This window comes from Pseudidiomarina sp. PP-1MA, from assembly GCF_041200125.1.
Taxonomy (GTDB): Bacteria; Pseudomonadota; Gammaproteobacteria; order Enterobacterales; family Alteromonadaceae; genus Pseudidiomarina; species Pseudidiomarina fusca.
Genome location: NZ_CP165718.1, coordinates 2,414,091 through 2,529,433, shown reverse-complemented (window position 1 = coordinate 2,529,433; position 115,343 = coordinate 2,414,091). Strand labels below are relative to the sequence as shown.

Annotated in this window: 108 protein-coding genes and 3 pseudogenes (2 of these 111 cut by a window edge); 61 read left to right on the top strand and 50 right to left on the bottom strand. The window is 48.5% G+C overall.

Annotated elements, in window-relative coordinates; genetic code table 11:
* Positions 1–729, top strand: the 3' portion of a protein-coding gene (locus AB8S08_RS11920) for an NnrS family protein (protein ID WP_153826290.1). 477 nt of this gene lie to the left of the window's left edge; only the last 729 of its 1,206 coding nucleotides appear in the window; its start codon lies off the left edge, out of view; its stop codon occupies positions 727–729.
* On the opposite strand, the gene AB8S08_RS11915 is transcribed toward AB8S08_RS11920, so the two are convergent.
* Entirely contained in the window at positions 726–1,121 is a 396-nt protein-coding gene (locus AB8S08_RS11915) for a YbaN family protein (protein WP_110076452.1), read from the bottom strand. The two genes, AB8S08_RS11920 and AB8S08_RS11915, sit on opposite strands and share 4 nt — an antisense overlap.
* 34 nt (positions 1,122–1,155) lie before the next feature.
* The gene (gene norR / locus AB8S08_RS11910) at positions 1,156–2,706 is read right to left on the bottom strand and encodes a nitric oxide reductase transcriptional regulator NorR (RefSeq protein ID WP_153826289.1); all 1,551 of its coding nucleotides are present in this window, start codon (positions 2,704–2,706) and stop codon (positions 1,156–1,158) included.
* Between the two features lie 173 nt (positions 2,707–2,879).
* On the opposite strand from norR, the gene AB8S08_RS11905 reads away from it, so the two are divergent.
* Complete coding sequence (locus AB8S08_RS11905; protein WP_110076450.1) at positions 2,880–3,422, top strand: hemerythrin domain-containing protein; 543 nt, start codon at positions 2,880–2,882, stop codon at positions 3,420–3,422.
* Between the two features lie 12 nt (positions 3,423–3,434).
* Here AB8S08_RS11905 and fnr read toward each other — a convergent pair whose 3' ends face one another.
* A complete protein-coding gene (fnr, locus tag AB8S08_RS11900; RefSeq protein WP_153826288.1) occupies positions 3,435–4,139 on the bottom strand; it encodes a fumarate/nitrate reduction transcriptional regulator Fnr in 705 nt (234 codons plus the stop codon).
* A gap of 181 nt (positions 4,140–4,320) precedes the next feature.
* On the opposite strand from fnr, the gene AB8S08_RS11895 reads away from it, so the two are divergent.
* The 5 genes from AB8S08_RS11895 (at position 4,321) to AB8S08_RS11875 (ending at position 8,823) form a co-directional block, all read left to right on the top strand.
* Complete coding sequence (locus AB8S08_RS11895; protein WP_369742878.1) at positions 4,321–4,890, top strand: TMEM165/GDT1 family protein; 570 nt, start codon at positions 4,321–4,323, stop codon at positions 4,888–4,890.
* A gap of 91 nt (positions 4,891–4,981) precedes the next feature.
* Positions 4,982–5,365: a hypothetical protein gene (locus AB8S08_RS11890; RefSeq protein ID WP_369742877.1), complete on the top strand. Its 384-nt coding sequence runs from the start codon at positions 4,982–4,984 to the stop codon at positions 5,363–5,365.
* A gap of 108 nt (positions 5,366–5,473) precedes the next feature.
* A complete protein-coding gene (locus AB8S08_RS11885; RefSeq protein ID WP_369742876.1) occupies positions 5,474–7,549 on the top strand; it encodes a protein-disulfide reductase DsbD family protein in 2,076 nt (691 codons plus the stop codon).
* On the top strand, positions 7,549–8,073 hold the full coding sequence (locus AB8S08_RS11880; RefSeq protein WP_153826285.1) for a protein disulfide oxidoreductase: 525 nt from the start codon (positions 7,549–7,551) through the stop codon (positions 8,071–8,073). Before AB8S08_RS11885 ends, AB8S08_RS11880 begins: the two co-directional genes overlap by 1 nt.
* 12 nt (positions 8,074–8,085) lie before the next feature.
* Positions 8,086–8,823: a thioredoxin domain-containing protein gene (locus AB8S08_RS11875; protein ID WP_110076444.1), complete on the top strand. Its 738-nt coding sequence runs from the start codon at positions 8,086–8,088 to the stop codon at positions 8,821–8,823.
* A gap of 13 nt (positions 8,824–8,836) precedes the next feature.
* On the opposite strand, the gene AB8S08_RS11870 is transcribed toward AB8S08_RS11875, so the two are convergent.
* The 12 genes from AB8S08_RS11870 to pilM form a co-directional block, all read right to left on the bottom strand.
* Entirely contained in the window at positions 8,837–10,045 is a 1,209-nt protein-coding gene (locus AB8S08_RS11870; RefSeq protein ID WP_369742875.1) for an NAD(P)/FAD-dependent oxidoreductase, read from the bottom strand.
* A 9-nt stretch (positions 10,046–10,054) separates the two neighbouring features.
* Positions 10,055–10,540 carry a peroxiredoxin gene (locus AB8S08_RS11865; protein ID WP_153826280.1) on the bottom strand — a complete coding sequence of 162 codons (486 nt, stop codon included), beginning with the start codon at positions 10,538–10,540 and terminating at the stop codon, positions 10,055–10,057.
* A complete protein-coding gene (locus tag AB8S08_RS11860; RefSeq protein ID WP_369742874.1) occupies positions 10,524–11,297 on the bottom strand; it encodes a class I SAM-dependent methyltransferase in 774 nt (257 codons plus the stop codon). The genes AB8S08_RS11865 and AB8S08_RS11860 overlap by 17 nt, the downstream gene beginning before the upstream one ends.
* The gene (locus AB8S08_RS11855; RefSeq protein WP_369742873.1) at positions 11,294–11,746 is read right to left on the bottom strand and encodes a GNAT family N-acetyltransferase; all 453 of its coding nucleotides are present in this window, start codon (positions 11,744–11,746) and stop codon (positions 11,294–11,296) included. Before AB8S08_RS11855 ends, AB8S08_RS11860 begins: the two co-directional genes overlap by 4 nt.
* A gap of 2 nt (positions 11,747–11,748) precedes the next feature.
* A complete protein-coding gene (locus AB8S08_RS11850) occupies positions 11,749–12,612 on the bottom strand; it encodes a Dam family site-specific DNA-(adenine-N6)-methyltransferase (protein ID WP_153826277.1) in 864 nt (287 codons plus the stop codon).
* Positions 12,605–13,714 (bottom strand): 3-dehydroquinate synthase, encoded by a 1,110-nt coding sequence (gene aroB / locus AB8S08_RS11845; protein ID WP_369744205.1) that lies wholly within the window; start codon positions 13,712–13,714, stop codon positions 12,605–12,607. Before aroB ends, AB8S08_RS11850 begins: the two co-directional genes overlap by 8 nt.
* Before the next feature lie 26 nt (positions 13,715–13,740).
* On the bottom strand, positions 13,741–14,259 hold the full coding sequence (aroK, locus tag AB8S08_RS11840; protein ID WP_110076438.1) for a shikimate kinase AroK: 519 nt from the start codon (positions 14,257–14,259) through the stop codon (positions 13,741–13,743).
* Positions 14,260–14,382: 123 nt separating this feature from the next.
* The gene (locus tag AB8S08_RS11835; RefSeq protein ID WP_369742872.1) at positions 14,383–16,476 is read right to left on the bottom strand and encodes a type IV pilus secretin PilQ; all 2,094 of its coding nucleotides are present in this window, start codon (positions 16,474–16,476) and stop codon (positions 14,383–14,385) included.
* A gap of 6 nt (positions 16,477–16,482) precedes the next feature.
* Entirely contained in the window at positions 16,483–17,034 is a 552-nt protein-coding gene (locus AB8S08_RS11830) for a pilus assembly protein PilP (protein WP_369742871.1), read from the bottom strand.
* Positions 17,031–17,627, bottom strand: a complete 597-nt coding sequence (locus AB8S08_RS11825; RefSeq protein ID WP_110076436.1) for a type 4a pilus biogenesis protein PilO — start codon at positions 17,625–17,627, stop codon at positions 17,031–17,033. Before AB8S08_RS11825 ends, AB8S08_RS11830 begins: the two co-directional genes overlap by 4 nt.
* A complete protein-coding gene (locus tag AB8S08_RS11820) occupies positions 17,624–18,223 on the bottom strand; it encodes a PilN domain-containing protein (protein ID WP_110076435.1) in 600 nt (199 codons plus the stop codon). The genes AB8S08_RS11825 and AB8S08_RS11820 overlap by 4 nt, the downstream gene beginning before the upstream one ends.
* Positions 18,211–19,278 carry a type IV pilus biogenesis protein PilM gene (gene pilM, locus AB8S08_RS11815; protein WP_110076434.1) on the bottom strand — a complete coding sequence of 356 codons (1,068 nt, stop codon included), beginning with the start codon at positions 19,276–19,278 and terminating at the stop codon, positions 18,211–18,213. The genes AB8S08_RS11820 and pilM overlap by 13 nt, the downstream gene beginning before the upstream one ends.
* A gap of 214 nt (positions 19,279–19,492) precedes the next feature.
* On the opposite strand from pilM, the gene AB8S08_RS11810 reads away from it, so the two are divergent.
* Positions 19,493–21,952 carry a penicillin-binding protein 1A gene (locus AB8S08_RS11810; protein ID WP_369742870.1) on the top strand — a complete coding sequence of 820 codons (2,460 nt, stop codon included), beginning with the start codon at positions 19,493–19,495 and terminating at the stop codon, positions 21,950–21,952.
* A gap of 80 nt (positions 21,953–22,032) precedes the next feature.
* Here AB8S08_RS11810 and metL read toward each other — a convergent pair whose 3' ends face one another.
* Positions 22,033–24,477: a bifunctional aspartate kinase/homoserine dehydrogenase II gene (gene metL, locus AB8S08_RS11805; RefSeq protein ID WP_369742869.1), complete on the bottom strand. Its 2,445-nt coding sequence runs from the start codon at positions 24,475–24,477 to the stop codon at positions 22,033–22,035.
* 325 nt (positions 24,478–24,802) lie between these two features.
* Between metL and metJ the strand changes: the two genes are divergently transcribed.
* Complete coding sequence (metJ, locus tag AB8S08_RS11800; RefSeq protein WP_369742868.1) at positions 24,803–25,135, top strand: met regulon transcriptional regulator MetJ; 333 nt, start codon at positions 24,803–24,805, stop codon at positions 25,133–25,135.
* A 93-nt stretch (positions 25,136–25,228) separates the two neighbouring features.
* Here metJ and argH read toward each other — a convergent pair whose 3' ends face one another.
* The 7 genes from argH to rpmE form a co-directional block, all read right to left on the bottom strand.
* Entirely contained in the window at positions 25,229–27,073 is a 1,845-nt protein-coding gene (argH, locus tag AB8S08_RS11795) for an argininosuccinate lyase (RefSeq protein WP_369742867.1), read from the bottom strand.
* Positions 27,070–28,308, bottom strand: a complete 1,239-nt coding sequence (locus AB8S08_RS11790) for an argininosuccinate synthase (protein ID WP_153826269.1) — start codon at positions 28,306–28,308, stop codon at positions 27,070–27,072. The genes argH and AB8S08_RS11790 overlap by 4 nt, the downstream gene beginning before the upstream one ends.
* A gap of 2 nt (positions 28,309–28,310) precedes the next feature.
* Complete coding sequence (gene argF, locus AB8S08_RS11785; protein ID WP_369742866.1) at positions 28,311–29,219, bottom strand: ornithine carbamoyltransferase; 909 nt, start codon at positions 29,217–29,219, stop codon at positions 28,311–28,313.
* Positions 29,220–29,257: 38 nt separating this feature from the next.
* Positions 29,258–30,025 (bottom strand): acetylglutamate kinase, encoded by a 768-nt coding sequence (argB, locus tag AB8S08_RS11780; protein WP_369742865.1) that lies wholly within the window; start codon positions 30,023–30,025, stop codon positions 29,258–29,260.
* Positions 30,022–31,041, bottom strand: coding sequence for an N-acetyl-gamma-glutamyl-phosphate reductase (gene argC, locus AB8S08_RS11775; RefSeq protein WP_313932935.1), 1,020 nt, complete (start codon positions 31,039–31,041; stop codon positions 30,022–30,024). The genes argB and argC overlap by 4 nt, the downstream gene beginning before the upstream one ends.
* A gap of 87 nt (positions 31,042–31,128) precedes the next feature.
* Positions 31,129–32,373, bottom strand: a complete 1,245-nt coding sequence (locus tag AB8S08_RS11770; protein ID WP_110076426.1) for a malic enzyme-like NAD(P)-binding protein — start codon at positions 32,371–32,373, stop codon at positions 31,129–31,131.
* Between the two features lie 368 nt (positions 32,374–32,741).
* Positions 32,742–32,957 carry a 50S ribosomal protein L31 gene (gene rpmE, locus AB8S08_RS11765; protein WP_110076968.1) on the bottom strand — a complete coding sequence of 72 codons (216 nt, stop codon included), beginning with the start codon at positions 32,955–32,957 and terminating at the stop codon, positions 32,742–32,744.
* A 193-nt stretch (positions 32,958–33,150) separates the two neighbouring features.
* On the opposite strand from rpmE, the gene priA reads away from it, so the two are divergent.
* The 7 genes from priA (at position 33,151) to AB8S08_RS11730 (ending at position 41,342) form a co-directional block, all read left to right on the top strand.
* The gene (gene priA, locus AB8S08_RS11760; RefSeq protein WP_369742864.1) at positions 33,151–35,322 is read left to right on the top strand and encodes a primosomal protein N'; all 2,172 of its coding nucleotides are present in this window, start codon (positions 33,151–33,153) and stop codon (positions 35,320–35,322) included.
* Positions 35,323–35,403: 81 nt separating this feature from the next.
* Complete coding sequence (argS, locus tag AB8S08_RS11755) at positions 35,404–37,146, top strand: arginine--tRNA ligase (RefSeq protein WP_369742863.1); 1,743 nt, start codon at positions 35,404–35,406, stop codon at positions 37,144–37,146.
* A 2-nt stretch (positions 37,147–37,148) separates the two neighbouring features.
* Positions 37,149–37,712, top strand: coding sequence for an SPOR domain-containing protein (locus tag AB8S08_RS11750; RefSeq protein ID WP_369742862.1), 564 nt, complete (start codon positions 37,149–37,151; stop codon positions 37,710–37,712).
* A 64-nt stretch (positions 37,713–37,776) separates the two neighbouring features.
* The gene (gene hslV, locus AB8S08_RS11745) at positions 37,777–38,313 is read left to right on the top strand and encodes an ATP-dependent protease subunit HslV (RefSeq protein WP_110076971.1); all 537 of its coding nucleotides are present in this window, start codon (positions 37,777–37,779) and stop codon (positions 38,311–38,313) included.
* Complete coding sequence (gene hslU / locus AB8S08_RS11740; RefSeq protein ID WP_110076972.1) at positions 38,306–39,643, top strand: HslU--HslV peptidase ATPase subunit; 1,338 nt, start codon at positions 38,306–38,308, stop codon at positions 39,641–39,643. Before hslV ends, hslU begins: the two co-directional genes overlap by 8 nt.
* A gap of 133 nt (positions 39,644–39,776) precedes the next feature.
* The gene (gene rraA / locus AB8S08_RS11735) at positions 39,777–40,262 is read left to right on the top strand and encodes a ribonuclease E activity regulator RraA (protein ID WP_313932939.1); all 486 of its coding nucleotides are present in this window, start codon (positions 39,777–39,779) and stop codon (positions 40,260–40,262) included.
* 3 nt (positions 40,263–40,265) lie between these two features.
* The gene (locus AB8S08_RS11730) at positions 40,266–41,342 is read left to right on the top strand and encodes a formimidoylglutamase (RefSeq protein ID WP_369742861.1); all 1,077 of its coding nucleotides are present in this window, start codon (positions 40,266–40,268) and stop codon (positions 41,340–41,342) included.
* Here the strand turns inward: AB8S08_RS11730 and hutI are convergent.
* The gene (hutI, locus tag AB8S08_RS11725) at positions 41,281–42,486 is read right to left on the bottom strand and encodes an imidazolonepropionase (protein WP_369744204.1); all 1,206 of its coding nucleotides are present in this window, start codon (positions 42,484–42,486) and stop codon (positions 41,281–41,283) included. The two genes, AB8S08_RS11730 and hutI, sit on opposite strands and share 62 nt — an antisense overlap.
* 97 nt (positions 42,487–42,583) lie before the next feature.
* Between hutI and hutC the strand changes: the two genes are divergently transcribed.
* The 3 genes from hutC to hutH are packed head-to-tail and all read left to right on the top strand — an operon-like array spanning position 42,584 to position 46,535.
* The gene (gene hutC, locus AB8S08_RS11720) at positions 42,584–43,285 is read left to right on the top strand and encodes a histidine utilization repressor (protein ID WP_153826262.1); all 702 of its coding nucleotides are present in this window, start codon (positions 42,584–42,586) and stop codon (positions 43,283–43,285) included.
* A 17-nt stretch (positions 43,286–43,302) separates the two neighbouring features.
* The gene (gene hutU / locus AB8S08_RS11715; protein ID WP_369742860.1) at positions 43,303–44,982 is read left to right on the top strand and encodes a urocanate hydratase; all 1,680 of its coding nucleotides are present in this window, start codon (positions 43,303–43,305) and stop codon (positions 44,980–44,982) included.
* Between the two features lie 14 nt (positions 44,983–44,996).
* Positions 44,997–46,535, top strand: coding sequence for a histidine ammonia-lyase (gene hutH, locus AB8S08_RS11710; RefSeq protein WP_369744203.1), 1,539 nt, complete (start codon positions 44,997–44,999; stop codon positions 46,533–46,535).
* On the opposite strand, the gene AB8S08_RS11705 is transcribed toward hutH, so the two are convergent.
* Genes AB8S08_RS11705 through AB8S08_RS11690 form a run of 4 tightly spaced genes read right to left on the bottom strand, consistent with a single transcriptional unit; the run spans position 46,532 to position 49,078 of the window.
* Positions 46,532–46,780 carry a TraR/DksA family transcriptional regulator gene (locus tag AB8S08_RS11705; RefSeq protein ID WP_369742859.1) on the bottom strand — a complete coding sequence of 83 codons (249 nt, stop codon included), beginning with the start codon at positions 46,778–46,780 and terminating at the stop codon, positions 46,532–46,534. The genes hutH and AB8S08_RS11705 overlap by 4 nt on opposite strands.
* Positions 46,781–46,793: 13 nt before the next feature.
* Complete coding sequence (locus AB8S08_RS11700) at positions 46,794–47,696, bottom strand: bifunctional GNAT family N-acetyltransferase/hotdog fold thioesterase (RefSeq protein ID WP_110076978.1); 903 nt, start codon at positions 47,694–47,696, stop codon at positions 46,794–46,796.
* Between the two features lie 18 nt (positions 47,697–47,714).
* Positions 47,715–48,167, bottom strand: coding sequence for a D-aminoacyl-tRNA deacylase (gene dtd, locus AB8S08_RS11695; RefSeq protein ID WP_369742858.1), 453 nt, complete (start codon positions 48,165–48,167; stop codon positions 47,715–47,717).
* On the bottom strand, positions 48,164–49,078 hold the full coding sequence (locus AB8S08_RS11690) for a virulence factor BrkB family protein (protein WP_369742857.1): 915 nt from the start codon (positions 49,076–49,078) through the stop codon (positions 48,164–48,166). The genes dtd and AB8S08_RS11690 overlap by 4 nt, the downstream gene beginning before the upstream one ends.
* 95 nt (positions 49,079–49,173) lie before the next feature.
* Between AB8S08_RS11690 and AB8S08_RS11685 the strand changes: the two genes are divergently transcribed.
* The 3 genes from AB8S08_RS11685 (at position 49,174) to AB8S08_RS11675 (ending at position 51,138) form a co-directional block, all read left to right on the top strand.
* Positions 49,174–49,890: an SDR family NAD(P)-dependent oxidoreductase gene (locus AB8S08_RS11685; RefSeq protein WP_369742856.1), complete on the top strand. Its 717-nt coding sequence runs from the start codon at positions 49,174–49,176 to the stop codon at positions 49,888–49,890.
* 82 nt (positions 49,891–49,972) lie between these two features.
* On the top strand, positions 49,973–50,629 hold the full coding sequence (locus AB8S08_RS11680) for a DUF2959 domain-containing protein (RefSeq protein ID WP_110076982.1): 657 nt from the start codon (positions 49,973–49,975) through the stop codon (positions 50,627–50,629).
* Entirely contained in the window at positions 50,626–51,138 is a 513-nt protein-coding gene (locus AB8S08_RS11675; protein ID WP_110076983.1) for an NADPH-dependent FMN reductase, read from the top strand. The genes AB8S08_RS11680 and AB8S08_RS11675 overlap by 4 nt, the downstream gene beginning before the upstream one ends.
* Before the next feature lie 12 nt (positions 51,139–51,150).
* Here the strand turns inward: AB8S08_RS11675 and AB8S08_RS11670 are convergent, their stop codons facing one another.
* Complete coding sequence (locus tag AB8S08_RS11670) at positions 51,151–51,765, bottom strand: TetR family transcriptional regulator (RefSeq protein WP_369742855.1); 615 nt, start codon at positions 51,763–51,765, stop codon at positions 51,151–51,153.
* A 216-nt stretch (positions 51,766–51,981) separates the two neighbouring features.
* Between AB8S08_RS11670 and AB8S08_RS11665 the strand changes: the two genes are divergently transcribed.
* From AB8S08_RS11665 to AB8S08_RS11655, 3 genes are all read left to right on the top strand, one after another.
* Entirely contained in the window at positions 51,982–52,263 is a 282-nt protein-coding gene (locus tag AB8S08_RS11665) for a DUF3081 domain-containing protein (RefSeq protein ID WP_110076985.1), read from the top strand.
* A 19-nt stretch (positions 52,264–52,282) separates the two neighbouring features.
* Positions 52,283–52,945 (top strand): hemolysin III family protein, encoded by a 663-nt coding sequence (locus AB8S08_RS11660; protein WP_110076986.1) that lies wholly within the window; start codon positions 52,283–52,285, stop codon positions 52,943–52,945.
* A 231-nt stretch (positions 52,946–53,176) separates the two neighbouring features.
* The gene (locus AB8S08_RS11655; RefSeq protein WP_153826256.1) at positions 53,177–53,581 is read left to right on the top strand and encodes a GreA/GreB family elongation factor; all 405 of its coding nucleotides are present in this window, start codon (positions 53,177–53,179) and stop codon (positions 53,579–53,581) included.
* A gap of 156 nt (positions 53,582–53,737) precedes the next feature.
* On the opposite strand, the gene typA is transcribed toward AB8S08_RS11655, so the two are convergent.
* From typA to AB8S08_RS11640, 3 genes are all read right to left on the bottom strand, one after another.
* Positions 53,738–55,567 carry a translational GTPase TypA gene (typA, locus tag AB8S08_RS11650; protein ID WP_110077092.1) on the bottom strand — a complete coding sequence of 610 codons (1,830 nt, stop codon included), beginning with the start codon at positions 55,565–55,567 and terminating at the stop codon, positions 53,738–53,740.
* A gap of 143 nt (positions 55,568–55,710) precedes the next feature.
* Entirely contained in the window at positions 55,711–56,736 is a 1,026-nt protein-coding gene (locus AB8S08_RS11645) for a CNNM domain-containing protein (RefSeq protein ID WP_369742854.1), read from the bottom strand.
* Between the two features lie 100 nt (positions 56,737–56,836).
* On the bottom strand, positions 56,837–59,194 hold the full coding sequence (locus AB8S08_RS11640; RefSeq protein WP_369742853.1) for a TonB-dependent receptor domain-containing protein: 2,358 nt from the start codon (positions 59,192–59,194) through the stop codon (positions 56,837–56,839).
* Positions 59,195–59,349: 155 nt separating this feature from the next.
* Between AB8S08_RS11640 and AB8S08_RS11635 the strand changes: the two genes are divergently transcribed.
* The 11 genes from AB8S08_RS11635 to AB8S08_RS11585 all read left to right on the top strand — a co-directional run bounded on the left by AB8S08_RS11635 (position 59,350) and on the right by AB8S08_RS11585 (position 73,621).
* A complete protein-coding gene (locus AB8S08_RS11635) occupies positions 59,350–60,528 on the top strand; it encodes a PepSY-associated TM helix domain-containing protein (RefSeq protein ID WP_153826254.1) in 1,179 nt (392 codons plus the stop codon).
* A gap of 63 nt (positions 60,529–60,591) precedes the next feature.
* On the top strand, positions 60,592–61,398 hold the full coding sequence (locus AB8S08_RS11630) for a DUF4198 domain-containing protein (RefSeq protein WP_153826253.1): 807 nt from the start codon (positions 60,592–60,594) through the stop codon (positions 61,396–61,398).
* Positions 61,399–61,479: 81 nt separating this feature from the next.
* The gene (locus AB8S08_RS11625) at positions 61,480–62,445 is read left to right on the top strand and encodes an efflux RND transporter periplasmic adaptor subunit (RefSeq protein ID WP_369742852.1); all 966 of its coding nucleotides are present in this window, start codon (positions 61,480–61,482) and stop codon (positions 62,443–62,445) included.
* Complete coding sequence (locus AB8S08_RS11620; protein ID WP_369742851.1) at positions 62,438–65,560, top strand: efflux RND transporter permease subunit; 3,123 nt, start codon at positions 62,438–62,440, stop codon at positions 65,558–65,560. The genes AB8S08_RS11625 and AB8S08_RS11620 overlap by 8 nt, the downstream gene beginning before the upstream one ends.
* A gap of 320 nt (positions 65,561–65,880) precedes the next feature.
* A complete protein-coding gene (gene glnA, locus AB8S08_RS11615; protein WP_194928191.1) occupies positions 65,881–67,293 on the top strand; it encodes a glutamate--ammonia ligase in 1,413 nt (470 codons plus the stop codon).
* A gap of 30 nt (positions 67,294–67,323) precedes the next feature.
* The gene (locus AB8S08_RS11610; RefSeq protein ID WP_369742850.1) at positions 67,324–67,908 is read left to right on the top strand and encodes a DUF4124 domain-containing protein; all 585 of its coding nucleotides are present in this window, start codon (positions 67,324–67,326) and stop codon (positions 67,906–67,908) included.
* Positions 67,895–68,980 carry a nitrogen regulation protein NR(II) gene (gene glnL / locus AB8S08_RS11605; RefSeq protein WP_369742849.1) on the top strand — a complete coding sequence of 362 codons (1,086 nt, stop codon included), beginning with the start codon at positions 67,895–67,897 and terminating at the stop codon, positions 68,978–68,980. Before AB8S08_RS11610 ends, glnL begins: the two co-directional genes overlap by 14 nt.
* Positions 68,977–70,431: a nitrogen regulation protein NR(I) gene (gene ntrC / locus AB8S08_RS11600; RefSeq protein WP_369742848.1), complete on the top strand. Its 1,455-nt coding sequence runs from the start codon at positions 68,977–68,979 to the stop codon at positions 70,429–70,431. Before glnL ends, ntrC begins: the two co-directional genes overlap by 4 nt.
* A gap of 85 nt (positions 70,432–70,516) precedes the next feature.
* Positions 70,517–71,194, top strand: coding sequence for a response regulator transcription factor (locus AB8S08_RS11595; RefSeq protein WP_110075621.1), 678 nt, complete (start codon positions 70,517–70,519; stop codon positions 71,192–71,194).
* A 12-nt stretch (positions 71,195–71,206) separates the two neighbouring features.
* The gene (locus AB8S08_RS11590; RefSeq protein WP_369742847.1) at positions 71,207–72,589 is read left to right on the top strand and encodes a sensor histidine kinase; all 1,383 of its coding nucleotides are present in this window, start codon (positions 71,207–71,209) and stop codon (positions 72,587–72,589) included.
* A 36-nt stretch (positions 72,590–72,625) separates the two neighbouring features.
* A complete protein-coding gene (locus tag AB8S08_RS11585) occupies positions 72,626–73,621 on the top strand; it encodes an alpha/beta fold hydrolase (protein WP_369742846.1) in 996 nt (331 codons plus the stop codon).
* Here AB8S08_RS11585 and AB8S08_RS11580 read toward each other — a convergent pair.
* The 3 genes from AB8S08_RS11580 to AB8S08_RS11570 are packed head-to-tail and all read right to left on the bottom strand — an operon-like array spanning position 73,618 to position 76,519.
* Complete coding sequence (locus tag AB8S08_RS11580; protein WP_369742845.1) at positions 73,618–74,511, bottom strand: cation diffusion facilitator family transporter; 894 nt, start codon at positions 74,509–74,511, stop codon at positions 73,618–73,620. The genes AB8S08_RS11585 and AB8S08_RS11580 overlap by 4 nt on opposite strands.
* An 8-nt stretch (positions 74,512–74,519) precedes the next feature.
* Positions 74,520–74,984, bottom strand: coding sequence for a tRNA (cytidine(34)-2'-O)-methyltransferase (locus AB8S08_RS11575; protein WP_369742844.1), 465 nt, complete (start codon positions 74,982–74,984; stop codon positions 74,520–74,522).
* Positions 74,985–75,022: 38 nt separating this feature from the next.
* Positions 75,023–76,519: a hypothetical protein gene (locus AB8S08_RS11570; protein WP_369742843.1), complete on the bottom strand. Its 1,497-nt coding sequence runs from the start codon at positions 76,517–76,519 to the stop codon at positions 75,023–75,025.
* Between the two features lie 137 nt (positions 76,520–76,656).
* Between AB8S08_RS11570 and AB8S08_RS11565 the strand changes: the two genes are divergently transcribed.
* Positions 76,657–78,348: a cyanophycinase gene (locus AB8S08_RS11565; RefSeq protein ID WP_369742842.1), complete on the top strand. Its 1,692-nt coding sequence runs from the start codon at positions 76,657–76,659 to the stop codon at positions 78,346–78,348.
* A 97-nt stretch (positions 78,349–78,445) separates the two neighbouring features.
* Here AB8S08_RS11565 and pyrE read toward each other — a convergent pair whose 3' ends face one another.
* On the bottom strand, positions 78,446–79,090 hold the full coding sequence (gene pyrE, locus AB8S08_RS11560) for an orotate phosphoribosyltransferase (protein WP_110075614.1): 645 nt from the start codon (positions 79,088–79,090) through the stop codon (positions 78,446–78,448).
* 76 nt (positions 79,091–79,166) lie between these two features.
* Positions 79,167–79,880 (bottom strand): ribonuclease PH, encoded by a 714-nt coding sequence (gene rph, locus AB8S08_RS11555; protein ID WP_313932956.1) that lies wholly within the window; start codon positions 79,878–79,880, stop codon positions 79,167–79,169.
* A 117-nt stretch (positions 79,881–79,997) separates the two neighbouring features.
* On the opposite strand from rph, the gene AB8S08_RS11550 reads away from it, so the two are divergent.
* Positions 79,998–80,861, top strand: coding sequence for a YicC/YloC family endoribonuclease (locus AB8S08_RS11550; RefSeq protein ID WP_369742841.1), 864 nt, complete (start codon positions 79,998–80,000; stop codon positions 80,859–80,861).
* 173 nt (positions 80,862–81,034) lie between these two features.
* On the top strand, positions 81,035–82,225 hold the full coding sequence (locus tag AB8S08_RS11545) for a tyrosine-type recombinase/integrase (protein WP_369742840.1): 1,191 nt from the start codon (positions 81,035–81,037) through the stop codon (positions 82,223–82,225).
* 43 nt (positions 82,226–82,268) lie between these two features.
* Here the strand turns inward: AB8S08_RS11545 and AB8S08_RS11540 are convergent, their stop codons facing one another.
* A complete protein-coding gene (locus tag AB8S08_RS11540) occupies positions 82,269–83,663 on the bottom strand; it encodes an HNH endonuclease family protein (protein ID WP_369742839.1) in 1,395 nt (464 codons plus the stop codon).
* 185 nt (positions 83,664–83,848) lie between these two features.
* Here AB8S08_RS11540 and AB8S08_RS11535 point away from each other — a divergent pair, with 185 nt between their 5' ends.
* The 15 genes from AB8S08_RS11535 (at position 83,849) to AB8S08_RS11465 (ending at position 97,629) form a co-directional block, all read left to right on the top strand.
* Positions 83,849–84,442 (top strand): hypothetical protein, encoded by a 594-nt coding sequence (locus AB8S08_RS11535; protein ID WP_369742838.1) that lies wholly within the window; start codon positions 83,849–83,851, stop codon positions 84,440–84,442.
* A 91-nt stretch (positions 84,443–84,533) separates the two neighbouring features.
* Positions 84,534–84,791, top strand: a complete 258-nt coding sequence (locus AB8S08_RS11530; RefSeq protein WP_369742837.1) for an AlpA family phage regulatory protein — start codon at positions 84,534–84,536, stop codon at positions 84,789–84,791.
* Positions 84,784–84,978 (top strand): hypothetical protein, encoded by a 195-nt coding sequence (locus AB8S08_RS11525; RefSeq protein WP_369742836.1) that lies wholly within the window; start codon positions 84,784–84,786, stop codon positions 84,976–84,978. Before AB8S08_RS11530 ends, AB8S08_RS11525 begins: the two co-directional genes overlap by 8 nt.
* 311 nt (positions 84,979–85,289) lie before the next feature.
* On the top strand, positions 85,290–86,597 hold the full coding sequence (locus AB8S08_RS11520; RefSeq protein WP_369742835.1) for a primase-helicase family protein: 1,308 nt from the start codon (positions 85,290–85,292) through the stop codon (positions 86,595–86,597).
* Positions 86,598–86,756: 159 nt separating this feature from the next.
* Positions 86,757–86,993, top strand: coding sequence for a hypothetical protein (locus tag AB8S08_RS11515; protein WP_126767187.1), 237 nt, complete (start codon positions 86,757–86,759; stop codon positions 86,991–86,993).
* A 25-nt stretch (positions 86,994–87,018) separates the two neighbouring features.
* Positions 87,019–87,531 (top strand): hypothetical protein, encoded by a 513-nt coding sequence (locus AB8S08_RS11510; protein ID WP_369742834.1) that lies wholly within the window; start codon positions 87,019–87,021, stop codon positions 87,529–87,531.
* Positions 87,532–88,043: 512 nt separating this feature from the next.
* The gene (locus AB8S08_RS11505) at positions 88,044–90,164 is read left to right on the top strand and encodes a site-specific DNA-methyltransferase (RefSeq protein ID WP_369742833.1); all 2,121 of its coding nucleotides are present in this window, start codon (positions 88,044–88,046) and stop codon (positions 90,162–90,164) included.
* A 2-nt stretch (positions 90,165–90,166) separates the two neighbouring features.
* Positions 90,167–92,749: a DEAD/DEAH box helicase gene (locus AB8S08_RS11500; RefSeq protein WP_369742832.1), complete on the top strand. Its 2,583-nt coding sequence runs from the start codon at positions 90,167–90,169 to the stop codon at positions 92,747–92,749.
* An 87-nt stretch (positions 92,750–92,836) separates the two neighbouring features.
* Positions 92,837–93,532, top strand: coding sequence for a hypothetical protein (locus AB8S08_RS11495; RefSeq protein WP_369742831.1), 696 nt, complete (start codon positions 92,837–92,839; stop codon positions 93,530–93,532).
* A 252-nt stretch (positions 93,533–93,784) separates the two neighbouring features.
* Positions 93,785–94,159 carry a hypothetical protein gene (locus AB8S08_RS11490; RefSeq protein ID WP_369742830.1) on the top strand — a complete coding sequence of 125 codons (375 nt, stop codon included), beginning with the start codon at positions 93,785–93,787 and terminating at the stop codon, positions 94,157–94,159.
* Complete coding sequence (locus tag AB8S08_RS11485; RefSeq protein ID WP_369742829.1) at positions 94,152–94,568, top strand: helix-turn-helix domain-containing protein; 417 nt, start codon at positions 94,152–94,154, stop codon at positions 94,566–94,568. The genes AB8S08_RS11490 and AB8S08_RS11485 overlap by 8 nt, the downstream gene beginning before the upstream one ends.
* Before the next feature lie 10 nt (positions 94,569–94,578).
* The gene (locus tag AB8S08_RS11480; protein WP_369742828.1) at positions 94,579–95,049 is read left to right on the top strand and encodes a hypothetical protein; all 471 of its coding nucleotides are present in this window, start codon (positions 94,579–94,581) and stop codon (positions 95,047–95,049) included.
* A gap of 222 nt (positions 95,050–95,271) precedes the next feature.
* The gene (locus AB8S08_RS11475; RefSeq protein ID WP_369742827.1) at positions 95,272–96,516 is read left to right on the top strand and encodes a hypothetical protein; all 1,245 of its coding nucleotides are present in this window, start codon (positions 95,272–95,274) and stop codon (positions 96,514–96,516) included.
* 45 nt (positions 96,517–96,561) lie between these two features.
* A complete protein-coding gene (locus AB8S08_RS11470; protein WP_369742826.1) occupies positions 96,562–97,053 on the top strand; it encodes a hypothetical protein in 492 nt (163 codons plus the stop codon).
* 255 nt (positions 97,054–97,308) lie between these two features.
* Entirely contained in the window at positions 97,309–97,629 is a 321-nt protein-coding gene (locus AB8S08_RS11465; protein WP_369742825.1) for a hypothetical protein, read from the top strand.
* Here the strand turns inward: AB8S08_RS11465 and AB8S08_RS11460 are convergent.
* The 3 pseudogenes from AB8S08_RS11460 to AB8S08_RS11450 form a co-directional block, all read right to left on the bottom strand.
* A pseudogene (locus AB8S08_RS11460) lies at positions 97,619–98,284 on the bottom strand (type II toxin-antitoxin system HipA family toxin); the annotation flags it as partial. The gene AB8S08_RS11465 and the pseudogene AB8S08_RS11460 overlap by 11 nt on opposite strands.
* A gap of 62 nt (positions 98,285–98,346) precedes the next feature.
* Positions 98,347–98,523, bottom strand: a pseudogene (locus AB8S08_RS11455) (type II toxin-antitoxin system HipA family toxin); the annotation flags it as partial.
* Positions 98,513–98,692: pseudogene (locus AB8S08_RS11450) on the bottom strand (XRE family transcriptional regulator); the annotation flags it as partial. The pseudogenes AB8S08_RS11450 and AB8S08_RS11455, both read right to left, overlap by 11 nt.
* A gap of 93 nt (positions 98,693–98,785) precedes the next feature.
* Here AB8S08_RS11450 and AB8S08_RS11445 point away from each other — a divergent pair.
* Together AB8S08_RS11445 and AB8S08_RS11440 are read left to right on the top strand one after the other, a co-directional pair.
* Positions 98,786–99,937: an efflux RND transporter periplasmic adaptor subunit gene (locus AB8S08_RS11445; protein WP_369742824.1), complete on the top strand. Its 1,152-nt coding sequence runs from the start codon at positions 98,786–98,788 to the stop codon at positions 99,935–99,937.
* Positions 99,937–103,062, top strand: a complete 3,126-nt coding sequence (locus AB8S08_RS11440; protein WP_369742823.1) for an efflux RND transporter permease subunit — start codon at positions 99,937–99,939, stop codon at positions 103,060–103,062. The genes AB8S08_RS11445 and AB8S08_RS11440 overlap by 1 nt, the downstream gene beginning before the upstream one ends.
* A gap of 1 nt (position 103,063) precedes the next feature.
* Here AB8S08_RS11440 and AB8S08_RS11435 read toward each other — a convergent pair whose 3' ends face one another.
* Entirely contained in the window at positions 103,064–103,963 is a 900-nt protein-coding gene (locus AB8S08_RS11435; protein WP_369742822.1) for a putative RNA methyltransferase, read from the bottom strand.
* 157 nt (positions 103,964–104,120) lie between these two features.
* On the opposite strand from AB8S08_RS11435, the gene AB8S08_RS11430 reads away from it, so the two are divergent.
* Positions 104,121–104,861, top strand: a complete 741-nt coding sequence (locus AB8S08_RS11430; RefSeq protein ID WP_369742821.1) for a GPP34 family phosphoprotein — start codon at positions 104,121–104,123, stop codon at positions 104,859–104,861.
* 139 nt (positions 104,862–105,000) lie between these two features.
* Here AB8S08_RS11430 and AB8S08_RS11425 read toward each other — a convergent pair whose 3' ends face one another.
* Both AB8S08_RS11425 and AB8S08_RS11420 read right to left on the bottom strand, forming a co-directional pair.
* Positions 105,001–106,254 carry a type II toxin-antitoxin system HipA family toxin gene (locus tag AB8S08_RS11425; protein WP_369742820.1) on the bottom strand — a complete coding sequence of 418 codons (1,254 nt, stop codon included), beginning with the start codon at positions 106,252–106,254 and terminating at the stop codon, positions 105,001–105,003.
* On the bottom strand, positions 106,251–106,556 hold the full coding sequence (locus AB8S08_RS11420; protein ID WP_110075600.1) for a transcriptional regulator: 306 nt from the start codon (positions 106,554–106,556) through the stop codon (positions 106,251–106,253). Before AB8S08_RS11420 ends, AB8S08_RS11425 begins: the two co-directional genes overlap by 4 nt.
* A gap of 155 nt (positions 106,557–106,711) precedes the next feature.
* Here AB8S08_RS11420 and AB8S08_RS11415 point away from each other — a divergent pair, with 155 nt between their 5' ends.
* Entirely contained in the window at positions 106,712–107,293 is a 582-nt protein-coding gene (locus AB8S08_RS11415; protein WP_313933331.1) for an SOS response-associated peptidase, read from the top strand.
* On the opposite strand, the gene AB8S08_RS11410 is transcribed toward AB8S08_RS11415, so the two are convergent.
* Complete coding sequence (locus tag AB8S08_RS11410; RefSeq protein WP_110075591.1) at positions 107,290–107,565, bottom strand: helix-turn-helix domain-containing protein; 276 nt, start codon at positions 107,563–107,565, stop codon at positions 107,290–107,292. The two genes, AB8S08_RS11415 and AB8S08_RS11410, sit on opposite strands and share 4 nt — an antisense overlap.
* A complete protein-coding gene (locus AB8S08_RS11405) occupies positions 107,562–107,741 on the bottom strand; it encodes a type II toxin-antitoxin system RelE/ParE family toxin (protein ID WP_369742819.1) in 180 nt (59 codons plus the stop codon). The genes AB8S08_RS11410 and AB8S08_RS11405 overlap by 4 nt, the downstream gene beginning before the upstream one ends.
* Positions 107,742–108,002: 261 nt before the next feature.
* Between AB8S08_RS11405 and AB8S08_RS11400 the strand changes: the two genes are divergently transcribed.
* A complete protein-coding gene (locus AB8S08_RS11400) occupies positions 108,003–109,145 on the top strand; it encodes an RNA-guided endonuclease TnpB family protein (protein WP_110077114.1) in 1,143 nt (380 codons plus the stop codon).
* Positions 109,146–109,209: 64 nt separating this feature from the next.
* Here AB8S08_RS11400 and AB8S08_RS11395 read toward each other — a convergent pair whose 3' ends face one another.
* Positions 109,210–109,986, bottom strand: a complete 777-nt coding sequence (locus AB8S08_RS11395; RefSeq protein ID WP_369742818.1) for an SDR family oxidoreductase — start codon at positions 109,984–109,986, stop codon at positions 109,210–109,212.
* Between the two features lie 113 nt (positions 109,987–110,099).
* Here AB8S08_RS11395 and abiEi point away from each other — a divergent pair, with 113 nt between their 5' ends.
* Both abiEi and AB8S08_RS11385 read left to right on the top strand, forming a co-directional pair.
* Positions 110,100–110,648: a type IV toxin-antitoxin system AbiEi family antitoxin gene (gene abiEi, locus AB8S08_RS11390; RefSeq protein WP_369742817.1), complete on the top strand. Its 549-nt coding sequence runs from the start codon at positions 110,100–110,102 to the stop codon at positions 110,646–110,648.
* 41 nt (positions 110,649–110,689) lie between these two features.
* Entirely contained in the window at positions 110,690–112,468 is a 1,779-nt protein-coding gene (locus AB8S08_RS11385; RefSeq protein ID WP_369742816.1) for a HEAT repeat domain-containing protein, read from the top strand.
* A 56-nt stretch (positions 112,469–112,524) separates the two neighbouring features.
* Here AB8S08_RS11385 and AB8S08_RS11380 read toward each other — a convergent pair whose 3' ends face one another.
* The 3 genes in view from AB8S08_RS11380 to AB8S08_RS11370 are tightly spaced (each overlapping or abutting the next) and all read right to left on the bottom strand, a layout consistent with a single transcriptional unit that may run on beyond the window.
* Positions 112,525–114,126 (bottom strand): NERD domain-containing protein, encoded by a 1,602-nt coding sequence (locus tag AB8S08_RS11380; protein WP_369742815.1) that lies wholly within the window; start codon positions 114,124–114,126, stop codon positions 112,525–112,527.
* The gene (locus AB8S08_RS11375; RefSeq protein ID WP_369742814.1) at positions 114,123–115,310 is read right to left on the bottom strand and encodes a hypothetical protein; all 1,188 of its coding nucleotides are present in this window, start codon (positions 115,308–115,310) and stop codon (positions 114,123–114,125) included. The genes AB8S08_RS11380 and AB8S08_RS11375 overlap by 4 nt, the downstream gene beginning before the upstream one ends.
* Positions 115,303–115,343 carry the end of an AAA family ATPase gene (locus tag AB8S08_RS11370; RefSeq protein ID WP_369742813.1) on the bottom strand. It continues 1,138 nt past the right edge of the window, so only the last 41 of its 1,179 coding nucleotides appear in the window; its start codon lies beyond the right edge, outside the window; the stop codon is at positions 115,303–115,305. Before AB8S08_RS11370 ends, AB8S08_RS11375 begins: the two co-directional genes overlap by 8 nt.

Sequence of the window (115,343 nt, the reverse complement as noted above, 5' to 3'; positions counted from 1 at the left end):
AATGCGCTGATGCACTTCGGGCTGCAGACCGGACAATACGAAATTCAACAATTAGGTAGCCAAAATGCGGTGTGGTTGGTCACTTTACTGATGGCCATCGTAGGTGGTCGGGTACTCCCTATGTTTACCGCCAACGGAACTATGACACCAAAAGCCGAACCCATCGTCTGGTTAGACCGCATCGGGTTAGGTAGTTTGTGGTTGATTTTTGTGCTGAATATTACCAATTTCAGCGCCATGGTACCGGCCTTGGTGATGGCTCTACTCTTCGCGACAAGTGCTTTAGCTTTAGCTATTCGCTGCGCCCGTTGGCGTATCTGGATCACCTGGAAAGTACCGTTACTGTGGTCGCTACATGTAGCTTACTGGTTTATTCCAATTGGCTTAGCGCTATATGCGCTGCGCTATGCGGGCTTTCCTATCACCAACAGCTTGGCGTTACATGCATTAACTGCTGGCGCTATGGGTAATATGATTTTAGCGATGATTGCACGGGTCTCTCTGGGCCATAGCGGTCGTGCCCTACAACCCAAACCCATCATTAGCGCAGCCTTTATGTTAGTGATAGTAGCTGCGGTGGTTCGCGTATTTGTGCAAGGCTTATGGCCAGAGTTATCCGTGTATTGGTATGCCCTAAGTGCGTTTGCTTGGGTGTTAGCCTATGGCATTTATGTACTGGTGTACTTTCCTATTCTTACCACGCCACGTCCAGATGGACGTCCAGGTTAAGAATCGGAGCCTGAATCAGGTGGCTGTTGCTCTGGGCGCAGCCACATCCATACTGCAACGGTGGCCATAATGCCAATAACTAAGCCTTTTAACCATAAGGGTGCTGGGCTAAATGCCAACATGATTGCGCTCCCGGACATCATCACCGATGCAATCACTTTGGGCCTACGCTTAATGACACCGTAGCGGCGCCAGGCAATGATTTGCGGGCCATAGGTTGGATGCGCCAATAGCTTGGCTTCTAATACCGGCCAGCCCTTGCCGCCGGCCCATGCGGCCACCAGCAGAAAAGGTACCGTTGGCATGATGGGCAACAATAAACCAATGATGCCCAGCGCTAGCGTAATAATAGCTAGCGTCCGCCACAATAAAATCCGCAGCACAACCGTCATAGAGCTCCTTGCATGGCTTGGTAGTGGGCAGCTGCTATTTTAAGCCCAGCCGCTGCGCCAATTTGTGTAAGTTGCTTGCATCTATCTCTAGTATACGGGCCGCTTGGGTCCATTTGTAGTCCGCTTGCTCTAAAGCCTGCTCAATAAGCTGGCGCTGCACCGCATTGAGGGTATCTTTCAAGTTCATGGTGGGAAACGCCTTGCGCTGGTTGCTCTGCAATATATCCGTGACTTGCACGCTGGCGGTGGCTGCACCAGGTAAATCCAGCAAACCAATATCGATACTAACAATATCTTCTCGTGCCGCACCTATGCTAAGCGCCTTAATCGCCGCCCGGCTGATGGTATGCTCAAGTTCGCGCACGTTGCCAGGCCAATCATAAGCCAATAAGGCATGCTCTGCCGCTTGGGTGAGGCGTAACGCTCGTACCCCAAGGCGAGCTCGGTTAAGCTCTAAGAAGTGACCGGCTAACACAGGAATATCATCGCTACGTTCTCGCAGCGGTGGAATAGGTAACGGGTACACGGATAAGCGATGGTAGAGATCAGCACGAAAATCACCTGATTTTATTTGCTGCTTCAAGTCGCGATTGGTTGCCGCCACAACTCGGACATTGACGGTATGGCTACGATCGCTTCCTAAGCGTTGAATCTCGCCATTCTGCAATACTCGTAGTAACTTTGCCTGAATTGCTGGTGGCAGCTCACCTACTTCATCTAAGAAGATGGTGCCGCCATCAGCGCTATCAAACCGACCGGCCCGCTCGCTGGTTGCCCCAGAGAAGGCCCCTTTGGTATGGCCGAAGAGTTCACTCTCGGCCAGAGCCTCCGGTAACGCTGCACAATTCACATACACTAAGGGCTGCTGCGCTCGTTGTGACTGGCGATGTAACTGTCGTGCAAATAACTCTTTACCCACGCCGGTTTCACCCAGCAGTAATACCGGAAGATCTGAGCCGGCCACAACACTCAATTCTTGCATCACATTGAGCAATGGAGCACTACGCCCGATGATTTCGTAACTAGCGGAAGCCTCGCCACTAAGCGAGTATTCTTGATCGCGCCGTTGATTACGTAGGGCTCTGACGCTTTGCTCAATTTGCCCCATGCGAATCGCCGCTTCAACCAGCAAGCTTGCTCGTTGCAGTGCATGCATGGCAGCCGTATCAAAGGTTCCTGGGGTGAGGGCATCTAGGGTCAGAACCCCCCAGCATTTGCCTTCAACATGTAATGAGATCCCCATACAATCGTGTACTGCCAAATGGCCATCGGGGCTATCTTCTATAAGCCCGTCATAGGGGTCTGCGAGGTGGCTATCTGGCTCAAATCGAACCGCTTCGCGACTCGCCATAATGGTGGCTAGGCGCGGATGCTGATGCACAATAAAACGGCGCCCTAAGGCCTCCCGTGCTAAACCGATACTAGCAATGGGCTTAAGCATTTGCTGCTCTAATTTAAGCAGCACCACGGCACCACAATGAAAGTGTTGGCGTAGTGTTTTGACGACTTTCTCTAGCCTTACTACGGCAGGCTGTTCGGTCACTAAATCGGCGATCAGAGTTTCAAGTAAGGTGACATCTTGCATGGTAGATTTAACCCTTAAAGTCCTTTTTGACCCAAATAAATATGGGTTTAATTTACCATTGCAGGGAAAAAATCGATATAAATCAAAGTAGGTAGTTTTGGCATCTATTTTGCAATATCAACAGGTATTGCTGGTCCATTTTGGCCGCTTTTATCTCAAAATTAGGAGTTATTATGTCAACACCATCTACCATTCATGCAGAAGCTTTAGCCGTGTTTCAAGCCATGCCTAGCAAGCATTTAATTGATTATATTGTTGAGAATTTTCACGATAAGCATCGCGCACAGCTGCCGGAGTTAATTAACTTAGCGCGCAAAATAGAAGACGTACATAATGATCATGAAGCCTGTCCAGCAGGCTTGGCAGAATTGCTGCAAAGCATGTACCAAGAGCTAGAAAGCCACATGATGAAAGAAGAGCAAATTTTGTTTCCGATGTTAGCTGGTGGGATCTATCCAAGCGGACCTATCGCGGTGATGGAAGAAGAGCACGACCAGCACGAGCAAATGTTAGCCGAATTATTAGAGTTGACCCATCAAAACCAAGCTCCACGCGGCGCTTGTGGAAGCTGGATCATGCTTTATGAGGGGCTAAATGAGTTAGTGAAAGACTTGCAGCTGCACATCGATATTGAAAATAGCATTCTTTTTAAGCAAGCAGATAAACCAGCCAGCAGTGGCCATGGTAATGGTCACTGCTGTGGTGGTTGCCAATAAGTGCTGCGTCAGTTAGTGAGCTAGCTCGCGCAAGCGGGCTGGCTCGATGATGTTAACTAGCTTGTTCTGCACATCAATCACACCTTCGCCTTGCAGTGCCGATAAAATACGGCTAATGGTTTCTACCGAAAGGCCTAAGTAGTTACCGATATCAGCGCGAGTCATGGTTAAGCGAAACGAAGTGCTAGATAACCCGCGCGCTTTAAAGCGATCGGACAAGGTGACTAAGAAGTGCGCTAAACGTTGATGGGCTGAGCGGTTGTTCAACGTGCCGAGTAGTTGTTTGCTGGAGAATATCTCGCTACTCATTAAACGCATCATTTGTTTGCGCAGCGATGGCATCTCAATTACTAGCTCATCCAGTGACACAATAGGCACTTCGCACAACATGGTGGTTTCTAGAGCTTGTGAGTAACTGCGGTGTTGACCTTCAGCTAAAGCATCAAAACCGACGAGGTCGCCAGGCAAATGGAAATCAATGATTTGCTCTACGCCATTATCGTCAATGGTGTAAGACTTTAGTGAACCGCTACGTACGGCATATAAATATTTTAGCGGCGCACCGGCATTAACTAACACGTCACGTTTATGCAGAGGCTTATGACGCTGAATAATAGTGTCTAGCCGATTCATACCCTCTTGATCTAATTGGTACGGTAAACATAGCGCTGCCATGCTGCAATTTTGACAATGTATGTGAGAAGTCAGATTAGCCATAATGATTTCCTGATTTAGATCAACATCCCTAACGAATAACTGCAGTATACGCCCAACGCCTGAAAAGTAACCTTGTGCCGATGGAGTACCTCCAATATGCCTAAGAGGGGGTAGTTGGTAGGGTTTGTGGGGATTGTCCTAGACTGTTAAAATGCGCGACCAAACCAGCAGGAGCCCTTAAGTGGATGCATTCATAACCTCAACAGTGACCGTCGCTTTAGCCGAAATAGGCGATAAAACGCAATTGCTAAGTCTGTTCTTGGCCGCGCGTTACCGCCACAAAACAGCAATTATCCTGGGAATATTAGTGGCGACTCTGCTCAATCATTTAGCGTCCGCTTGGCTGGGTTCGTGGTTAGTAGATATCATCCCGGCAACACTCGCTACCTATGTGGTCGCTGGTTCTTTTATAGCCGTTGGCCTGTGGGTACTGATACCCGATAAAGCAGATGATGACGAACACGAAAACGTGCGTAAATACGGCGCTTTTATCGCCACCACAGTGCTGTTTTTTATTGCTGAAATAGGTGATAAGACCCAGGTGGCTACGGTTATTCTAGGAGCTCAATACACCAGCGTATTGTGGGTTACATTAGGAACAACCTTAGGGATGATGCTTGCCAATGTTCCGATCGTGCTACTCGGACAACGGTTGATGCAAAAACTACCACTGAATGCAGCTCGTTATATTGCGGCGACCTTGTTCGTGGTGCTAGGTATTGCTACCGCGCTAAGTCAACTCTTGGCTTAAACGTTCTAAGCCACTTTGGCGCTGGCTAAAACTTGGCCGCGCGTTGAAAACTTGCTAGTATCGGCAACAGCTAAATTAAAGAGATAACCTGATGCTTAACTGGACTGAACAACAACGCGCACGTGGCTGCCTATGGGCCGTCATGCTGGTGTTGTGTCTGTGTTTGGCGAAACAAAGTAGTTGGATTCAGGGCTGTCCATTACAACAGCAGGCGCTACCGCAGGCTAGCCTGGTGGCAACTAGCGCCACCAGCGACGTCGCTAGTGCCCTAGCTAGCGAGAGTGAATGTAGTGCCAGTGAGCAACTATTGCAGCAGGCATTACAGCAATTATTTGACCAACTGAGTGTCGGCCTATTATTAGTCGTTGCTCTGCTTTTATCCAGCCGGCTAGGCACCACCGCGGTAACTTTGACAGTGCCACCGCCGCGGTGGCGATATCGGCCACATCTGCACTTTTGTGTGTTTCGAGAATAACCTCACTGAGTTGTCTGTAGCTGCTTGATGCAGCAAGCGAGGGGTACGACTGTTCTGTTCGAATCGGTTCAAGTAGGTACTCAGTCATAGGTTAGTTGAGATGTATAGATGAAACACATAATCCCCTTTATTTTATTGTTCATGTTGATGAGTTCTGCATGGGCACAGGATTCTACTGACTGGATAACCAGCTCAGAGCATCCGCACGTTCAAATCAAGTTAGATTTAGTGACTGCGCAAGCCGATCAGCAACAGTTGCAAGCATTGTTAAAGGTTCGCTTAGAGAGCCCTTGGAAGACCTATTGGCGGGCGCCCGGAGAGGGCGGCATTCCCCCTACCACAGAGTGGCAAACCAAAAGTAATATCAGTAGGGTGCAGTGGCAGTGGCCTGCGCCACAGCGTTACCAGGTGCAAGGGATTGAAACGGTAGGCTATCAAGGCACGGTGGCCTTTCCGCTGACGTTGGCGATAGAAAACTGGCAGCAGCCAGCGCGGCTACAAGGTGTGGTGACCATGTCTAGCTGCACTAACATCTGCGTGTTAACGGATTTCCCCGTTGATATCAGCTTCAATCCGGCCCAATTGGTCGCATCTGAGCAGCGGATGTTTGAATTGCAGAAGGCCTTAAGCCAAGTGCCTCGGCTAGACCATCCCGCGGTGGTCTTGGAGCGGGCAGAATGGTCAGCCAGTCAACAGCAGTTGCAACTTGAGCTTACCCACCCACAGGGCTGGCAACAGCCGGATGTCTTGGTTGATAGCTTGGCCACGGAATTGGCAGATATGACGGTGGCGCCACCACGCCTGGATATCGATGGTCAGCGGTTACTGGCTACCTTCAACATTAGCCATTGGTTAGGTGCTGCGGAGGTGGCTAGTTATCCCATTCAAATTACTGTGCTAGATGAGGCGCTAGCGGCTGAATTATCCACAACGGCGCAGGCCGTGACGCAAGTCACTCATGCACCAGCGGTATCTAGTAGTCTTGGTTTGATGTTTGCTTTTGCGCTACTCGGCGGGCTTATTTTAAATATCATGCCATGTGTCCTACCTGTGCTGGGGATGAAGTTGCAAAGCGTGTTGTTGATACCGCGAGAGAGAGGTCTTATTCGGCGTCAGTTCTTAGCATCGGCATTAGGTATTGTGCTGTCTTTTTGGTTGTTGGCACTGTTTATCTGGGGCCTAAAAACGAGTGGTAGCGCACTAGGCTGGGGTATTCAATTTCAAAGCCCATGGTTTATTGGCTTTATGGTGCTAGTCACTGGTTTGTTTACGTTCAACTTGGCTGGCCTATTTGAATTTCGACTACCTAGTAGCTGGCAAACTTGGGCTGCCCAACGTGGTGATAATTCGTACCTAGGGCATGTGGTCCAAGGCATGTTCGCGACCTTATTAGCAACGCCTTGTTCGGCCCCCTTTTTAGGAACCGCGGTAAGTTTTGCTATGGCCGCCTCTAATCTACAACTCTGGTTTATTTTCACTGGTTTAGGACTTGGCATGGCATCGCCTTGGTTATTGGTGGCGGCGCTACCATCTTTGGCTAAGTTGCTACCTAAACCGGGCCGGTGGATGCAGATCACAAAAGTGATTTTTAGTCTGATGTTGGCGGCCACCACCTTGTGGCTATTAACCTTACTCAATAATCATTTAAGTGCTGCAATGGTCTGGCTAATAGCGTTAAGTTGGTTAGTACTAGCCGCGCTACTGGTAGTTAGAACTTACGGCAAACAAGGACTGTTGATTGCTATGGCCAGTAGCTTGTTAGTGGTAGCAGCGGTAGCCGTCACCGCTAGTCTTACCAGCGCTAAATGGGCTAGTGGCCCGCGCCCCGATCACGTTTGGGTAGGCCTAAATGAAGCGGAGATCAGTCGGGCCGTGGCCCAAGGTCAAGTGGTGTTTGTCGATATTACCGCGGATTGGTGTATTACCTGTAAGGCCAACAAAATAGGGGTGCTATTGCAGCAGCCCGTGTATCAATTGCTGCAAGACCCACAGGTGGTGACCATGCAAGGTGACTGGAGCCAAGCCAATGACCAAGTCACTCAGTATTTACGCAAATATCAGCGTTATGGGGTGCCTTTTAATCGGGTTTATGGTCCAAATGCCCCTGCGGGCATCGATTTACCTGTGATTCTAACGGCCGAGGCTGTCAGTGCCGCAATCGACCAAGCCACGGGGAGAGAATAATGTCGCAGCCAAAGCAATCCAGCAAATGGCTCAAGCTGCTCAAAAATATTGCCGCCATGGTGGTAATGTTTATGCTGATTAGTACGGCTGTAGATGCGTGGCGAGGCCGTAATCTCGATCCGCAAGCGGTGCCGCTGATGACCTATACCGATCTACAAGGAACGACAGAAGATTGGTTGGAACGCAGTTACAGTGAACCTGTCATTGTGTATTTTTGGGCCACTTGGTGTCCGGTGTGTACGTACGTAACGCCAACGGTGAATTGGATGGCAGCCGATTATCCGGTGGTCACGGTAGCGTTACGTTCGGGGTCTGATGCCAAGGTTGCGCATTATTTGGAGCAACAAAATTACCAACTCATTACGGTGAACGATCCACTGGGACAAGTGGGGCAGCAGTGGCAAATAACGGCTACCCCTACTGTCGCCATCGTTCATGAAGGCGAAATTGTTTCTTATACCACTGGTATCACCACGCCAACTGGCTTATGGTGGCGGCGCTGGTGGGCAAGTTTTTCTGGTTAATTGGAGAGTAGTATGACGTTCAAATCTTTGTTTTTCGGCACCCTGATGGCCCTCGGCTTAGCTACCTTGGGCGCTACTGCACAAGCACAGCAGGCCAATCAACAAGCACAACAACTTGAACAGTTGGTCGGTTTGTTAAAGCAGCATCCCGAAGTGATTGGTGACGTGCTAAATAGTGTTGAGCGTTACATTGAGGGCAAAGAAGCCAGCCGTAATGCTCAAGCTAAATACGAAAGCTGGTTATACGATAACGACAAGGTGCAACCTTGGTATGGCGCAGCCGATCCCAAACTGACCGTGCTGGTTTATACCGATTACGATTGCCCTTATTGCAAACGCATCGAGCCTCATTTACAGCGTTTAGTGGAAGAGTTTGATGGGGTTAAGGTGATTAATATTGTGGTGCCGTTACGCCAGCAACAAACAGAGGGTAGTAACGTTAACCCCTCTGAGTTCGCCATGAATGTGTGGCAGCATCAACCTGAGCAATACCCTGAAGTAGCCAAGCTGCTTTACGCTAAAAACGGCTTACACACAGCTCAATCGATAGAGCATGTGGCCCGCTTAACAGGAACACGCGGACAACTCAATAATCCCCAAGTTGCCCGTCGTAATTTGATGGAAAACTACAAAGCCTTTAGTGATTTTGGCTATCGCGGCACCCCAACCATTGTGGTGGGCAGCGCAGTGATTCCTGGCTTTGTGGAATACGACCAATTACAAGCCTTAGTGCAAGAGATGCTGGATTAAAGCGCTAGTGATTTTAGAGGTGCTGAGAGCAGGCGTAGGCACTGCTCCATGCCCACTGAAAATTATAGCCGCCAAGCCAGCCAGTAACATCCATCACTTCACCAATAAAATACAACTGAGGCTGGATGGTGCTTTGCATCGTCTTAGAGCTGATTTCTTTAGTATCAACACCGCCGAGGGTCACTTCGGCGGTGCGATAGCCTTCGGTGCCGTTGGGCTTAAGACGCCAAGCTTGAATGTCCTCGGCGACTTTTTGTAGCAGCTGATTATTGCAATCAGCGAGGTTCTTGTCAGGCCACCCTTGGCTCTGAGCTAGCACTTGTACCAAGCGTTTGGGCAGCCATTCTTGCAAAGCGCTGCGTAGTCCTAACTTTGGACGTTGTTGACGCAGTTGCTGTAACTGCTGCAACAACTCAAATCTAGGCAGTAGATTAATATCGATAACTTCACCAGCTTGCCAGTAGCTGGATAGCTGCAGCATTGCCGGACCAGATAAACCACGATGGGTAAACAGCATTGCTTCAGTGAAGCTGGCGCTCATTTTAGCATCGGCTGCCGTACTAGCAATCACATCAACCGCTAACCCAGAAAGCTCCGCATACTGTTGTTTATCGGTGTCATGCAGAGTAAAAGGCACTAAGCCAGCGCGTACGGGCAATATGGTATGCCCGAATTGCTCGGCTAGTTGGTAACCGAAAGGCGTTGCACCAAGTTTTGGCATAGATAAGCCGCCGCAGGCAACAACCAGAGCAGTACTAGTTAACTGGCCTTGTGAGGTGGTTAACTCATACTTCTGCTGGTGGTATTCAACTGCAGTTATGTCGGTGCGTAATTGTACTTTGGCGCCATACTGCTTACATTCTTTGAGCAGCATAGAGACAATGTCTTTGGCGCTTACATCACAGAACAACTGGCCTAAGGTTTTTTCATGATAAGCGATACCATGGCGCTCAACTAGAGCAATAAAGTCCCATGGGGTGTATTGCTTTAATGCAGATTTACAAAAATGAGGGTTAGCCGAGAGGTAGTTTTCAGCACTCGCAAACATGTTGGTGAAGTTGCAACGTCCACCACCAGAAATCAGAATTTTTTTACCAGCTTGTTTAGCATGGTCCAGCACTATCACGCTTTTGCCTCGGGCTGCTGCATGTGCAGCACAGTGTAAACCGGCGGCACCCGCCCCAATGATAATCACGTCATAATGCTGAACTGCTTCACTCATGGACTAGGGTTACTCGCCTGTTAAAGCTGCTAGCACGTGCTCAGCACTGCTTACACCAAAGGTTTTTTCATCTTCCACAAAGAGGTGGGTGACAACACCATCTTCAATCACCATAGCGTAGCGTTCTGCGCGCAAGCCGCCAAACGAGCCCGTTGCTTTAGTCAGCCCCAGTTGTTGATGGTAAGAACCATCACCATCAGCTAACAATTGCACTTTGTCATTTACATTGAGGGCTTTACCCCAAGCGCGCATCACAAAGGCATCGTTTACGGCCACACAGGTAATAGTCTGCACACCTGCTTGTTGCAGCGCAGCAGCATGCTCAACAAAACCTGGCAGGTGTTTCTCTGAACAAGTAGGAGTAAAGGCGCCAGGTACTGCAAAGAGGATATGACGGCCTTGGGCAAACATTTCTGCTGGATTAAACTGCTGAAGGCCAACATCACCTAAAGCGGTTAAGGTACCAGCGGGAATACGGTCATTGACTTGAATCATGAGATTGCTCCGTTAAGTAAATATCGAATCGATGTTTTTTGCTTATTACTTGGCTCTGAGGTGGTTGTTGATCCAGAAAATCAGCGTGCTGTGGACGCTTAACGACCACCCGATACTGCGCCTTGGCGCGCGCATCTGCTAGCAGCTGGTCGGCATCATGGTCGGCCCCAACTAACTGCTGAAACATTTGCATGTCCTTTTTTACGGCTGCGCGCTGTTTTCGATCGCTTTTCGGGTACATGGGGTCTAAATAAACCACCTCGATAGACCCTTGATAACTGTCGTCATACCATTGTAACCGTGCGGCCAAGTTAGCATCGCTGTGCTGCAGCCGCTGTAATCCGTCCAACAGTAAGGCTGCTACCACTGGGTTGCGTTCGCGCAGTAAGACAGTAGCCCCTAGCTGAGCAAGCACCAAGGCATCGCGACCTAAGCCAGCAGTACCATCTAGGATAGTTGCTGATTTATATTTAGCCAGGCCACAGGCGCGGCCGATCGCTTCATCTTTAAGGCTCGCCTTGGCCGCCCGAAAGGCTGCTTTACCCTGACTAAAATCAACCACCAGCGGCAACATCTTAGGCGCAGCAAGCCAGCGAAGTTGTAGCTGGGTAGGAGTCAGTTCAAGCACAAATTCATGCTGGTCTAGATTAGCGTTCGTAGCGCTAAGCACTTGCAGTTGGCAGCGTTGGGCTAACCTTTGTGCATAGTCATGATCTGCCCCAGTCAGCACCAGAATTGGTACCTCGGCAGCATTCATACGGCGCGCTCCATATCCACATGAGGGATGTCATCCTCAAGATATTCGGCACTGGTCTCAATAAAGCCTAAGCTTTGATAAAAGTCGCGTAGATATACTTGCGCACCGATTTGAATAGGCTGAGTCTTAGCATGTTGTTGGCAAATCGTGATTGCACGCTGCATCAACTCACGACCCAACCCACGGCCACGAGCATGGTTAGCTGTTAATACTCGTCCAATGCGTGATGACGTGTGCGCATCACCAATAAAAATACGAGCGTAGGCGCACAGCTCAGCTTGCGCCGAGGACGCATCCCATGCCACCAAATGCAGAGCCTGCGGGTCTTTCCCATCAGCGTCTAAGTAGGGACAGGTTTGTTCAACCACAAACACCTCTTGGCGCACTTTCAAGATGGTATACAGCTCACTGGTGCTGAGCTGAGGAAAGGATTTTAGCTGCCAGTTCATCGTTATCTGCTTCTCACTCGCCGAGTTAAAGGAATGACATTGGCGCGCTCAGGTTGAGTGTAGAGCGCCAGAATCTCTGCAACCTTGCCACGACTATCGCCTTTGGGGCTAATAAAGCGTGCTACTTGTAAGCTTTGAATATCCGCATCTTGGTACAGTAATCGTGTTAGTTCCGTATCGTGATTACTGATCAGCACCGGGATGCCGCGTTTATGTGCGGTATGAGCAGCCCGACGAGCTAACTCATGCTGGTGCTCGAGGTTAAAGCCACCGCTAGCATAACTGGTGAAGTTAGCGGTAGTGCTGAGCGGTGCATAAGGAGGATCGCAATACACCACATCGCCTTTACGGGCACGACGAAACACCTGCTCAAAACTCATACAGGTAAAGACGGCTTGCTGGGCTTTTTCGGCAAAAAATTCTAATTCAGCTTGTGGGAAATAAGGCCGGCTGTAACGTCCAAACGGCACATTGAAGTGCCCTGATAAGTTGTAACGGCACAAACCATTGTAGCCATGGCGATTCAGATACAAGAATAACAGCGCACGCTGATATAAGTCGCTACATTGATTGAATTGCTCTCGTAGTGAGTAATAGGCATCAGCGGTATTATTTCTCAGAGTAAACAAGCGCGCAGCATCATCAATAAAACGTCGCGGCCGTCGTTTGACGATCTTAAACAGGTTGATTAAATCTGGGTTAACATCGTTAAGAATATATCTGTCATAATTAGTGTTCAGGAACACCGAACCGGCGCCGACGAAAGGCTCAATTAACTTGTTGCCCTCAGGCAAGAGCGCTGTAATAGGTTCAATAAGACCATATTTGCCCCCAGCCCATTTCAAAAACGCACGTTTCTTAAGCATCAGCCGATCCTAACATCAGTTTGCTGAAGGGCTGTGAACTGCTACAAGCGTTGATTGCTGTCGCAATCACTTGCCAATCACTTAAGCCAATCATTTGAGCTTGGCCAATGGCGGTAGGGAGAATAAATCGAATCACTCCTGCTTTTACTTTTTTATCGCGTTGCATGTAATCTTGCCATTGCTGCAACGTTAGTTGAGGAGCTTCAACAGGTAACCCCAGTTGCTGCAAGAGTTGCCGAATTCGATGCAGATCCGTGCTGGCTAGTTGGCCGGTTTGTTCCATCAAGGTGGCCGCAATCACCATTCCTGCGGCGACTGCCTCACCGTGGCGCCAATGTTGATAATCGGCTGCTTCGATGGCGTGCCCAAACGTATGCCCTAAATTGAGTAAGGCGCGCTGATGCTGTTCAGTTTCATCCGCTGCGACAATGGCGGCTTTAATACTGCAACTTACCTTGATTGCTTGAGTTATTGCGCTGGTATCCCGTGCGCATAGAGCGCCGGCTTGCTGCTCCAGCCACGTGAAAAAATCAGCATCGGCGATAATGCCGTACTTAACTACTTCAGCAAGGCCACAAGTGTAATCACGAGCACTGAGTGTTTGCAGGCAGTCGGTATCGATTAACACCCCATGGGGCTGGTGAAAGGCGCCAATGAGGTTTTTACCAAGCTGATGATTAATAGCCGTTTTACCTCCTACCGACGAATCCACTTGCGCCAGCAGGGTGGTTGGAATTTGATAGAAGGTCACGCCCCGCTGATAGGTTGCTGCGACAAAGCCGGCTAAATCGCCAACCACACCGCCACCTAAGGCAATAATGGCACAGTCACGCGCAAAACTATGGCTAATTAGGGTATCCATGATGGCTTGATAGTTAGGTAAGCTTTTTTCGGCTTCGCCATCACCAATTTCATGCACCACCACCTGATGTGCCGCCAGCGACTGTTTTACTTGGGCTAAATAGAGCGGTGCTACCAGGGTGTTGGTAATGATTAAAATCTGCTGAGGAAGATTTGGAAATAGCGGACTGCGTTGCAACAGGCCGGGTCCAATCTCGATCGGATAACTACGCTCACCCAGACCAACGGTGATTTGTTGTATGGGTGTCTGCATGAGCGTCTCCGAATTTATACGTTGATGTGTTCGATAATTTGGTCAATCACTGTCTTTGCATTTTGTTCGTCTGTACGAACAATAACATCAGCAATCTCTTCGTATAAAGGATTACGGATTTCAGCCAAGTTTTCTAGTACTTCGCGAGGATTTTCTGCATCCGCGATCAGAGGGCGTCGTTTATCACGTTGGGTTCTTGCTAACTGCTTATCGATGGTGGTTTGTAAATAGACCACCACGCCTCGCGCAGAAAGGCGATTACGGCTCTCTTTGCTTAAAATCGATCCGCCACCAGTAGCTAACACAATGCCAGTGTTTTCGGTGAGCTCTTCAATGACTTTTTCTTCACGCGCACGAAATCCGTCTTCGCCTTCTAATTCAAACACCCACGCAATATCAGCACCGGTACGGCGCTCAATTTCAGTATCAGAATCGAAAAATTCAAGATGGAGTTGGCGTGCTAATTGTCGCCCGATGGTACTTTTACCAGCCCCCATAGGGCCCACTAAGAAAATATTACGTTTTTCAGCCATTAGATGCTTTACTTCACTTGTTTAACTAGCTGTGACTCACGGAATCCGGAGTGTCTCAAGACCTTCCTTTACCCAACCAAAAAGATGCGCGATTATCGCAAGTCACAGCCATTTAAGCAAGGTTTACGGATTATTGGTCACAATTCGTGGCGTGACAAAAATTAATAATTCACGCTTTTCGTTCACTTGGTTTTCCGTTCTAAACAATACCCCAACGTAAGGGATGTCACCAAGCAAGGGTACTTTGGAAATATCATTAAGAATTTGCTGTTGGTAAATACCACCAAGCACAATGGTTTCGCCATTCTCTACTAAAACTTGAGTGCCAATTTCTTGGGTATCGATTGAAACCGCCGGCCCTGTAGGGGTGGTTACGGTTTCGCCACGGGTATTTTGGGTGATCACCAAATCAAGAATCACGCGATTATCAGGGGTGATTTGTGGGGTTACTCGCAGCCCCAGCACGGCCTTCTTAAATTGCACCGACGTTGCCCCAGAGGAGGCACTTTCTACGTATGGAATTTCAGTACCTTGCTCAATGTAAGCGGCTTTTTGGTTTGCTGTGGTAATGCGAGGACTCGCAATGATCTCACCTTTGTTCTCTCGTTCTAACGCAGACAGCTCCAAATCAAGTAACCGGCCGTCGGCTAATTTAGCGACTTGAAAACCTATGGTTGCAGCGGGGCTACTTACCGGCAGGTTGACATTAAAATCACCAGTAATAGAGGTGCCTGAGCCCCAGGGTAGTGGCAAACTAGTATCCACACTAGGCTCAGTAATACCCCAGCGGATCCCCAGTTCATCGCTAATGTTGTCGCGTACAGTCACCATGCGGCTTTCGATAATCACTTGTTTTACTGGAATGTCTAAGACCTCAACCATGGCTTTAACGCTGTCGATCTGCTGCTGGGTATCGCGTACCAAGAGCGTATTGGTACGCTCATCGACCGTCACAGCTCCTCGCGAGGACAGTAAATCAGAACTATCGGTGCGTAAAATAGCTGCGACCTCTGCAGCTTTAGCGTAATTAACCTGAATATAGGAGCTGGTTAATGGCGCTAGTTCGGCCATCCGTTGATTCGCCTCTAACTGCTGCTCTTCTCGCTGCGCTAACTCGACGGCTGGCGCCACAATCAGAATATTGCCATCAATGCGTTTATCTAAGCCTTTAACGCGCAGAATCGTTTCTAACGCTCGCTCCCAAGGAACATTGTCTAAACGTAGCGTGATATTACCGGTTACCGACTCGCTCGCCACCAAGTTGAGCTGGTTTTCTTCTGCCAAAATTTGCAAGAGCTGGCGAACTGGCACGTCTTGAAAGTTTAACGAAATGGGTTTTTGATTTTTATCTAGGGCCGCTTGCTTGGGCTCGGTACGCTCGGCAAAGGTGAGGCGCAAATAGCCATCCAACTGCTCAAGTTGATGTCTAAAATCGCTCTTGCCGGCAATTTTTAAGCGCGCATGACGGCCTTCTTGAAAGGTTTCAACGTAGCCTATGGGGGTATCAAACTTACTAACATCAAGCACGTACAATAGGTCGTCAGGTAACTTAGTATTAAACAGGGTAAGCTCAAGCTGCTGCTTGCTGGCATCTAGTTCGTGTTCAATTTCAGCGCCCTTAAAAGCGATGCTGAGCTGGCCAGTAGCACCACTTAAACCAAAGTAATTGATGGAGGTGACTGTGCTATTGCTAGCGTTTTGCGTAGCGATATAGGCGGCACTGGCGGTACGTAACTCAGGGTCGCGAGCTGACGGCTGTGGTGACGGAGCTGGCTCTGCTGGGGCTGAGCGTGGGGCCGGCTGAGCAGGAGTCGTTGCAGCGACAGCATCAGGAACTTTCTTACTCGCGACAAATACCAAGACCATCACTTCGCCCATGCGACTCATCAGGTGTTCCAGCGGCTTGGTGGTGCTAACCCGTAACAACACATCGTCGCGTTGCTGCTCTACTTCAACTTGTTGTAATAGTGGGTGCTCACCTACGTTCAACAGCCCAGCAAGAGCGGCTGCTGAAGTGCCGCGCAATAAAAATTCATGTACTAACGGATTGCTATGACGTCGCACCACAGGGGCATCTACGCGTTCGCTAAAATGCGCCTCTAAGTTGAACCGCTCCGGGCCTAAGCCAATTTTTTCGACGCGGATAAGGTCGTTAGCATAAAGTGTGGCAGGTAGTAATAGCGCCAAATAACAGACCGTGCGAATTAAGTGCTTCATGTTTTTTTAATTCCTTTGCGAATTCAGCAAGGTTAACGAAACATCGCGTCGCTGCCAACAGCCGTCGCCGGTAGCTATCCACTCGCGAATTGCAATTGCTTGAGGTGAAATGGTTAATACCTCACCCATATTTAACCCAAGGTACTGCCCTTGGGTAACTCGGTACAACCGGCCTTCGTTTGAAACCACCAGCGCCGTAAGCCCACTAGCGCCGGTACGTAAGGTGCCGGTAAAGGTTAATTGGTCTAGCGCAACCGCCTCCAGCGCACCCTTTGCCCGATTTAGATTAGGTTGTGGGCAACTGCCGGCGCCGCTTTGAATTGCCTGTGCTTGCACCGGCGTCGGTTGAAAAGGATTGCGGGCGGATTGGCCCAAATAGCCCATGCGCGCTAACTCTGGTAGCTCTGGGGCAGGACTAATGCCGGGCTGGGCACGCTGTTGCACGCCCTGCTTGAATTGCTCTAAATCACTCAAACTCACTGGGGCGCACCCAACCAGCAGTGCGCAAGTGACACTGATGAAACTGAGGCCCAGACGACGAGGTAGCAGACTTATCATGGTTCTGCCCTCAGGGTTTGCTGCTGATAGGTCTCAGCGGTCACAATTAAGCGAATGGAACTGCTGCCGTCTTGCAGTTGCATGGTGAAATTCTTAACACTAATGATGCGGTCTAGGCTGGCAATTTGCCCAACAAACTCACCAATCTGATGATACTCACCTTTGAGCTCAAACCGCATCGGCAGGGCAGTATAAAACTCGCGTGGCTGGGGCGGTAGCCACTCAATACGATCAAATTTAAGCCCACTGCGAGTGCCAATCAAGGTGATATCGTCCAATAACTTAGGCGTTTCATCGTTGTTGGGCAGCATTTGCAGCAGTACTTCTAAGTTTTCATTCAACGTATCTAATTGCTTACGATACAGCGGCAAATTAATGGCTTCGTTGAATTTGCTCTCGAAGTCTTGGCGCAATTGTGCCTCTTTGGTTTGCTCGCGCTGATAGGCTTTTAACTCGTCAGCTAATACAAAGTGATAGCTAAGACCTAGCACGATAACCGCTAGTAGCACCAGAACCGCCACTCGAAAGGGTCGCGGCCAAAATGGTAATTCATTGATATCAAGTTCACGAAGGCTATCTAAGTTAACACTCATGGCTTGCCTCCGGTATCACCGGTAGCCAAGGCTGTGGGCACAATATTAATGGTTAAGCTAAAAGCATCGTAGCCCAAGCCATCAGCATCAGGAATGCTGCGGTCGTTAGCGCTGGCGGCCACCACGTTACGTAGCTCGGGTTGAGCAAACGTAGGAGAATCTTTCAGCGCTCGTAAAAACTCAGCAACCCGGTTATTCGAGCTACTACGGCCGTTAATGGTTAGGGTTAACTCGCGTTTTTCTACCGAGTGCAAATACACCCCATCAGGAGTGCGCTGAGTTAATTCATTAAATAAGGTAATCGCTGTGTTACGGTCTTGGTGTAAGGCTTGAATTAGTTTCATTCTATTCAAGACTTCATCTTTTTTCTTATTAATATTACGGATTTCAGCTATTTGACTATCCAGCACCAAAATTTCTGATTGCAGAAATTGATTCCGACGCTGTTGATAGTTCTTGTAATCATTAATTAAAAAGTAGGCCACCGCAAAAATGAGAGCAGCGCTACCCAAGGCTAAAGCAGCGTGTATCCCAAATCGAGTTTTGGCTCGTTGCTTGACCGTTTCGCGCCACGGTAACAGGTTTATATGTGCCATGGTGCGTAGCTCCGTAAGGCTAGCCCCAAGGCTTCAACAAAGCGTGGGCCGTGTGCATGCAAATGGCTCAACTTATCGGGCAAGGGGAAATGCTCAAAAGGATTAAGTACATGCACAGGAAAGGAAACCTGCGCCGCAACCATATCTTGTAGAACTGGAATCATAGCCCCGGTATTAATCAAAAATAGCGCCGCAAAGCCGCGTTCAACCGCGTTACTTTGGTACATTTGGATGCCCCGAGATACCTGGCTGCCTAAATCATTGAGCATGTCATCCAAGATATAATCGGGGTATTGCTCATGTTCACCGCTGCGTAATTTGGCCAAAACTTCGCCATGCTTGTTGTAATCGCCTTCGGTAAGGGCATTGAGTAAGGGCTGTAAACCACCGGCTTGAAAGCGGTTGCTAACTACTTCGCCATCAACCACTACGACCAATTGCATTGCCGAGACGGCAATGTCGACCACCACGTATGGTAAATTACTGGCAGCCACGTCTGGATAAAGATGGGGTAACACATGATTACAGGTGCGCGCTACTGCATGGTTATCCACATCCATGACCGCTACTTTATAGCCGCCAGCTTCTATGGCTTGGCTACGAGTACTCACACTTGAGGCTCGAGCCGCCATCAGCATGACGCGTTGCTGCCCAGGTAGCGAAGGATGTTCACCTAGACTTTCGTAATCGTAAACATGGTCTATGGCCGTATCAACAGATAACAGATCGGGGTCTGATTCGATTTTTTCGCCAATAGCTTCGTCATCCAGCTCAATATCCATCGCTATAATACGCTGCATGGCTTGATTACCGGATATCGCAGCCACCGCAACACGCGCATGGCCCATGCGTTTGCGTAGCTGGGCAATCATTTTACCAAGCTTGTCTATATCGACAATCTCATCACCATCCATGATCTGTTTGGCCAGCGTCACCTCGGCCACATGCTCAATGCTGTAGCTGTTATCGGTAGGCATGATTTCAACACCGCGAACGGCCTCTGCTGAGATATCAATACCTAGCCCCGGTTTCTTACCAAAGCCAAATAAACCCATGGAACTCCCCTAACTGGAATAGGAATAGTATAGCGCACGTGTTATTAAAATTGTTCTATGCGAATGATCATATTAAGCGCAAATGTAATGATCATGCAAAGCACTTTGCAAATTCTAAATAATCGTTCTGTTTATTCTGGTATCTTTCTATAATATGTAGAACTTATACGCAACCCGCGAATCAACAGATGACACGGATACAAGGGGCGACTTTTTGAAGATTTTGAAGTGGTTTTTATGGATAACGATCACTACGGTGGTGCTAGGTGCGCTCACCGTAGCCGGCTTATATTTATTTTTAAAGGATGATTTACCAAGCGTTGCCGAGCTTAAGCAGGTGCAATTACAAACTCCCATGCAGGTCTATTCTGCCGATGGTGAGCTGATTGCGCAGTTTGGCGAGATACGCCGTATTCCTTTGCAATTAGACGAAATTCCGAAACCATTAATACAAGCTTTTCTGGCAACTGAAGACCAGCGCTTTTATGAGCATTTTGGCATCGACCCCATAGGTGTGGCTCGGGCCTTCTTTTTATTGGTCAGCACAGGTGAAATTCAGGGCGGTGGCTCGACCATTACCCAGCAATTAGCGCGTAACTTTTATCTCAGCTTTGAACAAACCTGGTCGCGTAAAGTAAAAGAAGCTTTTATTTCGTTGCGGATGGAAAAAGAGCTCAGTAAAGACGAAATTCTTGAGCTTTATTTGAATAAAATCACCTTTGGCCATCGTGCTCACGGCGTGGGTGCGGCAGCCCAAGTGTATTATGGTAAAGATGTCAAAGACCTGACTTTGGCGCAGATGGCCATGATAGCTGGCCTCCCGAAAGCACCCTCGACCATGAACCCTATCAGTAACCCTGAGCGCGCTGAACAGCGACGGGCGGTGGTATTAGGCCGGATGCTGGCAGAAGGCTTCATTACCGATAGTCAGTATCGGCAAGCCTTAGCTGAGCCCATTGCGACTAAGCTACATGGCGCTGAAGTAACCATGGATGCGCCTTATTTAGCAGAAATGGTGCGTGCTGAAATGGTCAATCGCTACGGCGAAGAGATGGCTTATACCAGCGGCTTTAAGGTGTATATTACCGCCAATGCCAAGCAGCAACGTGCGGCTCAGCAGGCGGTTCGGCTGAACTTACACGGCTATGATGAGCGCCATGGTTATCGTGGGCCAGAGCAAGTACTGTGGCCAGCCGACGCCGAGCCCTGGACCGCAGAAGCCATTAATCAGCATCTACAAACCCAAGAAAATATTGGCTTAACAGAACCCGCAGTAGTGATCGAAGTGGCTGAGCAACAAGCCACGGTGCAATTACGAGATGGTCGCCTTGGTCGTCTAGCATGGTCCGCCCTAGCATGGGCAAGACCCTACCTGCATGCCGATCGGCAAGGGCCTGCACCGCAACAAGCGGCGGATGTGCTTAAAGTCGGCGAGCAAGTACGAGTAAGACAAACAGAACAAGGCTGGCGCTTAGCGCAAATTCCTGAGCCGAGCGCTGCTATTATTGCGCTGCGCCCCCAAGACGGTGGCATTGCTGCTGCCGTTGGTGGTTATAGTTTTAGCGTGAGTCAATATAACCGAGCAATTCAAGCCAAGCGTCAGGCCGGCTCTAACATCAAGCCCTTTATTTACTCTGCGGCATTAGAAAATGGCTTTACCTTAGCTACGCTCGTGAATGATGCCCCGATTAACCAATGGAATCCAGGCAGTGGTGTTGCTTGGCGACCACGCAATTCACCGGATGTGTATGAAGGTCCGATTCGAGTTCGGCAAGGTTTAGCTAAATCGAAGAACGTCGTTTCGGTACGTTTATTGCGTGCGCTAGGAGTAGACACCACGGTTGAATATCTAACTCGATTTGGTTTTGCCATCGATGAACTACCGCGTAACGAATCATTATCGTTGGGTTCAGCTTCGATGACGCCGTTAGAAGTTGCACGCGGTTATGCGGTATTTGCGAACGGGGGCTATCTGGTGAATCCTTATTTTATTGAGCGGATTGAAAATAGCCAAGGCGAGATCCTTTATTCGGCCCGCCCAGCAGTAGCCTGTGTGCTTTGTGAAAGCGGTGAGCGTGAGGTGTTACCTGCCCCGCAGGTGATTACCGAGCAAAATGCCTTCTTGATTACGCAAGGGCTGCAATCAGCAGTGTGGGGTGGCGGTAGCTGGCAGCATCGTACTGGCTGGAACGGCACCGCTTGGCGAGTACAGCAATCTAAGCCCCTGATTAACAGAGCTGGCCGTAACGTCGTGGGTAAAACAGGTACCACCAACGATGTGAAAGACACTTGGTTCTCAGGCTACGTCAGTGGTTTGGTAACAACTGCATGGGTAGGCTTTGATAATCTAGAGCGGGCTTTGGGCAGCACCACCATGAATGAGAATCTAAGTAGTGCGGAGCAGCCCATTAGCGGCACAGAGGCGGGGGCAAAGACGGCCCTGCCGATGTGGATAGACTTTATGGAAGTGGCGGTGCAAGATGTTCCGGTGGAGCCCTTTATTGTGCCACCAGGTTTAGTCTCGGCGCGTATCGATTTGGCGACGGGTAAACTCAGCCGTGCCAATGATTACACCTCCAGATTTGAATATTTCTTGCCGGGCACAGCGCCCACTGAGTATGCCAAGGGCGAGACTAATCGTGACATCTTTGCTGAGGATGATTCGATTTTCTAGTGAGCCTAAGCTCACGTCATAAGACCAAAAAAAGCTGGTAGGGCATAGGCACTACCAGCTTTTTTGTGGCCATTGCTAGCTTAGCGCTGGCTAATCAAGCGACTTAACAGTTGATTCAAATCAGATTGCACACCACCGGCGGTTACTTCTTTACCGGCGCCTGGGCCACTAATAACTAGCGGCATCTCGTGGTACCAATCGGTATAAATCACAAAAATATTTTCGCCCGGAATGAGGTTGGCCAGCATATCGCCTTCCGGAATATACTCAATGCCTACACGAGCCCGCACGCTGTCGTCATCTTGTACTGCAAAGCTAGCCAACAAGCGCGGTACCTTGCCGGTTTTTTGTGCATCAAGATAAAGGTTATGCATGCCAGCATCAAGTTCAGGTAAGCGCTGCATAAACTCATCTAAGGAAATATCAGCCAAGCTTTCTGGTAACAGACTGTCGACATCAATGTCTTGCCAGTCTAGGCGCAAGCCGATTTCACGAGCCAAAATCAACATCTTACGAATGATATCTTGGCAGGATAAATCTTCGCGAGGATCGGGCTCGCTCAGGCCTCGAACTTTGGCTTCGCGCACCAAATCGCTGAAATTTACTTCAGCGTTAAAGTTCTCAAACAACCAACTCATGGTACCTGAGAAGATACCCGAAATACTGCGAATGGTATCGCCCGAGTTACGCAAATCATTCAGCGCGTAATTTAATGGTAAGCCAGCACCGACGGTGGTGTTGTAGTACCATTCACGTTCGTACTCGCGCTGAATGGTACGAATTTCGTTGTATTGCGATTCGCCTGAAGCACCCGCGCGCTTATTGGCACTGATAATGTGCAAACCGTTGGCAAAAAAGCTCGGATACAGTTGTGCTACTGCAATAGCATCGGTTAAATCCAGCATCACCAATTCATCATAAGGCGCATTTGGTAATTCGGGTATCAACTGACTCATCTCGTACGGACGCGCAAATTGATCAAATTGCTGCTCCCAATCATTAAGATCCAGACCGTTGTAATCTAACCACATTTGTTTGGAGTTCAGGATCCCGATGATGCGGACGTCCATTTGCTCGTTGATACGTTCACGCAAGCGACGATACAGCGCTAACCAAGCACTACCAATGTTGCCACGGCCCACCACCAACACGCCAAGGCTGCGGCGATAGTTAAATAATTGGCTGTGAATACGATTGAGTAAGCGGTTATCCAGCTTTTGCTCCAAAATAGCAATCACTGCATTGTTATCTGGCGAAAACGCCAAACGCCGCAGGTTCTGTGCGCTTAACTCGGTTTTAAAGGTGCTGTACTGGGCCGTCTCTTGAATCCGATTACCTACCAAGGCAATCATCGAGTAGCCTTCCATCTGCACCACATGATCCGCTTTATCTACCTCAAGTAACCACTGCTGTAAAAAGTCGAGATGGTTTTGGTGATAGGCATAGTAGGCATGATGTTGTGCTACTTCGTTCCAGCTAATAAGCGGAGTCAGTTCTAAATTTTCAAATTTATCAATCAGCTGGGCATCGCTTAAATCAACTCTAAACAACACCACGTCGGCTAGCGACGTTAACACCTTGCCTTTAGCTTCGGTATCTTCGTATAAGCCGATACGAGTTTGCTGATTCTCTACCTTCAAACTAGAGCGTACCGCAATCACCATGCGTTCGCGGTTAACCGGCTGGAAGGTACGCGGGTGTAACACCGGGCTACCTAACCGTGCCAGTTCTTCAGCTTCTTGCCAATCTAGAATAGGTAGGCTCACCACCCGCTCTACTTTACGCGGATCCGCTGAGTACACCCCAGCCACATCCTTCCAGATAGTGACCTGCTTAGAATCTATTAAGCTACCAACGAGGGTGGCAGAATAGTCACTGCCGTTACGACCTAAAATTAAGGAACGCCCACTAGGGTCGGCACAAATAAAGCCGGTCACAATAAATCTTGTACCCGGGTGAGGTGCAATGCGGTTGAGCAAGCCAGCTCGAGATACGGGCACCTGAATCAGTGGCTCGGGCGCATCTTCAGCTACCAAGAAAGTACGCGCATCAATGTAATCGGCGGTGACCCCTTGCTGTTGCAATAGGGCTGCTAATAAACGGGCACTCCATAACTCGCCGTAGGACAGCAATTCAGGCTTATGGGTAATCACTTCTTGGTCGTTTAACCACCCGTACCAGCGCTTAAAATCTTGTTGCGATAGGTCTAGTACGCGTTGTTGGTGGTCACCGTTAAGCAACTCGTTGATAAGCCCTTGCTGATATTTTTCGAGTTGTTTCAGCAGCACTTCGGCAACGCCACGGTCATCCGCTTTGGCATCAATAATGGCAAGAATACGGTTGGTGGTATCGCCCGCAGCAGACACTACGACCAAATCGCTAGCACCGGCGTATTCGCTAACAATGCGAGCGACGCGACGATAACAGTAGGCATCGGCCAAACTGCTGCCACCAAATTTGTGAACCTGAACTTGCTCGGCCACGTTTTGAATTTGCTCGGGGGTAACTTTAACCTCAACCGTCATGATGCGTGTGCGTTCTCCTGTGTGCAGCGGTCTGCTGATAATGAATGAACAATAATTATAGGGGGTAGCCCCCATTCAATAAAGCGCGCGATGCATAAAGTTGGTTAACCTAGCATGTGCTTACGTGAGTTTTACTGTGCAAGATTAAAACGAACAGATAAAGAAGTATAGACCGCTATACGTATAAAGTTGACTGATTTAATATCCACAGTACAATTCACCACAAGCTTTAAGGTTTTTAACTTTTTATTTTGCTGAGTTTGCCGACTGCCACCAGCAGCAGTTGCAGTCAGCCCAGCCAATGAACAGGGTGTATAGGTGCGGTATGGAATGGGATGGTGAGTATATTTACCCGTATGTAGAACACGGTAGAAAGAGCGAGCACGTAAAAAAAATTACGGTGTCTATTCCTACCAAGGTACTCAAGGTGCTAACCGATGAGCGAACTCGTCGCCAGGTAAAAAACTTACGTCATGCCACCAACAGTGAGCTACTGTGCGAAGCTTTTTTGCATGCCTTTACCGGGCAGCCGCTGCCTACCGATGATGATTTACGCAAAGACAATCCACATAAGATCCCAGCTGAAGTTCGGGCTGAATTAGAACGGCGCAATTTACCTATTCCGGAAGTAGACGATCTGTACGACGACGAAGATTAACGAGGATTAATTTGTAGCACAGCGACCAAGCAATAACCCGTGGCAGCAGCACTACTTCTACCACGGGTCACTTGCAGGGACGGTTAAGTCTGGTTATTTCAATAAATACTCAAGCGCGGTCTCGTCACAGTTCTCTTTACGAGGACAGATGTCGCAGTCCTTCATCACTTTTTCTGGTAACGCATCTTTCACCGTCAGCTTAAAGTTCAACTTGCCAAAGAACTCAGGTACTCGGGTTAGCACTATGGTCCGTTTAATGCCAAGTTCACGTGCCTTCCAGAGTAACCAAGCGACTAATTCTGCTCCCAGCCCCTTACCTTGCGCTTGTGGAAATAATCCTAAGCTACGAATTTCGGCCAAGCCAGTGGTGTAGACGTAAAGTGCTGCGCAGCCTACCACTTCATCATTAATTTCTGCTACGGCAAAGCTCTGAATCGCTTGCAATACATCCGCTTTGTCACGAGGTAAGTTTTCACCTTGCTCAGCCCAGTAGGCGATCAATTCACAAATCTTGTCGGCGTCTGCTAAACGAGCTTGGCGCACATGTTTACTTGCCGCTTCGGCCGCATGTAACCAGTCTTCGGCGTGCTTGATAGCTAGTTTAACGGCGCTTGGGCCGGTGCCACCCAGAGCCTGCCGCTTATGCAAACCGTATTGGCTATCAAGAACCTGATAGACATCGGCTTGCAACTGCGGACACACTTGTTGCATGGAGGCTAAATCGAGCTGCTCGAGTGCTACGCCAGCTTGCTGAGCCAAGAGCACTAAGCTACCGGTAAGGTGATGAGCATCCCGAAACGGAATCCCTTGCGCCACCATGTAATCAGCCAATTCAGTCGCATTGCTGTAGCCCAACAAAGCTTGCTGAGCGGCATGATCTTGATTCACCGATAACTCAGGTAAGGCGAACGTGAGCATGGCCAGACAATGCTGATAGGTCTGCAGGGCATCAAACAGGCCTTCTTTATCTTCTTGCATGTCTTTGTTGTAGGCTAATGGCAAGCCTTTCAAAGTAATGAACAGCGCTTGTAAATGGCCCAGAACTCGCCCTGTTTTGCCCCGTAACAACTCAAACAAATCTGGGTTTTTCTTCTGTGGCATTAACGATGAGCCACTGCTGATGCGGTCGCTCATGGCAAAGCAGCCACTTTCGCCAGAACAATAGAAGATGACATCTTCGGCCAGACGCGATAAATGCATCATCCCGGTGCTAGCGATATGCAGCAAATCTAGGGCGAAATCTCGGTCCGACACACCATCTAAGCTATTTTCGCATGCTTGACGAAAGCCAAGCTCGTGCGCCAACGCCTGCCGATCGATGGCGGCAGTTGTTCCTGCTAAGGCACCACTACCGAGCGGGCAGACATCCATCCGTTTGCCGGCATCGCGTAGTCGGCTAACATCGCGTTGTAGCATCTGTACGTAGGCCATAGCCCAGTGCCCAGCTACTATCGGCTGGGCTCGTTGCAAGTGGGTGTAGCCCGGTAATAAGCTGGTTTGATAGCGTTTGGCAAATTCGAGCAAAGCCTGCACAGCGGCTAAGTTTTCCCGAATGAGTTGCTGGGTAAACTGTTTACACAACAAGCGTAAATCAGTCGCCACTAAATCATTTCTGCTCCGGCCGGTGTGAAGCTTCTTCGCGGTATCGCCAATCCGCTTGATCAGCTCGCCTTCCACCCAGCTATGAATGTCTTCAGCCTGGCTTTGCAAGGGCAACTGAGGATCAACCGTTACCGCCTGCGCTAATTCCGCCAAGGCTTGGTCCAACTGTTGTTGTTCGGCAGAGCTAATCAGCTCTGCGCTCAATAAGGCTTCAGCCCATGCCCGAGACGCCTGAATATCAAATGGTGCCAGTACATAATCAAACCGCAGCGAGTCATTAAACTGCTTGAATTCATCGGCACTGGCTTGGCTAAAACGCCCGCCCCATAAACTCATGGTTGCTCCTTGTCGGCAGCTTCAGCTGCGGCAGTTTGATGTAAACAACGAATACGACTAGCTAAGCTGTACAAACGAATAAAGCCTTCTGCATGTTTTTGGTTGTAAACAGTATCTTCGTCAAACGTAGCAAAAGCATTGGAGTACAAGCTGTTGGGTGAACGTTTTTGCGTGACGCTCACGGTACCCTTATAGAGTTTGACCACCACATCACCGGTTAAAGGCTTCGCAATTTGTTCTGCCGCAGCTAACATCACATCTTTGAGTGGAGTAAACCAGCGGCCATCGTACATAAGTTGCGCAAACTCGTTGCCCAAACGAATCCGATAATCTTGCGTGGTACGATCTAGAACTAAGCTTTCAAGGCCTTGCAGGGCTGCATATAAAACCGTGCCAGCAGGAGTTTCATAACAGCCGCGTGACTTCATCCCAACCAACCGGTTTTCTACCATGTCTAAGCGGCCAATACCGTGGGCTCCAGCAATTTTATTGAGTTGCTCAATTGCCGCTACTGCCGCAATCGGTTGCTCATTAATCGCAGTGAGGCTGCCAGCAGTAAAGCTTAACTGTAAATATTCTGGTTGTTCCGGCGCTTGCTCTGGGGCGACAGTCCAAGTCCATACTTGCGCTGATGGCTCGTTCCACGGGTCTTCTAATTCACCGCCTTCGGTAGAGATGTGCCATAGGTTAGCATCACGACTGTAAATTTTAGTCGCTGAAGCCGCACACGGAATATTGCGCTCAGCAAGATAGGCCAAGAGATCTGGCCGCGACCGCATGCTCCACTCGCGCCAAGGCGCAATCACGGTAAGATCAGGAGCAAGAGCGGCAAAAGCGGATTCAAAGCGTACTTGGTCATTACCTTTGCCGGTACAGCCATGAGCCAGTGCGTCGGCACCTACTTGGCGCGCTACCGCGACTTGTGCAGCAGCAATAATCGGCCGAGCGAGCGCAGTGCCTAATAAGTATTGGCCTTCGTATAAGGCTCCCGTTTTCAGCGTCGGGTAAATAACCTCTTGAGCAAACTGCTCTTTTAAATCAACAATGTGACAGCTGCTGGCGCCAGAAGCGATAGCTTTTGCTTCAACGCCTTCTAGCTCATCTTCACCTTGGCCCACATCGGCCACGAATGCTACTACCTCACAGTCGTAGTTTTCTTTTAACCAAGGCACAATGGCAGAAGTATCAAGACCACCAGAGTAGGCCAAAACAACTTTTTTAACAGATGCAGTCATGATTAAGCTCCAGCAAATAATTCAACAAGAATGGCGTTTTGTGCAAACAAACGATTTTCCGCTTGGTGTAGCACCAAGCTCTGTGGCCCATCGATAACCTCAGCCGTAACCTCACGACCGCGATAGGCAGGCAAGCAATGCATAAAGAAGCGCGCTCCTAGTTGTTTCATCAGCGCGCTGTTAACTTGGTAGCTAGCAAAGTCATGCATCACCTCGTTACTATCGCGCTGCTGCCCCATCGAGAACCAAGTATCGGTATAAATAGCATCGGTTTGTTGCAGCTCCGTGATCTGGGTATGCAAGCTGATCTGGCTGCCCGTGGTTTGTGCCTGCTGTTGCGCTAAGGCCACCAAAGCTGGGTTTGGTTGATAATCAGCGGGGGTTACAATTTGCAAGTTCATCCCGGTAGCGGCAGCGCCAGCCATCAATGCTTGGCAGACGTTATTGCCATCGCCAATATAGGTTAGAGTAAGGTCTGCTAGCTCGCCAGCATGCTCCTTTAAGGTAAGCAGATCCGCTAATGCCTGACAGGGATGGCACTCATCACTAAGAGCATTCACGATGGGTTTATCAGATGCGGCGGCAAGTTCGGCCAAGGTCGCCTGAGCGTAAACCCGTGCTACGATAGCATCGTGCCAAAGTGCCAAATTAGCGCCAACATCACTGGCCGGCTCGCGTACTCCCATCAATTGCGCAGCATCAAGGTAGATACTATGGCCACCTAACCGATGAATACCTGCGGCAAAGCTGGCGCGGGTGCGTAATGACGGCTTTTCAAACAACAACGCAATACTTTTGCCTTGTAGGGTTTGCTGCCAAGCGCTCGGACGCTGTTTGATGGTCTGCGCCAACTCCAATAAATGAGTGACCTGTGCGCTGCTTAAATCGCGCATAGCTAATAAATCATGCATAGTAAATTCCAGTAAGTAATCAGATGGATAGCGTCGGCTTAATATCTAACGCGGGTTCCGGCGGCTTCACCCTTAGCCAAACGGGTGAGCGCGTTGGCATCTTGCCAGCCGGCCACCGCGATGCTTCGTCGCGAGGCGTGTGCAGCTTGCAATGCTGCTTGTAGTTTCACCACCATCCCGTCTTTGATGACACCACTGGCAATCAGGTCAGGAGCTTGGTCGGCGTGAATGGTATTGATGAGTTGACCGTGCTGATCAAGAATGCCAGGCACGTCGGTCAGTAAAATAAGATCCGCATGTAACACTTGGGCAATCGCTGCAGCAGCAAGGTCGGCATTCACGTTTAGCCGCTCGCCCGCTGCACTCACCCCAATGGAGCTCACAATGGGTAAATAATTTTGTTCAATCAGACTTTCTAGCAGTTGCGCTGAGCCCGGGCTAGGAATTCCAACCGCGCCCCGGCTGGTGTCTTGGCTGCACTGTACGGTGCCGCCAGCGGCTAGGGTTAAACCTACCGCAAGCAATTGATGTTGCTGCGCTACTGCGCACAATTGGGTATTGATATCACCGGCTAAGACTCCCGCCACAATCGGCATATGGGCGGCAGGCGTGATCCGTTGCCCATCTACTTTGTGGCTGCTCTGGCCAAGCTGTTGCAATAAGCTTTGTACTTGGTCGCCGCCGCCGTGAACCAGCACCAACGGCCGTAGTGCCGCAAGCCGTGTAACTGTGCTGAACAATTGCTGCAAGCAGTCGTTATCAGTGACCACGCGGCCGCCTAATTTGATTACGAGTGGCACACTCATATCACAGCTCCAGCATGCAGTAAGCCACACTCAGTGGGTAAGCCAATGTATTGATTAGCTAATTGTACAGCTTGTGCAGCGGCTCCTTTTTGTAAGTTATCCAGAGCAACAGACACCACCAGTTGGCTACCTATCACAGTAACGTGCACATCCACATAAGGCGTGCCCACTACTTGCGCCAGCTTGGGTGGGGTTTGGCAAATTCGTACTAGAGGCTGGTCGGCATAGGCCTGATGGAAGGCTTGCTGCACTTGATGCGCGCTTACGCCTGCGGCTAATTGGGCGTACACAGTCGCTAGAATACCCCGTTTGAACGAGCCTAAATGCGGCACGAATAGAAGCTCGCAGCCCAACGTTTGGGCCATTTCAGCTTGGTGGCGGTGAGTACCAATAGCATAGGCTTGCAAGCTTACTTCACAGAAGCTGGTATGAGCTTGAGCTGCGCGTCCTGCACCTGAAACGCCACTAACAGCATTTACAATAGGAGCACTATCTGGCTTGAGCATGGTGCGTACTGGCATCAGTGCAGTTGCTGCCGCGGTAGGATAGCAGCCAGGCACGGCGATAAGCGGCTCGTCACCTTGTAAGTCAACCCATTCGGCTAAGCCATAAGGAACTGGCTGGGCTAAGTGCGGCTGTTTAAAGCCATAGGCCGCTTGATGCTGCTTAGCATCTTGTAACCGAAAAGCGCCAGATAAATCAAACACAGTCATGCCTGCCTTGATTAATAACGGCGCAAGTTCGGCACTGGCTTGATGAGGGAGCGCTAAAAATGCAACCCGAACTTGCTGGGCGACAGCGCCTAACAAGTTGGGATGCCAAGGTTGCAGAATCAGGTCACAGCGTCCGGCTAGTTGCGGATACAAAGCAGCGATAGGTTCTGCGGGACGTGCGCTAGAGGTAAACCCGTAGGCAACGTTAAATTGCGGGTGATTATGCAGCAGCCATACCAGTTCAACACCGCTATAGCCGCTGGCCCCAAATACAGCACAAGGAATTAATTTACTCTGGTTCATCCACAATCATACGTTACGCAGTTAACAATGGCGTAAGTATAGTGAATAAAAATTCATTAAACAAGCATAAATATATTACCTGTTGAATTATTCCTGCATGTAATTTTTCGGTAGTTTAATCCGTGCAGCGCCTGACGCTATGGCGGCTTCTGCAACGGCTTTAGAAACCCGTGTGCGTAACCGTGGGTCGAGCGGTTTGGGGATGATGTAATCTGGCCCAAACTCAAGTTTATCAACCCCTGCAGCTTCAAGAACCGCAGTTGGCACAGGCTCTTTGGCTAATTGGCGAATGGCTTCGACAGCCGCTAGCTTCATCTCGTCATTGATAGCTCGCGCACGCACATCTAAAGCGCCCCTAAAAATGAACGGAAAACAGAGTACGTTATTCACTTGGTTTGGATAATCTGAACGCCCAGTTGCCATGATCAGATCATCACGCACAGCAACAGCTAACTCAGGTTTGATTTCAGGATCTGGATTAGAACAAGCAAAGACAATAGGCTTAGCGGCCATCAATTTTAACGCATCGGGCGGTAACAGATTCGGACCCGATACCCCAACAAAGACGTCAGCCTCGGTAATCACTTCAGCTAACGTACGTTTATCGGTGTTGTTGGCGAACAGGGCTTTGTATTCGTTTAAGTCTTCACGGCGCGTATGAATCACGCCTTTTGAATCGAGCATATAGATATGCTCACGTTGCGCGCCGCATTTGATCAGCAACTCCATACAGGCAATAGCGGCGGCGCCAGCACCTAGACACACGATTTGCGCTTTACGTAATTCTTTGCCTTGAATTTCTAACGCATTGAGCAAACCTGCTGCGGTTACGATAGCGGTACCATGCTGATCATCATGGAAAATCGGCACATCACAACGTTCAATTAAGGCTTGTTCGATTTCAAAGCATTCTGGAGCCTTGATATCTTCGAGGTTTACCCCACCAAAACTGTCAGCAATATTGGCAACGGTATTGATAAAGTCTTGGGTGGTACGGTGGGTGACTTCAATATCAATCGAGTCTAAGCCAGCAAAACGCTTGAATAATAGAGCTTTACCTTCCATCACGGGCTTAGATGCCATCGGCCCCAAGTTACCTAATCCGAGAATAGCGGTACCATTAGAGATAACTGCGACCATGTTGCCTTTAGCGGTGTATTTGTAAACATCATCAGGGTTTTCAGCGATAGCACGCACAGGTTCAGCAACGCCGGGACTATAGGCTAGCGCTAAATCTTTACTGGTTGCGGCTGGTTTTGTGAGTTCAATACTGATTTTACCTGGCGTTGGATACGCATGATAATCCAAAGCCTGTTTACGAAAGTCGGTCATGGTTGTTATGCACCTTGGGCTATCGCCAATTTAACAGGGGTTATAAAGAATATAACGATGATGAATAATTGACGGGTTAGATGCAATGATTTTTTCAACATGTCATACCTCATAACAAGTTCAGTTAGGCGGTTGAGCGGGCGATATTGAATAACCAAGAGCAGCGATGGTTGGGTCGATATAAGGTGAGATTAAACTATTCGTGACGAGGCAAACAGCGGGATGATACAACAGGTAGAAAGTACAGGTGCTTAAATTAGCACCATATCAAAATCTTTATAAAACAATAACTAAAGACTATATTCAAACAAAAAAGGCGCCTTTCGGCGCCTTTTCTGCAAATCTCGCTAGAAGAGCTTGAAAACAGCTTACTTCTTGCCGCCCAACACGCTGAAACGCTTGTTGAACTTCTCAATACGACCACCGGTATCCATGATACGTTGCTTACCAGTGTAGAACGGGTGACACTCTGAACATACGTCTAAGTGCAACTCGCCGCCTTTGGTTGAGTTGGTGGTGAACGAGTGGCCACATGCACAAGTTACTTTCATTGCGCTGTAATTAGGGTGAATACCTTCTTTCATGGGGGTTACCTCAGTTAGGCTGCATCGCCACCCGATCTGCTGCCGAGCACCATGCAAATTCATCAATACACAATACGATGGATTATTATCCAATCGCTCAAAATTAGGGCGCGAATTGTAACGGATGTTTGGCGCTTAGTAAAGTAGCCGATAAAGCTTTAACCCGAGGCCTGCGCTCAGGTAAACTGGAACTATGACTCAGGTAATTCAAGTTGCGCTGCCGGTACCCTTGCTGCGCCTATTCGACTATGACTGCAGCACCTTGCCAGCGCGAGGGGCGCGGGTACGGGTGCCGTTTGGTAAGCGCGTGATGGTCGGAATTTGTATTGGTGCCGCAGAGCAGCCGCAGCCCTACCAGCGCAAAGCCGTGCTCGAGGTGCTTGACGAGCAATCCTTGTGGCCTGAGCACCTGTGGCAGATGCTGACCTTTGCCGCTGATTACTATCAGCATCCACTCGGCGATGTATTGCAACATGCCTTGCCTGCTTTACTGCGCCAAGGTGAAGGCGCCTCTTATCAAGCAACCACCCTCTACCAAGTGACTAACGCCGGAGCCGCACAAGAGTTAGCACCATTGCAGCGCGCTCCACAGCAGCAACGATTGTTGGCTACCCTGCAGCAGCGTGCGTTGTTAGCACGCGATATTCGCATTGAAGAGTTTTCAGCAAGCGCCCTCAAAGCCCTACAAAGCAAAGGTTGGGTTGAGGCTGTAATTCATGTGCCCGCAGCCGATACGCAGTGGGGCTTTAAGATTGCTGCCGAGCCATTGCAGTTAAATCCTGAGCAGGCCCTTGCGGTTGCGGCTATTGCTGCAGCAACGCAGCCGCGGCCTTATTTGCTGGAAGGCATTACCGGCAGTGGTAAAACCGAAGTGTACCTGCAAGCGATGGCGCAAGTGTTGCGAGAGGGCAAACAAGTGCTGATGCTGGTGCCTGAAATTGGGCTGACACCGCAAACCTTACGGCGTTTTCAACAACGTTTTGACGTCCCTGTGGTGATGTTGCACTCAGCGCTGACTGACCGCGAGCGTTTGGATGCTTGGTTAGATGCGCGCGCGGGTAGCGCTGCCATCATCATTGGTACCCGTTCGGCTATTTTCACGCCCTGCGCCAAGTTAGGCATGATCTTGGTCGATGAAGAACATGATAACTCGCTAAAGCAGCAAGACGGCTTTCGCTATCATGCTCGCGATCTTGCCGTGGTGCGCGCTCAATTAGAGCAGGTGCCGGTGATTCTAGGTTCAGCGACTCCCTCGTTCGAAACTCTCAATAATGCCTTACAGGGGCGTTACGGCTATTTACAACTAACCGAGCGAGCTGGCTTGGCTAAACCTGCCAAGCACGTCGTCATCGATATGAAAAATCAGCCACTTAAGGCTGGTTTATCCAAACCTTTGATTAGCCTCATTGAGCAACAACTAGCTGCAGGACAACAGGTACTACTGTTTTTAAATCGGCGCGGTTATGCACCGGCACTGCTTTGTCATGAATGCGGTTGGCTAGCCCAATGTCGCCGCTGTGATGCTTATTACACTGTCCATCAAGGGGATAAACAGCTACATTGCCATCATTGCGGGGCCACGCAACGCCTGCCGCAGCAATGTCACGACTGTGGTTCAACGCAATTAGTAGGCCGCGGGGTTGGTACTGAACAATTGGAACAAACGCTCACTGAGTTGTTCCCAGCGTATCCAGTGCTGCGTATCGACCGTGACAGTACTCGCCACAAAGGTAGTTTAGCGAAGTACTTAGAAGATGCGCGCGCTAATAAGTATCAGATTTTAGTGGGCACCCAAATGCTAGCCAAAGGACATCATTTTCCTGAAGTAACCTTGGTTGCTTTGCTAGATGTTGATGCCGCTTTATACAGTGCCGATTATCGTGCAGCCGAACGCCTAGGCCAACTCTATACCCAGGTAGCAGGTCGGGCCGGGCGGGCTAGTAAACAAGGCTTAGTGGTGCTGCAAACCCATCATCCGGAGCACGAGCTCGTACAAGACTTGGTCAATAATGGCTACGGGCATTTTGCGCGGACGGCGCTGCATGAGCGTCAGCTTACCCAGTTGCCGCCATTTTCCTATCAAGCATTGTTTCGGGCAGAAGCTCAGCATGCGACTGCAGCCGTCGCGGCACTGGAATTTATTGCCAGCTACTTTAACGAGATTGCTGACATCAGTGTGTTAGGGCCATTACCAGCGTTACTGGAACGCCGAGCAGGTCGCCACCGTTTTCAATTATTGCTGCAATTTCAACAGCGTGGGCTTCGTGCGCAAGTGCTGCGTCATGTTTTGCCTCAATTAGAGCAGCGCGCCGAACTGCGCAAAGTGCGCTGGTCGTTAGATGTCGACCCACAAGACTTCACCTAGCGGTTTTTTTTCTGCCCCCAACAGCGTAAAATGCGGCAAGATATTTTTTGCTTTTCACTCTTTGTTTTTAAGGCCATATCAATGAAAGAACAGTTGGAACAAATTCTTGCCACCGCGATTGCTGATTTACAGCAACAGGGCGTGCTACCAGCCGATGTGCAACCACGCATTCTGCTCGACCGCCCCCGCGATAAAAGCCATGGCGATTTTGCCACCAACTTAGCTCTGACCTTGGCCAAGCCGGCGGGAATGAACCCGCGCGCCCTAGCCGAGGCGTTGATAGCAGCCTTACCTAAGGTTGATTGGTTAGCTCAAGCGGATATCGCAGGGCCAGGATTTATCAATTTCACCCTGAGCCAACAGCAGCTGATTGATCAATTGGAGCACGCATTAGCCAGTGCAACTACGGGGATTCAAGCGGCCCCGGCGCCAAAAACCATCGTGATTGATTACTCATCGCCTAACCTCGCCAAAGAAATGCACGTTGGCCATTTGCGTTCAGCTATCATCGGTGACGCTGTGGCGCGGGTACAAGAATTGCTGGGCCACAAGGTGGTACGACAGAATCATGTGGGCGATTGGGGTACCCAGTTCGGGATGCTATTAGCGCACATGGAAGAACTAGGTGATGCTGAGTTAGACATGCAGCTTAGTAATCTGGAGACCTTTTATAAGGCGGCCAAGAAACGTTTTGATGACAGCCCTGAATTTGCTAACCGCGCGCGCGAGCTGGTGGTTGCGCTGCAATCGGGTGAGGCGCGCTGCCGTCAGTTATGGCAACAGTTTATCGATGTGTCGTTAAGCCACTGCCAAGAAGTTTACGACCGTTTAGGCGTAGCGCTTACACGAGCTGATGTGATGGCGGAGAGTGCTTACAATGATGATCTGCCGCAAGTCATCGAAGATTTAAAAGCACAAGGTCTGTTAGTTGAAGACCAAGGTGCACAATGTGTCTTCTTAGACGAATTTAAGAATAAAGATGGTGAAGCTCTACCTGTTATCGTGCAAAAATCGGGTGGCGGTTACTTGTATGCGACGACTGATTTGGCCGCGATACGCTATCGTCAGAATGTGTTGCATGGCGATCATTTGATGTATTTTGTTGACCAGCGCCAAGGCTTGCACTTTCAGCAAATCTTTACCTTAGCTAAAAAAGCCGGCTTTGCCCGGGCTGATTTGCAAATGGACCACTACGGATTCGGTACCGTGATGGGTAAAGATGGGCGCCCGTATAAGAGTCGTGACGGTGGTGTCACCAAGTTAGCAGATTTGCTTGATGAGGCAGAAAAACGCGCGCTAGAACTGGTGCAGCAGAAGAATTCAGGTTTAACTGCCGCGGAACAAGAGCACGTAGCTAAAGTGGTAGGTATCAGCTCAGTAAAATACGCTGATTTATCAAAAAATCGTACCAGCGACTACATTTTTGATTGGGATACCATGCTTAGCTTTGAAGGCAATACTGCGCCTTATCTGCTGTATGCTTACACGCGGGTGGTCAGTATTTTTAACAAAGCCCAGATCAATCCGGCAGAAGTGAGTGGTGAGTTTGTCTTAAATGATGAGCGTGAACTGGAGTTAGCCAACTTATTAGTTCGCTTTAACGAAGTGGTGCAGCAAGTTGCAGATAAGGCCATGCCGCACTTCTTATGTGGTTATCTGTTTGAATTAGCAGGTAAGTTCTCAAGCTTCTATGAAGCTTGTCCGATCTTACAACAAGACGACCAAGCCCTGCGTCAAAGTCGTTTGAAGCTTGCCGCACTAACTGCCAAAACGTTACGCCAAGGGTTGCAGTTATTGGGTATTCATACACTTGAGAAGATGTAAGCATGGATTACGCCAATCGTAAGCGTCCACCCAAGCGGCCACCGGTAAAGAAAAAGCCAGCCGCCAAAAAGGTCTCAGCTCAACGCGCTGTGCCTTGGCGCATTGTGGTGTTAGCTCTGGTACTGGTTGGCTTGTTCGTGTGGGGGTTGGTTACTATTGCCGGTAAACGCCATCAGCAACCAGCGGTCAGTCAGTCACAGCCCGAGCCCGTGCCAGCGACGGTGCCACAATCCATCAATGAACTGCCAGAGTTACCGCAAGAGCGCTGGGAGTATATTGACGAGCTAGAAAACCAAGAAGTGATTGTGGATGTGCCAGAACGTGAGGTGGGCCCACCGAAAGTGATGCAATGCGGTTCGTTTCGGCAATTGGCCGATGCAGAGCGCTTGCGTGCGCAAATTGCGATGGCCGGCTTAGAGTCGCAAGTCCGTACTACCGAAGGTCAAACTGGCACCTGGCATCGAGTGATTCTAGGGCCTTACGCAACAAAACGCGAAGCCGAAGCCGAGCGCCACAAACTAGAACGTGCCCGCATTCACAATTGCATGATTTGGAATTGGGAATAACCTACCTATTGAATTTCACAAATTCGTCCTCATAACTGGTTCATAGCAACCAAGAGGACGAATTGTGACTACTATCGTATCTGTCCGCCGCGGTGACAAAGTTGTCATCGGTGGCGATGGCCAAGTTTCACTTGGCAACACCGTAATGAAAGGCAATGCACGCAAAGTAAGACGGCTATACAACGGTCAAGTATTGGCTGGGTTTGCTGGCGGTACTGCGGATGCTTTCACCCTATTTGAACGTTTTGAAAAGAAACTTGAGGTGCATCAGGGTAACCTCATGCGCGCTGCTGTTGAGCTTGCCAAAGACTGGCGTACCGACCGTGCTCTACGCCGACTCGAGGCGCTATTGGCCGTGGCTGACAAGCATACGTCACTGATCATCACTGGTAATGGTGATGTAGTGCAACCCGAGCATGATCTCATTGCGATTGGTTCAGGCGGGCCGTTTGCCCAGTCAGCAGCCACGGCACTACTCGAAAACACCGATTTAAGCGCACGGGAGATTGTTGAGAAAGCGCTCACTATCGCAGGTGATATCTGTGTCTTTACTAATAGTTTCCAAACCATCGAAGAGCAGGAGTCGGTAGCCAATGTCTGATATGACCCCACGTGAAATTGTTGACGAACTTAACCGTCATATTATTGGCCAAGACAATGCCAAAAAAGCAGTCGCAGTAGCGCTACGTAACAGATGGCGACGGATGCAGTTAAGTGATGAATTGCGCCCTGAAGTGACTCCAAAAAATATTCTGATGATAGGGCCAACAGGGGTGGGCAAAACTGAAATCGCACGGCGGTTAGCTAAGTTAGCCAATGCTCCTTTTATCAAAGTAGAAGCCACTAAATTCACTGAAGTTGGCTATGTTGGTAAAGAAGTGGAGTCTATCATTCGCGATCTTACTGATACAGCAGTGAAGCAAACACGTGAACAAATGATGCAAAAAGTACGCTTCCGAGCTGAAGAAGCCGCTGAAGAACGTATTCTTGATGCCTTATTGCCACCCGCTAAAAAGACCGGTTGGGCTGACGAAGCCGAGCCAGAGCGTGATAGCAGTAATACTCGCCAAGTATTCCGCAAAAAGCTTCGCGAAGGTCAGCTTGATGATAAAGAAATTGAGATTGAGTTAAGCGCGCCGCAAATGGGCGTAGAAATTATGGCGCCACCAGGAATGGAAGAAATGACCTCGCAATTGCAGAGCATGTTCCAAAACCTAGGTAGCGGCAAAGCAAAACCGAAGAAGCTGAAGATCAAAGACGCCTTCAAGCACCTGATTGAAGAAGAAGCGGCGAAAATGCTGAACCCTGAAGAAATCAAGGAACAGGCGCTGCAGTCGGTTGAGCAAAATGGCATTGTGTTCTTAGACGAAGTGGACAAAATCTGTAAGCGCGGTGATGTATCGGGCCCAGATGTAAGTCGCGAAGGCGTACAACGCGATTTGCTACCACTCGTAGAAGGCACCACAGTATCAACCAAGCACGGCATGGTAAAAACCGACCATATCTTGTTCATTGCTTCAGGTGCTTTTCAGATGTCTAAGCCATCAGATCTGATTCCTGAGCTGCAAGGTCGGTTACCTATTCGAGTTGAGCTTAATGCGCTAACCAGTGGTGACTTTGTGCGCATTCTGACCGAGCCGAATGCCTCTTTAACTACCCAGTACAAGGCTTTGATGGCAACCGAAGGGGTAGATATTGAATTTACCGCAGATGGGATTGCGCGGATTGCTGAAACAGCGTTTCATGTGAACGAAACCACGGAAAATATTGGGGCGCGTCGTTTGCACACAGTGCTGGAGCGTTTAATGGAAGAAATATCTTTTAAAGCCAGTGACTTACATGGGCAGAGAATTGAAATTGATGCTGCCTATGTCGAGCAACATGTGGGCCAATTAGCACAAGACGAAGACTTAAGTCGCTTTATTCTGTAAGCGCTTGAGCTAACGCAGTAAAGCCTTGCTTTTGCCTAGGCCGTTTACCCGCTATACTGTGCAAAGTTAACGCATCGGTGCCTACCTGCAAGCCCGCAGGTAGGTTGCCAGCACAGAGAGTAGGGGAATGGCCATGGAATACAATACTTCAGAACTTTGCGATTTATATCCGGACATGATTGATGTGGTCGAGCCCATGTTTATTCATTATGGCGGGCGCATCAGTTTTGGTGGTCAGTTAGTCACCATCAAGTGCTTTGAAGATAAAGGCGTGATTGAAGAAGTCGTACAGCAGCAAGGCACTGGCAAAGTACTTTTGATTGATGGCGGCGGTTCTAATCGACGTGCATTGATTGATATTGCTATCGCTGAATTAGCCTTTGATAACGACTGGGAAGGTATTGTTTGCTATGGCGCAGTGCGCGATGTTGAAGCTCTAGACGAGCTTGATATGGGCATTATGGCAGTCGCATCTATTCCGGTTGGAGCCATCAGTGAAGGCGTTGGTGAAGTCGACACAGCAGTGAACTTTGGTGGGGTAACCTTCTTACCTGAAGACCATCTTTATGCTGATAGTACCGGCGTGATTATTTCTCCAGAACCTCTCGATATCGAATAACCTATGTTGTTTGAAGCCCTACCCGCCGCTACGTGGTTTACCCCTCGTAGCGGTGAAACTCGCTTGGGCCAAGTGCTCACTTGGTTACCACCTGTTGCTGATATCCCTGCTTATAACAAGGCCCTCGCCCATGCTTGGCAGCAAGGCCAAAGAATCGCAATTATTGGCGTGCCTGAAGGTATTGGCCCGCGTGCCAACTTAGGCCGAGGGGGTGCTGAACATGGCTTTCATGCCGCCCTAAAAAGCTGGCTCAATTTACAAGCTAACGCCCACCTAGCAACGGATCAGATACTGATGCTAGGCGCTTTAGCTTGTGATGATTTACAGCAACAAGCGAACCAGCTTGAGGTAACTGAACCGTCACAATTGGCCCAATTAAGGCAGCTGTGTGCCGAGCTTGATAGTCGCCTAAGCGCTGTGTTGACGCCGCTCTTTAGCCAAGGTTTTCGGGTGATTTTAATCGGTGGCGGACACAATAATGCCTATCCGTTATTACAATCATTAGCCACTGCCAAAGCTAGCCCTGTTGCCGCCATCAATTTAGATCCCCATGCTGATTTTCGTGCTTTAGAAGGGCGCCATAGCGGTAATGGTTTTTCTTATGCACATGCGGCTGGGGTGTTACAACATTACCATGTGATGGGGCTACACCTAGCTAAGAACAATGCCGCCAGCCTGCAAGCATTAACTGCTGCTGGGTTTAGCTACAGCAGTATTCAAGCCATTTACCAGCACGGTTGGCAACCGCTGTGGTCAGCGCAACTAGCGCAGCAAGCGCAGGGGCAACTGCCGTTAGGCATAGAAGTGGATATTGATGCGATTCAAGGTGCGCCTGCAAGTGCGATTAATTATTTAGGCGTGAGTGCGGCGCAGGCCTGTCAGTTTGTCGCACAATTGGCGCAGTTACCCCATGCCGCATACCTGCATTTAGCGGAAGCCGCACCCAGCTTACACCCCGCCGGACAGGCGGTGGGAGACATGGTGTGCGGGCAACTACTCAGCGAATTAATGCTGGCTTTTATCGGCGTTGACCTTGATGCCAGCAACCACGCAACTGCTGCAGGCCAAACTGATAGCTAAGTGTGGCTGGGTCGGCACAGTCCCACCAGCATAGATCAGCCCGCATTCCAGCTTTTAATTGACCGCGGTCGTGAAGCCCCAGTGCTTGTGCGGCCGCCACCGTTACTCCACGTAAACACTCTTCTGGGGTTAGCCGAAACAATGTCGCGCCCATCTGCAACATCAATAACAAACTAAAAATAGGCGAAGTGCCTGGGTTGGCATCCGTTGCTAAGGCAATAGGTACCTGGTACTCACGCAACAATGCTAATGGCGGTAATTGTTGTTCCCGCAAAAAGTAATAAGCTCCGGGTAACAACACCGCAACGGTATTACTCGCCGCCATGGCCGCGACGCCAGCCTCGTCGAGATATTCGAGGTGGTCACAAGATAACGCCTGATAACGCGCGGCTAATTGGCTCCCGGCTTGGTTACTGAGTTGCTCTGCATGTAATTTAACCGGCAGATTTAGCGCTTTGGCTGCAGCAAACACGCGCTCAGTTTGAACCGTGGTAAAGCCCACCTTCTCACAAAAAGCATCCACTGCGTCGGCTAATCCCTCGGCTGCTATTTGCGGTAGAATCTGCTCTACAATGAGGTCGATGTATGCATCAGGCTGCTGTTGATATTCAGGTGGTAAGGCATGGGCAGCGAGCAAAGTGGTCACCACCGACACTGGATTGCTGTCGGCTAAGGCTCTAGCCGCTAATAGCTGTTTCCGCTCATGCTCATAGCTGAGGCCATAGCCAGACTTGATCTCGATGGTAGTAACGCCTTCACGCATCAAAGCCTCTAAGCGTGGTTGGCTCAGCGCGATTATTTGCTCAAGGCTTGCCGCTCGAGTGGCGGCAACGGTAGCTGCAATACCGCCGCCTTGAGCAGCGATATCAGCGTAGCTAGCGCCATGCAAACGCTGGGCAAACTCATTAGCGCGCGAGCCTGCCCAAACTAAATGAGTATGGCAGTCAATCAGGCCGGGGGTAACCAAGCCGCCGCCACCGTCAAGCAATTCTACTTGGCTTAGATCAGGGCCTCCTTCGGCATGACTGAGATGCTCACCAGCATACTGAATTCCGCTAGCGTTAAACACAATCAGGCCTTGTTCAATAAGACCGTAGCCATCGCCTTGCATGGTGGCTAAACGGACATTGTGGATGGCTTGCAGGGTGGAAGCTGACATGAATTTTCCCTTTGCTACTTGTATATACAATTAAGCTTGCCTACACTCTAGCACAATTTAATAAATCTTAAAGTGTAGAGGCATGGCAAAGTTCTCGGTTATTAAACAACATCTGTATCAAAAAATAGCCTCTGGAGAGTGGCCTGAAAATCATCCGGTAAGCTCAGAAAATGCCTTAGCACAGCAATTTAACGTGAGTCGCATGACTGCGCGGCGTGCCCTGCAAGAACTGGCGGATGAGGGCTTGGTGTTGCGCAACAAAGGCTCTGGTACCTATGTGGCGCCGCTAAAGTCGCAAACATCCTTTATGGCCATACGCAATATTGCCGATGAAATTGCCAATCGCGGCCACCAGCATCAAGCTATTGTGCACACCCTTAAAGCTCAACCGGCTAGCCCGCAAGTCGCGGAGTTTCTGCAAGTACCGGTAGCCAGCAAAGTCTTTTTCTCGGTCATCACTCATCTAGAAGACGGGGTGCCGGTGCAGGTAGAAGAGCGTTACGTGAACCCTTCCATGGCCACGCACTACCTCAAACAAGATTTTACCAAGCTCACCCCGCATGAATATTTGAGTGCGGAATCACCGCTAACCGAAGCTAGCCACCAAATTGAAGCGGTTAGCCCTAGTGCACAATTGTGTGAATGGTTGCGCTTAAGCAAGCCAGAGCCGTGCCTACGGATTATTCGCCGTACTTGGAGTCATGCCGGTATTGTGACCTACGCCGTGCTAACCCATCCAGGTTCGCGTTTTGTGCTAGGCGGCCATTTAACCTTTAAATCTTAGTAAGCAAAGGAGCTACAATGAGTTTCACCCGATTAGATAGCAGTCGCCAGATTCGTGCAGACCGCGGTAGTCAGCTCACTACAGCAAACTGGCAGATTGAAGCTGCCAAACGGATGCTGATGAATAATCTCGACCCAGAAGTGGCAGAGCATCCACAAGCGCTGGTGGTGTATGGCGGTATTGGCCGCGCCGCGCGCAGCTGGGAAGCCTACGATAAAATCGTTGAAGTTTTAGAACGCTTGCAGCCCCACCAAACTTTATTGGTTCAGTCGGGAAAACCAGTGGGAGTATTCACGACTCATGAAGATGCGCCGCGAGTCCTGATTGCCAACTCAAATTTAGTACCTCAGTGGGCCACTTGGGAGCACTTTAACGAATTAGATCAGCAAGGCTTGATGATGTACGGTCAAATGACCGCAGGGTCTTGGATCTACATCGGCTCGCAAGGCATTGTTCAAGGTACTTACGAAACCTTTGTGGCCGTGGCGCGCCAGCATTTTGGCGGCGAAACTCGTGGCCGTTGGATCCTTACCGGCGGGCTTGGCGGTATGGGTGGAGCGCAGCCGCTGGCGGCAACCATGGCGGGCTACAGTATGCTGGCTGTTGAAGTGGACGAAACTCGAATTGATTTTCGCTTGCGCACGCGCTACCTGGACTACAAAGCGGAAAGCCTAGATCAAGCACTGCAACTGCTAGAGCAAGCACGAGCCAAGGGCGAAGCTATTTCGGTTGGCCTGCTTGGCAATGCCGCCGATGTTTATGCGGAGCTGGTAGCCCGTGGGGTTACTCCCGATGTGGTGACAGACCAAACTTCAGCACACGATCCTTTGCATGGCTATGTCCCACAAGGTTGGAGTTTAGCCGACTATCAGCTACAACAGCAGCAAGCCCCAGCCGCCACCGTAGCTGCCGCGAAACAGTCGATGGCGGTACAAGTACAAGCCATGTTAACGCTGCAACAGCGAGGCGCGGCAACCCTTGATTATGGCAATAATATTCGGCAGATGGCAAAGGATGTGGGGGTAGCCAATGCCTTTGATTTTCCTGGCTTTGTACCAGCTTATATTCGTCCTTTGTTTTGCCAAGGGATAGGGCCATTCCGTTGGGTCGCGTTATCTGGTGACCCTGAAGATATCTATAAAACGGACGCCAAGGTGAAAGAGCTGATCCCAGACGACAAGCACTTACATAACTGGTTAGATATGGCGCGTGAACGTATTGCCTTCCAAGGCTTGCCGGCTCGTATTTGCTGGATTGGCCTAAAAGACCGTGCGCGCATTGCAAAAGCTTTCAATCAGATGGTTAGAACCGGTGAGTTGAAGGCGCCGATAGTAATTGGTCGCGACCACTTAGATTCAGGTTCTGTCGCCAGCCCTAACCGCGAAACCGAAAGCATGCTAGATGGCTCCGATGCAGTGTCAGATTGGCCGTTGTTGAATGCCTTGTTAAATACCGCCGGTGGCGCAACTTGGGTTAGCCTACATCATGGCGGCGGGGTTGGTATGGGTTACTCCCAACATGCCGGCGTGGTGATTGTCGCTGATGGTACTGATGCTGCTGAGCAACGCTTAGGCCGAGTGCTATGGAACGATCCTGGCACTGGCGTGATGCGTCATGCCGATGCTGGCTACGAAATTGCACAAGAGTGCGCCCGTGAGCAAGGTTTAGATTTACCTATGGTGGAGCAGCCCAAATGACAGCAATGACGAAGATGCCAAGTTTTGAATTACAGCCAGGTGCACTGGGCTTAGAGCAACTGCGCGACTGGTGGCAGCAGCCACAGCAATTGAGTTTGACGAGCGCAGCTTATGAAGCAATTGCTAAGTCACAACAAACCGTTGCTGCGGTGCTGGCAGCGGGTAAAGTGGTCTACGGCATTAATACCGGCTTTGGCTTGCTGGCAAACACTCGTATCCCACCCGAAAAATTAGAAGATCTGCAGCGCCGTATTGTGTTATCCCATGCTGCAGGTACTCAAGAGCTGATGAGTGATACCGTTGTCCGCTTGATGTTGTTACTCAAAATCAACTCGCTCAGCCGTGGCTATTCTGGCGTGCGCCAAGAGGTTATTGATGCGTTGGTTGATTTAGTTAACCATCAAGTGTACCCCTGCGTACCCAGCAAAGGCTCAGTAGGTGCGTCGGGTGATTTAGCCCCGCTGGCGCATCTGGTGTTGCCGCTACTAGGTGAAGGCCAAGTTCGCATCAATGGCGAGATCTTCGATGCGGTTACCGGTTTAGCTAAAGTAGGGTTGCAGCCGCTCGGCCGCTTAGCACCCAAAGAGGGCTTAGCGCTACTTAATGGTACCCAAGCGTCCACGGCTTTGGCCTTGCATGGCTTATTCCAAATCGAGCGGGTATTTCATGCAGCTTTGGTCACAGGAGCTATGTCAGTAGAGGCTGCCATGGGCTCACGTTCACCCTTTGATGCACGAATTCATGCGGTGCGTGGTCAACCCGGCCAAATCGCTGTCGCAGCTAGCTTCCGGCAGCTCTTGGGTGATACCTCAGAGATTGGTAGTAACCATGCGGATTGCGAAAAAGTTCAAGATCCTTATTCGTTGCGTTGCCAACCACAGGTGATGGGTGCGGTCTTTGATCAGCTGCAACATGCCAGCGCTATTTTGGTGCGCGAAGCTAATGGTGTAACCGATAACCCGCTGGTATTTTTTGATAATGGCGACATTATTTCAGGAGGCAACTTCCATGCCGAACCAGTGGCAATGGCAGCTGATATCTTAGCGATTGCGGCCAGTGAGATTGGTGCCTTATCGGAACGCCGTAGTGCACTTTTAATCGACCACCATCTAAGTAACTTGCCACCTTTCTTGGTCAATGATGGAGGGGTTAACTCGGGCTTTATGCTGGCGCAGGTGACTGCGGCGGCTCTTGCTTCAGAGAATAAAACCTTAGCGCATCCGGCATCGGTTGATAGCCTACCGACCTCGGCAAACCAAGAAGATCATGTGTCTATGGCTACCTTTGCCGCAAGAAGATTATCAGATATTGCAGCTAACGTGCGTGATATTGTGGCTATTGAGCTGTTAGAAGCGGCTCAAGGGTTAGATTTTAGACGCCCGCTAAAAGCTGCTGATGCAGTAGAACAGGCGCATGCCATGGTAAGGTCAAAGGTGGGTTTTTATGATCAAGATCGTTACTTTTCGCCTGATATCGCTGCTATTTCACAGCTTATCAAGCAAGGTGAGTTATCTTCATTAATAACCACCGGGGCATTACTTGAGGACGCTTAAGCGTCCTCTTCTTCATCTTTAAGCGCTTGGCAGTCAACACACAGAGCAACGTCTGGTTTGGCTGCTAGCCGTGCTGCTGAAATTTCGTCACCGCATTCAATGCAATAGCCATATTCGCCACTACGCATACGTTGCAGTGCAGCTTGCGCGCTTTCAGCGTTACGGCTGTTGGGTTGCTCGTTGACCACGTTTTCTAACTTACTACGGATGCGTAACAACTGCTGGGCGGTTAATGATTCACTCATGTTTACGTCCTTCTTATTTTTTCTTCGCTAAAACAACAAACTGGCCAGTAAATTCCGCGACCGGTTTATCGCCATCGTAAATTTGCGACTTAAGCGTTACGCGAGCGTTTTGCCCCTGGCTAAGGCTGCTTAAATCCCCGGTAAAACTTGATAAGCGAGCCAGCGCTCTAGGTTCTTTACTCACCGGTTTGTGGTAGCTGATCTGCCCATCGGCTAACACAATGGCTCCGGCTAACTCTCTTTCGCGCAATTGTAAATGCAGTAAGCCCCAGCATGTCAAGGTTGCGAGTGAATAAATACTGCCGGCAAACATAGTGCCATGCACATTGATATTGCGCGACAAGATGGCAGCCGTCTCAAATTCGCGCCCCGTATACTGAATAATACGGATGCCCATGGTATCCGTGATAGGAATTTCTTGATGCCAGGTTTGTTGTAGATCTTGGCACCAACTAGGACGATAAATAATGCGGTTAAACTCGGTAAAGGTTTTGCGCAACTGGTGCTCGGCTTGCGGGTTTTTCACGGTATCGCCTTCTTCTACCACCTCGTAGCCGCATTTAATGTAAAAACCGAGGGTATTATCACGTGAGTTAATCACAACATGCTTGGCACCTTCAGCACGAGCTACCTTTTCTAGTTCATGCACGATAGCTACGCCATGGCCTTCGCCCCGGTGCTCAGGAGCCGAGGCCATAAACCTGATTTGTCCCTCGTCAGGGCTATTAAAATGTAAACGGCCAATAGCAATGGCTTCGCCGGCACTGTTCACCACCATACGATGTTGACCTACACCATCATATTCATCTTGTTCAGAGCCGCGTGGACGTTGAAAAGGCTCGCGCAATACCCGCCAACGCAGATAATAATAACTTTCCCATTGTTCTGGCGTAGACGGCGTAATTACTCGATACATAAATGTTTTTATCCTTTACTAAGTCTTTGCTGCGGGTACCTGCAGTAAGAAAGTCACGGGGCCATCGTTCACCAGGCTAACTTGCATGTCGGCACCAAACTGACCGGTTTGGCAGAAAATACCAAGCTTAGTTAACTCTGCAACAAAGGCCTCATAAAGAGGCTCTGCTTGAGCCGGAGCTGCCGCAGTAGAGAAACTTGGCCGCCGGCCAGAATCGGTATCGGCTGCCAAGGTAAACTGCGACACCACCAACGCTTGGCCACGGACATCGATTAAACTCATATTCATTTTGTCATCGGCATCGGCAAAGATGCGGTAGTGAGCCACTTTGTGCGCTAACTTGTGCGCATCAGCTAGAGTATCGCTGGTGGCTACCCCGAGCAAGATCAGTAAGCCCTGCTCTATCGCACCAACCTTAACATCAGCCACACTCACGCTAGCTTGGCGCACTCGTTGAATTAAAGCTTTCATTCAGATCCCTGATTTCCAGTGTTAGAGGTTGCTGCTGCAGCGGGATCGGCCTCAGGAGGTGCCGCTGGGGTAGTGAACTCTTCAATACTTGCGGTTAATTCGGCACCCAGCAACACAATATTCCACGACACGAAAATCCACAGTAACAAAATTGGGATAGCAGCCAAAGCCCCATAAATGGCTTCGTAACTAGGGAAAGCAGTGATATAGGCCGCAAAGCCTCTTTTGCTGACTTCAAACAAGATGGCAGCTAGCAGCGCTCCCCAAAAGGCATGTCGCACCCGTACGATACGGTTTGGCATCATCACGTACAGCAGTAAAAAAGCAACCAGCGAGGTGACAATCGGCACGGCGCTGAGGAGCGTGGTACGAATTCCTGATACGTAATCTTCAGCAAATGCTGTCAAAGATATCAGATAAGAGCTCACGGCCATTCCCGAACCCATCAAAATAGGGCCCAAGGTTAAAATCATCCAGTACACAGCTAACGCAACTACAATGCGGCGGCGTTGATGGTTACGCCAAATACGGTTCATGGTGGCATCAATAGTACTGATAAGATTTACCGCCACCACAATCACAAAAACCACCCCAATGGTGGTCATCTTAGAAACATTACCAACAAAGGTATTTAAGTACTCGCTAATGACTTCGCTAGAAGTAGGCAGCAAATTGGCGAATAAAAAGGCTTCTAGCTGTTCACGTAACTCCTCAAACATAGGAAAAGCCGAGAAAATCGAGAACATCACCACCATCATCGGCACCAACGCCAACATGCTAACAAAGGTTAAGTGGCCGGCAATAATGGTGACGCGGTCGTCTAAACAGCGCTTGCCAAAATACAACAAAAACCGCCCTGCGTAGCGCAGCCGTTCTAACCCTTGTTGTTGCCAAGATGACAGCTCGGTCATGGTGATTCCTTGAGTTAATCTGACTATTTAGTAGAGCGTTATAATCCCAAACCCTAGTGCTTGCGTAAAGACTATATCAAGATAGAGGAGCAAGTATGCGGATAATTATAGGTGCAAATGGTGGTTTAGGTGGTGCGTTGGTGGATTATTACAGCCAAGCTGAACATGTGATTGCTGTTTCTCGGACAGCGCCGCCGGTATCCTTGGCGGCCGATGTCACTTGGGCACAAGTCGCAGGCTACCAGCCAGAGCATTTAGTGCCGCTGTTCGAGGTCTTAACGGAGCAGTTAGCCGCCGGTCGGGTCGTGAGTGGGGTGCTCAGCGCTATTGGGTTATTACACACCGATAGTTATCAGCCAGAAAAGCGTTTAGCGGATCTTAATCTGGCACAGTTACAACATCAATATCAGGTGAATGCCATATTGCCGCTATTGCTGTTACAGCAATTAGTGCCTTACTTACCTCGGCAGCAACCATGCAGCTTTGTGCAATTGAGCGCCAAGGTTGGCAGTATCACTGATAACCATTTGGGAGGCTGGTACAGTTATCGAGCCAGTAAAGCGGCCCTAAACATGTTGCTTAAAACCGCCGCGATAGAGTTACGACGTACACATAAACAGCTCACCATCGCAGCGATTCATCCGGGTACCACGGATACCGAACTTTCTAAACCCTTCCAAGCCCGACTCACGCCAGATAAGCTCTACTCTGCGCAACTATCGGCACAACGTATTGCAGCTGTCATCGCACAACTCGATCCGCAGCACAGCGGTGCGCTTTGGCATTGGGACGGCACCTTACTACCTTATTAGCCTAGCGCAGCAATAGTTTCTTTTTCAAACAGCCGCCTTGCAGGTATACTGTGGCGAATACCACAGCAAATAAGGAGATGTTATGCGAGTTCTGCTGCAGATTGCCAGTGTTGCCTTAGGCGCAGTACTGTTAACGGGCTGCCAAAGTGCTTACTACGGCGCCATGGAAAAAGTCGGCATTCACAAGCGCGATATTCTCGTGGATAGAGTGGACGATGCTCGTGAAGCGCAAGGCGATGCCCAGCAAGAATTTAAATCAGCGTTAGAACAACTTGATGCGTTGTTGAACATTGACGGTGGTGAGCTAGAGCAGCGTTACAATGCGTTAAATGATGATTATGAAGCCAGTAAAGCGGCGGCCGAGCGGGTTAACGATCGCATTGAAGCTATTCATGATGTCGCCGAAGCACTGTTTGACGAATGGCAAGATGAACTTGCGATGTACTCTAATGACGCCATGCGTCGCCAAAGCGAGCGCTCACTTCGTGATACCGAACGGCGTTACAAAAGTCTGTTAGCAAGTATGGAGCGGGCCGCGGCAACCATGGACCCCGTGTTAGCTAAACTGCAGGACAACGTTCTATTTTTAAAGCATAACCTCAATGCGTCGGCGGTAGATGCCATTCGCGGCGAGTATCGTAGTTTAGAAACGGATATCGCTGTGTTGATCAAAGAAATGGAAGCGGCAATAGCGGAATCTGACGCCTTTATTAAAGCCATGCAAGAGGGACAATCATGAGTTTACTTATTATTGCCGGCAGCAGCCGCGAAGATTCTATTAATGCCGTGCTGCAGCAACGAATTGCGGCAGTCGCAACGGCTGCGGGCGAGGCCTGCCACCTGTATGCTGCCGCCGATTTAGATGCACCTTTGTATCAAGGCGACTACGAGCAAGAAAATGGAGTACCGTCAAATATTCAGAAACTAGCGACAGCTATCAACGACGTCACCAAAGTGATTATTGTATCGCCTGAATACAATAGTTCGATTCCGCCTTTATTAAAAAATGCGATTGATTGGTCGACCCGGCTACCACAGAATCCGTGGCAAGGTAAAACCGTGTTACTAGCTGGCGCTGCGCCAGGTCGCCTAGGCTGTATGCGGGTATTGACCCATTTAAATACAGTGATGAGTGCCGTACAAAGTTGGGTTGCACCCATGTTTCTTAGCTGCGCTAATGCCAGCGCAGAAAGCCTCGCTGAGTTTGACCAAGCAGCTATTGAGAGCTTTATTGCGCAAGGTGGCTAATTTTAAGCCGAGTTAAGCCTGCAAGCCTTTGAAGTAACATTCAATGGCTTGTTTGGCAGTACTGCTTAAATCAAACAAGCTTTTATCCAGTAGCCAGTTGTACATCAGTCCATCAACCAAGCTAAATAATCCCAACACAACAGCTTGAGAATTAAGGTCAGCACCAATGAGGCCTTTCTTTTTTGCTTCATCAAGCAAAATACAAGATTCTTCAATGCAAGCGTTACGACCACCTAGATGGCGCAAATGAATCGGTAAGGCATCGCCCACGTATTCGCATTTGTGCAGCAAGATATTGATCAGTGCTTGCATGTGCGGATCGTGCTCAACCTGGTGAATAATATGAAAGCACCGCGCTTTTAGAATAGCTAATGGATTATCCTGATGAGCTTGGACAATTTCTTCTAGCATTTCATCCACAGGCAGTTTCACCCGATCCATCAATGCATTGATAAGATCCAGTTTGTTTTGAAAGTGATGATAAATAGCGCCGCGTGTTACCCCAGCGGCTTCGGCAACTTGCATCATCGAGGTATTAGCTACCCCGTTACTACTAAATACTCGCTCAGCGGCATCTAATAACTCAGTGCGGGTTGTTAATGCATCAGCTTTTGTACGGCGTACCACAATTCACCTCAATTGAATAAACTATGGACGATTATAAACTATTTTATACAAACATGCATGTATGTATGTATAAATGCAAAACTTGCAAGATAAGATCTTAATCCCCATAGCTTAACTATAGAGTTAAAGTATAGAGTTAAAGACAAAAAATAGTCATTGTTGAACCGCAAGTGCTATGCTCAAACGTAGCCTAATAAGTTTTAACAGGGGGTTGCCATGAAGAATGAGATTGATCAACGCTTAGTATTAGATGCTTATGAGACAATTCATGAATACGGTAAAGCCGAACAAGGTAAGCATACCTTAGAGGGTATTTCGGCCTATACCGACCACGATGGCTATACCGTCTTTTTAGAGGGACATGGCGTACGTATGACGCTTGAGTTCCACAATAAATATCATTTGGATTATGAGAACGAACGTCAGTATGAAATGTTCATGCGGGCACTAGAAAATATTAGCCAAGGCCATTACGAGCCCAAACGCACCGAAACTTAACCCAGCAGAGTAGGATGGCATGACCAAGATAAAGCACAAAGCCTATAGTGTGGCTGAAGAAGTCGCCCATGCGTTAACCCATGGTGCTGGCGCCATCGCAGCCATTGTCGGATTAGTGCTGATGCTGGCTTGGGCCAGTACTTATGGTGACACTTTTCATGTGGTTAGTGCGGCTATTTATGGCGGAAGTTTGATTTTATTGTATTCGGCCTCGACGCTTTATCATGCATTTCCGTGGCCGCGAATTAAGGCGTTTTTCCAGCATCTTGATCATGCCGCTATTTATGTGCTGATCGCCGGCACCTACACCCCGTTCGCCTTGGTAAACTTACGTGGCGCGTGGGGTTGGACGCTGCTAGCGGTGGTGTGGAGCATTGCTATCTTCGGCGTGGTTATTGAGCTTGCGCTTAAAGAACGCAAGAAATGGCTTTCGCTAAGCCTCTACTTAGGGCTAGGCTGGATGGCCATTCTGGTGATTAAACCCATGCTAGATAACGTAGCCGCCGGAGGTTTATGGTTATTATTAGGCGGTGGCCTAGCCTATACCTTTGGCGTGATTTTCTATGTCTGGAAGTCACTGCCATTTCATCACGCCATATGGCATCTCTTTGTTTTAGCCGGCAGTGTGCTGCACTTCTTATCCGTCTTTTATTACGTTTTGCCCCAGCCGAATATGATTTAAGTTATGGTAGCTTGCCTTTCCTAAATGAAAGGGCTATGGTTGCGCCTAAGCAAAGAGGGTAACCAGTTTTATTATGTTTAAGTACGATTATTCAATTCTAAGTACCGCACTCACCTTTCCAAATTAAGCCGATTGCAGTTTAAGCAATCGGCGTATCTTGTTTTATCCAAAGCAACTAGCCATGTAGCTAATTAATGATTTTTCGTGTTTTAGTTCGGTAGGAGTAAAGCCGTGCTTGCGCGTATTTGGGGTTATTGTAACTCCGCCGCTTGTTTACATCAGTCATGGTTTCAATGTCAGCAATTTAGGGTACTACAAGACCCTTTGTTACTTGCCGATCTCTATCAACGCTTAGAACTCAGCGACCGTCCTGCATCAAAAATGAATGCACGGGTGGTGATAGGTTCGCGGGTAACCGTGCGTCAATTAAATGCCAATGATAAACAAGTTTTTCATCTGACAATTGTCGAGCCAAGTAGCGCTAACTTACAGCGACATAAGATCTCTTATCTTTCGCCGATGGGGTTAGCGCTACTTTCTTTGCCGTTAGGCGCTACTTTTTATTTGTCTGATAGGGCCAGTGAAAGTCACTGGTGTGTTGTTGCAATCAACTCAGCAGGAGATCATCATGAGTAAAGAAAAGCAGAAGAAAAAGCCGCAAAAAACGTTGAAAGAAAAACGTAGAGAAAAGAAGAACAAAGCGGACTAACCGGTACCATCAGGGTTCCGCAAAAAAAAGCCAGTCAGAACCTTCTGACTGGCTTTTTTAATCAAGCTGTTGTGACTAATTAATTAGCTACGGCTAGCTCGTTTACGCTCGTTCTCAGTAAGCAAGCGCTTACGAACACGAATTGATTTTGGTGTGATTTCTACCAATTCATCGTCATCAATAAACTCAAGAGCTTGCTCTAATGACATCCGAATAGGTGGCGTTAGCAATAATGCATCATCAGTACCAGCTGCACGGATGTTGGTTAATTGCTTACCTTTCAGACAGTTTACGGTTAAGTCGTTAGACCGGCTATGAATACCAATCACCATACCTTCGTAAACTTCTTCCGCGTGGCCAATCATCAACCGGCCACGTTCTTGTAGGTTAAACAAGGCGTAGGCTAGGGCTTTACCTTGGGCGTTAGAAATCAAGACGCCGTTGATGCGCTGGCCAATGTTGCCGCCTTTAAACGGACCATAGTGATCAAAGCTATGATAGAGCAAGCCGGTACCTGAGGTTAAGGTCATAAACTCAGTCTGGAAGCCAATCAAACCTCGGCTAGGTACAACGAAGTCGATACGAATACGGCCTTTACCATCTGGAGTCATGTTGGTCATTTCGGCTTTACGCAAGCCAAGTTTTTCCATCACTGAACCCTGGTGTTGCTCTTCAATATCCACGGTCAGGTTTTCAAACGGTTCTTCTTTCACGCCGTCTACTTCGCGCATGATAACTTCAGGGCGAGATACCGCCAGCTCGAAGCCTTCGCGACGCATATTTTCAATAAGTACGCCTAAGTGCAACTCACCACGGCCAGACACCCGGAAGCGGTCTGGGTTGTCAGTTTCTTCTACGCGCAAGGCCACGTTATGTTTAAGCTCTTGTTGCAAGCGCTCAAGAATTTGACGTGAAGTAACAAACTTACCTTCTTTACCAGCAAAAGGTGAGGTGTTTACTTGGAATGTCATGGTTACTGTTGGCTCATCTACAGTTAATGCAGGCAGAGCTTCTACTGAGCCAGCCGCACATACGGTGTCAGAGATTTTTAATTCGCCTAAGCCAGTAATAGCCACGATGTCGCCGGCACTCGCTTTATCGGTTTCGATACGGTCTAAGCCTAAATAACCAAAAACTTGGCCAACTTTACCGTTACGAGTAGAACCATCAGCGCCAACCACAGTTACCTGCTGGCCAACTTTCAATGAACCACGTTTAATCCGGCCAATACCGATAATGCCCACGTAGCTTGAGTAATCAAGCTGTGAAATTTGCATTTGTAATGGACCATCACGATCCGCATCTGGTGGTGATACTTTGTCTAGAATGGTTTCAAACAACGCAGTCATGTTGTCAGTCACCACGTTATAATCGTGGGTTGCCCAACCGTTTAATGCAGAAGCATAAACAACTGGAAAATCTAGCTGCTCATCGGTAGCACCTAGGTTGTCAAATAGGTCAAAAATCTGGTCGATAACCCAATCAGGACGTGCGCCCGGACGGTCGATTTTGTTTACAACAACAATCGGCTTCAAGCCATGCGCAAAAGCTTTTTGCGTAACGAAGCGGGTTTGTGGCATAGGTCCGTCAACGGCATCAACCACCAGCAACACTGAATCGGCCATTGACAATACCCGCTCAACTTCACCACCAAAATCGGCGTGTCCAGGGGTATCAAGAATGTTGATACGGTAGTCTTGATAATTTACCGCTGTATTTTTCGCCAAAATGGTAATGCCACGTTCTTTCTCAAGATCGTTGGAGTCCATCACCCGTTCTTCAGCGCCACCGCGGCTTTCTAAAGTGCCGGAGCTTTGAAGAAGTTTGTCAACAAGGGTGGTTTTGCCGTGGTCAACGTGCGCAATAATTGCAATATTGCGCAGCTTGGAAAGTTCAGTTGCTTGAATTGTCATTGATAAAGCCTGTAAAAACGCGAGGATAGGACCCCAAAATGGCCACGCCGCGAGAATGTCACGAGTGGTTAAAATAGCGGCGTATTATACGCATACAGCTAACACTACGCTAGTTTTTTTACAGGCTTGTGGCAGCAAAAGACTTAATTTACGCTGTTATTGTCGTGTTTGAGGCGCTTACCCCAGCGTTGCTGGGCATAGCGACGAAGGCTCGGAACCGTATCAGTTTCGTCCATAATAGGCTGGCCGAGGATGGTTTCAATGATGTCTTCTAGTGTCACTAAGCCCATCCAAGTGCCATGCTCATCGTACACCAATGCCATATGTTGACGCTGCTGAATGAGTCTAGCCATTAGTTTTTCAACGTTCACCATCTCGCTAACAATTTCGGCTTCGCGGGCTAATTCAGCAATGTTTTGCGAGGTGTCTGATTCCAGTGCTTCATTGCGTAAGATAATGCCATGAGGTACTTCGTCTGCATCAATAATCGGAAAGCGCGAATAGGGCATAGATTTTACCCGATACAAAAAGTCACTGACGGTTTCGTCTGGGCGTACAGATTCACACACCGTACGTGGTGTCATGACATCCCGCACACGAATGGTGTGCAGGTCGAGAATATTACTGATCACTCGTCGCTCATCGGTATCGATGATTTTTTGCTCTTCACCCAAGGTCGCCAGCGCCTTAATTTCTGAGCGCACATCGACATCTTCTTCACCACCAATACGTTTGGTGACTTGATCGGATAGCCAAATGAAAGGCTTCAAGATGAGGATCATCAGATTCAGGATGCCAGGCAATAACGGAGCTAGCTGACGCCAGAATTTGGCACCGATAGTTTTAGGGAGGATTTCTGAGAGCACCAAAATTAAGACGGTCATGACTGCTGAGGCAATCGCTAAATAACCATCGCCAAACACCACACCAACTTGTGCACCTACGCCCGCTGCACCTGCAGTATGGGCTACGGTATTGAGGGTAAGAATAGCCGCAAGGGGGCGGTCAATATTATCTTTGAGCGCTTGTAGTTTGCCATGCAATACCGGTTGTTCTGCCTTAAGTTGCGCCACGTAACTTGGCGTGATGGAGAGCAAGGCAGCTTCAAGAATGGAGCATAAAAAAGAAATACCAATGGCAATAAAAGCAAACAGAATCAGCAGGAACATGGGTTTCACATAAGTTAAATAAGACAAGCGATTGTGGCACAACTGTAAGCACAAAAAAAGGGGCCGCAGCCCCTCTTCGCAAGTACTTAAACGCTGGTTATTAGAAGCTGTAGCTGGCTGAGAACCAGAAGCTGCGGGCGCGTTCAGCCGTGTTGTAATCGGGCGAACATAAGTACTCAACTTCATTGTCGGCTAGCAAACAGCTGCGGCTAGACAAGTCGGTATCAAGCAAGTTGTTGATTCTGGCCCGTAAAGTCCATGATTCAGAGAGCTCGTAGTTAGCCCCTAAATGCAACAGTTCGTAAGCTTTGTAATATTCCTCAACGGTTTCAGGGCCGGCCGGGCCGGTCACGTTGGCGGTACCACGGAAGCGCTCACCACGTACTTCGGCACGTAAATCAAAGCTCAGCGCATCGGTTAGGGCGTAACTTAGCGTAGCATTGGCCATGTGCTCAGGCGTATTGACCAAGGGTAAACCTTTGTCAGCGCCGCTGCGTACTTCACTGTGAGTGTAGGTGTAGTTACCGCGTACGCTTAAAGCATCGGTAATATCGTATTCAGCATACACCTCAGCACCTTTGGTGACCGCTTTGTCAACGTTGGCATATTGAGTAAAGTAGTCGTAGCCAAGGTCCGCCCAACCCTCACCAATGTCTACACAATACTGACCTGGCTGTGCGATCTCACAGTTAGGGGCACTGTCTTGACGAATGATTTTGTCGTCAAACTCGTTGTAGAACACGGTGAGGTTGGCGGTAAAGTCGTATGCGTTATCAAAATATACGGCCGCTTCGTAGTTCACGCTCGTTTCTGGTTGCAGGTTAGGGCTACCCACCAAAGGAATGGTACCTTGGCGACCAAAGCCAGTGATGCCAGGGAAGAGATCATTGGGTTTTGGTGCTTTATAGCCGGTGCTGATCCCGCCTTTAACGGTCCAGTCTGGGTTAATGCTGTAGTTTAAGTAAACGCGCGGACTCCACTGTCCAGAGAAGATATTGTGATGATCGTAACGAGCGCCGGTCGTTAAGGTCAGCGAGTTGGTTGCATCAAAACTGTTCTCTGCAAAAATAGCCCATTGGCGATGGTCTTGAGTGGTACCTGCGCGATAATCACTACCGTAAAAACCAAACACCCCGTCTTCCATGGAGACATCAAGGTATTGCACCCCAGTCACCAACTTATTACGGGCGAAGCTCATCTCAAAAGTCGAATCAAAAATCCAGTTGGTCAGTTTTAGTGGTCGATTAGGGCGAGGTAAGTATTCGCTCTCAATCACCGCCCGAATATCATCAGTTAGTACCGGTCGGCTCACGCCTTGGTCTGCGACTGCTTGGTCCCACAGCTGTTGAAACGCAGCACGTTCTGCCAAAGACAGCGGCAAGCTACGGCCTAAGTTCTCGCTGATACTATGGGTGATGCTATTGCGCCATACGCCAGCATCAAAGGTACCAATATGAGAGAGCACAGCTTGCTCACGTTGCACCCGCTGGTAAGGCGCATAACCAACCCGGGGCTCAACTAAACCGTTGCCGCCAGCTCGCCACATGTTCTCGGCAGAATCAAGCGTACCCACTTGGCTTTGAGTGTTATCGTAGCGCTGTTTAGCTAAATCGTAACTAAGCGCAAAGCGCTGCTTTTCAGTCAGGTTATAGTCTAAAGTAGCACCGTAGTTCCAAGACTTACCGCCGACAATCTTGCGGTCGCCAAAGCTGCCTGAGTCGGTCCAAGTGCTGCCATCGGGCAACGGCAGTTCAGTCACGTAGCCCGGTTCACTAGGCTCGCGCCAATAACCACTGCCGCGTAAGGCAAGGCTCAAGGCCTCGTTAATTGGACCGGTAAGGTAAAAATCAACTTTTTGGTCATTGCCGTATTGGTCATCTTCTTGCAAAGTACCAGCTACCGACACATCTCCGTGCCAAGCATCTAGGGTGCGGCGAGTAATGATATTCACCACCCCACCAATGGCATCGGTACCATACAAAGTAGACATTGGCCCGCGGACCACTTCAATGCGTTCAATCGCGGCTAACGGCGGCATGTACATATACTGACTGTTACCGAAGTTGTTAGGCCCAATATCACCGGTATCATTTTGGCGACGGCCATCAATCAACACTAAGGTGTATTCAGCGGGTAAGCCGCGCATGGTGATACTTAAGTTACCGTTCTTATCCTGTCCAGAACCTACATCAATACCTTCTATATCACGCAAGGCATCGGCTAAGCCCGAATAGGGTTTGGTTGCCAAATCTTCGCGAGTTACCACGGTTACACTCGCTGGTGCATCAATAACCTTGGTTTCGTAGCCCGCAGCAGTAACCACGATCCGCTCTACGCGGTCTTTTGCATCAGCGTCTGGCACCGGTTCGCCAGCAGCCATAGCTGGCGCTTGGATAGTGCTGAATACCAGTGATGCAATCATTAAAGCAAGCGGTGTAGGACGAGTCCGAAGTGACATAAAACAACCTTTTAATGAAAATTAATGAATCCGATGTTGCAAATGATAATAACTCTCATTTATCATGTAAACAGTTAAATGATAATAATTCTCAAAAACATTGACCAAGTCGGTTTTTGCTTTGAGAGCTCAACTAGGTAGAACGGATTCGAAGAATGTGCCCAATCACTTCATCAACAAGTCAATCGCCTAAATCCAAGCGCCGTCATGCAGCACAGGATAAACCCACGCGCCGCAAATCAGGCTGGCGCGATCTGAAAGCTTGGCATTGGGTTAGTTCAGCCGCCTGCTTGGTTGCGACACTTTTGTTCGCGCTTACGGGCATCACCTTAAACCATGCGCATCAGCTAGAAGCCTCGCCCTCTACAACAGTGATAGAGCAGCAGCTGCCCACGGCTGTGGTACAGGCAATGCAAGCCCGCCAGCAGCAATTACTCGAAGGGTCTTACAGCGCGGAAGGGCCTCTACCAGCGGTGTTCAGAGGTTGGTACTTAAGTTCGCAGCAGCAATCCTTGCCTGCTGAAAAAGCCGCCCAGTGGGACGAGTTTGAGGCCTATTTTGGCTTACCTCGGGCCGGTGGTGATCTCTGGTTTCGAGTCGATTTAGAGACCGGCATGTTTTACCAAGAAAGCATTGATCGAGGCTGGATTGCCTATTTCAACGATTTACACAAGGGCCGCAATACCGGCTGGGGATGGATAACTATGTTAGATATTTTAGCGGTCGTGATGCTGGTGTTTTCAGTAAGCGGTTTATTGTTATTAAAGCGCTATGCCAAAGGTCGTAAATCTACTTGGTGGTGGGTAGCTCTGGGCGTGGTTGTTCCTTGGTTAGCCTTGTTGGTACCAGCCCATGCAGCAGAAGCCGCTTCGCCCAAGCAGATGCTATTGCACGTAGAGATCCCGCAGTTAGATGTGGCTGAATACCATCGACCTTATGTTGCTATCTGGTTAGCCGATGCGAAACATCAACGGGTGGCCGACCTTGCTGTTTGGTATGACGGCAAACTAGCAAACAAAGAGGGCGAAAAATGGCTCAAGGATATGCGTCAATGGTGGCGCCGCAGTGGCCGCATGGCCACCATGCCGATTGATGGAGTTACTGGAGCAACCCGCCGCCCGGGCAGCCATAACCTTAATTTAAGCCAATTTTTACCGCAGTTAGCCGAGCTACCGCCAGGTGAGTATCGGTTGAATATTGAAGCCGCGCGTGAGGTTGGTGGTCGTGAACATCTACAACTGCCTATCACCCTGCCATTGCAGGCACCGGTGAGCGCTCAAGTGCAAGGTCAACACGAGCTCGGCCTGATTAAGTTAAGCGTAACAGCACAATAACCACGCGAATCTGAATGTGAACACTTACTATCTTTGATTGAATTAGAACGAAAGGAAACTAGCATGCGTTATATTATTTTATTCGGGGCCCTCGCCCTAAGTTTTTCGGCCGAGGCGCATCGCGCTTGGATCAAACCTGATGCCACGGTGATTTCTAAAGAAAATGCTTGGGTTACCTTTGAGGCGGCAGTTTCTAACGAAATATTTGCTCGTGACCACGTGGCGTTCCGCCTGAATGGGGTTGTGGCATTAGCACCCAACGGTCAGCCGCTAGAGTTACAGAATGCCCATACGGGTAAATTGCGCTCCGTCTTTGATTTGCAGCTTACCGAAAATGGCACCTATAAAGTTGTTACCGCATCGCAAAACCTGCAAGCCCGCTGGGTAGATGCCAACGGTGAACGTCAATTCTGGCCAGGTCGTGGGGTTACGCCTAAGCCGGGTGATTTTGAGCGTGAAGTGCCAAAACAAGCGCAAGATTTAACCATTACTGAATACTCGCGTCGGATTGAAACTTTTGTGACCAACGGAGCCCCGAGTGATACGGTGTTGGCGCCAACTAACCAGGGCTTTGAAGTGGTTCCAGTAACCCATCCAAACGATTTGTACGCTGGCGAAACCGCAGACTTTAAAGTGCTGTTTGATGGCAAGCCCGTAGCTGGTGCTGAAGTTACTGTTATTCGTGAAGGCATGCGCTACCGTGCGCAGCAAGAAGAGCAAACAGTGACCAGTAATGGTGCCGGCGAATTCTCAGTAACTTGGACTGAAGCCGGCCAGTATTTTATGGAAGCCGAGTATCAAGACGACCAAGGTAAGGCCCCGGCAACTCAACGTAGAGGCAGTTACGGCGCGGTTTTCGAGGTTCTTTAGAAAAAAGCGAAATAATCATCCCAAGTTGCTAGAATATGCTCTATAATTTTTTCTATAGAGATTTCTAGCAAGGGGATGAAGATGATTTTAAATCGTAGTTTAGTCGGCCTGATGTTCAGCGCCGCACTCGTTTTAGTCACCAGCAGTGGCATGGCTCACGCCACCGATTACACCGTAAAGCAAGCATCTATTGCTGAATACATTCATTTGCAAGGGGTGGTGGAGTCAACCAACAGCGCGACCGTATCAGCGCAAGTTTCTGGCCGTATTGAAGCCGTTAACGTGGATGTTGGTGACCAGGTTGAAGCGGGTGCCACCATAGTCACCATCACCTCCGTTGATCAATATCAAGCTGTGGCTCAGGCCCAAGCCCAAGTAGCGGCAGCACGAGCTACCCTAGTGGCTGAGCAGCAGGAATTTGATCGAGTCACTAAATTAGTGGCGCAAAAGTTAGTGCCTGATGCCGAACTCGATCGGGCTAAAGCGCGCTTAGACAACGCTAATGCCCAGTTAAAAGCGGCGCAAGCAGCAGCCAAGCGCGCCCAAGAGCAACTGTCTTATACCGCAGTCAAAGCTCCTTACAGCGGTGTCGTGAGTGAGCGTTTAGTAGAGCCAGGTGAGTTAGTGCAGCCAGGCACCCCGTTGATGTCAGGCTTTGATCCGGCCGAATTACGAGTGCATGTTGATCTTCCTGCCCTGTTTGCACCGGCGGTCGAGCAATTCAAATGGGCTGAAGTAGCCGGCTTAAAACCAGTAGCACAGCGTCTATTTCCCACCATTCATAGTGCCTCCAGTACCGTGCGATTACGGTTAAATTTGCCTGCAGACGGTAATCTATTGCCCGGTCAGTGGTTACCGGTGGTCGTGCAAGTGGGTGAGCACGAGGGCCTTCTAGTACCACAGCAAGCGGTGTTGCAACGTGGTGAACTGACCATGGTGCGAATGCAAGATAATAGCTGGCGTGCGGTTCGCTTAGGCCTCACTCAAAATGGTCAAGTAGAAGTGGTCAGCGGGCTAAAAGCTGGCGAGGTTATTCGTTATGAGTAATAAACCACTAGGGATTGCAGGTAAGTTTGCAGCCTGGGGTGAGCGCTCCCAACTAACCCCGCTGTTGGCGGTATTTGGCTTAATTCTGGGGATTATGGCGGCGATGATCACGCCGCGCGAAGAAGAGCCCCAAATTGATGTGACCATGGCTGATATCATGATCGCCTTTCCTGGTGCCGATGTGAGTCAAGTTGAACAGCAACTGACCACACCGTTAGAGCGTCATTTTGCCCGCATGCAGGGTATTGAGCATATTTTCTCCGTGTCACAGCCTGGCCAAGCCTTAGTGACGGTGCAGTTTGAAGTTGGCATTGCGCGCGACACCGCACTGGTGCAATTGTTTGATACGTTAGCCGGTTGGCAGCAACAGCATCCGCAGTTTACGCAACCGCTTGTGAAAGCTCGAGGTATTGATGATGTACCAATTTTAGGGCTAACCCTAACCGGCGCAGACTTAGAGCTGAAGGATGTAGCTGATAGTTTGATTGAGCCGCTGCAAAACGTCGCCGGGGTGCGAGACATCAGTATTATTGGTGCCGAGCCCGAGCAAATAAATGTCACCTTAGATAACACCGCCCTCACTCGGGTAGGTTTGGATTTTAATGCGGTTAGCCAAGCGCTAGCTAGCCAAAACCAAAGTGGACAAGCGGGGTATCGATTACAGGGCAATCAGTACATCCCAGTGCAAGTAGGTGGGTTTATTGAAAGTGCTGAGGCGCTGAGTAATCTGATTGTAGCTAATGTTGATGGTAAACCAGTGCGCTTGCATCAAGTGGCGGACATCTCAACCCAAGCAGAAGTACCCTCACAGTACGTGTGGTCGCGGCAAAAAGGGGGTGAGCTTGCACCAGCAATAACCTTAGCCATTACCAAAAAGGCGGGCGAAAATGCCGTGGTGGTGGCCGAGCAAGTATTAGCTCGTTTAGCTACCATGCAGCAGCAATTGTTGCCTGAACAATTGCAGGTAGAAGTAACTCGCAATTACGGCCAAACTGCAGACGATAAAGCATCTAAGCTGATCCAGAAACTGATCTTTGCGACCATCTCGGTGGTGGCTTTAGTGCTGCTCACACTCGGTAAACGTGAGGCCGTGGTGGTGGGCAGTGCGGTGGTCTTAACCCTAGCCATGACCCTATTTGCGTCATGGGCGTGGGGCTTCACCTTAAACCGCGTGTCGCTGTTTGCCCTGATCTTCTCGATTGGTATTTTGGTGGATGACGCCATCGTGGTGGTAGAAAATATTCACCGCCATCTAGGGCTGGGCAAGTCACTTAAAACGTCCATTCCTGCTGCTGTGGACGAAGTAGGTGGGCCAACGATATTGGCAACCTTCACGGTGATTGCCGCGCTCTTACCTATGGCCTTTGTTAGTGGCTTAATGGGCCCATACATGAGCCCCATTCCTATCAATGCATCTTTGGGAATGTTGCTGTCGCTGCTGATTGCGTTAACCGTTACCCCTTGGCTGGCGCGCCACTTACTCAAAGATGAGCATCATCAAGAGCAGCAAAGTGATAAATTGCATCGTTTCTTTCATAAGCTGATGCTACCGCTGCTAACTCATCGCAAACGTCGCTACCTGATGGGCTTTGGCCTCATTGGCCTGATTGTGGCGATGCTCGGTCTTGCCGTGGTGCAAGCAGTGGTGATGAAAATGCTCCCGTTTGACAACAAAAGTGAAATTAAGCTGGTGTTGGATATGCCCGAAGGCAGCACCTTAGAGCAGACCAACGCGGTGCTGGTGGAACTAGCGCAGACGCTTGATAGCGTGGACGAAGTAGCCGCGACGCAGATTTATGCGGGTACCGCATCACCGATAGGCTTTAATGGTTTAGTGCGGCAGTACTATTTGCGCCAAGGCGCAAACATGGGCGATGTGCAAGTCACTCTGAAAGAGCTTGGCGAGCGAGAGCGGGCAAGCCATGAGTTGGCCTTAGCCATTCGCCCGTTACTGACACCTATTGCCGAAGCTGTTGGCGCGTCATTGAAAATCGTTGAAGTGCCGCCAGGGCCACCGGTGATGGCGCCAATTGTTGCAGAAATTTACGGTCCAAGTGCACAGGCTCGGGCTGATGCCGCTCAGTTAACCTTGGCACAACTGCAGCAAACCGAAGGTGTGGTGGATATTGATAGCACCTTGGTGAGCGATAGTTTAGAAGAAGTCTGGCAGGTTAACCGCGAGCGTGCGGCGCAATTAGGAGTGACTGCTGAACAAGTGGTACGGGTATTGCAAACGGCCTTGGCAGGGATGGATGTCACTTATTTAGCCGTCCCCCATCAAACCCAACCGGTAGCGGTAAAAGTAAGGTTACCAAACACTTGGCAAGGTCAGTTAAGCCAGCTGCAGAACGTCACTGTGCTATCACAAACCAGTGGCCAGGCGATTCCGGTAGCGGAGCTAATCGACCGAGTTCAGCGGCCTTATGCGCAGCCCATTTACCACAAAGACCTGCGTCCGGTGGTTTATGTGACGGCCGATATGGCGGGTGATTTGGATAGTCCTTTATACGGTCTGTTTGCCGCCGCTGGTAACATTGAGTTGCCACAAACCTATATCAGCCAACCTGATGTGTGGGATACGGCTGCACTAAAATGGGATGGGGAGTGGCAAATCACTTATGAGACCTTCCGTGATATGGGGGCAGCCTATGCCGTCGGTTTGTTATTGATTTACTTACTGGTTGTGGGGCACTTTGGCAGCTACGCAGTACCGTTAGTCATCATGGCTCCGATCCCGCTCACCCTAATAGGGATTATGCCAGGGCATGCGTTACTGGGAGCGCAGTTTACCGCAACCTCGATGATCGGGATGATTGCGTTGGCTGGCATCATTGTGCGCAACTCCATTCTCTTGGTGGATTTTGTCCGCGAAGAAGTGGCGGCTGGCAAGGATTTGAACGAGGCAGTGATAGAAGCTGCAGCGGTGCGAGCTAAGCCGATTGTATTAACGGCACTAGCGGCCATGTTGGGGGCGTTCTTCATTCTGGATGACCCGATTTTCAGTGGTTTAGCAGTGAGTTTGATCTTCGGTATCGCAGTATCAACAGCATTAACCTTGGTGGTTATTCCGCTGCTGTACGCGTCGTTATTGCGACGCAAGGCTAAGCATCTTTAATTGTTCAACCTTGTTCGTTACTGATTGATTGCGATAGGGCTCCGTGGGTGGGGCCCTTTCTTTGTGCATTTTACCGGTTGCACAATTGTAACGCATGATCATAATGCACTATCGTGATGCACATAAATGCACTATGATGGTGCAAAAGATGAGTGAAAGCAGACCCCAATATCGTTAGTTTAGTTATTCGCTATTGATTTTATTAGTGTTTTAATAGTTGGCACGGGGTTTGCTTTAGTTTTGTGCAAACGCAGTGCAGAAAGTTTCAGTGCACGCTATACTCATTGTTCATTTTGACGATTGCGATCGCGGAGGATCACATGTCTACACCACAAGACGTTATGGCTTTTATTGAAGAAAACGAAGTTAAATTTGTAGATTTGCGCTTTACCGATACCAAAGGTAAAGAGCAGCACGTGACCATTCCGGTGTCGCAAATTAACGAAGAATTCTTTGAAGAAGGCAAAATGTTTGACGGCTCGTCGATTGGCGGCTGGAAAGGTATTAACGAATCAGACATGGTACTGATGCCAGATTGCAGTACCGTAGTATTAGACCCGTTCACTGACGAAGTCACCATGAACGTGGTTTGCGATATCCTCGAGCCAGATACCATGCAAGGTTACGACCGTGACCCACGCTCTATCGCTCGTCGCGCTGAAGAATACTTACAAAGCATGAACATCGGTGACACCGCGTTCTTTGGTCCAGAGCCAGAGTTCTTCTTGTTCAACGATGTACGTTTTCATACTGACATGAGCGGCAGCTTCTACAAAATTGAAGCCGACGAAGCAAAATGGAACTCAGGTAAAGAATTCAAAGACGGCAACTTAGCGCACCGTCCTGGCGTAAAAGGTGGTTACTTCCCTGTGCCTCCGGTAGACTCAGCGCACGACATCCGCAGCACTATGAGTACCGTGATGGAAGACATGGGCTTAGTGGTTGAAGCGCATCACCACGAAGTTGCTACTGCTGGCCAGAACGAAGTTGCCACCCGTTTTAACACATTGGTTAAAAAAGCTGACGAGATTCAAACCTACAAGTATGTGGTCCACAACGTGGCCCATTCTTACGGTATGACCGCAACCTTTATGCCGAAGCCGATTGTTGGCGATAACGGTTCAGGTATGCACGTTCACATGTCGATTAGCAAAGATGGTAAAAACCTGTTTGCTGGCGACCAGTACGGCGGTTTGAGCGAAATGGCGTTGTATTACATCGGCGGTATCATCAAGCACGCACGTGCCTTGAACGCCTTCTGTAACCCAACCACCAACTCATATAAGCGGTTAGTCCCTGGTTACGAAGCACCGGTCATGTTGGCCTACTCAGCACGTAACCGTTCTGCATCTATTCGTATCCCAGTGGTTGCGAGTGCAAAAGCACGTCGTATCGAAGTGCGCTTCCCAGACCCAGCCGCTAACCCGTACTTATGTTTTGCAGCACTCTTAATGGCTGGCTTAGACGGTATTAAAAACAAGATTCATCCTGGCGATGCTATGGATAAAGACTTGTACGACTTACCGCCAGAAGAAGCGAAAGAAATTCCAACCGTGTGTCATTCATTAGAAATGGCCCTAGAAGCGTTGGATAAAGATCGCGAGTTCTTAACCGCTGGTGGCGTGATGACGGACGACATGATTGATGCGTACATTAAGCTGAAACACAAAGAAGTAATGACGCTGAAAATGACCACTCACCCAATCGAGTTCGACCTTTACTACAGCGTCTAATTCAGCTGAGGTTTGAACCTAGGAGGACCGATGCTTATTAGCCGCCTCATGGTTGTGATAATGCTGGCCGTTGCAGTTTCAACTGCAGCGGCACAGCAAGTTTACAAACGGCAAAATGCTGATGGCTCGGTCACATATTCGGATCAACCCTTACCCCAAGCTGAAGTGATTAACCTACAGCCGGTGCCAGTCACCGAATTCACCACGCACCCCCCGGTTACTACCCAAACTCAAACTGCCATGCCAACGGTTACTGATGCCGCAGCGCCCATGGCCCAGATTATTGCGCCCGCGCAACAAGCCGCGGTGCGTGCCAACGATGGTTCAGTTGCGGTGCGGTGGCAAACCACACCCAACCCACTACCCGATGGCTATCAGTTACAATTGCGAGTTGATCAGCGCATTGCTTGGCAGGGGTCCAGCCAAACCGAACTGACCCTAACCGATATCGACCGCGGCGAGCGGCGCTTGCAACTGCGGGTGCTTGATGCCGAAGGTAACGAAGTATCGCGCTCAGATACTATTGTGGTGTATGTGCTGCGGGCTAATATCAACAGCCCAGCCTTGGCGACCGGAGCAACTAGCGGTGATGGTGGTGGCAATGACGGCAACTAACGCTGATTGCACCACTGTGGTGCAACCTAGTTTAGATCAGCTCTTAACCGCGGTGGTGCAACTCGATACCGATTATTGTATTGCCTACATGAACACCGCCGCCGAGGCGCTTCTTGATGGCAGTCGTAATCGGCTGCAACAGCAGGATTTTTTTAGTCTGTTTAGCTACAGCAGCATCGACCCCAACACCCTCAAGCAAGCGCTCAATGACGACCAATCGGTATCCGACAGCGACGTGACCTTAGTTTTTCATGACGGCCAACGCATCACGGTCGAGCTAGTTGCGCAGCCACTGAAACTAGAGCAGCAGCGCATTGGCGTATTGCTTGAGTTGCGGCAAATGGACCAAATTAGACGCATTAATCAAGAAACCGTACAACAGCAGCAACTACTGGCAGCACAAAGCATGGTGCGGGGCATGGCTCATGAAATCAAAAATCCGTTAGGTGGCTTGCGTGGTGCTGCACAGTTACTTGCAAGCGAACTTGATGATGCCGAATTACAAGAGTATACCGATTTAATCATTAACCAAGCCGATCGTCTCAGCACCTTGGTTAATCGCATGTTAGGGTCAAATCAGTTGCCCCAACCAGAGCCCAGCAACATCCATGCGGTGCTCGAGCGGGTGCTGCAAGTGGCCCGTTTAGCTGGTGCCGAACAGATTCGTTGGCAACGAGATTACGACCCAAGTTTGCCTGAGTTAACCATGGCCGCAGACCAGATTGAACAAGCGTTACTCAATATTGTCATGAACGCATGTGAAGCGCTGGCGCAAGAAGCTGGTGGCGAGATTGTGCTACGAACCCGCATCGCCCACCAACAAACCTTGTATGGTAAGCGCTACCGGCAATGTGCGGTGATCGTGATTCAAGATAACGGCCCGGGTATTGCCGAAGCACTCCGCGATACCCTGTTTTATCCTATGGTAAGTGGGCGAGCCGGCGGTACTGGCTTGGGCTTAGCGATAGCGCAGAATATCGTGCACCAACATAGTGGCAAGATTGAGTTGCAATCGCGCCCAGGGCACACCGAATTTACCCTTTATCTACCCTATGTAGAAACCTTAACATGAACAACCTAAGCAGCAACGAAGCAAACCGCAGCAGCAGTGCGGACATTTGGATTCTGGATGATGACAGCTCCATTCGCTGGGTATTAGAACGGGCGCTCGCCCGGGCGGGTTTAAGCTGTCGCAGTTTTGCCGATGCCAGCAGTGTGTATCAGGCCTTGGCACAGCAAGCGCCCAGTAGCCAGCCGCGGGTGCTGTTAAGTGACATTCGGATGCCTGGTGATGATGGCTTAGCGGTGCTAGAGCATATGCGTCATCATTATCCGGAGCTAGCCGTAATCGTGATGACTGCCCATTCTGATTTACAATCAGCGGTGAGTGCGTTTCAGGGTGGTGCCTTTGAATACCTCGCCAAACCCTTTGATTTAAACGACGTGGTGCAAACGGTGAGTCGCGCCTTACAAAGAGAGCGCAGCCAAGCTCCCACTCCAGCTACCGCGGTTGAACCTAGCAGCGGGCTGCGTGGTTTGATTGGCTCAGCACCAGCGATGCAAGATGTGTTTCGGGCCATTGGGCGGCTCTCGCACTCTAGCGTGACGGTACTAATCAATGGTGCATCGGGCACCGGTAAAGAACTGGTAGCTAGAGCGCTACATGACAACAGCCCGCGCGCGCACAAACCCTTTATTGCACTCAACATGGCGGCGATTCCTGCTGACTTGATAGAAGCTGAGCTGTTTGGGCACGAAAAAGGTGCTTTTACTGGGGCCAGCAATGCCCGCCAAGGCCGTTTTGCGCAAGCGCATGGCGGCACACTCTTTTTAGATGAAATTGGTGATATGCCGTTGGCAGTGCAGACGCGCTTGTTACGAGTACTCGCAGAAGGCCAGTTTTATCCTATCGGTAGCTATGAACCCGTTACAGTGGACGTACGTATTATTGCAGCCACCCACCAGAATCTCGAACAACGAGTCAAAGACGGGTTGTTTCGGGAAGATTTGCTGCACCGGCTTAACGTGATCCGATTGACGTTACCGACATTAGCTGAGCGGCGTAGCGACATTCCACAATTGGTGGAACACTTTCTGCAACAAGCAGCTCAAGAGCTCGGTGGTCAACCCAAGCGCATCAGCGCGGCTGCCATGGCAGTGTTACAGCAAGCGCCTTGGCCCGGCAACGTACGCCAACTCGAGAACAGCTGCCGCTGGCTAACCGTAATGGCCCCCGCCGCCGTGGTCGAAGTAAGCGATCTGCCCCCCGAGCTGCAAGCCGAAAGACATTCGGCCCCAGCTACGGAGCTGGGGCCAGAGCTGGGTCTGCAAGTGGTTCTTCAGACGGAGTTGAAGCGGCGCATCGCGGCCGGCGAGCAAGATATTTTGGCACCTTTGTGCAAAGAAGTGGAACAACTGGCGTTGGAGCTTGCCTTAGAACATACCCAGGGACACAAGCAAAACGCGGCGAAAATCCTGGGTTGGGGGCGCAACACCTTAGCGCGCAAACTTAACGAAGCGTAAAGTTAAGGTAAACCCTGTGTAAAGCAACCAGCTTTCTTTACATAATTAAGAAAACTATACTTCTAGAAAACTCAGGAACAACACCATGACCAAGTTATTGTTAGTAGATGATGATGCCGAATTAAGCAGTATGCTGGAGCAGATTCTGACCAAAGAAGGCTATCAATTAACCTTAGCCGCCGATGGTGAGACGGGTTTAGAGCGTGCCCTTAGCGGCTCTTATCATCTCATTCTGTTAGATGTGATGCTGCCTGGTATTAACGGTTTTCAGTTATTACAGCGCTTACGCCAGCAGCAACGCAGCACCCCAGTGTTGATGCTAACCGCGCGTGGTGATGATGATGACCGCGTACAAGGCCTTGAGCTAGGTGCTGATGACTACTTGCCTAAACCTTTTAACCCGCGCGAGTTAGTTGCACGAGTGAAAGCCTTATTGCGACGTACTCCAAATACCACCGTGGTGCCTGAGCCTATTCATTATGCGGGCTTTTGGGTCGACCCTCAGCAAAACGAAGTGCGCTGCGATGAAGCTAAGTTGGAATTAACCCCGACTGAGTTTGATATTCTGCGAACCTTGGTGCAAGGACAAGGCCAAGTTGTGAGCAAAGATCAGTTATCAGTAGCTGCTTTGGGACGTCAACTTGCGCCATTTGATCGCAGCCTTGATGTGCATATCAGCAACATCCGTAAAAAAATTGAGCTTAACCCCGAGCGCATTCAAACCGTGCGTGGCCGCGGTTACCGCCTGCTGCAACTGGCCTAAGCTAGGGACAGCATGGCTATTCGCTGGTATCAATCGCTTACTTTAAGACTATTACTGCTGTTCTGGCTACTGCTGTTTGCGGTAGCCACCAGCGGTTATCTATTAGCGCTATGGTATGCCAAACCAGCCCAGCCAGAACCCTTACAAGACAGTATCAAAACTGCCTTGGCGCCGCTGTTATCCGATCAAGCAACCTTCAGCTCACTATCGCCAGGGCGTTTAGTAGCAGCCCAGTATCGAGTGGCAGCGGCTGTCACTTCCGAGGCCGGGCCCAACCGCTTGCAGCTTGAGCCTAATTTAGCCAGTACCCATTACGAAGTGCTGCTAAGCCAGTTAGCCGCCGACCAGCCCGAACAATTACGGCTCGCCAATGGCTTATTGATCGGGCCTTTTAGTTTAGGCGAACAAAAGATTCTGTTGATTCGACCGCTGAGTGCAACCGAGCAAGCAGAGCAACAAGCCGACGCCCAGCAATCAGAGCAAGCACAAACTCTAACCTTGGTGTTTGGCAGTTTGCTCATCGCCGTCTTGCTTGGCTTTTGGTTGGTGCAGCCGTTGAAGCGGCTCACCTTTGCTACCAAGGAAATTGCCGAAGGTGCAGAGCAACTGCATCTAAAAAAGCTCCCTAAACGTTCCGATGAGTTGGGCGAACTAGCTCGCTCATTGGAGTCTGCCGCACACGATCTTACTGTGTCACGAAACGCCCAACGGCGTTTATTGAGTGATGTCTCGCACGAACTGCGCTCACCACTGGCGCGAATGCAAGTAGCCTTGATGCTGAGCCAAGACGATGATAACCCTGATAGCAACCCGCACTTAAGCCAGATGGCCCGTGATGTGGATCGCTTAGGCACCATCATTGAGCGAATTTTATCTTTATCGCGCCTAGAAAACGGCTTAGTACCGCTACAGCGCGAACAACTTGATGTCGGCGAACTCATGCGCGTGCTCGCGGCTGATTTGGCTTACGTAGATGCCAGCTACGGCGAGCGGGTGACGGTACTAGATGGTGATTGGCCGATTACTGCTAGCGATGACGAACTGTTGCGCCTAGTGATAGAAAACTTAGTGCGCAATGCGCTGCAATATACCGAACATGGTATTGAAATCAGTTGCGAACTTGGCGATAGCGAGTGCTTTATCTTGGTGCGTGACCACGGTGATGGCGTACCAGAAGAGCAACTAGCGCAGCTGTTCGAACCTTTCTATCGTGGTGACCCTTCGCGCCATCATAAAGCTGGCGTTGGGCTAGGCATGGCGTTAAGCTTACGGGCAGCAAATGTGTTAGGCGGCTCGGTGAGCGCGCGCAATCATCCTGACGGTGGCTTAGAAGTGACAGTAACACTACCCTTGGTGAGTGAGGATGAAACCGCAGCACAAGCAGCATCTGCCTAAGTTGAGGCCCAATAGTTAACCAGCGGTAACCATGCAATGACGCAGCAATCTGTGCCAGCCGATAATGATCCTCAATGGCTGCGCTTTTATCTACAAACCATCCTTCCGTTTTGGCAACAGCAGGTACAAACTCTGCAGTTAAGGCGGCCTGACAAGGTAAACTTAACTTGGTATTTGCATCAGCCGGAGCAAGCCAAAGCCTTGGTGCTGATTAGCCCAGGGCGAGTAGAAGCTGGCTTAAAATATCAAGAATTAATCTGGTGGTTGGCTCAGCAAGGTTACGCAGTAGCCATACTTGATCATCGTGGCCAAGGTTTCTCAGATAGGTTAAGTAATAATCCTCACCATGGCCATATCGACCAATTTGAAGATTTTGTCACCGACCTTGAAGCCGTTGCTGCCGCCGCCACCGAACTGTGTCCGCAGTTGCCACAATACTTGCTGGCTCACTCCATGGGCGGCGCTATTGCCAGCTTGATGCTAGCTCGTGGCAAACATAAGATTGAGAAAGCCGTGTTTTCAGCGCCTATGTTGGGGCTAGATACCGGCCGTACGCCCAAGTGGCTAGCGCAAACCATTGCAGTATCAGGCGCCTTGTTGAATCGGTGGTTACAACCGCGCAAGCCTTGGTATTTTATTGGGATGGAAGACTACCGCACGGTGCCCTTTGACGAAAACGAACTCACGCAAAGTGAAGCCCGTTATCAGATGTTCCGTGACTTGTACGATCAGCATCCGCAAGTACAACTAGGCGGGCCTACATTTAATTGGGTAGCACAGGCCTTTGCGGCTGTGCGCGCAGCTCAGCAACAAGCAGCGCAAATCAGTATTCCGATCTTAATTTTACAAGCTGGGGCTGACACCATTGTCGATAACCAAGGCCAACAACAGTTTGTGCAGCAACTACCGCATGCGGCTAGCCGTATCGAAGTGATAAGGGGAGCGCGGCATGAATTATTCATCGAAGCAGACCCGTATCGGCAACAAGCGCTAACGCACATTCAAGCTTGGTTTAACCAAGCGCATCCCTAAAAAGGCGTGTCGCCGTTATCTGGTACCACCGATTGTGGATCCATGTGCACAATCACATCGGTAGGCGGAAACAGCGCCGCTACCTGGCGTTCAACCGTATCAGCAATGTGATGAGCTTGGCGAATCGACAAATGGTCATCTAACTCCACATGGCATTGTACAAAGCGAACTTGGCCGGCTGCGCGGGTGCGTAAATCGTGCACGCCCAACACCCCCGGTACCGCTTTAATGGTAGCTAAAATCTGCTGTTTCTCAGCTTCTGGTAGCTCTCTATCCATCAAGCTTTGAAACGCATCCCAGCCAATACGCACCGCGCCATAGGCCAAGAAAATAGCAATCCCGATAGCAAACACGCTATCCGCCCAGCCCATGCCATAGGCATTGAAAAGAAGGGCCACAATAACAGCGGTATTTAAGGCTAAATCAGAGGTAAAGTGCAACGAATCAGCAGCAATGGCTTTAGATTGCGTTTTTGCTACCACAATGCGCTGCAAGATCACCAAAGCTAAAGTAGCGACAATGGCAAATAGCGATACATAGATACCAATCTGGTGTTGTTGCACCGGTGAGCCTTGCACCCATTGCTGAATACTATGCACAAACAACAACAGCGCGGAGCCCGTGATGAGCGCCGACTGCACTAACGCGGCTAGCGATTCAGCTTTACCATGGCCAAAGCGGTGCTCGTTATCGGCTGGCTGAATAGCATAACGAACGGCGAAAAAGGTGAACAGGCTGGCTAAGCTATCTAGCATGGAATCCGTCAGCGAGGCCAACATACTCGATGAGTCTGTCATCAGCCAAGCACCGGCTTTAACCACAATCAACAACAGTGCCACCGACACCGATGCCCGCGTTGCTAGTTTTACCCAGAAGCCATAATCACGCATTGCGTTACCTATTGTCCTTGTGCAAATCCTTGCTGGCGCCAAGCTTCGTAGCTCACCAGCGCCGCCGTGTTAGATAAATTAAGCGAGCGGTTGTTGGGCATCATGGGAACTCGCAAACGTTGGGCCGGTGCAATTTGCTCCATCACCTCAGGTGCTAAGCCACTGGTCTCGGAACCAAACAGCAGCACATCGTCGGGCTGATAAGCCACCTCGGTATAACCTACAGTTCCTTTGGTGGTAATGGCATAAATGGTACGCGCACCCATAGCCTGCTTAAACGCAGCAAAATCAGGATAGCGTTCAACCCGACTTAAATCGTGATAATCCAACCCCGCACGCCGTAGCTTCTTCTCTTCAAAATCAAAGCCCAATGGCTCAATGAGGTGCAAAGTACAGCCATTGTTCGCGCATAAACGGATAATATTACCGGTGTTGGCTGCCATCACCGGGTTAAACAAAGCAATATGAAACATGCAAATGAACTCTCTTTACTCATTAGCAGCAGATGCTACTAACGAGCTTTGTCAGTATCTAACTGGGCGTGCTCAAGATCCGGTTCAGAGTAAAACTGACGAATCTTGCCTGAGCTCACCAACTCTCTAAATTGGGTATCAAACCAATCTCGCAGCAGGCGACCGCGCGGGGTATTATGAAAAAGCACATGAATAGGATCCGCTTCACGTAATTTCAACTCATGGTAAGGCGTAGTAATCCAGTCGGGTTGATTGGCCCTGAAAGTGACCACGGCGCCAACCCGTCCTTTATCTAACATCACAAAACAATCCAGCGAGTTGCTGCCATAGTAAAATGATGTGCCGGTCGGAAAGTAGTGCTCATAATGATACCCGGCAACAAAACATACAGGGCGCTTCAACGCGCCTTGCATGGCAGCGGTGATGCTGTGCTGATTGAGAGCAAACACATATAAATCCAAATCGTAGTCAACATGCAGACGTGAGCTAATAGCATCCACACGAACCTGTTCTATATTGCTGCCAATGAGCATATCAAAGCGCTGATCTTGTAGCCCCAATACCGCACGCTGAAAACTACTGGTGTGTAAATCAAGCTCGTCTGTAACGGGCTCAAAAACGTGCCGAATGATATCCCAATAACGACCTGAGCCATCTACTGCGGTGCGCGTTCGCCATAAACCGGCAGCGGCGGACACCAACTGAAAATGGGGCGGCTGGTTAAACTCTTGTAGCGGCTCGATAATCACTTGATGGCCATTAAAAATTTGCGTGATACGACCGTTATCGTGCATCTCTTCAAGGGTGCTATCGAGCTTGGCCAGCAAGGCTTCATACTGCTTGTGTAGGTAGTGATAACCAACGATGTATTTGAGTGGCACAATCACCAAATGTTTTTGCTGATAATATCCTAATTGGCGTGCTTCAAAATCGTTGATGAGCAGCGCCCGAACCCGATTATTGCTAAACATCAAGTGTAACTGGTGCAAGTCTTGAGCCTGTACCGTCGGGCCCTTAAAAGACTCCTGTTTGAGCAGTTGCACCGGCCCTTGTTGACCATTGATGTAGGCTAGGTTTTCGACATCCTGCAAGTTACACACGCCGCAATAACGACGATCGGCAACCAGCACTAATTGAAAACCAAACAGCGGAAAGCTGCTGCGTCGTAAATTCGGATAATTCTCGTCTAAATCAGGTAAGCGCCCTAGCTCGCCAGCAATTCGGCCGTTGTTGGCTTCAACTAAACTGCGCGTACGCGGCATCTCCACGTACTTAACTTGCACGTTATGCTGGGCATAAGCTTCTTGCATAATCTCTTGCAACGCATGGCTGAGGGGGCCAGGCTCGGGCGCACGAAATACCAAGGTCTGAGGCGGCGTTGAGGCGGCTACATTTGCCGTCGCCTGGGCTGCTTGGGCCGCAGGTAGGGCTAATGTCAGCAGCAAGGTACCTAGGAGCGCAGCAACCAGCAGGCCGCTAGCGCGCTGCCAAGCAGAGCTAACAGTGTGTGTGGTTGTGATTGTGGCAAACCCCATCAGCAACACCTATCCAGCCATGAAAAATTAAACCTTCCGCAGTATATCAGGTCAAAATGCCAATAACAGCTAAACTTAATTGACTGTAAGCGCCTAACTCGTTAGCTTGGGCGCCATTCAATGGTGGGAGTAGACGTATGAAACCAAATATGTGGTCGTGGCTAGCAGCCATCGGCATCAGTGTGAGTGCCGGCTTGCCGAGTAGCAGCTTAGCGCAACAAGCAGGCCCCGAATACCAGCTCTTTTTAGCAGGCGACGAACTTGCGCTGTGTAGTAGCATGGCTTGGCAGCATTGCGATGATACCAACTGGATTGATAACACCAGCATGCGTACGGATCGCTACCTCAACCTCACGGATAAGTACGTGAAGCCACTGCTAGCTGACGAACGCTGGCCGCAACATCGACGCGAAACCCGTGATGATGTAGCTGATGCCATTGTTATTATTCGCAACCGACTCAACGAAGATATCGTACCAGAGCGGGTCTTTTTAGAAGAATTTACGCGGCGCGCCACCCGTTATTTGTATGACAATTTGTCCGAGCGCGAATGGAACCTAGTGGTTGATCACTTAGAGATGCCGGTACCACAAGGCAAAACGGATACCGCACGCTTGGATGAGCTGGTATTGCCTGCCAAACGCGACATTCTTGAGGCGTTTATTCGCCAAGCAAGCTTGGTGAAACAAGCACAATCCAAAGACGACAAAGTACCTACCATAGTGATTGCTGCGGTTGGAGCGCGAGACCCTTTTACCGCCGTTGAACCTTTTTTGAGTGGATTTGCCCAAGCCGGCGCTAACGTACAGTGGCTACCCCTAGATGCAGCAGTGAATACCGCGCAGCGCACCAAACAATGTAACGAGCTAGAAGCCCTGCGCGAAACCGAACTCGGTACTTGGCATCGGGCTCGCGTACATGCTGATAAACATCGTCAGCAGCTAGAGTTTTGTAACAGCCCCTTAGCTGGCATCAAAATGATTGACCAAGCCGACGGCTTATTTATTGTGGGTAACGACCCGAGCCTAGTGCGAGCCGCATTATTAAATCCGCTTAGTCAGCCGACCGACATCATGACGTCCATCTATCTAAAAATGAAAGCGAACCGATTAGTAGTGGGTGCAACCAGCGATGCTATGAACGCACTCACCGCGCGCGCCATGGTGGCCAGCGGCACCAGTGCCGAAGCCTTGCGAAGCGGTGCCATTGCTGGCGAAGCTCCACCTTTTGCCTGCAACAAAGACGACAGCTGTCCACGCAACATGAATCAAGATAGCGTCAGCTATCACCCTTTAGGCGGAGTAGGTTTGTTCGAGTTTGCTAGCTTAGACGGACAATTCTCCGATTTAGGCCGGCATGGGCGCTTACTAAGCGTTGCGGCCACCACCGCTACGCCGCTTGCCGTGGGCATCGATGCGCGCACAGCCTTAGCCGTGAACGTTCATAGCGGCGCCTTTACCGTGCTTGGTGAGCGCGGCGTCTTCTTTGCTCCAGCCCCGCAACAAGTGGAGCATTCAGTAGTATCGGCGTTTCACTACCTGACCGCAGGTGCCAGCGGACAGTTTGTTGACAACGATATTAGCAACGTGACCTTTGCCAAACGCGATAATGTGGTGCAAGAAGACCCCACCACACGTTTCTTGAACAAACGCGGTGCGGTAGACTCCTTACGATTGATTTGCCAACAACGCGACCAGTTTAATCTGATCGAAAACGAATTTCGCTTGATGGTGATTGCCGATGATGCCACACAGCGACAGAAATCTGGCGGCGAATGCCAAGTGATGAATGCCCGCATGGGTATATCGTGGCAGCCAGAGAAGTTTTAACCAACACAGGGTTGCAGAGAAATGAAAAAAGCTGGTGGACTTATTCAAGCCACCAGCTTTTTTATTGCTAGATTAGAACTACTTTCAGGTGGACTGATTAAGCCACACCATACTGCGCACGATAAGCTTTTACTGCAGGCAAAAACGCAGCTAAATCGGGGTTGTCTTGAACGTAAGCAATGACATCGTTTAACTTCACAATGCTAATCACCTGCGCTTGATAATCGCGCTCAACCTCTTGAATGGCGCTCAGCTCACCTTGACCTTTTTCTTGCCTGTCTAAGGCAATCAATACCCCAGCCAGCTCTGCGCCATTGGCTTCAACAATCGCCATAGACTCACGAATAGCGGTGCCAGCGGTAATCACATCATCGACTAACATCACTCGCCCAGTAAGAGCGGAACCCACTAAGTTACCGCCTTCGCCGTGATCTTTTTTCTCTTTACGGTTGAAGCAGTAAGGCACGTCTTTTTGATAGGTGTCATACAAGGCAATAGCTGCTGCAGTCGCAATAGGAATACCTTTGTAAGCAGGGCCAAACAGCAGATCATAATCGACCCCACTATCTTGTAACGCTGCCGCATAAAAACGCCCTAAGCGTGCCAAATCAGAGCCTTTATTAAACAGTCCAGCATTAAAGAAATACGGACTAGTACGCCCAGATTTCAGCGTAAACTCACCAAACTTTAAAACACCACGTGCAATGGCAAATTCAATAAAATCTTTTTGATACTGTTTCATATAAGAGCCGTTATTCGTTATTCGTTGTTCGTGCGCTGCGCTGTTCGTGATTCGTACGCTTCGCTGTTCGGGGCGTTTAAGCCAGAGCCTGCTTTTGTAAGTCCATCAGTTCGCGGATGGCGTGTTTGGCGAGGTCTAGCATAGCGTTCATCTCTTCGCTCGAAAAGGGTTCGCCCTCAGCGGTACCCTGAACTTCAATAAATTTACCAGCTTCAGTCATCACCACGTTCATGTCGGTTTCAGCTTTTGAGTCTTCTGGGTAGTCTAAATCAGCTACCGGATTACCTTCGTACATCCCTACAGAAACTGCAGCAACCAAACCCTTCAGCGGATTAGTCTTAACCAAACCTTCTTTGCGCATCCAGTTCAAAGCATCCACCAACGCCACACAAGCACCGGTAATCGATGCCGTACGCGTACCACCATCAGCCTGCAGCACATCACAGTCGATGGTAATGGTGTTCTCACCCAAGGCCGCCATATCCACACAAGCCCGCAACGAGCGGCCAATCAAACGCTGAATCTCTACCGTGCGACCACCTTGCTTGCCACGCGCCGCCTCACGGTCCATGCGCGTGTGCGTTGACCGCGGCAACATACCGTATTCAGCCGTGACCCAACCTTGACCCTTGCCCTTTAAAAAACGCGGTACATTGCGGTCCACACTAGCGGTGCACAACACCTTAGTGTCACCAAACTCAATCAGCACCGAACCTTCGGCATGGCGAGTAAAATTCCGGGTAATAGTTACCGGGCGAATCTGTTGGGCTGTACGACCACTTGGACGCATGTTGAATTCCTCTGCTGCGCAAAAATAATGGCGGCGATTATATCAGATATGGATGTGAAATTCCGTTGCTTTGCGAGAGGTGCTAAACTATCCGTATTACAAACCTAAGGAATACCAATGATTCAATCAATGACCGGCTATGCGCGCCATGAGCTCAAAGCAGAGTGGGGCACCGCCACCTGGGAAATGCGCTCAGTAAACCAACGCTTTTTAGAAACTTATTTTCGGTTACCAGAGCAAATTCGTTCATTAGAAAACAGCCTGCGCGATCGCCTGCGTAAGCAGCTGCAGCGCGGCAAAGTAGAGTGCAATTTGCGCCTACACATTGAGCAAAAAGCCGAAGGCGGTTTAAGCCTCAACGAAGAACTAGCACGTAGCGTTATTTCTTCTGCAAATTGGGTCGCCAACCAAAGCTCGAGCGCGCAACTAAACCCATTAGACGTGCTACGTTGGCCGGGCGTAGTCGCTCAGCAAGAAGAAGATATGGATGCCATTCAAGCTGACGTACTAGGTGCGTTTGACGCCTGTTTGAGCGAATTCATTGATAACCGTGGCAGCGAAGGCAAAGCCCTTGAGCGCATGATTGAAGAGCGCCTTGAAGGTATTTCTACCCAAGTAACTTTTGTGCGCGGCCGTATGCCAGAGGTATTGCAGTGGCAGCGCGATAAATTGCTAGGGCGCTTTGAAGAGGCCCGCGTAGAACTCGACCCAACCCGCCTTGAAGCCGAAATGGTGATGCTAGCGCAAAAAGTGGACGTCGCCGAAGAGCTAGACCGCCTAAACGCCCACGTTATCGAAACCCGCAAAATACTACGCAAAGGCGGAGCCTGCGGCCGCCGCTTAGATTTTATGATGCAAGAATTTAACCGCGAAGCGAACACTCTGGGCTCCAAGTCAATTAACGCTGACATTACGGCAGCTGCTGTAGAGTTGAAGGTGTTAATTGAGCAGATGCGGGAGCAGATCCAAAATATAGAATGATGCACTGTAGGTATCTGGTGATTATATAAATCAATAACTTAGCTGAAAATAATTGCCTCAAGATACCCCAAGATCACTAGCGTAAACAGTCCAAATGGATACAATAATGGATCCAAAAACTGGAGTTCCCACTCCATGTTCCGATTTTTGGATCCATTTTGAGATTTACGTGAATGGCAAAGTTAAATACCAAACAACTCCACGCAATCTGGAAGCAAGGCGAAGAGGGCCGAACGTTTCTCGGTAACGGTTTAATTTTTAGCATAAGTGCTTCAGGTACCGCAACTTTTGAGGTTCGCTACAGCATTTATGGTCGGCGACGAATTATGGGATTACTCCCTGCTTTCCCCGCCCTATCACTTGCTGAAGCTGAACACCAAGCCGCCCAAATTCGTTACCAAGCCAAGCAAGGCTTGGATCCACAAGAGACAAAAAAGCAGGTAAAACAGAAGCCGTTTAAGCTGTTTAGGGATCTTGCGAAGCACTGGTTAGACGATATAGACGACCGAATTAAAACCGGACACATCTATCGACGCGTCTACAACAACGACATAGATCCACAGCTGGGTGGCTTGCCACCGGACAAGATCCGTCCCATCGATATTAATAACCTATTGAAGAAAATACGCGCATCGGGCCGACCTGCAATCGCCAATGACGCGCTGCATTACATTAAGCGTATTTTCCAACACGGCATGAAACTCGGTGAAGTGACAAATAACCCTGCCGAGCCGTTCCGTTATGAAGATGCGGGCGGAACCGAGAAACCCCGTGACCGAGCGCTCACCTTCAAAGAGCTAGAAATTTTGTTCAGCACCATGCGCAAATACAAAGACCAGATCACGCGGGAGAACTACCTTGCCGTTGCGCTACTGGTTTGTTTGGGGTGCCGCAAAATGGAGCTCATGGCTGCCACTTGGGACGAGATCGACTTTAACGAGCGGGAGTGGCTCATGCCAAGCAACCGCAGTAAAACCGGGAAAGCGATTCGTGTACCCTTGGTGGACCCTGTTTACGACTGGTTGCAGGAACTGCAGGTTCGCGCTGCCGGTTCCGACTATGTATTCCCAAGCCGACGCGCCAGCAAGCGACCGCATGTGTCACCCGACACATTAAATGCGGCACTGGCAAAGTTACTTCGTAAAGAGAAGCTGGCGCTAGAACCTTTTACTATTCACGACCTTCGCCGCACCACGAAAACCCTACTGGCCAGCATGGGCGTTCCGCCGCACGTGAGCGAGCGCTGCCTGAACCACAAGATTCGTGGCGTGGAAGGCGTGTATGACCATTACGATTATTTTGATGAGCGCAAAACCGCGTATGAGAAATTGAGCGAGGTAATTGCGCCGATGGTGAATTGTTGAAGGCTCAACGGGTAAGGATTATTACCCGTTGACTTCTCATAGTCTAAATACGGGCGCCTTTAGATTGATTATGATATGCACACAATAGTTCACCGTTGTCGATAGTTGTTTCTCCTCCTTTGGCGTGGGGAACAACGTGATCGGCCTGGTATTTGGACCAACTTACTCTTGCTTCGTGGTCTGGCTTGCCTTCGCGAAGGCACTGTTGGCAGTATCCTTTATCTCGCCGGAATATTGTTATTCGTTCGGCTTCGGAAAAGTGACGTTTTGTATCTTTCGCTAAGATCGACAAATTGGCTTTCAATAGGTAATCGAAAAAGGCCTGACGAATGATTATGTCTCTCACTTCAAGCTCTCGTTCGCCCTGTTGACGATGGTTGGAAAAGCTCATTAGGTCTGTATCGAGGGCTTCGTCATAATTTTTCCAACGCTCGTGAAATTGATATACAAAATTCCTTATATTTTCTTGAGCGGATTCGTCGATCACGTAAAAACGATTCAAATGCCTGATTAATATATAAACGGAAATAATAAAGTACTCTACCGATAGCTCTTTAATTCCTGAATTTTCGTCAAGCATAGGATCGCTTTTGAATATTTCGTAAAAGGTGTTGAGTGTACTCAAAACTACTTTCGCTTCCTTTGTTTCTTCAAAACTCAGGTTGCCAATGCCATCAGGGACTTTATTTTGGTTGATAAAGTCCTCAATTTTCCGATCGCTCAAATCAGCATAGCCTCCACCTTGCTCGATCATCAGGAAGCGAGCCATGAATTGGAGATGTTTCATTCGATTGTTATCGACACTCAGAAGTTCGAAGAATTTATGTTTGCTTCCGTTAAAATCAATGGGGGTATAGTTTTCATAGTCGAAGCCTTGATCATCAGCATATTTGACAATGAAGTTTCGTGTGAGGCTTGATAGTTGCGCATGTGCGACCTCCATGTAGTTAAGACTTTCGCCTTGTTGAAGTCTCCAGAAAATCTCGGTCGCAATAATTTGATGAGATACGTTTTGAGGCTCTTCGATATCCTTGATTATGTCCGCTTGGTATTTAAGAGATTTATTAATGAATTTTCTGACATGAGAATCCAGATCGTTGTAAAACTTGCCGGGTAAGCTCGAGTCCAAATCCTCAAGTGATTTAGGTAAAGGATATTTACCTGCAAAGAAATCTTGAACTGCAGTTATCCTTTGTTGCCCGTCGATTACCTCATTTAAGGTACTTGTCTCGGAAAGTCGTATTTCTCTCAAAACTAATTTCGGGACATAGTATCGTCGGAATAGACTATCCATTAGAGCTTGTTTCTTCTTCTTTGACCAAACAACTTTCCGTTGGTAAGGAGGGCGTGTAACGAAGTCTTCTTGGTAATCAAAAAAGTCTTTAATACCGAATTCCTTCGGTACAATTGTGTATTCTGATTTTGGATTAAATGCCATCTAATATCCTTATCGGGATTGGTTTCACCGACTTCGTAAACAAGTAATGTTAAGATTATCATTTTTACAAGCAGCCCCAGAAAGATAAAGGCTTTGGTTAGCTAATTAAGGATACTGAAAATTAGTTTTTTTGTCATAAATGCATTGAAATTATTTATGTGTTAGAGCTAGCGAGATAGTTTTGTATGTCGATTAACTTGATCACCTTTAATTTCCAAAAAGATTACAAACCTCTATCAGAACAGTATTTCAATGGAGAGTCGTTAGGTATTCTGCTGTTCGAAGCGCATAAGGGGGTCGAGATCTCGCATCGCCATTTATTGGATTTCTATTGCACGAAAACGAAAAGTGGGATCGTAGCACCGATCTCAGTACAGCAATATGTGGCTAGTTTACTTCAAGCTATTGTAAAGCAGGAAGTTCCGGCGAGAGCAATTATTCAGGGGCTTTGTTACAAAGGTCGAATGAAGTCTGAGTCGGTAATTGATACTGAGGAACTCCACTTAATATTACGGAAAAATAGCAGTGCCGTTGGAGAGACTGATAAGAAGGCAACATTTGAAAGAGTAAGTACTGACTTCCCTGAACTTTCCGGTTATCGAAGTGCCGCCGCACTGGATCAACTTAATAGAAAAGAACGTGCCCGAATAAGGCGTCATAAGGAAGTAAAAGTTATGCTCGATTCGCTCAGCGAAGACCCGCAAATTCCATATGAACAAGCCCGCCTTATCTTTGACCGTTTAAAGAATATTTATGTGGACCCCAGTAGGCTTTATTGAAGGTCAATGTAAACATGTCGCAGCATGTTTACGCCGCTTCACTTGAGTAATCTCAAGAAACTTCTCCTGAGCTTCAATACAGGAGAAAACGATGAAGTCATTACCAAAACCTAATCAAATCCGCCAAGCGCTGCTTGAGGCATATGGTGAAACCGAGCGCCTTGTGCGCGAACAGGAGCGCAAGCGGATCACGACGCTCTCTCGCAGCCGAACCACACAGCTAGAGCGCGAAGGTAAGCACTCGAAACGTCGCATTCTTGGCAACAATAGCGTGGCTTGGCTGCTTTCTGACTTGTTGCTGTTCATTAATCAGCGGAACCCAGGTTTGGAGGGTTTCAACGATGAATAACAAGTACGAGTCGGTAGAGTTTCACATTCACGAAGCCAACCTCGTTGTGAAGCTGCTGTTTAATGCCGGAGCCGATGGCGAGTTCCCAATCACGCATAACGATGTGCTCGACATTCTCAACATGATCCGCAAGAAACTTGATGAGGCGGGTTTAACGTTGGAGGACCTTATTCGTGAACAGCGTTAACCGATTGATCTTAATCGCCGACGGTCGACCCCATTCATTTCTGCTAAGCCAGCCGGGCGGAAGTCCGGATTGGCTCGCAATAACCATCGTTCCGAGCAAGTTTGGCTGGTTTTTGTGTGCAATTGCGTCACAACCGGGCGTAGTGGCACATCAGTTCAACCACCCGATTCAAGCTACCGGAGACTGGCTCAAGCGCATTCGCATGTCGCTAATGGAACGCTCCCTAATGTTCCACCAACAGACGTTACACCGCATTCATCAAGAACTGCGCCGGAAGTTAAAATTTTTGCGCCAGCTAGAGGAGAAAGATCGTGGAGCAGCTTGATCATCGCGTGCTCTCTGACGGCAAAGAATTAAGTTCGGCAGAGCTTACGCAACTGGAAAATCTGAACAAAACATTCACCCATGTATTGTTTGGCAATAAGAACAAGATAGTGACGGTAAAGCCGTGCCCAGTGCACGGCGCAAACTTCGTCTTTTTGTCGATGGAGGAATTCATCAACTACGTTCGCCACTTGCCACAAGTTGCAGGTAAGAGTGCCGGAAAAGCGTGGTTAATGTGGCCCGGTAAATCATTCAAACCCGATGGCATCGGCTTTTACCCCAAGCCCGAGAAATGCCCTGCCAGCGTATTTAATACTTATACAGCATCGCATGTGATGCCGTTACCGGGAAGCTGCGAGCTGTACCTAAATCATTTGAAGCACGTGATATGCGCAGGCGATGAACGTGCCTACCACTACCTCATTCAGTTTATGGCGCACCTGCTGCAAAAACCGGACGAAAAGCCGACTACAGCGATTTTGCTACGCTCGGTGGAGGGTACCGGGAAAGGCACCATGGTGAAGCCTTTGTTGGCGATGGTAGGCGCTCAGGGAGCCCATATAAACGGGCATCATCACATAACCGGACAGTTCAATAGCGTGATAGCAAACAAGCTACTGATATTTGCTGACGAAGTGGACCTTTCATCGAGCCAAGTAGCCGATAAACTCAAGGCGCTCATCAGCGAACCAATTGTGCAGTTGGAACGCAAAGGACTCGAACCGATAGCGATACCCAACTATGCGCGGTTGATATTTGCAAGTAACCGCGATTTCGTGTTGAAAGCTGGCTTAAAAGAACGGCGTTACTTGGTGCTGGAGCCGTCGGTTGAATACGCACAAGACCAGCGCTATTTCAGTAAGCTACACCAGTGGCTAGAAAATGGCGGAACGTCGTTTCTGATGGATTACTTGTTAAAGCTCGATATTAGCGAGTTCAACCCATACAAAGCACCGACCACATCGGCACTAATGGAGCAAAAGCTGCAAGCCATGCCATTGATATACCAATATGCGTATCAGAACCTAAGCAGTGAGACACCTTTTGCAGGCCGAGCAAGAATATTGTCTACGGATGCCATCAACGACTTTATGCACTGGTGTGAGAGCCATAATCATGACGTGAGTTATGGCAGTGCCAGCAGCTCGGTGGGCAAGTTGTTCAAAGAGATCGCAGAGCAAATTTATGGTCGGTCAGATCGAGGTGGTCGGTATTTTGAACTTGGCAGCGTTGATGATATGCGCGAGCGATTCGCAAGGCTTATCTGTGCTGAACCACATGACCTCTTCGACTAGTTGACTAGTGCGCGTTATTGATAATGATGTAGCTGGAACACCAATACTTGGAACGCTGCATCGTTTTAGGTAACGCGTTTCTTCTGAGCTATCCAAACGATAGCAATACTCCTAGGTTTCGGTGTTCGTTAACGCATGCTCAAAATAAGGAGAACGAACATGTGGCACGTTTTACAAATGTCAGAAGAGTACATCGAAAAATACTTAAGACTGACGGGCCAAACCCGTGAGGAGGTCGAGGCAAGGTTTGCAGCCGATCGTGAACGCGATATGCGAGACGACTTTGATGAATCGGACTGGGTGCAAGGCTGTGACCCAAGCCAGCGGGAGAAATTCACCATGCCAATCGCATTTGAAATCGTCGGCGATGACAACGAACAAGAGAACAAAGAGTAAAAGAAAGTTAATACGGAGAACGCTCATGAGAAAAACAATGATAACAATGACTCTAGCCACTCTTCTAACCGCATGTTCAACCACTTCTGGAACGGGACCTGATATATACACGAGTGGATTTGATAACAGCACCTTAGTCGAAATTGCCCCTCATGGTGCGGCTTGCACGACCGCCTGTCTTGGATTGGGAGCACAATGGAACGAGGCGCACGGAGATGAAGCCTTTCTGATAGTGGCCAACTTTATGGACTTGGTGGCTATTCTGGACGCCCAACTAAACATTGACGGTAAAATTGTAGATCTTGAGCCAGCGGACCTGCTTACTGGCCAAGAAACTAGCTCAGGTGTTCGAACTTCGACAAAAGGGTTTCGCACAACACTCGAAACCATTGAAGCACTAACCAAAGCCAAGCGCGTATGGTTACGCATCGAAACGCCAACAGGAACGCGAGAAGACCGCATTATTGATGCTTCCGGCGATACTAAGGCCTATCATGCGATGAAGCGTTTTATAAGCGCTGTAAAAAGTGTTGATTGAGGAGTCCCACCTCTACCACAGCCATTGATTTTGGTCAGAAAGCACTCTTTCCGATGGGGAGGGTGCTTTTATGTAAACCTATGCCTATCCCGCCCACATCGTACTAAATCTAAGAGGAATTTAATTTAGGTTAGGGTGGGAGTGCGGCATGCGGGAACAACGCTAGATTTGATAATCGGGTTTAATATTTGGTGTTGGGATTTTACTGTACAAAAGAAGCAAGGTTATAGATCTTGTAAGCATAACGCAGTACATTGGGTCTCAAAAAGTTACTGAGGGTTGGTAATGACGAGAACAAAAGATGAAACCTTGTCTTTTCGCACATCTGCAGAGGTCAAAGAGTTACTAAGGGCTGCAGCTCTCAGAGAGCGACGTTCTCAAGCTTCCATGCTAGAAGTTTTGATTTTGGATTATGCGAGAAAGCACAAGCTCAAGTCGACTATTAGTTAAGTAGTTATGGAGCTAGGGCCTCATTGGAAGCCTAAGTTGTATTTAAAAAGTGAGGGATAACTGTGTCACGATTGACCGATTTGCTGGCTCGGGCCAGAGCTAAAGATCCCGCTCTGGGAGAGGAGCTTGAAAAAGAGTTTAAAGCGCTCTCATCAAGACGATCGTTTGGGCTCAACTTTGAGCGCCATAAACCCGAGAGTGTTGAATTACCCGGACGGCCAGTTCGCAAAGGCGACAAAGTTAGAGTTCTTCCTCCTCGTGGGTCTACAAAAAAAGGAGACCAAACACTGTGGAGAGTTCGAAGAATATTAAAAAGTAAAAATGCTCGAATGGCTGAAATCGAATCAATTGATATTGATCGCCAAGAAATAGCTGAAGTACTTATCGCGGATTTGGTGGTCGTTGCAGAGTTCCGTGACTATATTTATCCTGGGCTTGTCAGTACAGGGAAAATTGAACGAGGCGGCAATAAGCCATACCACACTGTCATCAATGGCGAGAATTTTCACGTCTTGGAAGCCTTGACTTATACTCATCGCGGCAAGATTGATGCAATCTATATTGATCCTCCATATAACACCGGTGCGAAAGATTGGAAGTATAATAACAATTATGTAGAAAATGATGACCAATATAGGCATAGCAAATGGCTTGCATTTATGGAGCGACGTTTGATAGTTGCAAAGCAATTATTAAATCCAACTTGCTCTGTCTTAATAGTCACGATTGATGAAAAAGAGTATTTGAGATTAGGTTTACTTCTGGAGCAGACATTCCCTGAGGGTCGGATCCAGATGTTAACTTCCGTTATAAATCCGCGTGCAGGAGTTACAAGACCAGATGCTTTTACTCGCACAGAGGAATATATATTCGTAATCCAATTCGGAAATTCTTCTGTGTTATCTGCTCCACTCTCTGGAGAAGTTAATAAGAACAAAAACACAGCTCCAATTTGGTTTTCACTTATGCGCACAGGTTCAAATAGCTCTAGGGAGGCGCGCCCTAATCTTTTTTATCCCATATGGGTTTATCCGACTGGGCAATTACACTCAGTAGGGAATCCAATCCCACTAGACCAAGACCGGAATACAGTCAATTCTCCATCAGATAATTTGATAGCTATATGGCCTTTAAGACCAGATGGTACTGAAAACACTTGGCAACTCGGAGCTGCAACAGTCAGAAAGGCTTTCATTGAAGGCTATGCAAAAGTTAATGTTTCACCAAAGAAAATCACCATAAATTATCTTAGAAATGCTGAGAAAAAAAGAATTGAGCAAGGAGAAATTGAAATTCTTGGACGAGATGACTTCGGTGCATTGATTCTCAAGCATAAGGAGGGCGCTAATCGCTTAACTCGTCCACGCACGGTATGGTCGAGTCCTGCGCACGACGCTGGTTTATACGGTTCAACGCTGTTAAGAACCCTCATTCCAGGCCGGAAATTCCCATTTCCCAAATCGCTTTATTCGGTGGAAGACATTCTGCGTTTCTTCGTGGGGAAAAACAAGAATGCAGTAATTCTAGACTTCTTTTCTGGATCGGGCACAACAGCACATGCAGTAATGCGACTTAACCGACAAGATAACGGGTTGAGACAATCCATATCAGTTACAAATAATGAAGTTAGTGCAGATGAGCAAAAACGCCTAATTAAATCTAGATTTAGGCCAGGAGATGACGAATGGGAACAGTGGGGTATATGCGAGTATATTACCAAGCCGAGAATTCAAGCAACGATTACTGGTGATACTCCAGATGGAAAAAGCATCGAGGGAGATTACAAATTCACTGATGAGTTTCCTTTGGCGGAAGGATTTGAAGAGAACGCAGAGTTTTTTACTTTGACTTATGAAACTCCAGTTGCGGTGAGGCATAACTTGGCTTTAAGGCGTATTGCACCGTTGCTATGGATGAGAGCCGGATCTACCGGAGCGCGGATTGAGGAAATACCAGAGCAGGGTTGGGAAATTGTCGATTCTTATGGGATATTGGTAAACCTCGATCAATCAGTGAAGTTCTGTAATGCAGTAAAAATGAAAAAGACCGTGCGTGTTGCTTACATTGTAACAGACGACGATCGACGTTTTCAGGCCGTTGTTCGTTATTTGCCGGATTCAATAGAGCCAGTGCGCCTTTATGAGTCTTACTTGTCTAACTTCCGCTTTTCGATGGGCCGTTAAAAATGAAATTTATATTAAAAGATTATCAGGAAGAAGCGGTAAGAGATGTACTCGTCAATTTAAAAAAGGCATCCAAACGCTGGATAGAGGATGGAGACAGACATGCATTCTCTCTAACTGCCACGACAGGTGCTGGCAAGACCGTAATGGCTGCAGCTGTATTTGAAGCTTTATTTCATGGCGATGACAACTTCGATTATGAACCAGATCCGAGCGCAGCGGTAATTTGGTTTAGTGACGATCCCTCTTTAAATGAGCAATCTAAGTATCGTCTACTGGAAGCATCAGACAGGATTTCGCCGAGTGATCTTGTCGTTGTTCAAAATACTTTTAATCAAGAAAAATTTGAACCGGGCAAGATTTATTTTCTTAACACTCAAAAGCTTAGTAAGAACAGCTTACTTGTGCGAGGCTCAGATATCGATGAAGAAGGTTATGAGACATCAGGCCAGAGGGTCATGCCAGATCTGCGTTCTTTCACGATTTGGGACACTATTCAAAATACCATTGATGACCCATCGCTGACTTTGACATTAGTATTAGATGAAGCTCACCGGGGGATGGGGGTTAATTCTAGGACAGATGAGAAGTCAACAATCGTAAAGCGCCTCATTAACGGTAAAGGCCTAGTGCCAGGAATTCCTGTTGTATGGGGAATATCTGCAACCGTAGAGCGATTTAACAGTGCGATATCCTATATGCAAGCGCGAGCTACGTTGCCAAATGTAGTAGTTGACTCCTCAAAAGTTCAGGCTTCTGGGTTATTAAAAGACACTATTATACTTGATGTGCCGAGTGAAATAGGCCAGTTTGATACTATTCTTGTACGACGAGGGATTGATAAATTAAAAGACATTTCAGAAGCTTGGTTGGCCTATCATGAGCAACAAGGCGATACTGAAAAAGTCATTCCACTTATGGTACTGCAAGTACCTAATACACCAGATCATAATGAGATTGGCAGAGCGTTGGATACTATCTTCGAGCGTTGGCCGAACTTACCTACTGATGCGATAGCTCATGTTTTTGGTGACCACAAAACCCAGACATTTGGGAGTTATAGCGTTCCTTATATTTCGCCGGAGCGTGTTCAAGAGTCTAGTTGGGTTCGTGTGCTTATAGCTAAAGATGCTATTAGCACTGGATGGGATTGTCCGAGAGCGGAGGTAATGGTTTCTTTTCGTCCAGCAAAGGACAAAACACATATTACCCAGTTGCTTGGCCGCATGGTTCGTACCCCTCTAGCCCGGCGTATTTCGGGTAATGAACGCCTCAATTCTGTAGATTGTTTACTGCCGTTTTTTGATGAAAAGTCCGTTACTGAGGTTGCTGATTCACTGATGACAGGTAGCGACGGAGGAGAGCAATTAGACGGGCGAAGAATTCTAATCAATCCAGAAGAGATGCTTGCGAATCCGTGTGTTCCTGAAGCGGTCTGGGAAAAACTAATTTCTCTTCCAAGTCAAACCATACCTAAAAAACAGTCTAAGCCAATTAAGCGGCTGACATCTTTGGCGCATGAACTTGCCTTTGATGGAATTCTGTCGGATGCAGGGACTTTTGCACATGCTGAGATGCACAAAGCATTAAATGCCGCTCGCCAGCGTTATTCAGACCAAATTACCGACGCAAGAAAAGCTGTTCTCACTGTTGAAGGGAGAACATTAAACGCCGATCTAGCAGACAAGAAAATGTCTTTCGATGCTTTCTTGGAAACAGCTGATTATGTCGTCGTCGATGATGCATATCGAAGAGCTAGTAGAAGTATTAGTCCCGACTTGGCGAATTCTTACAGCGAATTTTTGGCTAGCTCAGAAAGTGACGAAGACGACTATGAAGAGGCGCTCATGGATGCTCATGCAACAGTCGCTGCACTTGGATTAGTTCCCGAAATTCAAACATATTTGGAGCAAGAGGCTGAAAAGCTCGCTAAAACTTGGCTAATGCGATTCAGGATTGAAATTAAAACCTTATCGGACGAGCGGCAAGACGTATATCGCGAAATTCGAGAAATGAGTACAGAGCCAATGGACGTCGATTTAGCAAAACCAAATTCATGGATGCAGAGAACGATTATCCGAGAGGCCGATGGAACTGAAAGGTCTCTGCCAAAATATGAGAAGCATATGCTCTGTGACTCAGAAGGTTTTTTCCCAGAGGATTTCAACATGTGGGAAGTCGATGTTCTTAATCACGAGTTAAGCCGAAACGAAGTTATTGCTTGGTATAGAAACCCAGCTCGTGCGAGTCAAGACTCTCTCGGGGTAATTTACGAGGATGCCGGCAATATAAAATTGATGCGTCCTGACTTCATCTTTTTTACCCAACTTGCAGATGGCAGCATTGCAGCGGACATTGTTGACCCACATGGAACGCAATTTAGTGACTCAATTCCTAAGTTGAAAGGGCTGGCGCAATATGCGGAAAATTTCGGAGCTCATTATCGCCGTATTGATGCAATTGCTAAAGTTGATGATGTATACCGGGTTATTGATCTAAAAGAGCGTCGAGTGCGCGCAGCGATAGCATCAGCGACATCCATAGCGGAGTTGTACAGTAGCGATGTGGCTGTTGATTATTCGTAGCAATAGTGACCGAAAAGCCGAGGCATAAAGTAATTAGGGAAATGAAAGTAAACTTAATATTGAGAGTATTAGGTAAGTGAGCGAGGTATGGCTTTTTTCGAAAGAGATGGCGTCATCTGGACTATCGTCATCATTGGCGTTTTGTTCTGTGGAATATGTTTAGGGCTGTTAATTGAGGGTAAAGGTCACTTTTTGCCTACGCTGAGTGGTTTTGCAACCGCCTTCGGAACCTTGCTACTTGGCGTCGCAGCAATAAAAGGTGTTAATCAGTGGAAGAGTGAAATTCGAGGAAGAACTGAGTTTGAAGCTGCTAAAAATTATTTACGCGCTGCATACCACCTCAGAAAGGAGCTAAACTACTGTCGAAGCCCGATGATTTCAGCTCAAGAATTTCCAGACGGGTACAACCCACTAGAAGCCAACGCAAGCGAACGTTCTTCTGCACACGCGCATGTATATGCGAATAGGTGGGCTGATGTTGCGAATGCGTTTGTTGATTTAGAAGCTGCGTCGATAGAAGCTGAGGTTTTGTGGGGTAAACAGGTAATTCCTCTAACCGCTGCCATTAAAAGGTGTGTCACGAGATTGCGAGCATCAATGCAGGCTTCGCTTAGGAATATCGCATCGGGTGGGAGAAATTTTCAGGCCAACCCAGAATTCGGTGAACGAATCGAGCAGGATATTACTTATGCAGGTGATGAAGATGATAATGAACTTGAGTCTTTACTTACCGATGCAATAAGTGCGATTGAAGAGTTTACAAAGCAACATTTGCCATCGTAACAGCACTCGAAGGAACTAGCCTGCTAGATACGCTGGTCAACTCATTGAAGCAGGAGATCTAGGCAATGACAGACAAGCAAAAGGATTTCGTAACAACGATGTTATGGAAGGACTTCTCGAAGCGCGCTGCGCTCTCGTTATCGATTAGATCAAGAACCAGAAAGGACATAATGCATGGCGAAGTTGTTTATATGAGTAATTCAAAATTGATCTTGAATATTTTTAACTTATAAGTAAAATGAGCTACCCTTAATGGCGCAGACAAGACAAATTCTTGAAGCTAACGACAACGTGACCGACACCTTGCGTGAAGCGATGAGTCACGTTCCGCCGCATCTTGCAGCTGGTGTAGCCCAAAAATTTACTGCGCTCTTTGAAATGTATGAAGAGGGTCACGATTGGAAGGTGCCAGCACAATGCAATGTTGAAGGTGACCTCGAGGCGCGGCGTAAATTTTATGCGCTCAAGGTGAAGCAAGTTCGCTGTTACGGTTGGTACTACCGTGGAAATTTTGTGATTAGTCACTATATCTATAAAAAACAGCAGAAGCTGTCGAAAGCTGATACAAGAGCAGTGCAAGAAAACTACAGAGCATGGTTGCAGACAATTGGAGAAGAGAATGAGTAAATTTGACTTTCAGAACGCCTTTTCAGAGTGGAGTGACACTGAAAACGAGCAGGAGAAAGCGTGTAAAGTTGCTCAAGAGAAAGCAATCTACCGCATCGCAAATGAGATTTATCATGCTATGAAAGAGGCCGAGATCAGCAACTCTCAGCTTGCCGAATTAGTTGATAAGAAGCCTGCATTCATTACCCGAGTTTTCAAAGGTGACCACAACATGACTGTTCGTACAATCGCCAGTCTCGCCTTTGCATTGGGTAAAGAAGTGCATTTCGACTTGCGTGATCGTGCAACTGAGGGATACAGCTGGGAAAACGTTCGAGTGAACAACGGCGATAATGTTGTTGATTTCCCAAGTCACCTCCATACCAGCCGACGCGTTGATGTTGATGAATGTGAATATCAAGCAGTTTGAGGCGCAATAAATGAACGAAGCGGTGATTAAACCAGCAGTCGATAACCTCAGCATAGAGAAAGTTGACCTGCTTACAGCCAGAGTCGACTGCGATGAGGTATTCTCATTTAGCAAACCTAAACCAAATTGCAATGTAAAAGTTGGTCGTGGTTTGGTCAGCTTTTCTGTGTTGGAGCCTGGTGAGGGCGAGGAAGGTAACCCGAAGTATGTTGCCTACGTTTATCAATGTGGCCTTAAGTTCGAGCCGAAAGAAGTCGACGCGGAAGCGTCAGATAGTGATTGCACAACACTTCTGATCGAAGCTCGTTTCAGCGTTATTTATGTGATGAAAGACGACGTAAACGAAGATTCTTTACGCGAGTTTGGACGTTTTAACGTTCCTTACCATGTATGGCCTTATTGGCGCGAATACGCGCAATCAACACTGTCACGCATGGGCGTTGAGCCTGTACCTATTCCCGTCTATCGACTCCGCAAATAAATCCCGAACCAACCATATAGTCTAAAATTTGCTCAGCCGAATAAGGTGATGTAAAGTCACCTTACGAATTAAAAGCGTCGCCAAGGATACGAGGTAAAGCGCAGTTTGAATTCCCCGCTCAGATAGTTTTCCTCAAGGAAAGAGCCCACCAGTTCAGTCTACCTCGGTTTTTCATTTTCTCAATTGGCCAAGTTAGCTTGTTAGGTAGATAGGCAAATCAATATGAATAGATGGCAAAAGCAATTTAGTGAGCATGCGATACATCAAGTAATTGAAGAGCTTCAAGAAGCTCTTGGTCATGAGCCCGAGAACCTTGAGTTATCCCAGTTTGATGAGCTAGTAAGGGCACGACTTGTTGTTGAAGAGTGCCGTAATCGGCTGAGTGAAGTCGACGCTCGACTTTTACCATTTCCTTTGCTTGACGAAATAAGTAATGCACTTAAGAGCCCTCATATTCTAGGGAAAGCAAAAGCTTTTGCTGGCGGCGATAACAATCAACTACAGCCACTTAACGAAACGCTTACCGGCTTAATACCTAAAATTAATCAGCTTCCTAGGTTAGATGTTGAAGAAGAGGTTTCTACGGTTATTTTAGTAGCCGAAGAATCGAGTAAGCAAGCGTTGGATAAAGTTCTCGCTAAAGCCAAATCAGCAGAAGAGCGTCTTAAAGAGTTGACCAGCGGGCTAGAATCTCTGGCTAAAGAAAAAGAGAAAATCGAACAATCGTTAAGTACACGGAAACAAGAGCTGGATAGTCTTACTGCACAGTTTCAGCAACAGTTTTCGGATGCTCAGGAGTCTAGAAGCCAAAAATACTCGGATTGGTTCAATAGCATTGACCAAAAAGCGCGAGAAGATTCCCGTGAACTTATGAAAGCGACCGAGGAAGAGCTGCAACAGCTCATCGCAGATTCAACGAGTAAGCACGACGATATTAAGGAACTCTATGAACTTGCGGCTGGTGATAGTATTGCGGGTGGTTACAGTCAAACAGCGACCTCAGAGACAACTCAGGCAAACATTTGGCGATGGATCTCATTAGGCTTCATTGGGGCAACAATCGCATGGTTACTGCTAGTCGTCTTTTACTTTTTACAGCCCGAACTGCCTATCGACATGGATGTAGCTGAGCATTTAACACAAAGTGCTGCCCCAGACTGGTACAGAATGATAATTAACTTTTCTATTACGGGCGTATTGTTATTCGGAGCTGCGTTTAGTAGCCAGCAATCAACGAAACACCGCAACGAAGCCAAGAAAGCTAGAGGCCTTGCCCTACAGATAAAGGCACTAGAACCATACATTTACTCGCTTGATTCTGACAAACAAAAGGAACTGAAGGAACGTCTTGCTGAAAAGTTTTTCTTTGGTGTTGAGAACGGTGAGCCTGACGAAGGCGTTATTCATGAGTCTTCATTTAAGAGCATAACGTCAACTATAGTTGAGATTCTAAAGGCATCGAAGTAACGCAATAGCGATCACTTTGGGAACATTGATAGGGAGTAAGTTGAATTGAAGCACAGTGAAAATTCCTCATTTCGAGAAAAATTAATAGAGCATTTATTCGTGGGTGAGCTGTTGAAACTTTCTTGGCAAGACTACGACTGCTCACTTGAGGTTGCCAGTCCCGAGGTCGATAATGCTGGATATGATGTCATAGCGGAAGATCGCGGTATAGTAAGGCACATTCAATTGAAAGCCTCATATATCGGCGGTAAGACCGCAAACCAGAAAGTACATACGAGACTTGCTGATAAGCCATCAGGGTGTGTGATTTGGATTTACTTTGACCAAGACACCTTAGAATTGGGCCCGTTTTATTTTTTTGGTTCTACCCCAGGTGAAAAGCTACCTGACCTAAGTGGAATGAAGATAGCGAGACATACAAAAGGCGACCAGGACGGTTATAAAGCTGAAAGGCCAAATATAAGAGTTATACCAAAAGGGAAATTTAAGAAAATAAACAGCATCGAAGAAGTTTATGATGTTTTGTTCAAAGCTTAATTTCTCGCCGTTTTGAGCGTCAGTACATAGTCCAACTGGATCCAAAAATGGATCCTAAATGCAAAAAACGTCAGCCTTAAAACAAGCAAGTTTTTGTTTAATAAGAAAATAATATTCACATCATCCGTTCAGATCCAAAACATCGAATAACCCGGCGTTTTTCCGCAAGGTAAGCCGGGTGGCGCATTGCAGATGCAGCTTGCTTGCAAGCGGAGCTTAGGACGCAAGTAGACAGTGACAATATTGTGAGTACTTATGGACGAATTTCTGATTGGTTCCTTTAAAAGTAGTTGGCCATACTTTCTGTTGGCGTTTGCAGTGGCCGAATTACTTCTTTTCTTAAAGAAAAGGAAAGGGTTATTTTCAGAGATTATTGTGGCCTTTGTTGCCTGTATTGCGCTGACCGTTCTGGCGCAATATCAAAGTCACAGTTCTTGGGCGGCCGAAAATAGACCTGTATTGCTCGCCTTGGCTAATTTCTTGAGCATACTTATGCCACTAATTATCTTTGTTGCGGCAAACCAATTTTTGGTCAAAATTCGGCACGCTGTGCAGCAACATGCCACGCTCTATTAGAAGGCCAGATTTCATGAAAGCCTGCCACGGTTTGCTTGGCAGTATCTAACACCAATTTTTCTGGCAGCATGGCTTTAGCCGCTAAGTGTGACAGCTCATCCAGCGTAAAATCACTGAGTTTCTTGCTACGACTCACCTTCAGCGCCGCGCTATCATCGGGGATATAAGGAATGGTCGAGACAAAGTCATAGGCAGGCGCAATCGATGCGGTGCGCTTGTCTTTGTAAATCACAGACCAATTCTTCAAATGCATATCGGCATTACCAATTAGGGTATTGAATACCAATCGACGGGTAAATTCTGCAATGTCCTTATCTTGACCTTCGACGCCGATAACCTGAGCAATATTGCGCATTCTGGCGTTTTTGTATTTATCTTGAGGATAGACGCCAAACACTTGCGCAAAATCTTCAATATGTACTGCTTGTTCACCTGCACGATCAAAGCGCTTGATCGCAAACGCCTGAACATTTTTAAAAGCATCGCCAAATTTGCCAATACCATTTGGGATATTAGCAATCTGGCTAATCGGGAGTAGCTGCGTTTCTGGAACATCCATCCCCAACATGCGAGCCAGTTCCATCATCGAATATTCATTTTCTGGCACAGCGTCAAAGCGAGACGATGGCAATTTCACAATCCAAGAGCCACCTTCTATTTACTGTTTGGCTTCTCGATTGAAATCCAACGCTGGTAGGTGGTGCTTCAATGAGTTGCCATTGCCGTTAATTGATTAGGCAGGGTACCCTTTTGTCGGAAAATACGATCTTGCAACAGCATGCCCCAGCCATCGGGCAAACAATCTCCAAATACGCCATGTACACCTTGGTGCGGCTGCTCACCTGAGCTTAGCGTACGAGTAACATTAAGCTTCTGAATCGGTTTAAAACTCATCTTTTAGCACCTCATCAATACTCGTGGGTATAGCAGCGCGTTCTTTGCTAAGTTGCGTGAGCTGATAAAGCCTATCTAGCGAATCAAGGGTCTGCCATAGCAACAGCAATTGACGAAATGAAATTTGCCCGGTCAGCTCAAATTTCTTAATGGTGGCCGCAGCAATGCAGTCTGTATGTATGTAAAGCCGGTGTAAAGAAGCTAAACAATGTTAAGAAAAAGCCTTATTGTTCATGCTAAATAATGGAAGCTTGAGGTGCTTATGATTCACATAAACTATAAAAAATATAGTTTAGCTCTTGGTGTATTGGTGTTTGCTGGGGTGTTATCCGGCTGCAGTGATAGTATCGCCGATGAAGCGGAAAACCCAGTAGAAAAACAGTTGCCTCGGGTGTTAGTGGTTCAAACCCAACCGGAAGAACTTTCTTTGTCACGTTCATATGCCGCTCGTACGCAAGGTTCGAAAGAAGTGAGTGTGCGTGCTCGGGCTGCGGGAATGCTAAAAAGTCGGGAGTACCAAGAAGGCGAGTTAGTTCAAGAAGGTGACTTGCTATTCACCATTGAACCAACAGAATATGAAATTGCATTACAGCGTGCTGAGGCCGAGCTACAGCGTGCTCAAGCAGAATTAAACGATGCTGAGCGTCAGTGGGATCGTATTAAGTTACTGTTTGATGAAGGCGCTGTGAGTCAACGTGATCGGGACCAGGGCCTGGCCAATTTAGAGTTAGCGCAAGCAAACTATGCAGCGATTGAAGCGAGTGTTAAAGAAGCACGAGTGAACTTAGGCTATACCCAGGTTAAATCGCCAATGACCGGTATTGTTGGGCGAGAAAAATACTCGGTTGGTAATATTATTTCAGAGAGCGATACCTTAACGACGATGGCCCAGCTGGACCCGTTATACGTCTATTTTGCTATCCCGCAAAACGACTTAGCAGCACAGTATCTGCTACAGCAAGTTGCCGTAACGGGTGATCAGTCTAAGGCACCGCATGCCCAGATTGAACGCAATAATGGTTCACGATTTGAACATGAGGGTGTGATTGACTTCATCAGCCGTTCCGTTGATAGCGAAACGGGTACCATCAACGTGCGCGCGCGAATTCCAAACCCGAAAGCTGAAATATTACCGGGACAATTTACTCGGGTGCACATTCCAGATATTCGTCTTGAGCGCGCAATAGCTATTCCGCAGCGAGCCCTCGTACAATCTGGCGAGCAAGCCAGAGTTTATGTAGTGAACGAGCAAAACAGGATTGAACTGAGGGAAGTTGTCGTTGGTCCGCGTCTGGATGATCGGTTTATCATTTCTAGTGGTCTGCAGAGTAATGAACGTGTTGTTGTTGAGGGATTAACAATGTTACGGCCAGGACTTGAAGTTCAAGCCGATTCGTACACAGAGGACGACTAATGTTTTCGAGATTCTTTATAGAACGCCCCGTACTTTCTTCAGTACTGTCGATTATTATCGTTTTGGCAGGTCTGGCAGCTATGCGTGGTCTGCCCGTGTCGCAGTACCCAAATGTGGTACCGCCACAAGTTGTGGTTTCAGCAAATTATCCAGGAGCTTCCGCTGAGGCAGTTGCTGATGCGGTTGCGGCGCCACTAGAGTCTGCCATAAACGGCGTCGAGAATATGTTGTATATGACTACCTCAACGTATGATTCAGGCGACATGAGTCTGAAGATTACCTTTGCGGTAGGAACCGACCCTAACCAAGCAGCCATCGATGTAACAAACGAAATGGAGAGTGCGCTTTCTCGTCTACCAGAAGAGGTAAGAACGGGTGGTGTGAGCGTATCGAAAGAATCGAATGCGTTATTAAAAATAGTAGCATTGAACTCACCTGACGGTAGTCGTGATCCTATTTTCTTGAATAATTACGCCTTAATGACCATTCAGGATGAGATACAGCGGGTTCCGGGTGTTGGCTCCGCAACTATGTTTGGGTCAAAAACGTATGCCATTCGAATTTGGTTGCGTCCGGATAAAATGGCTGAATATGATCTGACACCAGCCGATGTAGATGCGGCCATCAATGAACAAAATGCGCAGTTTGCTGCCGGCCAATTTGGCGCAGCACCTAACCCGAATAACCCACAAGAATTCACTTTAACGGTGGCCACCGACGGACGCTTTTCTAGTGTTGAAGAGTTTGAGCAAATTATCTTAAAAGCTCGCGGCGATGGCAGCATGGTGCGACTCGCAGATATTGCGCGGGTTGAACTTGGTGCCTTGAGATACAACTTTGACGCGCTCCACAATCAAAGTGCGTCAGTGCCCATCGGTATCTACCTACGCCCTGGTGCAAATGCACTAGAAACGTCAGAGCTCATCGACGCAGCCGTAGAACGTATGGCTGCGAACTTTCCTTCCGGCGTAAGTTATAGCGTTCCGTTTGATACCACGGAATTTGTAAAAGTATCGATCTCCCAAGTAGTGCAAACGTTACTCGAAGCCATTCTATTAGTTGTGGCCGTGGTTTATTTATTTTTACAGCGTTTTCGAGCAACCATTATTCCACTGATTGCGGTGCCAGTATCACTGATTGGTGCAATGGCTGGTATGTATCTGTTTGGCTTTTCTATCAACATGTTAACGCTGCTGGCCATGGTATTGGCGATTGGTATCGTGGTTGATGATGCTATTGTAGTGCTTGAAAATGTCGAGCGCATTATGCGTGAAGAAAAGCTTCCGGCAAAACCAGCAGCAATTAAAGCCATGCAAGAGGTTTCCGGGCCTGTCATCGCGATAGTATTGGTATTATCTGCTGTGTTTATACCGGTTGGATTCATTGGTGGGCTAGCCGGTATTATGTATCAGCAATTCGCAATCACCATAGCAATTTCGGTGATTATATCGGGTATTGTGGCGCTGACACTTACACCGGCACTATGTGCATTATTACTTAGTGAGAAACATACAGCTCCGCCTAAGTTTCTGCAAAAATTCAATCAATGGTTCGACGCCTTAACTAATAAATATACCGATGGTGTGCGCTTTATGCTGAAGCGGACATCGTTGGGGTTAACCTTGTTTGTTGGACTTACTGTGGTGGCTGCTTTGTTAGTATGGCGTTTACCGGGCGGTTTAGTGCCGAACGAAGATCAAGGCTATGTTATGGCGGCGCATTATTTACCAGATGGCGCCTCTTTTGAGCGAAATGACGCTTTTGTAGAACGTTTAAATAAGCGACTTGGTGAAGAGCAATTAGTGGACCAAGCCATGAGCTTTACTGGTTTTGATTTAATTGCCGGAGGCTTAAAAAGTAATGCTGGAGCTAGTTTTATTACAATGAAACATTGGGACGATCGCGATCTCGATACACAAAGTAGTTATGCTCTAGCTGACAAAATCTCAGCGATAAGCAATGAGTTTCCTGAAGGCAGCATTACTGCGTTTAATCCGCCTCCCATTCAAGGTATTTCAACGACTGGTGGGTTTGAAGGCTATCTTGCCAATACTCAAGGAGCAAGCGCCCAGGAGTTATATGAGCTGGCAACAGCTATCGCTGAAAAAGCAAACGAGCATGAGCTACTGCAAGGTGTACGTACCACTCTCAATACTAATATTCCGCGCTACAAAGCCGAAGTAGATCGTGAACGAGCCAAAAGTATGGGGGTTTCAATTAATGAAATCTTTGCGGCCATGAAGAGCACTTTTGGCGCTTCTTACGTGAACGATTTTAACTTGTTTGGGCGAGTGTGGCGCGTTTACATGCAAGCCGAATCTGAGTTTAGAGCATCTCCAGACGATCTTGCTAAGGTATTTGTGCGCGCAGCGGGCGGCGAAATGGTTCCGCTAGACTCAGTGGTTTCAGTGACGCGCACTACTGGGCCGGACATCGTTGATCGCTATAATAACTACCCAGCAGCAAAAATCATGGGTAATCCGGCTCCCGGTGTGAGCTCCGGCGAAGCACTAGAGGCACTTGAGCAAATAGTGTCTGACGTGACGGGTGATGATCCCTATACCCAGTTATATTGGGTCGGTTCGGCGTTTCAAGAAAAAACCACCGGTGCTGCAGCTCAAATAGCCTTCGTTTTCGGTATCGTGGTGGTATTCCTAATTCTTGCTGCACAATATGAGCGCTGGAGTTTACCTTTAGCAGTGATCACGGCGGTGCCCTTTGCCTTATTCGGGGCCGCGATAGCTGTAACTATGGCCGGCATGCAAAACGATGTTTATTTCCAAATTGGTATTCTTGTTCTGATCGGGTTAGCAGCCAAGAATGCTATTTTGATTGTTGAGTTTGCAGTGCTCGAGCGTGAACAAGGTCGAACCGTACTAGAGGCAGCAATGAATGCCGCAAGACTGCGTTTTCGTCCAATCGTTATGACCTCATTGGCCTTTATTTTGGGTGCTGTTCCGTTGATGCTGAGTTCGGGAGCTGGCTCAGCGGCAAGAAATGCCGTTGGCACCACAGTGGTCGGCGGGATGTTGGCAGCAACCTTTATAGCGATCTTCTTTATCCCCTTATTTTATAGCTTAATTGACCGTAGCCAAAAGCATAAGAAGGTTGACCAAGACTCTTGAGTTAGTTGTTGCTGGTATCCGTAAAAGTGCGGATCCAGACATCAACCGTCACGTCTATGTGTGTGAGCGCAGCGGCACGAGCGCGGCCTTCGCTGCTGGCGCGATACAGATGCGGTGTCATGGTGAGCAGCTGCTGAATGTGTTCCGGCTGGGTAAGGCTAATTGTAAACGTCAGGCGCTGTTGGTCAGTCAATTGCCAGGTGTCGGCAGGCACAGGCAGTTGTTCGGGTTTGCTATGTACCTGTGGATAAATGATCTGTTTTAGTTCTAGCAAATGATGATTCGCGGGGTCGACCATGATCAAGCGGCCGTTTGGTTTCAGCACCCGGCGAAACTCGTGCGCCACCGGAAAGCCAAACACGCAGAGTAGGGTGTCGAGGCTGGCGGTTGGCAATGGAATATGATTGTTTGAAGCCACTAGCCACGTAACGCGAGGCGCTTGCTTGGCTGCTGCTTGAACCGCCCATTTGGAGATATCTAAAGCCGCGCATATGAGCTGTTGCTGGCGCTGTTCGGCTTGGGCTAACAATTCACGTAAGTAATATCCTTCACCGCAGCCGGCATCTAGTAAAGTTTGTGGCTCACCCCCCTGATCTAGCACCACTTCGGCGAGTTTAGCTGCCAATGGCTGATAGTAGCCAGCGCGCAGAAACTCAGCCCGAGCCTTTACCATGGCTTTGCTGTCGCCAGGGTCTTTCGAGCGCTTATTCTGCACCGGCAACAAATTCACATAGCCCTGCTTAGCCACATCAAAAGTATGGCCGCTGCCGCATCGCCAAGAAGGACTTGCGGACCCAGCTCCGGAGCTGGGTCCGCAAGTTCCTCCAAGCAGCAGTGGCTGCTGGCACAGGGGGCAGCTTAGGGTTTGCAATGGGCTACATGAATGTGTGGTTGAGGACATAAGACGGTCGGGGCTCGTTAGCGGTAACTTAATAAGGGCTATTAGAACTAATCCGGCTTGCAGAAACAAGTCGATACACTCTTATCCTACGGCTAAGTTGAGCAATCTGCCGTTAACCACTATGCTGAATTCACAAAACAATAAAAACGAGATGACCATGCAGACTCACAATCAAACTCATAATTCTAATCAGTTACAAGTCAAACTCTATGAAGCATTAGTGCTGTTAGCACTTCACGATGAGAAGGGCACTACCGAGGGCTGGTACATTGAGTACACGGTTGCTGCGGCAGTATTGGCTGAGCTGTTAATGATGAATCGCGTGAAAGTAAATGCTGATAACAAGAATAAGCTTGAGGTGATTGATGCCGCTCCCACCGGCGATTTAGTGATGGATGAAGTGCTGCATAAAATCGCTACCAAGAAACGTCCGGATACCTTGAAGAACTGGGTGATGGCCATTGGTCATATTCCTAAACTGAAGCATAAAGTAGCCGAGCAATTGGTGGTTGATGGCATCATCAAAAGCGAAGAAAAGAAGGTATTGTGGGTGTTTACTCAGAAGGTTTACCCAGAAGTGAACCCCGAGCCAGAACGTCATTTACGCCATGAGATGCGCCGTTTGATTCTCGATAAACCACTAGAAATTGATGCGAAAGTAGCGATTTTAGTGGCTCTTGCTAAAAGTGCGTACTTACTTAAAGAAGTGTTCAGTAAAGATGAACTCAAAACCCATAAAGAGCGCATCGATAAAATAGCGAAGGGCGAAGAGCTAGGTCAGATCACCAGCGAGGTAGTGGATGCAGTGCAAGCAGCCGTGATGGTGGCGGTGATGTTGCCAGCTATGATGGCCGCAACAACGGCGGCCACTAGTTCATCCAGTTCCAGCGGGTGTTAACCCGTCGGGGCGGTGCATGGTCGTTTAGATAAGAACCGATATAAAAGCGCTGACCGTTACTGGGCGGTCGTTCCGCCGGGTGCATTCATTATGGGCAGGGCTATGGCATACATCGGCCCGCGCCGCTTTAAACCTAACATTAACCAACATTGAACGCCGGTTGTTTCAACAGCTGTTCTGCGCGGCTAATACCTAGGCGCTTGGCCACCTGTTGCCACGCGCCAACAGCGGTTAGAACGTCATCGTAAATGGCTTGAGCTTGGGTACGCTCAAGTCGGAAAAAATCAATCACTTCAAATGCCAAGTTGTAATCGAGTGCATTTGAGGTGTCAGTAATATTCAAATGCAACCCAGTTTTGCCAACTATCGGGTTCAAATCGTATGCGGGTGACAATTTCCAGCCTTTTTCGGTTAACAAAAAGCCGTGATTCCGTAAATGATCATCGGTGTTTGAAATGGCGATATTAAATACAATTCGACGCCATAGTTGTGCAAGATCTGCTTCAGTTTGTGAGCCGTTGTTAGTTAAAAACTCAGCTAATTCTAAATAGCTCGCCCCTTCAGATTGCTCACCATCGTAATATTGTAATTGTGTCATGGCAGACGCGAAATGAAGCCTATCTGCGCCCACGCGGTCAAAGCGTTTGGTTAAAAACGTATGATGATGCGATGAGTACATCTCAATTTTGCATGGGAACATTTCTACACCGGCGCTCAGGGCTAGTTCGTAACAAAGTAGCTCCCAAGCAGCTACATCATGGTCGTCATTTGAGTTGGGAAATTTGGCAATCCATAAATGATTATGCTCGTCACGAACACAGGCTTTAGGCCGTGCGCCGCCTAACGATGCCCCCGGCGCTATAAGCATTTTCAGCCATCGGTAATAGTCATCGCTATCAATATTTTCGTCATGCTCAAGCTGCAAAGCTGCGTATTCAAGCTCACGCAGCGAGGTTATTGGTGGCGCAGCGAAATCTGCGTGATCATCTAAAAATGCATCAGATTCTGATGTTTTAAATCGCAAACCACCCATACGGTATGAGTCGTGAACACCTAGTAAATAATCAATCTCAGTCATTCGGTCGGTAGCACGCAGGCCTTTTCTAAACTCAATAGCTGCGCGACGCTGCATCAAAATGCGGCCCCATCTGTCGGGAGAAGAGTCAAGAAATGCACGGAAGTTGTGATTCGCGTCATCATTAAAGAATTCGCCACTATGCAAGCTCAACTGCGGATCAATTTGTAAACAGTATGGTGACGCTAGAAACTGACGATCATAAGCAAAGCTAAATATACCGCCCCGACTGGATTCAGAAAATCGTAGCTCGCCAACGTGAAGTGGCGATTGAATGGGTAACCACGAGGCATACACGTCCACATTGCGACGGCTCATTGTGAACCCTCAAGTAACTTAATGTTTTGTAGCTTAATGCCTACTTCATCGTGCGCAGCCAATTTGGCGAAGTTGTCTTCCATGCCAAGTACGGCCATAACTTTTAGGTATGAGCCTATAGCCACACCGGGGTCTCCGGCAAAAATTTTATTCACAGTTTTATAATCAAACCCGGTTCTGTCGCATATAAGTTTTTTGGTAAATCCGCGGCGTTTCGTCGCCAACAATAAATCCTCGCCGAATATTGCTAATATTCGTCGTTGTTTGGGAAATAAAACTTTGTGTAAGTCGCGCTTTGCCATAAATACCTAGGACTATTATCCTGTTTTCTGTGTATTAAGTGGAATATAGTCCTATAATTGTAGCTATTCAAGTCGAAATCTCGTAATTTATTTGGATATTATTCCTAATATTAGGTTAAAAATTGGAATATAGTCCTATTTTGGGTGGGTAAACCATGTGTGGAAGACTTAACGTAGTTAGCGATCCGTTATGCCAGCTAGTAACCGAGCAGCTGGGCTTTAAGTTTGACACGCCAACCAATCATGATCTGCGGCCAACGCAAATGGTGGCTGCAATTACCACGCCCATCAACCACAATGGCTTGCAGCAACTGAATACCCAGTGGGGAATACAGCCGCAGTGGGCGAAACGCATTATTATTAACGCCCAAGCCGAAAGCGTGGCGACTAAGCCAACTTTTAAGCGCGCACTCAAACAGTTTCGGTGTGTGGTACCGTGCAGCGGTTGGTATGAGTGGCAGCAAGAAGAGGGGCAACCCCGAAAAACCAAATACCTATTTGCTGAAGCCCATAACCAGCCACTTTACATGGCTGGCATTTACTTTCCGCACCTAGAGCATCAAGCACAGCTCGTTACCCTAACCACCGCTCCCACCGAGCAGTGCGCGCAATACCATCACCGCATGCCGCTGCTTATTCGCCCCAGCGAAGTAGAATTTTGGCTAAATAGCGAAGCCGACGCGCTGGCGCCGCTGTTGCAGGCGCCGGCGGATATTGAGTTGGTTATTTCTGCTTAGCTTTTGTGTGCCATCAACGAAAGCTCAAAGCCGCAAGCTTGTGCATATTTCACTAACGTGGCCCAACTCGGGTTGGTATTACCCCGCTCAAGCCTGCTGATATTACTTTTACTTGTGTGCATTCTCTTGGCTAATTGCTCCTGGGTAAGGCCTGCCTGCGCACGCATGTTTAACAGCTGATGTATAAGATTGAACTCATCTTCAAGATTGTCGTACTCGGCTTTTACTTCTGGGTTTTTAAGAGCCTGTTTTTTTAGCTGTTCTAAGTTCATGATGCTGCTCGTAATTCGAATAGTCCATTGCCTATGGATTTTGTATGCGGCGGGCCTAAGTTAGGACCGTGCGTTTCCATAAGCTCTAAAAGCCGAATCATTCTCGCCTGAATTTTAGGCGGAAGACTTAATAAATCTTCTTCCACACCGCTATAAAACGTGATCGTCCATGACATATAAACAACCTCCTTGTTATCATTTATGATAACTTCGATAGTTAAGATTGTCTAATTTATAAGCTTGTAGGACATGTCATTTGATGTGGGTGGGAAATAGTAATAAATGACTATAAGGATTGATAACTTAACAATTTCGCCATAAACCCTCGCCCAATCGGGCGGGGATATAAGGCGATTGAGGCGAAGCCTCAACTTCTTCCTTGACAAGCAAAGCCATATCAGGAGAATGCTGGTTATTTATACAGTGGTATAATTTAAATGTTAAGGGCGACAAAAGTACGCATTTACCCAACTCAAGACCAGGCTGAGTTTTTAATAGCTCAGTTTGGCGCTGTGCGTTTCGCGTACAACAAGGCTCTGCATTTAAAGTCTCATATGTATCGCAAGCACAGGGTTACGCTGAACCCCAAAAAAGACATAAAACCGCTGCTTGCAGTTGCTAAGAAATCACGAAAATACCACTGGTTGAAACAATATGATTCAATCGCCTTACAGCAGGCGGTTATCAATCTGCATCAAGCCTTTGACAACTTCTTCAACCCGAAGTTAAAAGCCAAATTTCCGCAATTTAAACGCAAGCACGGCAAACAGTCGAGCTATCACTGTGTGGGTGTAAAAGTGCTGGATGGGGCTGTTAAGTTGCCCAAGATGCAGCCTGTAAAGGCAAATATCCATCGTGAAATTTCGGGAGCAGTTAAAAGCATTACAGTGAGCCTGAGTAAAACTGGCAAATTCTACGCCTCTATCCTTGTGGATGATGGAGTTAAAGCGCCTGCATTACTTCACACTATAAGCAAGGTTACAGGTGTTGATTTGGGGCTGTCTCACTTCACCATCGAATCAAACGGCAGAAAGACTGCCAACCCTCGATTTGTAAAACGCGCTGAGAAAAATCTCAGACGTAAGCAGCGTCAGTTGTCTCGTAAGGCTAAAGGGAGCGCCAACCGAGCAAAGGCTCGTTTGTTGGTTGCTAAATGCCACGAAAAAGCAGCAAACGCTCGTGCCGACTTTCAACACAAACTCTCTCGAACTCTCGTTGACGAAAACCAAGCGGTGATAGTTGAGACATTGAAATCGGCCAATATGATGAAAAACCGTAAACTGGCAAAACACATAGCCGATGCCTCATGGTATAGCTTTGTCAACAAACTGGAGTACAAACTGAAAGAGCAAGGCAAATACCTAGTCAAGCTCGACCAGTGGTACGCCAGCTCTAAGACTTGCCATTGTTGCGGTCATAAAATGGAAGTAATGCCCTTATCGGTTCGCTCATGGGATTGTCCCTCATGCGGAACGATGGGTATAGATCGCGACTTAAATGCCGCCTTCAATATCCGTGATAAAGGCATTCTGGAATTAAAGGCGGCTGGACGGTCGTCTCTGCTTATGGAAGCTGCGTAAGCCTCGATACTATCGAGCAACGGCTAATGAAGTAAGAAGCATCGCCCGATAGGGCGGTGAGAAGTCACCCCGCAATCCACTTATTACTTAGCCGCAACAGCCAAGCGGGGGTTAGCTTGCTTGCAAACATCATGAGTTTGGTTTGTAGGCCCACTGCCCAATGCACGCGGTTACCTCGATAATGCGCCATGCGCCATACGGTCAGTGCAATATCGGCCGGTTTTAGGCGTACGCCCAAGCGACGAATGCTACTGGCGTTCATGTTAGTAACCAGGTTGGTTTGCACGAACAGGGGCATCACATCCATCACTTGAATACCGGCATGTTCCCACTCTATGCTTAGCGCTTCGGTCAGCCCACGAACGGCAAATTTGCTGGCAGAATAGGCCGCCAACGAAGGCTGGCCATAAATGGCGCTAGCCGAACTCATGTTGATTACCCGCGAACCTTTAGCCAAATACGGCCGCGCCATATAGCAACCGGTTAACATGCCCTGTACATTTATCTGAATAAGCCGTTGCTGAGCCTCTAAACTCTGCTCCGCTAGCGGGCCAGAAACCAGAATGCCGGCATTATTAAAAAGCACCGTCAGGTTACCGCCAGTATGCTCGGTAAATTCTGCTAAAGCCGCTCGCCAGCTATCGTTATTCGTCACATCTAACTGGCCCGTTTTCAGTAACTTGCTACACCCCATCGCCGCGGCGGCGTTAGCTAAGCTCTCTAATCCTTGCGCATCGATATCAAAAGCGCCCACCTGCCAGCCACCAATTAAAAACCGCAGCGCCGTGGCTTTGCCAATACCGGCCGCCGCGCCGGTGATGAAAATAGAAGGTTGGTGCATCGTTAATATTCCAGTCAAATAGGTAAGCCTTAATGTAACACTATATCGCCACACCAACGCATTAGGTCTACACTAATGACAATAAAAGTTGCTATTAGTGTGAACCAATTGAGATGAAGCAACTCGACGCCATTCGAAAATTATCTGATTTCGACAAACAAGGTCGTTACGTTTACGCACTGTCGGATCTCGGAAAAATTTTTCATGAAGACACTGAAGCAAATTTGCGAGCTGGTATTAAACGGCTAATTAAAGACGGCATTTTGGTGCGGGCGAGTAATGGTGTTTTTGTCTACATACCGGCGCGTTCAAAGGGCAGCAGCACGCTAGAACTGGTGGCGCGTACTATTCGGCGCGGTGAATACAACTATGTCAGCCTGGAGTCTGCGTTGTCAGAATACGGGGCTATTTCACAAATTCCAATTGATCGGTTAACGGTAATGACCACTGGCCGTTCAGGTGAATTTAAAACGCCCTTTGGCACTATCGAATTTATCCATACCAAGCGCAACGTTATTGATATTTTGGATAATTCTGTTGACGTTGGTCGTCCACTTCGGCTCGCCACGCAGGCTGCCGCCTATCGTGACTTAAAACAAGTCGGCCGCAATCTGCATTTAGTTGATACCGAAGTTAAAGTGGCATGGCATATAAGTGAATGAATAAGTTAATGACTAAATGAGTTAGTTAACCAAGGGAACCTATGAAACGAGCACTGTTTGTCATTCTATTAGGCCTAGCCGCGCCAATGTCGCACGCGCTCGACCAAGCCAGCCCTTGCACCACCGTTGAGGCCTGCATTGCGCTGATACCTGAAAAAGACGTACCCAGTTACAGCAACGGCGAAGCCGATGAAGCCGTCAAAGCCCAGTTGCGTGCCTTTGGCCGCGACGGCCTAGAGCCCTTAGCCAAGCTTTCTGCGCACCCCAACAGCAACAAACGCCAGCTAGCCGACACCCTTATTGCAGACATAAAAGACATACGCCAAAGCGACTTTGAGCTGGTGCGCCAGGTTATTCAGAACAACGTAAAATTAGATGGCAGTGGCGGCTGGGCATACCGGTTGCTAGGCCGTATGGGCGGTGACCAAGCCGCTGAATTTTTGGTGAGCGAGCTTTTACGAGAAGGAAAAGGCGGCAACCAAATTGTGTTTGCGCTAGCCAAGATTGGCGCGCCGGCCTTACCGCATTTGCTTAACGCTATGGCCTGTAAAAATAACTGTACCCCAGAAAGTTATGCTGGATTTCAAGAAGTGTTTGATGAACTGCATCAACTTGAAATATCGGATCAGCCAAGTGCGCTTGCGCTTCTTGCGTTGGCAAAAAACAACGACATTGACCCAGACATGCGTAAGCTAGCATTGGGGTGGGTAGGCTACATAACTGCCGAAAGCGCGCCCGTTGAAGCCGAACTTATTCGTATGGTAAAAGCCAACCCCGAGCTGAGTGAGCACGTACTTACCTCGCTAAAAGTACTGAAAAGCCCCTATGCTGCGGACTTGTTAGTGGCCAAACTAGCCCAAGGCGAGGGCCTGTACCGTGAGTGGATACTGCGTGACATTGGCCACCTTGGCCATACCGCCAAGCACGTGGGCGCCAAGGTTGCGCACTACCTAAATGCAGAAGACTGGAACACCCGCGCCGCTGTAGCGAGAACACTCGGCTTTATTGGTTATGAAAAGGCTGCGCCACGGCTACAAACGATGCTGCTCAACGACCAAGACTGGCTGCAAGTACACGCCGCCTTGCAAGCCTTGCATTGGTTGCAACACAGGCCAGCACTAGACGACATTGAACATGTTGCAACCAGCCACTGGTATGCTTTGGTACGTGACTTTGCCGCAGTGACCGCACAACGACTGCGCGCAGACCAACCGCCATTAGAAAAAGACGCTCAGCATTATTATTCACACCGCGCCCGCAATTGTAGTGCCGATCAATTTGCCATCATGGCAGAACCCGAGCAGATAAAGATTTACGATCGCGAGTTTAAAGGCCTAAGCCAATTCAGCTACAAACACCCGTGGTGCGCGGACGCGTCAACCAGCGAAGCGCAAGACTTAGCGCAATTCTGCACATCACCCGAAAGCACCGTAAAGCCCGATGTAGCCGCCAAAGTAGGCGACAGCTGGCTAACCGGCACCAACCGCGGCGAGTGGGGCGGTGAAATGATGGCACTGTACCAAGACGGCAGCACCGAGCTGATTTTGAACGAAAACATAGAAGACATATACAGCTACGGCTCTACCGCCTATGCCACCACAGGGCTGGCGCACTTAGGCATGAATAACGGCGTATTGTACCGCGCCACCGAAATAGCCAAAGGCTTTGCCGTAGAGCCCATTTACCGCCTACCCGGCGCACCCATGAGCTCATGGAAGATCAACCCACAGGAAATTTTGATTAACACCTACTCTGGGCCGGTGATTTTTAACCCGGCGACTGGGTTGCGTGCGCCGGATGGGTGTGAGAGCGGCGAATAGCGAGATATTTATGGAAAAATCACAGTTATACTTCAGCAAAACTTAGTTCTAGCGTCCTAATAACCTCTCCAAATCACCGACAAAATATCTCGCGCGCGGGACATTCCGACATACAGAGATGCTTTTCGTACTCCGGACTCCTCCAAGGCCGCCTTCTCGACATCAATCAGAATAATTACGCTATTCTCTAGCCCTTTAAAGTTCGCCACTTCACAGAACGATAGCTCTGCTGGTGGGAAGCTCTCAATCGAATAGGAATCGACACGTTGAATCTGCAGCCCAAAGGCGTCGCATAAGTTTGCAGCGATGGATTCGTGCCAAGGTAATGGCGATAATAGTGTGATATTGTGGGTCGGGATACCATTCTCGACGAGAAAAGAAATTTCGGCATTTAACAGATGGCAGGCTTCATCCTGCGAGTTGGCAACTTGCTCTCTGACACTGGAACCTTCACCCGTGCCTATATTTCCCATATCTACACCGAGTTTGTCTTGTACCATCGAAAGAATTTGCTTCGTGTTACGACAATTGGTCGTTAGTGGCAGCTTGATAGGGGAAAATTCCTCTAAATAGGAAAGCCCTTCTGCTGTAGTATTGCCAACAAGACCCGATTGATTTTTTGCATCATGGAAAGCAAACCAAGAACCATGCTTAAAACCACCCTCCAAGGCATCCTCTATTTCAAGAATATCCTCCAAGTTAAAAAGATCTTGCCCTTCATCCAGAATAATCACGTCAAATTTTGACTTACCTGCAAACTCTCTCTCTCTTCTAAAGCTTTCAATGGCATACACCTGAACAGTGAAGTCATCTAGGAGATTTTTCAAATATGATCTTAGAAATGGAGATTTACAAACTAATGCTACGGATTTACCCAAAGCACTTGATCTTCGGGACAACTCAGCAGCAAGAAAGGTTTTACCCGTCCCGGCTCCTCCAAAGAATAGTCCACGCGGGTTGTACTCGGCGAAATCTAATATTTGATATTGCTGTTCAGTAAGTCCAACTCTTGATTCCTCAAGGCGTTCTAGTTTCTGTCCGAGGCTTTCAACATATTCGACAGAGGGGCGCAGGAAACGCTCGATTGCCTTAATTTCGTCAGAACTAAACACTCGATCATTGAAGTCCTTTTTTCGCCAGAAGCCCATAAGTCCTTTCAACCAATTCTCGATGTTTTTAGTGTCCGATCTATCGCATATTTGCGCTCGCTCCCACTCTGCGCCCTTCACACTCCAGAATGAATCAGGGAATATGACACCGTATCCCATCGCGATAGTGTACTTATAATTAGCTACCGGTTTTATTTGTCCCATGTCTTTTAATTTGTTGTAAATCGCTTGCAAGGCACCGTGGGCTTGTTTAAACGGGTCGCTTATATTATGAACTCCTTCATTATTTTCAGATGTCCATCGCCCCTCAGAAACACTTATACCGCCCCCTTTAACCTCAACGACGTAAAGTCCATACGGTGACAAGATCACAAAATCCGCCTCACCAAATCGTTTATATTCATGCCGCGTTAGGTTGAGCGAGTGAAAGCATACGAAATCGTTACGTTCAATAAAACATTCTCTCAGTTTATTGAATATCCTAACTTCGCTTTTTGGTGGTCTATTGCCGTTAGGGCCAAACAAAGGAGTAGATGGAATCATTCTCATATTGGTGACTCGCCTTTAGCGCGCTCTGACTGTCCACACTTTAACCGTCTTATTCGGTTCAGCACTGAAAAACAATCAAGATCGAAATTAGGCAGCGAGGGTATATCCTTCCCACCATTAGCTTTCCAGTGGAATACCATCATGGCTTGAGATGCGTCTCTCTGAAACATCGAAATCTTTCGAATTTCTTGATAGCAACCGCGATACTTATCGCGTAAACCAAAGAAAAAGCCTAAGACGAGAAAGTCTTTCTTATCAAGAATTTCGCATAGCTTTATGTCATTGATAAACTCTTGAAAGTCCGACCTATAATCCAGGACGACACAGTAAAGTCGAAAACGAGAAGATGCTTTCAACTTTGCCATATACTCCGAATAAACCTTTTCATTGGCGCCGTTACGAAGGAGCTCGATGGATTTTTTCACTTCCTGAGCCGCTCGAACTTTTGGCTCTGTTGCCCAAACTCTTGAGTCCGAGAGAAAGTCGACAATCCGCTTGTTATTTATTACTGCCTTAGTTAACTCTAGATATTCGCCATGAAGATCGGCCCTTTCTTCTAGTACGCCATCAACTCCGGGCGATTGAGTTAGGTCTCTTAGCCAATCGTCTGGCGCCAGGGCACAATGCGACAAAAGCCGACTGTAAAGCTCTAGAAACTCTGGATATAAGTAGGTAAGAAATCGAGTTACTAATAGAACTCCGCCGAAACTTTGCCCAAGTACAGCCTCATCAGTAGTACCGTCAAAAAGACTAGAATTCGCTTTTGACTGCGGCAGCTGCTCACCCACTGGTGCTTTTACTTCGGCTGCTTCGTCCTGCTCTTTGGGGAATAACGGAGCATCAACTCTCATTGGAATATCGGTCACAACAAAACCAGCATCAAGTCCCTCATACGAGCAAAAAAGTTCCATTGCTTTTTGCCCTTTAAAAACAAAGTTCACCGCCGACACGCCAATTTCTACTGCTATATCTTTGTGCTTTCCTCTCGAGCTAATTAACTCGCTGACGTCGTCACATAGTTCAATAATACATATCTGATCTAAACGGTCGTTAAATCGAGAACTAAGTGACTCTAGCATTTTCGCTTTGCTCGGCATTCGTGGCCATGCGCCAACTGGAAATAGACCGCTTTTGACATAGTGACGGAGCTCAGCAAACTCATAAACACGATAACGCTTACTCATCTAAGTTTCCTATCTGCATCAACTCTGGATCGT

Excerpts from the sequence above, each read along its gene's own strand:
- AB8S08_RS11915 (WP_110076452.1), bottom strand. The coding sequence starts at position 1,121 with ATGACGGTTGTGCTGCGGATTTTATTGTGGCGGACGCTAGCTATTATT.
- norR (WP_153826289.1), bottom strand. The coding sequence starts at position 2,706 with ATGCAAGATGTCACCTTACTTGAAACTCTGATCGCCGATTTAGTGACC.
- AB8S08_RS11905 (WP_110076450.1), top strand. The coding sequence starts at position 2,880 with ATGTCAACACCATCTACCATTCATGCAGAAGCTTTAGCCGTGTTTCAA.
- fnr (WP_153826288.1), bottom strand. The coding sequence starts at position 4,139 with ATGGCTAATCTGACTTCTCACATACATTGTCAAAATTGCAGCATGGCA.
- AB8S08_RS11890 (WP_369742877.1), top strand. The coding sequence starts at position 4,982 with ATGCTTAACTGGACTGAACAACAACGCGCACGTGGCTGCCTATGGGCC.
- AB8S08_RS11885 (WP_369742876.1), top strand. The coding sequence starts at position 5,474 with ATGAAACACATAATCCCCTTTATTTTATTGTTCATGTTGATGAGTTCT.
- AB8S08_RS11880 (WP_153826285.1), top strand. The coding sequence starts at position 7,549 with ATGTCGCAGCCAAAGCAATCCAGCAAATGGCTCAAGCTGCTCAAAAAT.
- AB8S08_RS11875 (WP_110076444.1), top strand. The coding sequence starts at position 8,086 with ATGACGTTCAAATCTTTGTTTTTCGGCACCCTGATGGCCCTCGGCTTA.
- AB8S08_RS11870 (WP_369742875.1), bottom strand. The coding sequence starts at position 10,045 with ATGAGTGAAGCAGTTCAGCATTATGACGTGATTATCATTGGGGCGGGT.
- AB8S08_RS11865 (WP_153826280.1), bottom strand. The coding sequence starts at position 10,540 with ATGATTCAAGTCAATGACCGTATTCCCGCTGGTACCTTAACCGCTTTA.
- AB8S08_RS11860 (WP_369742874.1), bottom strand. The coding sequence starts at position 11,297 with ATGAATGCTGCCGAGGTACCAATTCTGGTGCTGACTGGGGCAGATCAT.
- AB8S08_RS11855 (WP_369742873.1), bottom strand. The coding sequence starts at position 11,746 with ATGAACTGGCAGCTAAAATCCTTTCCTCAGCTCAGCACCAGTGAGCTG.
- AB8S08_RS11850 (WP_153826277.1), bottom strand. The coding sequence starts at position 12,612 with ATGCTTAAGAAACGTGCGTTTTTGAAATGGGCTGGGGGCAAATATGGT.
- aroK (WP_110076438.1), bottom strand. The coding sequence starts at position 14,259 with ATGGCTGAAAAACGTAATATTTTCTTAGTGGGCCCTATGGGGGCTGGT.
- AB8S08_RS11835 (WP_369742872.1), bottom strand. The coding sequence starts at position 16,476 with ATGAAGCACTTAATTCGCACGGTCTGTTATTTGGCGCTATTACTACCT.
- AB8S08_RS11830 (WP_369742871.1), bottom strand. The coding sequence starts at position 17,034 with ATGATAAGTCTGCTACCTCGTCGTCTGGGCCTCAGTTTCATCAGTGTC.
- AB8S08_RS11825 (WP_110076436.1), bottom strand. The coding sequence starts at position 17,627 with ATGAGTGTTAACTTAGATAGCCTTCGTGAACTTGATATCAATGAATTA.
- AB8S08_RS11820 (WP_110076435.1), bottom strand. The coding sequence starts at position 18,223 with ATGGCACATATAAACCTGTTACCGTGGCGCGAAACGGTCAAGCAACGA.
- pilM (WP_110076434.1), bottom strand. The coding sequence starts at position 19,278 with ATGGGTTTATTTGGCTTTGGTAAGAAACCGGGGCTAGGTATTGATATC.
- metL (WP_369742869.1), bottom strand. The coding sequence starts at position 24,477 with ATGACGGTTGAGGTTAAAGTTACCCCCGAGCAAATTCAAAACGTGGCC.
- metJ (WP_369742868.1), top strand. The coding sequence starts at position 24,803 with ATGGAATGGGATGGTGAGTATATTTACCCGTATGTAGAACACGGTAGA.
- argH (WP_369742867.1), bottom strand. The coding sequence starts at position 27,073 with ATGAGTTTATGGGGCGGGCGTTTTAGCCAAGCCAGTGCCGATGAATTC.
- AB8S08_RS11790 (WP_153826269.1), bottom strand. The coding sequence starts at position 28,308 with ATGACTGCATCTGTTAAAAAAGTTGTTTTGGCCTACTCTGGTGGTCTT.
- argF (WP_369742866.1), bottom strand. The coding sequence starts at position 29,219 with ATGCATGATTTATTAGCTATGCGCGATTTAAGCAGCGCACAGGTCACT.
- argB (WP_369742865.1), bottom strand. The coding sequence starts at position 30,025 with ATGAGTGTGCCACTCGTAATCAAATTAGGCGGCCGCGTGGTCACTGAT.
- argC (WP_313932935.1), bottom strand. The coding sequence starts at position 31,041 with ATGAACCAGAGTAAATTAATTCCTTGTGCTGTATTTGGGGCCAGCGGC.
- AB8S08_RS11770 (WP_110076426.1), bottom strand. The coding sequence starts at position 32,373 with ATGACCGACTTTCGTAAACAGGCTTTGGATTATCATGCGTATCCAACG.
- rpmE (WP_110076968.1), bottom strand. The coding sequence starts at position 32,957 with ATGAAAGAAGGTATTCACCCTAATTACAGCGCAATGAAAGTAACTTGT.
- priA (WP_369742864.1), top strand. The coding sequence starts at position 33,151 with ATGACTCAGGTAATTCAAGTTGCGCTGCCGGTACCCTTGCTGCGCCTA.
- argS (WP_369742863.1), top strand. The coding sequence starts at position 35,404 with ATGAAAGAACAGTTGGAACAAATTCTTGCCACCGCGATTGCTGATTTA.
- AB8S08_RS11750 (WP_369742862.1), top strand. The coding sequence starts at position 37,149 with ATGGATTACGCCAATCGTAAGCGTCCACCCAAGCGGCCACCGGTAAAG.
- hslU (WP_110076972.1), top strand. The coding sequence starts at position 38,306 with ATGTCTGATATGACCCCACGTGAAATTGTTGACGAACTTAACCGTCAT.
- rraA (WP_313932939.1), top strand. The coding sequence starts at position 39,777 with ATGGAATACAATACTTCAGAACTTTGCGATTTATATCCGGACATGATT.
- AB8S08_RS11730 (WP_369742861.1), top strand. The coding sequence starts at position 40,266 with ATGTTGTTTGAAGCCCTACCCGCCGCTACGTGGTTTACCCCTCGTAGC.
- hutC (WP_153826262.1), top strand. The coding sequence starts at position 42,584 with ATGGCAAAGTTCTCGGTTATTAAACAACATCTGTATCAAAAAATAGCC.
- hutU (WP_369742860.1), top strand. The coding sequence starts at position 43,303 with ATGAGTTTCACCCGATTAGATAGCAGTCGCCAGATTCGTGCAGACCGC.
- hutH (WP_369744203.1), top strand. The coding sequence starts at position 44,997 with ATGCCAAGTTTTGAATTACAGCCAGGTGCACTGGGCTTAGAGCAACTG.
- AB8S08_RS11705 (WP_369742859.1), bottom strand. The coding sequence starts at position 46,780 with ATGAGTGAATCATTAACCGCCCAGCAGTTGTTACGCATCCGTAGTAAG.
- AB8S08_RS11700 (WP_110076978.1), bottom strand. The coding sequence starts at position 47,696 with ATGTATCGAGTAATTACGCCGTCTACGCCAGAACAATGGGAAAGTTAT.
- dtd (WP_369742858.1), bottom strand. The coding sequence starts at position 48,167 with ATGAAAGCTTTAATTCAACGAGTGCGCCAAGCTAGCGTGAGTGTGGCT.
- AB8S08_RS11690 (WP_369742857.1), bottom strand. The coding sequence starts at position 49,078 with ATGACCGAGCTGTCATCTTGGCAACAACAAGGGTTAGAACGGCTGCGC.
- AB8S08_RS11685 (WP_369742856.1), top strand. The coding sequence starts at position 49,174 with ATGCGGATAATTATAGGTGCAAATGGTGGTTTAGGTGGTGCGTTGGTG.
- AB8S08_RS11680 (WP_110076982.1), top strand. The coding sequence starts at position 49,973 with ATGCGAGTTCTGCTGCAGATTGCCAGTGTTGCCTTAGGCGCAGTACTG.
- AB8S08_RS11675 (WP_110076983.1), top strand. The coding sequence starts at position 50,626 with ATGAGTTTACTTATTATTGCCGGCAGCAGCCGCGAAGATTCTATTAAT.
- AB8S08_RS11665 (WP_110076985.1), top strand. The coding sequence starts at position 51,982 with ATGAAGAATGAGATTGATCAACGCTTAGTATTAGATGCTTATGAGACA.
- AB8S08_RS11660 (WP_110076986.1), top strand. The coding sequence starts at position 52,283 with ATGACCAAGATAAAGCACAAAGCCTATAGTGTGGCTGAAGAAGTCGCC.
- typA (WP_110077092.1), bottom strand. The coding sequence starts at position 55,567 with ATGACAATTCAAGCAACTGAACTTTCCAAGCTGCGCAATATTGCAATT.
- AB8S08_RS11645 (WP_369742854.1), bottom strand. The coding sequence starts at position 56,736 with ATGTTCCTGCTGATTCTGTTTGCTTTTATTGCCATTGGTATTTCTTTT.
- AB8S08_RS11640 (WP_369742853.1), bottom strand. The coding sequence starts at position 59,194 with ATGTCACTTCGGACTCGTCCTACACCGCTTGCTTTAATGATTGCATCA.
- AB8S08_RS11635 (WP_153826254.1), top strand. The coding sequence starts at position 59,350 with ATGTGCCCAATCACTTCATCAACAAGTCAATCGCCTAAATCCAAGCGC.
- AB8S08_RS11630 (WP_153826253.1), top strand. The coding sequence starts at position 60,592 with ATGCGTTATATTATTTTATTCGGGGCCCTCGCCCTAAGTTTTTCGGCC.
- AB8S08_RS11625 (WP_369742852.1), top strand. The coding sequence starts at position 61,480 with ATGATTTTAAATCGTAGTTTAGTCGGCCTGATGTTCAGCGCCGCACTC.
- AB8S08_RS11620 (WP_369742851.1), top strand. The coding sequence starts at position 62,438 with ATGAGTAATAAACCACTAGGGATTGCAGGTAAGTTTGCAGCCTGGGGT.
- glnA (WP_194928191.1), top strand. The coding sequence starts at position 65,881 with ATGTCTACACCACAAGACGTTATGGCTTTTATTGAAGAAAACGAAGTT.
- AB8S08_RS11610 (WP_369742850.1), top strand. The coding sequence starts at position 67,324 with ATGCTTATTAGCCGCCTCATGGTTGTGATAATGCTGGCCGTTGCAGTT.
- glnL (WP_369742849.1), top strand. The coding sequence starts at position 67,895 with ATGACGGCAACTAACGCTGATTGCACCACTGTGGTGCAACCTAGTTTA.
- ntrC (WP_369742848.1), top strand. The coding sequence starts at position 68,977 with ATGAACAACCTAAGCAGCAACGAAGCAAACCGCAGCAGCAGTGCGGAC.
- AB8S08_RS11595 (WP_110075621.1), top strand. The coding sequence starts at position 70,517 with ATGACCAAGTTATTGTTAGTAGATGATGATGCCGAATTAAGCAGTATG.
- AB8S08_RS11590 (WP_369742847.1), top strand. The coding sequence starts at position 71,207 with ATGGCTATTCGCTGGTATCAATCGCTTACTTTAAGACTATTACTGCTG.
- AB8S08_RS11585 (WP_369742846.1), top strand. The coding sequence starts at position 72,626 with ATGACGCAGCAATCTGTGCCAGCCGATAATGATCCTCAATGGCTGCGC.
- AB8S08_RS11580 (WP_369742845.1), bottom strand. The coding sequence starts at position 74,511 with ATGCGTGATTATGGCTTCTGGGTAAAACTAGCAACGCGGGCATCGGTG.
- AB8S08_RS11575 (WP_369742844.1), bottom strand. The coding sequence starts at position 74,984 with ATGTTTCATATTGCTTTGTTTAACCCGGTGATGGCAGCCAACACCGGT.
- AB8S08_RS11570 (WP_369742843.1), bottom strand. The coding sequence starts at position 76,519 with ATGGGGTTTGCCACAATCACAACCACACACACTGTTAGCTCTGCTTGG.
- AB8S08_RS11565 (WP_369742842.1), top strand. The coding sequence starts at position 76,657 with ATGAAACCAAATATGTGGTCGTGGCTAGCAGCCATCGGCATCAGTGTG.
- pyrE (WP_110075614.1), bottom strand. The coding sequence starts at position 79,090 with ATGAAACAGTATCAAAAAGATTTTATTGAATTTGCCATTGCACGTGGT.
- rph (WP_313932956.1), bottom strand. The coding sequence starts at position 79,880 with ATGCGTCCAAGTGGTCGTACAGCCCAACAGATTCGCCCGGTAACTATT.
- AB8S08_RS11550 (WP_369742841.1), top strand. The coding sequence starts at position 79,998 with ATGATTCAATCAATGACCGGCTATGCGCGCCATGAGCTCAAAGCAGAG.
- AB8S08_RS11545 (WP_369742840.1), top strand. The coding sequence starts at position 81,035 with ATGGCAAAGTTAAATACCAAACAACTCCACGCAATCTGGAAGCAAGGC.
- AB8S08_RS11540 (WP_369742839.1), bottom strand. The coding sequence starts at position 83,663 with ATGGCATTTAATCCAAAATCAGAATACACAATTGTACCGAAGGAATTC.
- AB8S08_RS11535 (WP_369742838.1), top strand. The coding sequence starts at position 83,849 with ATGTCGATTAACTTGATCACCTTTAATTTCCAAAAAGATTACAAACCT.
- AB8S08_RS11530 (WP_369742837.1), top strand. The coding sequence starts at position 84,534 with ATGAAGTCATTACCAAAACCTAATCAAATCCGCCAAGCGCTGCTTGAG.
- AB8S08_RS11525 (WP_369742836.1), top strand. The coding sequence starts at position 84,784 with ATGAATAACAAGTACGAGTCGGTAGAGTTTCACATTCACGAAGCCAAC.
- AB8S08_RS11515 (WP_126767187.1), top strand. The coding sequence starts at position 86,757 with ATGTGGCACGTTTTACAAATGTCAGAAGAGTACATCGAAAAATACTTA.
- AB8S08_RS11510 (WP_369742834.1), top strand. The coding sequence starts at position 87,019 with ATGAGAAAAACAATGATAACAATGACTCTAGCCACTCTTCTAACCGCA.
- AB8S08_RS11500 (WP_369742832.1), top strand. The coding sequence starts at position 90,167 with ATGAAATTTATATTAAAAGATTATCAGGAAGAAGCGGTAAGAGATGTA.
- AB8S08_RS11495 (WP_369742831.1), top strand. The coding sequence starts at position 92,837 with ATGGCTTTTTTCGAAAGAGATGGCGTCATCTGGACTATCGTCATCATT.
- AB8S08_RS11490 (WP_369742830.1), top strand. The coding sequence starts at position 93,785 with ATGGCGCAGACAAGACAAATTCTTGAAGCTAACGACAACGTGACCGAC.
- AB8S08_RS11485 (WP_369742829.1), top strand. The coding sequence starts at position 94,152 with ATGAGTAAATTTGACTTTCAGAACGCCTTTTCAGAGTGGAGTGACACT.
- AB8S08_RS11480 (WP_369742828.1), top strand. The coding sequence starts at position 94,579 with ATGAACGAAGCGGTGATTAAACCAGCAGTCGATAACCTCAGCATAGAG.
- AB8S08_RS11475 (WP_369742827.1), top strand. The coding sequence starts at position 95,272 with ATGAATAGATGGCAAAAGCAATTTAGTGAGCATGCGATACATCAAGTA.
- AB8S08_RS11465 (WP_369742825.1), top strand. The coding sequence starts at position 97,309 with ATGGACGAATTTCTGATTGGTTCCTTTAAAAGTAGTTGGCCATACTTT.
- AB8S08_RS11445 (WP_369742824.1), top strand. The coding sequence starts at position 98,786 with ATGATTCACATAAACTATAAAAAATATAGTTTAGCTCTTGGTGTATTG.
- AB8S08_RS11440 (WP_369742823.1), top strand. The coding sequence starts at position 99,937 with ATGTTTTCGAGATTCTTTATAGAACGCCCCGTACTTTCTTCAGTACTG.
- AB8S08_RS11435 (WP_369742822.1), bottom strand. The coding sequence starts at position 103,963 with ATGTCCTCAACCACACATTCATGTAGCCCATTGCAAACCCTAAGCTGC.
- AB8S08_RS11430 (WP_369742821.1), top strand. The coding sequence starts at position 104,121 with ATGCAGACTCACAATCAAACTCATAATTCTAATCAGTTACAAGTCAAA.
- AB8S08_RS11425 (WP_369742820.1), bottom strand. The coding sequence starts at position 106,254 with ATGAGCCGTCGCAATGTGGACGTGTATGCCTCGTGGTTACCCATTCAA.
- AB8S08_RS11420 (WP_110075600.1), bottom strand. The coding sequence starts at position 106,556 with ATGGCAAAGCGCGACTTACACAAAGTTTTATTTCCCAAACAACGACGA.
- AB8S08_RS11415 (WP_313933331.1), top strand. The coding sequence starts at position 106,712 with ATGTGTGGAAGACTTAACGTAGTTAGCGATCCGTTATGCCAGCTAGTA.
- AB8S08_RS11410 (WP_110075591.1), bottom strand. The coding sequence starts at position 107,565 with ATGAACTTAGAACAGCTAAAAAAACAGGCTCTTAAAAACCCAGAAGTA.
- AB8S08_RS11405 (WP_369742819.1), bottom strand. The coding sequence starts at position 107,741 with ATGTCATGGACGATCACGTTTTATAGCGGTGTGGAAGAAGATTTATTA.
- AB8S08_RS11400 (WP_110077114.1), top strand. The coding sequence starts at position 108,003 with ATGTTAAGGGCGACAAAAGTACGCATTTACCCAACTCAAGACCAGGCT.
- AB8S08_RS11395 (WP_369742818.1), bottom strand. The coding sequence starts at position 109,986 with ATGCACCAACCTTCTATTTTCATCACCGGCGCGGCGGCCGGTATTGGC.
- abiEi (WP_369742817.1), top strand. The coding sequence starts at position 110,100 with ATGAAGCAACTCGACGCCATTCGAAAATTATCTGATTTCGACAAACAA.
- AB8S08_RS11385 (WP_369742816.1), top strand. The coding sequence starts at position 110,690 with ATGAAACGAGCACTGTTTGTCATTCTATTAGGCCTAGCCGCGCCAATG.
- AB8S08_RS11380 (WP_369742815.1), bottom strand. The coding sequence starts at position 114,126 with ATGAGAATGATTCCATCTACTCCTTTGTTTGGCCCTAACGGCAATAGA.
- AB8S08_RS11375 (WP_369742814.1), bottom strand. The coding sequence starts at position 115,310 with ATGAGTAAGCGTTATCGTGTTTATGAGTTTGCTGAGCTCCGTCACTAT.